Annotated in this window: 113 protein-coding genes and 1 tRNA gene (2 of these 114 cut by a window edge); 42 read left to right on the top strand and 72 right to left on the bottom strand. The window is 64.4% G+C overall.

Features of this window, described 5'->3' with window-relative positions; translation table 11 throughout:
• From acnA to OYT13_RS08630, 4 genes are all read left to right on the top strand, one after another.
• A protein-coding gene (acnA, locus tag OYT13_RS08645) for an aconitate hydratase AcnA (protein ID WP_261938763.1) crosses the window boundary here: on the top strand, positions 1-43 show its final stretch. Its footprint begins 2,666 nt before the window's first position; 43 of the gene's 2,709 nt are visible here — the last part of the coding sequence; its start codon lies off the left edge, out of view; the stop codon is at positions 41-43.
• 206 nt (positions 44-249) lie between these two features.
• Positions 250-1,737 (top strand): DNA-3-methyladenine glycosylase 2 family protein, encoded by a 1,488-nt coding sequence (locus tag OYT13_RS08640; protein ID WP_268567867.1) that lies wholly within the window; start codon positions 250-252, stop codon positions 1,735-1,737.
• On the top strand, positions 1,734-2,297 hold the full coding sequence (locus OYT13_RS08635) for a methylated-DNA--[protein]-cysteine S-methyltransferase (RefSeq protein WP_017233046.1): 564 nt from the start codon (positions 1,734-1,736) through the stop codon (positions 2,295-2,297). The genes OYT13_RS08640 and OYT13_RS08635 overlap by 4 nt, the downstream gene beginning before the upstream one ends.
• Before the next feature lie 135 nt (positions 2,298-2,432).
• Positions 2,433-3,611 carry a DUF2863 family protein gene (locus tag OYT13_RS08630; RefSeq protein WP_017233045.1) on the top strand — a complete coding sequence of 393 codons (1,179 nt, stop codon included), beginning with the start codon at positions 2,433-2,435 and terminating at the stop codon, positions 3,609-3,611.
• 101 nt (positions 3,612-3,712) lie between these two features.
• Here OYT13_RS08630 and trmB read toward each other — a convergent pair whose 3' ends face one another.
• Positions 3,713-4,438, bottom strand: coding sequence for a tRNA (guanine(46)-N(7))-methyltransferase TrmB (gene trmB / locus OYT13_RS08625; RefSeq protein ID WP_268567595.1), 726 nt, complete (start codon positions 4,436-4,438; stop codon positions 3,713-3,715).
• 314 nt (positions 4,439-4,752) lie between these two features.
• Between trmB and OYT13_RS08620 the strand changes: the two genes are divergently transcribed.
• Entirely contained in the window at positions 4,753-5,415 is a 663-nt protein-coding gene (locus OYT13_RS08620; RefSeq protein ID WP_268567594.1) for a BspC domain-containing protein, read from the top strand.
• 44 nt (positions 5,416-5,459) lie between these two features.
• Here OYT13_RS08620 and OYT13_RS08615 read toward each other — a convergent pair whose 3' ends face one another.
• Together OYT13_RS08615 and yaaA are read right to left on the bottom strand one after the other, a co-directional pair.
• Positions 5,460-6,608 carry a M14 family metallopeptidase gene (locus OYT13_RS08615; RefSeq protein ID WP_268567593.1) on the bottom strand — a complete coding sequence of 383 codons (1,149 nt, stop codon included), beginning with the start codon at positions 6,606-6,608 and terminating at the stop codon, positions 5,460-5,462.
• Between the two features lie 65 nt (positions 6,609-6,673).
• Complete coding sequence (yaaA, locus tag OYT13_RS08610) at positions 6,674-7,453, bottom strand: peroxide stress protein YaaA (RefSeq protein WP_017233041.1); 780 nt, start codon at positions 7,451-7,453, stop codon at positions 6,674-6,676.
• 47 nt (positions 7,454-7,500) lie between these two features.
• On the opposite strand from yaaA, the gene OYT13_RS08605 reads away from it, so the two are divergent.
• Both OYT13_RS08605 and OYT13_RS08600 read left to right on the top strand, forming a co-directional pair.
• Positions 7,501-8,013 (top strand): putative toxin-antitoxin system toxin component, PIN family, encoded by a 513-nt coding sequence (locus tag OYT13_RS08605; RefSeq protein ID WP_268567592.1) that lies wholly within the window; start codon positions 7,501-7,503, stop codon positions 8,011-8,013.
• A gap of 139 nt (positions 8,014-8,152) precedes the next feature.
• Positions 8,153-9,349, top strand: a complete 1,197-nt coding sequence (locus OYT13_RS08600) for a pyridoxal phosphate-dependent aminotransferase (protein WP_017233039.1) — start codon at positions 8,153-8,155, stop codon at positions 9,347-9,349.
• 108 nt (positions 9,350-9,457) lie between these two features.
• On the opposite strand, the gene OYT13_RS08595 is transcribed toward OYT13_RS08600, so the two are convergent.
• Entirely contained in the window at positions 9,458-10,114 is a 657-nt protein-coding gene (locus OYT13_RS08595) for a glutathione S-transferase family protein (RefSeq protein ID WP_130025602.1), read from the bottom strand.
• A 601-nt stretch (positions 10,115-10,715) separates the two neighbouring features.
• On the opposite strand from OYT13_RS08595, the gene OYT13_RS08590 reads away from it, so the two are divergent.
• The 7 genes from OYT13_RS08590 (at position 10,716) to OYT13_RS08560 (ending at position 17,752) form a co-directional block, all read left to right on the top strand.
• Positions 10,716-12,272 carry a 3-hydroxyacyl-CoA dehydrogenase gene (locus OYT13_RS08590; RefSeq protein WP_017233037.1) on the top strand — a complete coding sequence of 519 codons (1,557 nt, stop codon included), beginning with the start codon at positions 10,716-10,718 and terminating at the stop codon, positions 12,270-12,272.
• A 16-nt stretch (positions 12,273-12,288) separates the two neighbouring features.
• Positions 12,289-13,068 carry an oxepin-CoA hydrolase, alternative type gene (locus OYT13_RS08585; RefSeq protein WP_017233036.1) on the top strand — a complete coding sequence of 260 codons (780 nt, stop codon included), beginning with the start codon at positions 12,289-12,291 and terminating at the stop codon, positions 13,066-13,068.
• Between the two features lie 103 nt (positions 13,069-13,171).
• Positions 13,172-13,930: a histidine phosphatase family protein gene (locus tag OYT13_RS08580; protein ID WP_017233035.1), complete on the top strand. Its 759-nt coding sequence runs from the start codon at positions 13,172-13,174 to the stop codon at positions 13,928-13,930.
• Between the two features lie 124 nt (positions 13,931-14,054).
• Positions 14,055-15,203, top strand: a complete 1,149-nt coding sequence (locus OYT13_RS08575) for a phosphotransferase (protein WP_017233034.1) — start codon at positions 14,055-14,057, stop codon at positions 15,201-15,203.
• Positions 15,200-16,474, top strand: a complete 1,275-nt coding sequence (locus OYT13_RS08570) for an acyl-CoA dehydrogenase family protein (protein WP_017233033.1) — start codon at positions 15,200-15,202, stop codon at positions 16,472-16,474. The genes OYT13_RS08575 and OYT13_RS08570 overlap by 4 nt, the downstream gene beginning before the upstream one ends.
• Entirely contained in the window at positions 16,471-17,163 is a 693-nt protein-coding gene (locus tag OYT13_RS08565) for a glutathione S-transferase C-terminal domain-containing protein (protein WP_017233032.1), read from the top strand. Before OYT13_RS08570 ends, OYT13_RS08565 begins: the two co-directional genes overlap by 4 nt.
• 253 nt (positions 17,164-17,416) lie before the next feature.
• Positions 17,417-17,752, top strand: coding sequence for a YegP family protein (locus tag OYT13_RS08560; RefSeq protein ID WP_017233030.1), 336 nt, complete (start codon positions 17,417-17,419; stop codon positions 17,750-17,752).
• 52 nt (positions 17,753-17,804) lie between these two features.
• Here the strand turns inward: OYT13_RS08560 and OYT13_RS08555 are convergent, their stop codons facing one another.
• From OYT13_RS08555 to OYT13_RS08450, 22 genes are all read right to left on the bottom strand, one after another.
• Positions 17,805-18,260: a MaoC family dehydratase gene (locus OYT13_RS08555; protein WP_017233029.1), complete on the bottom strand. Its 456-nt coding sequence runs from the start codon at positions 18,258-18,260 to the stop codon at positions 17,805-17,807.
• A 52-nt stretch (positions 18,261-18,312) separates the two neighbouring features.
• Positions 18,313-18,786, bottom strand: coding sequence for a DUF1178 family protein (locus OYT13_RS08550; RefSeq protein WP_261938768.1), 474 nt, complete (start codon positions 18,784-18,786; stop codon positions 18,313-18,315).
• A gap of 65 nt (positions 18,787-18,851) precedes the next feature.
• Complete coding sequence (locus OYT13_RS08545) at positions 18,852-19,445, bottom strand: NUDIX domain-containing protein (protein WP_017233027.1); 594 nt, start codon at positions 19,443-19,445, stop codon at positions 18,852-18,854.
• Positions 19,446-19,521: 76 nt separating this feature from the next.
• Positions 19,522-19,836, bottom strand: coding sequence for a DUF2818 family protein (locus OYT13_RS08540; RefSeq protein ID WP_017233026.1), 315 nt, complete (start codon positions 19,834-19,836; stop codon positions 19,522-19,524).
• A gap of 90 nt (positions 19,837-19,926) precedes the next feature.
• Positions 19,927-21,396, bottom strand: a complete 1,470-nt coding sequence (nuoN, locus tag OYT13_RS08535) for an NADH-quinone oxidoreductase subunit NuoN (protein ID WP_017233025.1) — start codon at positions 21,394-21,396, stop codon at positions 19,927-19,929.
• Positions 21,397-21,416: 20 nt separating this feature from the next.
• Positions 21,417-22,898, bottom strand: coding sequence for an NADH-quinone oxidoreductase subunit M (locus OYT13_RS08530; RefSeq protein ID WP_017233024.1), 1,482 nt, complete (start codon positions 22,896-22,898; stop codon positions 21,417-21,419).
• 18 nt (positions 22,899-22,916) lie between these two features.
• Entirely contained in the window at positions 22,917-24,962 is a 2,046-nt protein-coding gene (nuoL, locus tag OYT13_RS08525) for an NADH-quinone oxidoreductase subunit L (RefSeq protein ID WP_017233023.1), read from the bottom strand.
• A gap of 17 nt (positions 24,963-24,979) precedes the next feature.
• Entirely contained in the window at positions 24,980-25,291 is a 312-nt protein-coding gene (gene nuoK / locus OYT13_RS08520) for an NADH-quinone oxidoreductase subunit NuoK (protein WP_017233022.1), read from the bottom strand.
• Positions 25,292-25,300: 9 nt separating this feature from the next.
• Entirely contained in the window at positions 25,301-25,936 is a 636-nt protein-coding gene (locus OYT13_RS08515) for an NADH-quinone oxidoreductase subunit J (RefSeq protein WP_017233021.1), read from the bottom strand.
• A gap of 79 nt (positions 25,937-26,015) precedes the next feature.
• A complete protein-coding gene (gene nuoI / locus OYT13_RS08510; RefSeq protein ID WP_017233020.1) occupies positions 26,016-26,507 on the bottom strand; it encodes an NADH-quinone oxidoreductase subunit NuoI in 492 nt (163 codons plus the stop codon).
• A 23-nt stretch (positions 26,508-26,530) separates the two neighbouring features.
• Positions 26,531-27,595 carry an NADH-quinone oxidoreductase subunit NuoH gene (gene nuoH, locus OYT13_RS08505; RefSeq protein WP_017233019.1) on the bottom strand — a complete coding sequence of 355 codons (1,065 nt, stop codon included), beginning with the start codon at positions 27,593-27,595 and terminating at the stop codon, positions 26,531-26,533.
• Positions 27,596-29,908, bottom strand: coding sequence for an NADH-quinone oxidoreductase subunit NuoG (gene nuoG, locus OYT13_RS08500; protein ID WP_268567591.1), 2,313 nt, complete (start codon positions 29,906-29,908; stop codon positions 27,596-27,598). It lies immediately after the preceding gene.
• Positions 29,909-29,937: 29 nt separating this feature from the next.
• Complete coding sequence (gene nuoF, locus OYT13_RS08495) at positions 29,938-31,230, bottom strand: NADH-quinone oxidoreductase subunit NuoF (RefSeq protein WP_017233017.1); 1,293 nt, start codon at positions 31,228-31,230, stop codon at positions 29,938-29,940.
• A complete protein-coding gene (nuoE, locus tag OYT13_RS08490; protein ID WP_017233016.1) occupies positions 31,227-31,727 on the bottom strand; it encodes an NADH-quinone oxidoreductase subunit NuoE in 501 nt (166 codons plus the stop codon). The genes nuoF and nuoE overlap by 4 nt, the downstream gene beginning before the upstream one ends.
• A 170-nt stretch (positions 31,728-31,897) precedes the next feature.
• Positions 31,898-33,151: an NADH-quinone oxidoreductase subunit D gene (locus OYT13_RS08485; RefSeq protein ID WP_017233015.1), complete on the bottom strand. Its 1,254-nt coding sequence runs from the start codon at positions 33,149-33,151 to the stop codon at positions 31,898-31,900.
• 9 nt (positions 33,152-33,160) lie between these two features.
• Positions 33,161-33,760, bottom strand: coding sequence for an NADH-quinone oxidoreductase subunit C (locus OYT13_RS08480; protein WP_017233014.1), 600 nt, complete (start codon positions 33,758-33,760; stop codon positions 33,161-33,163).
• A 12-nt stretch (positions 33,761-33,772) separates the two neighbouring features.
• Positions 33,773-34,252, bottom strand: coding sequence for a NuoB/complex I 20 kDa subunit family protein (locus tag OYT13_RS08475; protein ID WP_010807413.1), 480 nt, complete (start codon positions 34,250-34,252; stop codon positions 33,773-33,775).
• A gap of 47 nt (positions 34,253-34,299) precedes the next feature.
• Positions 34,300-34,659 carry an NADH-quinone oxidoreductase subunit A gene (locus tag OYT13_RS08470; protein ID WP_017233013.1) on the bottom strand — a complete coding sequence of 120 codons (360 nt, stop codon included), beginning with the start codon at positions 34,657-34,659 and terminating at the stop codon, positions 34,300-34,302.
• Positions 34,660-34,789: 130 nt separating this feature from the next.
• Positions 34,790-34,874 (bottom strand) — tRNA-Leu (locus OYT13_RS08465).
• Positions 34,875-35,017: 143 nt separating this feature from the next.
• A complete protein-coding gene (gene secG, locus OYT13_RS08460; RefSeq protein ID WP_026131777.1) occupies positions 35,018-35,386 on the bottom strand; it encodes a preprotein translocase subunit SecG in 369 nt (122 codons plus the stop codon).
• A 93-nt stretch (positions 35,387-35,479) separates the two neighbouring features.
• On the bottom strand, positions 35,480-36,289 hold the full coding sequence (gene tpiA, locus OYT13_RS08455) for a triose-phosphate isomerase (protein WP_017233011.1): 810 nt from the start codon (positions 36,287-36,289) through the stop codon (positions 35,480-35,482).
• A gap of 148 nt (positions 36,290-36,437) precedes the next feature.
• Positions 36,438-37,442, bottom strand: a complete 1,005-nt coding sequence (locus OYT13_RS08450; protein ID WP_017233010.1) for an NAD(P)H-quinone oxidoreductase — start codon at positions 37,440-37,442, stop codon at positions 36,438-36,440.
• Positions 37,443-37,570: 128 nt separating this feature from the next.
• On the opposite strand from OYT13_RS08450, the gene OYT13_RS08445 reads away from it, so the two are divergent.
• Positions 37,571-37,801 (top strand): hypothetical protein, encoded by a 231-nt coding sequence (locus tag OYT13_RS08445; RefSeq protein WP_268567590.1) that lies wholly within the window; start codon positions 37,571-37,573, stop codon positions 37,799-37,801.
• A gap of 63 nt (positions 37,802-37,864) precedes the next feature.
• On the opposite strand, the gene OYT13_RS08440 is transcribed toward OYT13_RS08445, so the two are convergent.
• The 3 genes from OYT13_RS08440 to OYT13_RS08430 form a co-directional block, all read right to left on the bottom strand.
• Positions 37,865-38,236 carry a response regulator transcription factor gene (locus OYT13_RS08440; protein WP_150563050.1) on the bottom strand — a complete coding sequence of 124 codons (372 nt, stop codon included), beginning with the start codon at positions 38,234-38,236 and terminating at the stop codon, positions 37,865-37,867.
• A 146-nt stretch (positions 38,237-38,382) separates the two neighbouring features.
• Positions 38,383-39,960, bottom strand: coding sequence for a diguanylate cyclase domain-containing protein (locus OYT13_RS08435; protein ID WP_268567589.1), 1,578 nt, complete (start codon positions 39,958-39,960; stop codon positions 38,383-38,385).
• Positions 39,961-40,353 (bottom strand): hypothetical protein, encoded by a 393-nt coding sequence (locus OYT13_RS08430; RefSeq protein ID WP_268567588.1) that lies wholly within the window; start codon positions 40,351-40,353, stop codon positions 39,961-39,963.
• Positions 40,354-40,661: 308 nt separating this feature from the next.
• On the opposite strand from OYT13_RS08430, the gene mutS reads away from it, so the two are divergent.
• Positions 40,662-43,385 (top strand): DNA mismatch repair protein MutS, encoded by a 2,724-nt coding sequence (gene mutS, locus OYT13_RS08425; RefSeq protein ID WP_268567587.1) that lies wholly within the window; start codon positions 40,662-40,664, stop codon positions 43,383-43,385.
• An 11-nt stretch (positions 43,386-43,396) separates the two neighbouring features.
• Positions 43,397-44,773: a hypothetical protein gene (locus OYT13_RS08420; protein WP_261938774.1), complete on the top strand. Its 1,377-nt coding sequence runs from the start codon at positions 43,397-43,399 to the stop codon at positions 44,771-44,773.
• A gap of 151 nt (positions 44,774-44,924) precedes the next feature.
• On the opposite strand, the gene OYT13_RS08415 is transcribed toward OYT13_RS08420, so the two are convergent.
• Complete coding sequence (locus OYT13_RS08415; protein WP_017233004.1) at positions 44,925-45,458, bottom strand: FKBP-type peptidyl-prolyl cis-trans isomerase; 534 nt, start codon at positions 45,456-45,458, stop codon at positions 44,925-44,927.
• A gap of 130 nt (positions 45,459-45,588) precedes the next feature.
• On the opposite strand from OYT13_RS08415, the gene OYT13_RS08410 reads away from it, so the two are divergent.
• Positions 45,589-46,812 carry a ribosomal protein uL16 3-hydroxylase gene (locus tag OYT13_RS08410; RefSeq protein WP_268567586.1) on the top strand — a complete coding sequence of 408 codons (1,224 nt, stop codon included), beginning with the start codon at positions 45,589-45,591 and terminating at the stop codon, positions 46,810-46,812.
• Between the two features lie 175 nt (positions 46,813-46,987).
• Complete coding sequence (locus OYT13_RS08405; RefSeq protein WP_083902237.1) at positions 46,988-47,224, top strand: hypothetical protein; 237 nt, start codon at positions 46,988-46,990, stop codon at positions 47,222-47,224.
• A gap of 120 nt (positions 47,225-47,344) precedes the next feature.
• Here the strand turns inward: OYT13_RS08405 and OYT13_RS08400 are convergent, their stop codons facing one another.
• The 10 genes from OYT13_RS08400 to OYT13_RS08355 form a co-directional block, all read right to left on the bottom strand.
• Entirely contained in the window at positions 47,345-48,136 is a 792-nt protein-coding gene (locus OYT13_RS08400; RefSeq protein WP_268567585.1) for an MBL fold metallo-hydrolase, read from the bottom strand.
• Between the two features lie 8 nt (positions 48,137-48,144).
• Positions 48,145-49,287: an outer membrane protein assembly factor BamC gene (bamC, locus tag OYT13_RS08395; protein WP_026131774.1), complete on the bottom strand. Its 1,143-nt coding sequence runs from the start codon at positions 49,285-49,287 to the stop codon at positions 48,145-48,147.
• Positions 49,288-49,338: 51 nt separating this feature from the next.
• Positions 49,339-50,256 carry a 4-hydroxy-tetrahydrodipicolinate synthase gene (gene dapA, locus OYT13_RS08390; RefSeq protein WP_150551442.1) on the bottom strand — a complete coding sequence of 306 codons (918 nt, stop codon included), beginning with the start codon at positions 50,254-50,256 and terminating at the stop codon, positions 49,339-49,341.
• A gap of 15 nt (positions 50,257-50,271) precedes the next feature.
• Complete coding sequence (locus OYT13_RS08385; protein WP_017232998.1) at positions 50,272-50,910, bottom strand: class I SAM-dependent methyltransferase; 639 nt, start codon at positions 50,908-50,910, stop codon at positions 50,272-50,274.
• On the bottom strand, positions 50,907-52,109 hold the full coding sequence (locus OYT13_RS08380; protein ID WP_017232997.1) for a tryptophan--tRNA ligase: 1,203 nt from the start codon (positions 52,107-52,109) through the stop codon (positions 50,907-50,909). The genes OYT13_RS08385 and OYT13_RS08380 overlap by 4 nt, the downstream gene beginning before the upstream one ends.
• A 25-nt stretch (positions 52,110-52,134) precedes the next feature.
• On the bottom strand, positions 52,135-52,800 hold the full coding sequence (locus OYT13_RS08375; protein WP_017232996.1) for a site-2 protease family protein: 666 nt from the start codon (positions 52,798-52,800) through the stop codon (positions 52,135-52,137).
• Between the two features lie 73 nt (positions 52,801-52,873).
• Complete coding sequence (locus OYT13_RS08370; protein ID WP_017232995.1) at positions 52,874-53,500, bottom strand: L-threonylcarbamoyladenylate synthase; 627 nt, start codon at positions 53,498-53,500, stop codon at positions 52,874-52,876.
• Between the two features lie 12 nt (positions 53,501-53,512).
• Positions 53,513-54,346 (bottom strand): 3',5'-nucleoside bisphosphate phosphatase, encoded by an 834-nt coding sequence (locus OYT13_RS08365; protein WP_026131773.1) that lies wholly within the window; start codon positions 54,344-54,346, stop codon positions 53,513-53,515.
• A 112-nt stretch (positions 54,347-54,458) separates the two neighbouring features.
• Positions 54,459-55,349: an alpha/beta fold hydrolase gene (locus OYT13_RS08360; RefSeq protein ID WP_268567584.1), complete on the bottom strand. Its 891-nt coding sequence runs from the start codon at positions 55,347-55,349 to the stop codon at positions 54,459-54,461.
• Between the two features lie 81 nt (positions 55,350-55,430).
• Entirely contained in the window at positions 55,431-56,375 is a 945-nt protein-coding gene (locus OYT13_RS08355) for a ferritin-like domain-containing protein (RefSeq protein WP_261938776.1), read from the bottom strand.
• Between the two features lie 49 nt (positions 56,376-56,424).
• Between OYT13_RS08355 and OYT13_RS08350 the strand changes: the two genes are divergently transcribed.
• From OYT13_RS08350 to OYT13_RS08340, 3 genes are all read left to right on the top strand, one after another.
• A complete protein-coding gene (locus tag OYT13_RS08350) occupies positions 56,425-56,949 on the top strand; it encodes a gamma carbonic anhydrase family protein (protein WP_130025569.1) in 525 nt (174 codons plus the stop codon).
• A gap of 168 nt (positions 56,950-57,117) precedes the next feature.
• On the top strand, positions 57,118-58,053 hold the full coding sequence (gene hslO / locus OYT13_RS08345; RefSeq protein WP_017233774.1) for an Hsp33 family molecular chaperone HslO: 936 nt from the start codon (positions 57,118-57,120) through the stop codon (positions 58,051-58,053).
• Between the two features lie 20 nt (positions 58,054-58,073).
• Positions 58,074-58,610, top strand: coding sequence for a hypothetical protein (locus OYT13_RS08340; protein WP_261938777.1), 537 nt, complete (start codon positions 58,074-58,076; stop codon positions 58,608-58,610).
• 88 nt (positions 58,611-58,698) lie between these two features.
• Here the strand turns inward: OYT13_RS08340 and ftsB are convergent, their stop codons facing one another.
• The 9 genes from ftsB to OYT13_RS08295 all read right to left on the bottom strand — a co-directional run bounded on the left by ftsB (position 58,699) and on the right by OYT13_RS08295 (position 70,780).
• Positions 58,699-59,130 (bottom strand): cell division protein FtsB, encoded by a 432-nt coding sequence (ftsB, locus tag OYT13_RS25155; protein WP_039830300.1) that lies wholly within the window; start codon positions 59,128-59,130, stop codon positions 58,699-58,701.
• 72 nt (positions 59,131-59,202) lie between these two features.
• The gene (eno, locus tag OYT13_RS08330; protein WP_017233777.1) at positions 59,203-60,486 is read right to left on the bottom strand and encodes a phosphopyruvate hydratase; all 1,284 of its coding nucleotides are present in this window, start codon (positions 60,484-60,486) and stop codon (positions 59,203-59,205) included.
• Positions 60,487-60,876: 390 nt separating this feature from the next.
• Entirely contained in the window at positions 60,877-61,731 is an 855-nt protein-coding gene (kdsA, locus tag OYT13_RS08325; RefSeq protein WP_261938778.1) for a 3-deoxy-8-phosphooctulonate synthase, read from the bottom strand.
• A 37-nt stretch (positions 61,732-61,768) separates the two neighbouring features.
• Positions 61,769-63,427 (bottom strand): CTP synthase, encoded by a 1,659-nt coding sequence (locus OYT13_RS08320; protein ID WP_261938779.1) that lies wholly within the window; start codon positions 63,425-63,427, stop codon positions 61,769-61,771.
• 186 nt (positions 63,428-63,613) lie between these two features.
• Positions 63,614-64,444, bottom strand: coding sequence for an alpha/beta fold hydrolase (locus tag OYT13_RS08315; protein ID WP_150563060.1), 831 nt, complete (start codon positions 64,442-64,444; stop codon positions 63,614-63,616).
• Between the two features lie 304 nt (positions 64,445-64,748).
• Complete coding sequence (locus OYT13_RS08310; protein WP_268567583.1) at positions 64,749-67,685, bottom strand: DNA internalization-related competence protein ComEC/Rec2; 2,937 nt, start codon at positions 67,683-67,685, stop codon at positions 64,749-64,751.
• 44 nt (positions 67,686-67,729) lie between these two features.
• Positions 67,730-68,587 (bottom strand): TatD family hydrolase, encoded by an 858-nt coding sequence (locus tag OYT13_RS08305; protein ID WP_261938781.1) that lies wholly within the window; start codon positions 68,585-68,587, stop codon positions 67,730-67,732.
• Between the two features lie 209 nt (positions 68,588-68,796).
• Positions 68,797-69,534: a lipoprotein-releasing ABC transporter ATP-binding protein LolD gene (gene lolD, locus OYT13_RS08300; protein ID WP_017233785.1), complete on the bottom strand. Its 738-nt coding sequence runs from the start codon at positions 69,532-69,534 to the stop codon at positions 68,797-68,799.
• Positions 69,527-70,780: a lipoprotein-releasing ABC transporter permease subunit gene (locus OYT13_RS08295; protein ID WP_130025562.1), complete on the bottom strand. Its 1,254-nt coding sequence runs from the start codon at positions 70,778-70,780 to the stop codon at positions 69,527-69,529. The genes lolD and OYT13_RS08295 overlap by 8 nt, the downstream gene beginning before the upstream one ends.
• A gap of 216 nt (positions 70,781-70,996) precedes the next feature.
• Here OYT13_RS08295 and OYT13_RS08290 point away from each other — a divergent pair, with 216 nt between their 5' ends.
• The 5 genes from OYT13_RS08290 to lysS all read left to right on the top strand — a co-directional run bounded on the left by OYT13_RS08290 (position 70,997) and on the right by lysS (position 77,067).
• Complete coding sequence (locus OYT13_RS08290; RefSeq protein ID WP_268567582.1) at positions 70,997-72,076, top strand: regulator; 1,080 nt, start codon at positions 70,997-70,999, stop codon at positions 72,074-72,076.
• Positions 72,073-73,770 (top strand): single-stranded-DNA-specific exonuclease RecJ, encoded by a 1,698-nt coding sequence (gene recJ / locus OYT13_RS08285; protein WP_261938783.1) that lies wholly within the window; start codon positions 72,073-72,075, stop codon positions 73,768-73,770. Before OYT13_RS08290 ends, recJ begins: the two co-directional genes overlap by 4 nt.
• A gap of 148 nt (positions 73,771-73,918) precedes the next feature.
• Positions 73,919-75,023, top strand: a protein-coding gene (gene prfB / locus OYT13_RS08280) for a peptide chain release factor 2 (protein ID WP_174975058.1) whose coding sequence is annotated in 2 segments (ribosomal slippage) — positions 73,919-73,990 and positions 73,992-75,023 — 1,104 coding nt in all. Because the reading frame shifts where the segments join, the coding sequence is not laid out codon by codon here.
• 3 nt (positions 75,024-75,026) lie between these two features.
• On the top strand, positions 75,027-75,506 hold the full coding sequence (locus OYT13_RS08275; RefSeq protein ID WP_017234973.1) for an Ivy family c-type lysozyme inhibitor: 480 nt from the start codon (positions 75,027-75,029) through the stop codon (positions 75,504-75,506).
• Between the two features lie 16 nt (positions 75,507-75,522).
• Positions 75,523-77,067 carry a lysine--tRNA ligase gene (lysS, locus tag OYT13_RS08270; protein WP_268567581.1) on the top strand — a complete coding sequence of 515 codons (1,545 nt, stop codon included), beginning with the start codon at positions 75,523-75,525 and terminating at the stop codon, positions 77,065-77,067.
• Between the two features lie 23 nt (positions 77,068-77,090).
• Here lysS and OYT13_RS08265 read toward each other — a convergent pair whose 3' ends face one another.
• Entirely contained in the window at positions 77,091-77,693 is a 603-nt protein-coding gene (locus tag OYT13_RS08265; RefSeq protein WP_261938785.1) for a hypothetical protein, read from the bottom strand.
• Positions 77,694-78,021: 328 nt separating this feature from the next.
• Here OYT13_RS08265 and OYT13_RS08260 point away from each other — a divergent pair, with 328 nt between their 5' ends.
• On the top strand, positions 78,022-78,729 hold the full coding sequence (locus OYT13_RS08260; protein WP_268567580.1) for a glycine zipper 2TM domain-containing protein: 708 nt from the start codon (positions 78,022-78,024) through the stop codon (positions 78,727-78,729).
• A gap of 121 nt (positions 78,730-78,850) precedes the next feature.
• Here the strand turns inward: OYT13_RS08260 and iscX are convergent, their stop codons facing one another.
• The 12 genes from iscX to uvrB form a co-directional block, all read right to left on the bottom strand.
• Positions 78,851-79,042 (bottom strand): Fe-S cluster assembly protein IscX, encoded by a 192-nt coding sequence (gene iscX / locus OYT13_RS08255; RefSeq protein WP_017234969.1) that lies wholly within the window; start codon positions 79,040-79,042, stop codon positions 78,851-78,853.
• A 53-nt stretch (positions 79,043-79,095) separates the two neighbouring features.
• Positions 79,096-79,437 carry an ISC system 2Fe-2S type ferredoxin gene (gene fdx / locus OYT13_RS08250; RefSeq protein WP_017234968.1) on the bottom strand — a complete coding sequence of 114 codons (342 nt, stop codon included), beginning with the start codon at positions 79,435-79,437 and terminating at the stop codon, positions 79,096-79,098.
• Positions 79,438-79,460: 23 nt separating this feature from the next.
• Positions 79,461-81,338 carry a Fe-S protein assembly chaperone HscA gene (gene hscA / locus OYT13_RS08245; protein ID WP_261938787.1) on the bottom strand — a complete coding sequence of 626 codons (1,878 nt, stop codon included), beginning with the start codon at positions 81,336-81,338 and terminating at the stop codon, positions 79,461-79,463.
• Positions 81,339-81,424: 86 nt separating this feature from the next.
• Entirely contained in the window at positions 81,425-81,955 is a 531-nt protein-coding gene (gene hscB, locus OYT13_RS08240) for a Fe-S protein assembly co-chaperone HscB (protein WP_017234966.1), read from the bottom strand.
• A gap of 198 nt (positions 81,956-82,153) precedes the next feature.
• Positions 82,154-82,399: a DUF3565 domain-containing protein gene (locus OYT13_RS08235; protein ID WP_150563069.1), complete on the bottom strand. Its 246-nt coding sequence runs from the start codon at positions 82,397-82,399 to the stop codon at positions 82,154-82,156.
• Positions 82,365-82,688 (bottom strand): iron-sulfur cluster assembly protein IscA, encoded by a 324-nt coding sequence (gene iscA, locus OYT13_RS08230; protein ID WP_017234965.1) that lies wholly within the window; start codon positions 82,686-82,688, stop codon positions 82,365-82,367. Before iscA ends, OYT13_RS08235 begins: the two co-directional genes overlap by 35 nt.
• Positions 82,689-82,719: 31 nt before the next feature.
• The gene (iscU, locus tag OYT13_RS08225; protein ID WP_017234964.1) at positions 82,720-83,127 is read right to left on the bottom strand and encodes a Fe-S cluster assembly scaffold IscU; all 408 of its coding nucleotides are present in this window, start codon (positions 83,125-83,127) and stop codon (positions 82,720-82,722) included.
• An 18-nt stretch (positions 83,128-83,145) separates the two neighbouring features.
• The gene (locus tag OYT13_RS08220; protein ID WP_017234963.1) at positions 83,146-84,369 is read right to left on the bottom strand and encodes an IscS subfamily cysteine desulfurase; all 1,224 of its coding nucleotides are present in this window, start codon (positions 84,367-84,369) and stop codon (positions 83,146-83,148) included.
• A 30-nt stretch (positions 84,370-84,399) separates the two neighbouring features.
• Complete coding sequence (gene iscR, locus OYT13_RS08215; protein ID WP_017234962.1) at positions 84,400-84,927, bottom strand: Fe-S cluster assembly transcriptional regulator IscR; 528 nt, start codon at positions 84,925-84,927, stop codon at positions 84,400-84,402.
• Between the two features lie 116 nt (positions 84,928-85,043).
• Positions 85,044-87,152, bottom strand: a complete 2,109-nt coding sequence (locus OYT13_RS08210) for a site-specific recombinase (protein WP_268567579.1) — start codon at positions 87,150-87,152, stop codon at positions 85,044-85,046.
• A 78-nt stretch (positions 87,153-87,230) separates the two neighbouring features.
• Positions 87,231-87,707, bottom strand: coding sequence for a low molecular weight protein-tyrosine-phosphatase (locus OYT13_RS08205; RefSeq protein ID WP_261938789.1), 477 nt, complete (start codon positions 87,705-87,707; stop codon positions 87,231-87,233).
• Positions 87,704-89,791, bottom strand: a complete 2,088-nt coding sequence (gene uvrB, locus OYT13_RS08200) for an excinuclease ABC subunit UvrB (RefSeq protein ID WP_261938790.1) — start codon at positions 89,789-89,791, stop codon at positions 87,704-87,706. The genes OYT13_RS08205 and uvrB overlap by 4 nt, the downstream gene beginning before the upstream one ends.
• Positions 89,792-90,110: 319 nt before the next feature.
• Here uvrB and OYT13_RS08195 point away from each other — a divergent pair, with 319 nt between their 5' ends.
• Both OYT13_RS08195 and OYT13_RS08190 read left to right on the top strand, forming a co-directional pair.
• Positions 90,111-91,310, top strand: a complete 1,200-nt coding sequence (locus tag OYT13_RS08195; RefSeq protein WP_130025547.1) for an amino acid aminotransferase — start codon at positions 90,111-90,113, stop codon at positions 91,308-91,310.
• A 218-nt stretch (positions 91,311-91,528) separates the two neighbouring features.
• Positions 91,529-92,770, top strand: coding sequence for a polyhydroxyalkanoate depolymerase (locus tag OYT13_RS08190; RefSeq protein ID WP_268567578.1), 1,242 nt, complete (start codon positions 91,529-91,531; stop codon positions 92,768-92,770).
• Between the two features lie 107 nt (positions 92,771-92,877).
• Here the strand turns inward: OYT13_RS08190 and OYT13_RS08185 are convergent, their stop codons facing one another.
• The gene (locus OYT13_RS08185; protein ID WP_017234934.1) at positions 92,878-93,516 is read right to left on the bottom strand and encodes a TetR/AcrR family transcriptional regulator; all 639 of its coding nucleotides are present in this window, start codon (positions 93,514-93,516) and stop codon (positions 92,878-92,880) included.
• A gap of 104 nt (positions 93,517-93,620) precedes the next feature.
• On the opposite strand from OYT13_RS08185, the gene rsxB reads away from it, so the two are divergent.
• Positions 93,621-94,514 (top strand): electron transport complex subunit RsxB, encoded by an 894-nt coding sequence (gene rsxB / locus OYT13_RS08180; protein WP_017234933.1) that lies wholly within the window; start codon positions 93,621-93,623, stop codon positions 94,512-94,514.
• Positions 94,515-94,579: 65 nt separating this feature from the next.
• Complete coding sequence (nth, locus tag OYT13_RS08175) at positions 94,580-95,224, top strand: endonuclease III (protein WP_017234932.1); 645 nt, start codon at positions 94,580-94,582, stop codon at positions 95,222-95,224.
• Between the two features lie 130 nt (positions 95,225-95,354).
• Here the strand turns inward: nth and OYT13_RS08170 are convergent, their stop codons facing one another.
• Both OYT13_RS08170 and OYT13_RS08165 read right to left on the bottom strand, forming a co-directional pair.
• The gene (locus OYT13_RS08170) at positions 95,355-95,948 is read right to left on the bottom strand and encodes a malonic semialdehyde reductase (protein ID WP_268567577.1); all 594 of its coding nucleotides are present in this window, start codon (positions 95,946-95,948) and stop codon (positions 95,355-95,357) included.
• A 91-nt stretch (positions 95,949-96,039) separates the two neighbouring features.
• Positions 96,040-96,936, bottom strand: coding sequence for a DMT family transporter (locus OYT13_RS08165; RefSeq protein ID WP_261939887.1), 897 nt, complete (start codon positions 96,934-96,936; stop codon positions 96,040-96,042).
• 203 nt (positions 96,937-97,139) lie between these two features.
• Here OYT13_RS08165 and OYT13_RS08160 point away from each other — a divergent pair, with 203 nt between their 5' ends.
• A complete protein-coding gene (locus OYT13_RS08160) occupies positions 97,140-97,571 on the top strand; it encodes a DUF1841 family protein (protein ID WP_017234930.1) in 432 nt (143 codons plus the stop codon).
• Between the two features lie 74 nt (positions 97,572-97,645).
• Here the strand turns inward: OYT13_RS08160 and OYT13_RS08155 are convergent, their stop codons facing one another.
• Together OYT13_RS08155 and OYT13_RS08150 are read right to left on the bottom strand one after the other, a co-directional pair.
• Complete coding sequence (locus OYT13_RS08155) at positions 97,646-98,059, bottom strand: c-type cytochrome (RefSeq protein WP_017234929.1); 414 nt, start codon at positions 98,057-98,059, stop codon at positions 97,646-97,648.
• Positions 98,060-98,084: 25 nt separating this feature from the next.
• Positions 98,085-98,450, bottom strand: a complete 366-nt coding sequence (locus tag OYT13_RS08150) for a c-type cytochrome (RefSeq protein ID WP_017234928.1) — start codon at positions 98,448-98,450, stop codon at positions 98,085-98,087.
• A 281-nt stretch (positions 98,451-98,731) separates the two neighbouring features.
• On the opposite strand from OYT13_RS08150, the gene OYT13_RS08145 reads away from it, so the two are divergent.
• From OYT13_RS08145 to OYT13_RS08130, 4 genes are all read left to right on the top strand, one after another.
• Entirely contained in the window at positions 98,732-99,574 is an 843-nt protein-coding gene (locus tag OYT13_RS08145) for an AAA family ATPase (RefSeq protein WP_130025543.1), read from the top strand.
• A 13-nt stretch (positions 99,575-99,587) separates the two neighbouring features.
• Positions 99,588-100,763, top strand: coding sequence for a vWA domain-containing protein (locus tag OYT13_RS08140; RefSeq protein ID WP_150563072.1), 1,176 nt, complete (start codon positions 99,588-99,590; stop codon positions 100,761-100,763).
• Between the two features lie 79 nt (positions 100,764-100,842).
• Positions 100,843-102,039, top strand: coding sequence for a benzoate/H(+) symporter BenE family transporter (locus OYT13_RS08135; RefSeq protein ID WP_017234925.1), 1,197 nt, complete (start codon positions 100,843-100,845; stop codon positions 102,037-102,039).
• A gap of 94 nt (positions 102,040-102,133) precedes the next feature.
• Entirely contained in the window at positions 102,134-102,472 is a 339-nt protein-coding gene (locus OYT13_RS08130; RefSeq protein ID WP_026132143.1) for a DUF2322 family protein, read from the top strand.
• Positions 102,473-102,584: 112 nt separating this feature from the next.
• Here OYT13_RS08130 and OYT13_RS08125 read toward each other — a convergent pair whose 3' ends face one another.
• Positions 102,585-103,427 (bottom strand): hypothetical protein, encoded by an 843-nt coding sequence (locus OYT13_RS08125; RefSeq protein ID WP_017234923.1) that lies wholly within the window; start codon positions 103,425-103,427, stop codon positions 102,585-102,587.
• Positions 103,428-103,836: 409 nt separating this feature from the next.
• Between OYT13_RS08125 and OYT13_RS08120 the strand changes: the two genes are divergently transcribed.
• Positions 103,837-104,517, top strand: coding sequence for a methyl-accepting chemotaxis protein (locus OYT13_RS08120; RefSeq protein ID WP_017234922.1), 681 nt, complete (start codon positions 103,837-103,839; stop codon positions 104,515-104,517).
• A 103-nt stretch (positions 104,518-104,620) separates the two neighbouring features.
• On the opposite strand, the gene OYT13_RS08115 is transcribed toward OYT13_RS08120, so the two are convergent.
• The 4 genes from OYT13_RS08115 to OYT13_RS08100 all read right to left on the bottom strand — a co-directional run bounded on the left by OYT13_RS08115 (position 104,621) and on the right by OYT13_RS08100 (position 109,528).
• Positions 104,621-105,133 carry a DNA-deoxyinosine glycosylase gene (locus OYT13_RS08115; RefSeq protein WP_268567576.1) on the bottom strand — a complete coding sequence of 171 codons (513 nt, stop codon included), beginning with the start codon at positions 105,131-105,133 and terminating at the stop codon, positions 104,621-104,623.
• Entirely contained in the window at positions 105,121-105,729 is a 609-nt protein-coding gene (locus tag OYT13_RS08110) for a chorismate--pyruvate lyase family protein (protein WP_017234920.1), read from the bottom strand. The genes OYT13_RS08115 and OYT13_RS08110 overlap by 13 nt, the downstream gene beginning before the upstream one ends.
• A 212-nt stretch (positions 105,730-105,941) precedes the next feature.
• Entirely contained in the window at positions 105,942-107,828 is a 1,887-nt protein-coding gene (gene htpG, locus OYT13_RS08105; RefSeq protein WP_017234919.1) for a molecular chaperone HtpG, read from the bottom strand.
• A gap of 254 nt (positions 107,829-108,082) precedes the next feature.
• Positions 108,083-109,528 carry an aminotransferase-like domain-containing protein gene (locus OYT13_RS08100; RefSeq protein ID WP_017234918.1) on the bottom strand — a complete coding sequence of 482 codons (1,446 nt, stop codon included), beginning with the start codon at positions 109,526-109,528 and terminating at the stop codon, positions 108,083-108,085.
• A 211-nt stretch (positions 109,529-109,739) separates the two neighbouring features.
• Here OYT13_RS08100 and OYT13_RS08095 point away from each other — a divergent pair, with 211 nt between their 5' ends.
• The 4 genes from OYT13_RS08095 to OYT13_RS08080 form a co-directional block, all read left to right on the top strand.
• Positions 109,740-110,093 carry a DUF2917 domain-containing protein gene (locus OYT13_RS08095; RefSeq protein WP_017234917.1) on the top strand — a complete coding sequence of 118 codons (354 nt, stop codon included), beginning with the start codon at positions 109,740-109,742 and terminating at the stop codon, positions 110,091-110,093.
• 54 nt (positions 110,094-110,147) lie between these two features.
• Positions 110,148-110,834: a VOC family protein gene (locus tag OYT13_RS08090; RefSeq protein ID WP_268567575.1), complete on the top strand. Its 687-nt coding sequence runs from the start codon at positions 110,148-110,150 to the stop codon at positions 110,832-110,834.
• 73 nt (positions 110,835-110,907) lie between these two features.
• Positions 110,908-111,804 carry a DMT family transporter gene (locus OYT13_RS08085; RefSeq protein WP_150563076.1) on the top strand — a complete coding sequence of 299 codons (897 nt, stop codon included), beginning with the start codon at positions 110,908-110,910 and terminating at the stop codon, positions 111,802-111,804.
• Between the two features lie 141 nt (positions 111,805-111,945).
• Positions 111,946-112,591 carry the 5' portion of an aminotransferase-like domain-containing protein gene (locus OYT13_RS08080; protein WP_017234915.1) on the top strand. 545 nt of this gene lie beyond the right edge of the window, so the window shows 646 of its 1,191 coding nt (coding positions 1-646); its start codon is at positions 111,946-111,948; its stop codon lies beyond the right edge, outside the window.

Raw genomic sequence — 112,591 nt, 5'->3', positions numbered from 1 at the left:
CATTCTGCCGTTCGTGCTGCGTCAGTTGTTGGCCGCTGCCTGATCAGCCACGCTGTCATGACCCACGCTGCCGGGTGACGATTCGTTGCCCGGCAGACTGCAAAACCCGGCCTTGTGCCGGGTTTTGTCTTGTTGGGAGAATGTGTCGCTGTCATGTCCGAAAATGACTAGCGCCTCATGCGCCTCGCGCGTAGAGTGGCGGGCATAGTCTCTGCCCTCTTGCCGCCGGACCCACGCCGCCCCATGTCCATGAACCTCGACCCCGAAGTCTGTTACAAGGCCGTCAGCGCCCGCGATCGGCGCTTCGACGGCTGGTTCTTCGTCGGCGTGTCGTCGACCGGTATCTACTGCCGGCCGGTGTGCAACGTGCGCACACCCCGCTTTGAAAATTGCTCGTTCCATGGCAGCGCCGCCGCCGCAGAGAAGGCTGGCTTTCGTCCGTGCCTGAAATGCCGTCCCGAACTCGCGCCCGGCCTCGCGCGTTTCGACGCTACCCGCGAACTCGCCGACGCCGCAGCCGCCATGATCGACGAAGGCTTCCTCAATCACGCCAGCCTCCCTGCGCTCGCCGACCGAATCGGCATCACCGAACGTCACCTGCGTCGCATCTTCGCTGACGAATTCGGCGTCTCCCCCGTGGAGTACGCGCAGACACAACGACTCCTGCTCGCCAAGCGTCTGCTGACCGATACTGCCATGCCCGTCACCGATGTTGCGCTCGCCGCCGGCTTCGGCAGCGTTCGGCGCTTCAACGGACTCTTCAAGACCCGCTACGGCTTCCCCCCCGGCCGGCTCCGCCTGAACGCCCACCACGACGCCCTGCGCGGCAGCGATCTTGTGTTCCAGCTCGCGTACCGTCCGCCCTTCGCCTGGCATGCCCTGCTCGACTTTCTCGGCGACCGCGCCATCGAGGGGGTCGAGCGGCGAGATGACGACGTCTACACCCGCACGCTGAGCCTTGAACAGCCCGACGGGCAGACGATCACAGGCTGGTGTCGTGTCACCCCGCTGCCGGATCGCCACGCGCTTCAGGTGACATTGCCGCCCACGCTGGCCGGCAGTGTGCCGCAGGTGCTGGCCAAGCTTCGACATTTGTTCGATCTCGGCGCGCGTCCAGACGTGATCGACGCGCACCTCGGCCCACTCGCCGCGGCGACGCCCGGCCTGCGCGTCCCGGGCGCGGTCGATGGTTTCGAGATCGCCGTGCGCGCCATCGTCGGCCAGCAGATCACCGTCAAAGGTGCTCGACGCTTGCTCGGCCGGCTCGCACAACGCTTCGGCACGCCACTCCCCGCCCCCGCGCACGGTCTGACACACACGTTTCCAAGTGCCGCGCAACTCCTCGCCGTCGCCCCCGACGCCCTCGGCGAGGCCGGTATCATTCGAAGTCGCATCGCCGCCATTCACGGGGTCGCGCAAGCGATGGTCAACGGCCGCTTGCGGCTGGATCCCCTGGTACCGCTGGACGCCACGCTCGACGGTCTGCTCGCGATCAAGGGCATTGGCCCCTGGACGGCGCAGTACATCGCAATGCGCGCGCTCGGCTCGCCCGATGCGATGCCCGTCGACGATCTGGTACTGCGTCAGGCGCTTGGCGTGGCCGACGGGCGCGCCGTCGCCGCGCGGGCGGCACAATGGGCGCCATGGCGGGCATATGCCGCGCTGCACGTCTGGCGCGCGGCAGCACAGGGACCGGCGGGCCAGCCGGTCGAGACTTTGCAGGAGGTATGTGCATGACCCACTACGAAACGTATTACGACAGCCCGCTGGGCGACATGCTGCTCGTCGCCAACGGCGACGCCCTCACCGGCGTGTATTTCTCGCATCAGAAGTATTTCCCGCCAGCGGGCGACACACGCCGTGATGGCGCCGACGTCGCGGTCCTACGTGACGCGAAGCGCCAACTCGACGAGTATTTTCACGAAGGACGACGCACCTTCGATCTGGCGCTGGCGGCGCAGGGCACGCCGTTTCAGCAAGGCGTCTGGGCCGAACTGCAACGCATTCCGTTTGGCGAGACACGCAGCTACGGCGACCTCGCGCACGCGTTGGGCGACCTCAACAAATCGCGCGCGGTCGGTGCCGCGAACGGCCGAAATCCGATTGCGATCATCGTGCCCTGCCACCGCGTGATCGGCGCCGACGGCACCCTCACCGGCTACGCCAGCGGCGTCGAGCGCAAGCTCGCCTTGCTCTCGCTGGAAGGGGCCGCGCTCGCCCCGGTAACAGGTGCCACGCTGGCGGCCACGCGTCGAACCCGACTCTCGGCGCCCGCCAATCTCGCGTTCGATTTCTGACGGCCCCGGGGCGGCAAGGCCGCGCCATGTCGTCATTTTCAGGGCCGGCACAATGCAATCGGTGCGCGCGTCCCATCAATCGCGTTCACGCATGCCGTACAATCGTGAGTCCATGTATTTCTGCTTTGCACGACTATGCGCTCACGCACCGCCAAACGACTGACCCCCGACGCTGAAAAGCTGGTCGGCCACGCGCTCGCGCTCGCTGCCTCCGGCAGCCGTATCGAAGACCGCTTCTGGGAAGCCCAGCTCGACACGTTGCTCACGCGCGTGCTGCGCACCGGTAACCAACCGGCCATCGACGCCGCCCTTGACCACCTCCAGGCCAACCACAGCGAGGCCTATGGCGCGCTCGCCGATCTGATCGAGTCGCAAAGCGAATCCGCCGAACCGGAAGCCGAAGGTCAGGTGTGGGACGGTCTGCTCGTCGCCATCCCCATCCTCGCCTGGACCCGTTACGCGATTCCCTCGGGGCCGGTGAAAGCCGACGCGCTCATGCCCGTTCGCGCGCACCTGCACGCTCACGTGCTGGCCGAACCGGCGCGCGTGACCATTTCGCCGTATCTCTACAGCATCGACCAACTGCCGCGCACGCACTGCGAGTCGTGGAAGGTCACGCAGCAATTGGTACGGGCGGCGGTCGAGAACACCGAAGTCAAGCAACCCGGCAGCGACCTGCCGGAAACGGCCCCGATTCTCGCCGACCCGCGCTTCCTGCTGGCGGCCGTCAGCGTACCCAAGGGCGCGCCGATGTTCCGTTGGCAGGAAGAAGGGGCGCGCCACGCCGAACGCGGTCAATGCCAGGAGGCATGGTCGACGCAGGGCGGCCCTAACCTCAATGCGCTGCTGCCTGGCTGCGAAATCGAGTGCCTGCTGCCCGACGCCTATTACGCGAGCTGCCGCGAAGCCGACGAGCGCATCCGGCCCCACACGATCCGCACGGCGCTGCGCTATCTCGAAGACGTGCTCACCCTCACGCCGGCCGAGCTGCGCGCCGTGGTGGCGGGCTTCGGCGAGCAGAACATTGACGAGTACCGCATCGGCTTCACGCAGCGGGGCAGCAACGACGTCATCTATGGGGTCGTGTGGCCGCTGTACGGTCGCGAGAATGGCGAGATCGAAGGCGGCGCGCTCGAGGAAGTCGCCGATCTGCTCAAGGCCTGCGGTGTGACCGAGATTCGCAAGCACCCTGGGCGCTTCGATCCTGAGTATTGCGACGATTGCGGCGTGCCGCTGTATCCGGATCCGGTGGGCGAAATCGTGCATGCGGAAATGCCGGAGGACGCCGAACCGAGCCGTCCGCATTTCCACTGATCGGCCGCGCGTCGAAGCGACGCGCGACGACAGCAAGACAATGGCCGTGCGTGATCAGCGCACGGCCATTTTATTTGGGCGACGCGTTCGGCGTGCTCCGCCTAATCACCCGGCGCCGATGGCAATGACAGTGGCGATGGCAACGACGATGGCAACGTCACGACACATCGATGCAGCCCATGTCCCGATGCAAGATACTTGCGCTCGAACGGCGTGATCGGGATGATGCCCCCCTCAGGCGTCCAGACCTCGACGACCGGACGCACACCGCAGAGCCACTCGACGGCCAACGCCATTTCCTCGATGTAGAGATCCCAGTTGCTGCGGCACTCCAGCACGCCGCCGAGCGCCACCACCGTGGGGAACACCGCGTGCGCATGCCAGCGTCGGGCGAGTTGGCCGATCTTCGGCCACGGGTTCGGATAGAGAAGGTAATGACGTGCCGGGCGAATGTCGGCCTCGAACAGTTGCCGCCAGAAGTCGACCAGATCGGCCCGCACCCACACGAAGTTCTCGGGCCACGCACCGCCCCACCAATCCTTGCCGCGCACGATGCGGCTCTCCGATTGATCGATGCCAATGACGAAGTGATCGGGAAACTGCGTGGCCAGGCGCAACGTGCTTTCGCCGACACCGCATCCCGCATCGATGATCAGCGGTGCGGCGCCGGCGCTGCGCCACGCGGCGACGGCGGCCTCGAACGCCCCAGCGCTGTAGGCGGCGAGCGGCTTGCGAAAGACCGCGTCGCGATGACGACTGACGAGCGCCGCCAGTCTGTCGTGCGGGCCGGTTTGAGCACTGGCCACGGTGCGTGAATTTGCGAACATGCTGAAATGAAGAAACGCGGGGCGAACGAAAGGCGTGCCTGCCGCATGCACGAGGTTTTCTGCGCGGCGACGCGTCGGTCAGGCCCGCATTGTAGCGCTCTGTAACTTTCGCGGTCCGTCCTGTTACGTCTGAGGGCTTACCCGGCGGGCGTCGGCGACTTTTTTTCGGTTAAGATGGGAGCCGCTTTGCCGTTGTCTATCATAATGCGGTCAAGCCTCTTCGCGAGCGGCGCGTGCCGAAGACGCCTACGATGGGTCGTCGCATGCCCGCATTGCTCTGCAATGCCTTAGCGCCCCCGAGAATACTTCAAGCAATGTCGAATCGATTTTTTCAACGCGCCGCCGGCGTCGTGATGCGCGCCGCGCGACAGGTCGTCGCAGCCGCACAGGCAGCACCCATCGCATCCGTCGCGTCCGTCGCTGTCCCGCTCTGCCTGTGCGCCGTGGCGGCCCCGGCACAGGCCTTCACCCTCGAACAACATCGCGCGCTGGTCGAGCAGTTCGTCAACACGCGTCACGCCGATCCGCTGGTGGCCGATTGCGCCGCGCACGCGAGTTTCGTCGTTGCCACACTGCCTGGATATGAGAGCGTCGAGTATGCCGACAACGCGCTCGATTCGGAGCACGCCAAGGTCTTGCCGTGGTCAGGGCCGTTTGACGACCACAAGCAACGTGTGGACGTCACGCAGATGGTCGAACTCGACGGCATCGGCAAGCGCACCAGCGGCCAGACGGACAACATCCATATTCGCTGCGGCTACGCCGACGGTCGCATGATGGGCTTCAACTATACGTCGCCGCTATCACAGGTCGAACAGCCGGTGAAGCGCGCCAAACGCGGCAGCACACACGGCAAGGTGAAGCACGCGGCCGCGAAATCGGGCAGGCATGGCGCCTCGTCCAAGGCGTCGCGCGGCAAGGCGTCGGCAAAGTCGAGCAACACCAAGAAGACCGCGACGAAAAAGAAATCGCACTGAGCGCCGGGTGACGGCCAGCGCTCGCGCTGACCGTCCGTCCCCTCTCACGTGTTATCGGCCTGCATCTGTGCCCAGATCGCGGCAAGCATCGACGCGCCCAACGCGGCGCTTCGCGCGCCGCTCCACCCGACGTGCGGATCGGGACGGTTCGCGTTGTCCTTGAACGGCATTTCGAGCGTGAGCGACAGGCAGCCGAAGCGATGGGCGACCCACTTCGACGCGAGCTTGAGCGAGTCCGGCCCGTGTTTGCCCGGCGGATAGCCGAACTTGTCCTGGAAATCGAGGCTCGCCGCCTTCAGGCGCTCGCCGAACGCCTTCTCGCGCGCGAGTGTCTCGTCGGTCGCCCACTCCACGCCGTCGTTGCCCGCCAGGAATACGTAGGGCAGCGCCTCGTCGCCGTGAATATCGAAGAACATGTCGCAGCCGAGCGTCTCGATGGCTGCGCGCACGTGATACACCTCGGGGCTGCGCATCGGGTCCGGCGCCAGCCACTCGCGATTGAGATTCGCGCCCACCGCATTGGTACGCAGATGGCCGCGCGCCGAGCCGTCCGGATTCATGTTCGGCACGATATGCAGCACCGCTTCGTCGAGCACCGCCGTGGCGAGCGGATCGCCCGCCCAGTCGCCCGCCCCGAGCAGGCGGCGCAACAGTCCTTCCACGAACCACTCCGCCATCGTTTCGCCGGGATGCTGACGCGCGATCACCCAGAGATTGCGCTTGCCCGCGCGCGGTTCGCCCACGGTGAGCAAGGTCATATCCCGCCCGTCGACGGTCTGCCCCAACGAGCGCGAACTCACCCTCTGCGAGTTCTGTGCCGTGCCGAGCAGTGCCAGGTGACGCTCCTCGGCATACGGCTCGAAATACGCGAAATACACGCTGTCGTGCGCCGGCGTGAACGACACCGTCATGACCTTCGCGTCGTACGAGGTCGGCACGCGAAACCAGTTCACGCGATCGTACGACGCCACCGCGCGGTAGTTCTCCCAGCCGCGCGGATACGACGTTTGCCCCGCGTTATCGAACACGATCCGGCACGGCGTACCGCCCACCCCCTGCACACGGAAATGGAACCACTGCGCAAATTCGGCGGCACCGTCCCGGGCAATGCGGACGTGAATGTCGTCGGCACGCTCGGCACTCACCACCTCGATGGCGCCGCTATCGAACTTGCTGCTGATCTGGACAGTCATGACTTGTCTCGCTGGCGGAAATCAAAAACCCCGGGCACTTGCCCAGGGTCGAAGGCTCACGAACGTCAGGCCACGCGACGGCGGAAGACCCAGAGCGCGTCGTTCGAGACCGTGTCGTCGAATGCGTAGCCTTCGCTGTCGAAGGCCTTGAGCTGCTGCACGTCGGTCACGCCGCGCTCGATGGCGTAACGCGCCATCAGACCGCGCGCGCGCTTGGCATAGAAGCTGATGATCTTGTACTTGCCGCTCTTCCAGTCCTCGAACACCGGCGTGATCACCGGCGCGGCCACCAGACGGCGCTTGATGACCTTGAAATACTCTTCGGACGCCAGGTTCACGAGCACGCGACGCGTCTCGGCGTGCTCCGCGAGCGACGCGTTGATCGTCTGCGTCACACGCTCGCCCCAGAACGCGTACAGATCACGCCCGCGCTTATTGGCAAAGCGCGTGCCCATCTCCAGACGATAGGGCTGCAGCAGATCGAGCGGGCGCAGCACGCCGTACAGGCCGGACAGAATGCGCAGATGTTTCTGGGCGAAGTCGAGCTGCGTGGCGCTCAGGGTGCGGGCCGCGAGGCCCTCGTAGACGTCGCCGTTGAAGGCAAGCACGGCCTGCTTGGCATTGCTCGTGTCGAAGCGGGCGTTCCAGTCGGCGTAGCGGGTGACGTTGAGCGCGGCAAGTTGATCGGAAATGCTCATGAGCGAGCCCACCTGTGCCGGACTCAGTTCGCGCAGACCGTCGATCAGTTCGGCCGCGTCGTCGACGAACTGTGGCACGGTGTGCGTGCTCACGTGCGGCGGCGTTTCGTAGTCGAGTGATTTGGCCGGCGAGAGAACAATTATCATATCGGGTGCAGCGTCCCTGCGAAAACGAGAAACCGACATTCTATCCAATGCTTCAGAACGCTGTTGCCACGCCCGCCGAACGGGCCTTCGCCGACCATCTCGATACGCTCGCCACGCCACCGCGCGTGGTACTCGACACCAATGTCTGGATCGACCTGCTCGTCTTCGACGACCCCATTGTGCGTCCGGTCCGCGATGCCCTCGTCGAGCGCCGCCTCACGGCGCTCATGGCGTCGCGCTGTCGTGACGAACTCGCCGTGGTGCTTACTTACCCGCAATTCGCGTCGCGCGAAATCGACAACGATGCCGCACTCGCCTGGGTCGACGCCAACACGCATCGCATCGTCGTGCCGGAAGACGCCGCGCCGGGCGCCCCGCTGCCGTTGTGCCGCGACCGCGACGATCAGAAATTCCTCGAGGCCGCACGCGACGGTCATGCACACTGGCTCGTCAGCAAGGACAAAGCCGTGCTTAAGCTGCGCAGCCGGGTGGCACGCCAGTTCGGCTTTCGCATCGTGACGGCGAGCGCGTTCGCGTCGCTGCTCAACGCGAACTGGTAATGTCCGAAAGTCCGATCGGAATCGGCGAACGCATGGCCGCGGCATGTCCGAAAACGCAACCCAACCTCCGGCATCGCCCGCAGGCCGGGCGCAGCGGCGGTAGAATGGCGGCCTGATCACTGCATCGTCCACTGCCTACATGAACGCGCCCCACACCGCATCTGTCGCGCCCGCCGCTCAGGCGTTGGTCGCCCCGCCGCTTGCGTCACGTCTGCCGAACGTCGGCACCACCATTTTCACCGTGATGTCGGCGCTCGCCGCCGAGAAGCAGGCGGTGAACCTCGGGCAGGGCTTCCCCGATTTCGCGTGCGATCCGAAGATCGTCGATGCCGTCTCGCGCGCGATGCGCGACGGCCATAACCAGTACCCGCCGATGGCCGGCGTGCCGGCATTGCGCCAGGCGATCGCCGACAAGATCGGCCGGCTTTACGGGCAGCCTTACGACTGGAACACTGAAATCACGGTGACGGCCGGTGCCACGCAGGCCCTGCTCACGGCCATTCTCGCGTGCGTGCATCCGGGCGACGAGGTGATCGTGTTCGAGCCGACGTATGACAGTTACGTCCCCTCGATCGAGCTGGCCGGTGGCAAGCCTGTGTTCATCACGCTCGACGCGCCCGAGTTCCGCATTCCGTTCGACAAGCTGGCGGCGGCGATCACGCCGCGCACGCGTCTCATCCTGTTCAACACGCCGCACAATCCCAGCGGCACCGTGTGGCACGAGCAGGATCTCGCGAAGCTCGCCGAGATCGTGGCCGGCACCGACATCCTGCTGATCTCCGACGAGGTCTACGAACACATGGTGTACGACGGCAAGCGGCACGAGAGTGTGGCGCGCCATCCCGAACTCGCGCGCCGCAGCTTCATCGTGTCGAGCTTCGGCAAGACATATCACGTGACGGGCTGGAAGGTCGGATTCGTGGCGGCGCCGGCGTCACTCTCGGCCGAATTCCGCAAGGTGCATCAGTTCAACGTGTTCACGGTCAACACGCCAATGCAGGTCGGTCTGGCCGACTACATGCGCGATCCCGCCCCGTACCTCGAACTCGCAGGCTTCTACCAGAAGAAGCGCGACCTGTTCCGCGAGGGGCTTGCGGGCACGCGCTTCAAGTTGCTGCCGTGTGAAGGCACTTACTTCCAGTGCGTGGATTACAGCGCAATCAGCGACATGAGCGAAGCCGACTTCGCGCTGTGGCTGACCGGCGAGATCGGCGTGGCGGCCATTCCCGTCTCGGCGTTCTATCATGAGCCGCATGAATCCGGTGTGGTGCGCTTCTGCTTCGCCAAGCGGGACGACACGCTGCGCGAGGCGCTGGCACGACTCGCAAAGATCTGACGCGAACCGCTTCAGCAAGACGCAAAAAGGGCCGCGATCTTTTTCCAATCGCGGCCCTTTCGCTTTTGCCTCGGCGCGTGATGCGCGGCGGTGGCAGGCGCGTCGGAATTACCCCGCCTTCTTCGCCTGCTGGGCCTGCTGGTACGCCTTCTGCTCAGCGCGCATGCGCTGGAACGATTCGCGTTCGGCGAGCCCCTTGCCATACGCCTTCCAGTCGATGCCGGCCGCTTGCAGGAAATCCTCCCCATACACGGCTTGTGTGGCCATCCCCAGGATCGGCAGATGGATGCCCGCGGCGACGTCGGCCATCGAGAAGGTATCGCCGGCAAGGTAAGGCGCAAACTTCGCCAGCCGCTTGAACGCCACGATGTTCCGGCGCAGCAGCTTCTCGGTGCGTTGACGCGTGCCATCCGAGGCCGTCGCGCCAAAGAACGCCTGCCCGTAGATGTCGCGCACAACCAGCTCCAGGTGCAACTCCACCATCGTGAGCAGTTCGCGTTCCTTCGCCTGCCGCCACGGGTCTTTCGAGAAAAGCGCGGGCGACGGATGCGTCGCTTCGAGGAAATCGCAGATCACCTGTGACTCGGACAGGAACCCTTGTTCCGTCTCCAGATACGGCACCTTGCCGAGCGGCGAGCATTGCAGCAGCGACTCATCCTGGCAGGGAATCGACTCCGACTCCTCGAATGCCAAGCCCTTCTCGTACAGTACTACCTTGACCTTGTTGTAATAGTTGCTGATGGGAAAACCGTACAGCTTCAACATGATGTCTCCGATGCGTCACGGCTAGCGCCTCGGTTGTCGTCGAGGCAGCGGCGCGTGCGCAGTGTCATGATGCGTCCCTGGTGCGCTGCCGCCGATGGAGCGGTAGCGCGTCGTTGTCGGCCGATCGCGCGACGGTGGTGCGACGGTGGTGCGACGGTTGCAGCATCGTTGTCGATCCACACGCTCACTGCGTCATGCAGCGAGCGCCACGGGGTCAACCTTGGCGATGCGTGCAACCGACGCGACTGGCGGCCACCCGCAGTGTAACGGCATCGCACGATCGGTCGTGAGACGCGCACACGGGAAGATGTCCCGAAATCTGCCTACCCGGCCCAACGGCAGGTCCACGAACGGTCCGATGGACTACGCCCCCGGCCGACCGCCCAGCGGAACAAGCGCTGGCAGCCGCCGCAAGATCGGCGACAATAGCGCCAACGCGTGATGGGCACCGGTTTGCATTGCTCGGCGAGTCATCAGGAAATTCATTTCCAGACCGACCGGTCGGACGATAGAATGTTGCATCCCCTCCGTGCCAGCGCCGGGCGCGCCCACCGCGCGACTCCGATCGACGACCATCGACCCCCATTTCGAGACACTCCGAATGACTGCATCCTCCTCCCAGGCCTGCGCGAACGCCCCCGGCAAGACTATCGACGTGCTGGGCATCGTCGGCGCCGGTGCCATGGGCCGTGGCATCGCCCAGATCGCCGCGCAGGCTGGCCTGCGCGTGAAACTTTACGACACCAACGCCAGCGCCGTGCAAGCCGCACTGGGCACCCTGCGCGACACGCTGGACAAGCTCGCCGCGAAGGGCAAGATCGAAGCGTCGAGTGTCGAGGCGACGATGGGCCGTCTGCAGGCATGCGGCGTCCTTGAGGATCTGGCCGATTGCCAGCTCGTGGTCGAAGCCATTATCGAAAAACTCGACGTCAAGCGCGATCTGTTCCGCTCGCTGGAGGGCATCGTTGCGGCAGACGCGATTCTCGCGTCGAACACGTCGTCGCTATCAATCACGGCGATCGCCGCCGCGTGCGAGCGTCCAGAGCGCGTGGCCGGCTACCACTTCTTCAACCCGGTGCCGCTCATGAAGGTGGTGGAGGTGATCGACGGCCTGCGTACCGCCCCCGAGGTCGGCGATGCGCTGCTCGCGCTGGGTCAGCGCATGGGGCACACGGCCGTGCGCTGCAAGGACATGCCGGGCTTCATCGTCAACCACGCCGGGCGCGGGATGAACACCGAAGGCCTGCGCGTGGCGAGCGAAGGTGTGGCGAGTTTTGCTGACATCGACCGTATCCTGCGCGAGCAGGCGGGCTTTCGTCTTGGCACGTTCGAACTGCTCGATCTCACGGCACTCGACGTCTCGCACCCGGTGATGGAATCGATCTACCACCAGTTCTACGAAGAAGCCCGCTTCCGTCCGTCGCCGATCACGGCCGTACGCTTCGCGGGCGGCCTGCTGGGCCGCAAGGTCGGCGAAGGCTTCTATCGCTATGTCGACGGCAAACAGCAAGTGCCGCCTGAAGCCCCGGCGCCCGACACCCTGCCCGCCAGCGTCTGGGTGAGCCGCGCCGATACGCGCGGCTTCGCGGCCGTGGTCGAACTGCTCGGCGCGACGGGCGTGCCCCTCGAAAGCGGCGACAAGCCGTCAGCAACGGCGCTGATCGTTGTCACGCCGCTCGGTCTCGACGCCACGACCTGCGCCGTCGAACAGGGACTCGACGCGGCGCGCACGGTGGCCGTCGACACGCTGCTGCCGCTCGCCGGCGCGAAGCGCCACACGCTGATGACCACGCCGATCACGACGCCCGAAGCACGCAACGCCGCACACGCCCTGTTTGCGCACGGCGGCACACCCGTGACGGTGATTCGCGACTCGGCGGGCTTTGTCGCCCAGCGCGTGATCGCCACCATCGTGAACATCGGCGCCGACATCGCGCAGCAACGCATCGCAGCACCCGGCGACATCGATCGCGCCGTGACGCTGGGCCTGGGCTACGCCAAAGGGCCGCTCGCACTCGGCGATGCCGTCGGCGCACGCCAACTGCTCACCGTGCTGCGCAATCTGCAATCGTTCTACGGCGATCAGCGCTATCGTCCGTCGCCGTGGCTCACGCGCCGCGCGCAACTGGGCGTGTCGCTGCTGACCGAAGAACAGTGATCTGGAGACTCGCCCCATGAGCGCCGAACTGCTTGCCGAACGCGTTGACCACACGCTGGTGCTGACGCTGTCGAACCCGGGGGCGCGCAATGCGCTGCACCCCGACATGTACGCCGCCGGGGTCGAAGCGCTGACCACGGCCGAGCGCGACCCGTCCGTGCGCGCCGTGGTGCTCACCGGCGCCGACAACTTCTTTTGCGCGGGCGGCAACCTGAACCGGCTGCTGGAGAATCGTCAGAAGGACCCATCGGTACAGGCGGCAAGCATCGACGCGCTCGCTGAATGGATCGAGGCGCTGCGTGCGTGTCCGAAGCCGGTCATCGCGGCCGTCGAGGGCGCCGCCGCAGGGGCGGGCTTCTCGCTCGCGCTCGCGTGCGACCTGCTCGTCGCGGCCGACAACGCCAAGTTCGTGATGGCCTACGTCAAGGTCGGCCTCACGCCCGATGGCGGCGGCTCATGGTTCCTCTCGCAAGCCCTGCCCCGCCCGCTCGCCACCGAGATCCTGCTCGAAGGCAAGCCGGTCGCGGCGGCGCGCCTGGCCGCGGCCGGTCTCGTCAACCGCGTGGTCGCGCCGGGACAAGCCCGGGCCGAGGCGCTGAACTGGGCGACCGATCTCGCGCAGCTCTCGCCGAACGCCGTCGGCCGGATCAAGTCGCTCATCGAAAGCGGTGCCAGCGAGACGCTCACCTCGCAGTTGGGCGCCGAGCGCGATAGTTTCGTCGCATCGCTTCACCATGCTGACGGTCTGGAAGGAATCAGTGCCTTCCTTGAGAAACGTCCGGCAAAATACGCCTGATGGCTTGACCGACCGCGCACGAACTTTGGACACGCACGGTCGGTCAATGCCTTGCCGCAGCGCCCCGTTAGACTGCCGGCGCCCCTCTCAGGAGAGTTACCGCATGCGCGACTCACTCGGCCAATCCGGCTCCGCCGCCGGTCCCTTGGTATTCACGCCACCACAGCGCCGCCGCATCTATCTGATGCGTCATGGCGACGTCACGTACTTCGACGACAGCGGCAAGCCTATCGACGCCGACGCGGTCGCACTCAACGAGCTGGGGCGCTCGCAAGCCAGCGCCGCCGGACGCGCCTTTGCCGCCGAGAACATCCGCTTCGATCGCGTGATCGTGAGCGGCCTGCCGCGCACCCGCGAGACGGCCGAGCGCGTGCTGGCCGAGACCGGACAACAGATCGACATCGAGACGTGGACGTGCTGGCGGGAAATTCGCGCCGGCAACATTGCCGACCTGCCGCCGGGCGAGATCGCGCAGGCGTTTCTCGGCGCGTTCGACGGCCTCGTGCCCGAGAGCACCCGCTTCATGAACGGCGAGTCGGTGCGCGAGTTGCTCGACCGCGTGGTGCCGCCGCTGGCGGAGCTGCGCGCCGATACGTCGTGGGATACGGTACTACTGGTGTTGCACGGCGGCGTGAATCGGGCGATTCTCTCGCATGCCATGCATCCGCTCGGACGCCTCTTCCTGGGCCAGCTCGCTCAGACCCCCGCCTGCATCAACGCGCTCGACGTGGGCGACGAGCCCGAAGACTGGGTCGTGCGCCTGATGAACTTTGCGCCGCCGCAACTGTTGCATCGCGATAACCGGCTGACCGTCATGGAAAAGATCTTCGCGTCGTTTGTGCGCACGCGAGCGCGAGGATAAGCGCGTCGGGCCATCGCACGACGTGAAGCGTCCGCACACGCAATAAGTAACAAGCAAAAAGCAACGCAGTCGAAACGGTCGAAATCGTCACGAACAACGTAGCACCGGGAATGCAGGAGACAGCATGGCCGAGGAGCTCGCGCAAGACTATTCCACATTTGCCGGCGAACGCGCACTGGACGCGCGCGCGCCGTTCGATACCGCTGCGCTCGAAGGCTGGCTCGCCGCGCATGTCGACGGCTTTGCCGGGCCGCTGACGATCACGCAGTTCAACGGCGGTCAATCCAATCCGACTTATCGCCTGACGACCCCCAACGCCGCCTACGTGCTGCGCACCAAGCCCGCACCGGCCGCCAAACTGCTCCCGTCCGCCCACGCCATCGAGCGCGAATATCGTGTGATGGATGCCCTCGCCGGCACCGATGTCCCCGTCGCCCGCATGCGGGGACTGTGCGTGGACGAAAGCGTGATCGGGCTGGCGTTCTATGTCATGGACTTCGTGCCGGGGCGCGTGTTGTGGGACCCCTCGCTGCCCGGCATGACGCCGGCCGAGCGCGGCGCCATCTACGACGAGATGAACCGCGTCATCTCGGCCCTGCACCGGGTCGACTACGCGGCCATCGGCCTTACGTCCTACGGCAAGCCTGGCGGCTACATCGCGCGCCAGATCGCCCGGTGGAGCCAGCAATACCGCGCCTCACAGACGCAGACGATCGACGCGATGGACCGTCTCATCGAGTGGCTGCCCGCGCATTTGCCGTCTGGCGTGCCCGAGCGCACCAGCATCGTGCACGGCGACTTCCGCCTCGACAATCTGATCTTCCATCCGAGCGAGCCGCGCGTACTCGCCGTGCTCGACTGGGAACTGTCGACGCTCGGCGACCCGCTCGCCGACTTCAGTTATCACTGCATGGCATGGCACGTCACCCCCGGAGTGTTTCGCGGGATTGCCGGCCTCGATTGGGCCGCCCTCGGCATACCGGACGAAAACGCCTACGTCGCCCGCTACAGCGAGCGCACGGGGATTGCCCGGCCCGCGCAGTGGTATTTCTATCTCGCGTATAACATGTTCCGTATCGCCGCAATTCTGCAAGGCATCATGAAGCGCGTCGCCGACGGCACGGCCGTCAGCCAGCAGGCACTCGATGCCGGCCAGCGCGCGCGGCCGATGGCGGAACTCGCCTGGATGTACGCGCAGCGCAGCACAGCCCCCGCGCAGTGCGGGTCCCGGGATCTCGATCACGCAGGCAGTCAAGGAACGCAGACCTCATGAATTTCACCTACAGCCCGAAAGTCGAGGCATTGCGCGAGCGCCTCACCGCGTTCTTCGACGAGCACATTTTCCCGAACGAGCGTCACTATCTCGAAGCGATCGAGGTGGCGCGGCGCCAAGGCGACGCATGGCAGCCGTCGCCGGTCATCGAGCGCCTCAAGCCGCTCGCGCAGCAGGCCGGGCTGTGGAACCTGTTCCTGCCCGACTCGGGGCGCGGCGCGGGCTTGACCAACGTCGAATACGCACCGCTGTGCGAGATCATGGGACAAGTCCCGTGGGCGCCGGAAGTCTTCAATTGCAACGCCCCCGACACCGGCAACATGGAAACGCTCGAGCGCTACGCGACCGACGCGCAAAAGGCGCAATGGCTCGAACCGCTGCTGCGCGGCGAGATCCGTTCCGCCTTTCTGATGACGGAGCCGGACGTGGCGTCGTCCGACGCCACCAACGTCCAGTGCCGCATTCGCCGCGACGGCGACGACTACGTCATCAATGGCCGCAAGTGGTGGTCGACCGGCGCGGGCGACCCACGTTGCGCCGTCTACATCGTGATGGGCAAGACCGATCCGGACGCGCCGAAGCATGCCCAACAGTCGATGATTCTCGTGCCGGCCGACGCCAAGGGCGTAACGCGCGTGCGCCCGCTCACCGTCTTCGGCTACGACGACGCCCCACACGGCCATATGGAAATCGTGCTCGATGACGTTCGTGTGCCGGCCAGCAGTCTCCTGCTCGGCGAGGGACGCGGCTTCGAGATCGCGCAGGGGCGTCTCGGCCCGGGGCGTATCCACCACTGCATGCGGCTCATCGGGCTGGCCGAGCGTGCGCTTTCGCTGATGTGCCAGCGCACGCTCTCGCGGGTGGCGTTCGGCAAGCCGATCGCGGCGCAGGGCGTCACGCGCGAGCGCATCGCCGAAGCCCGGTGTTTGATCGAACAGGCGCGCCTGCTCACGCTCAAGGCCGCCTATATGATGGATACCGTCGGCAACAAGGCGGCGCGGGCCGAGATCGCCATGATCAAGGTCGTGGCGCCGACCATGGCGTGTCAGGTGCTCGACTGGGCGATGCAGGCGCATGGCGCGGCGGGGCTCTCGGGAGACTTCCCGCTGGCCTACGCGTATGCGAGCGCGCGCACGTTGCGCTTCGCGGACGGCCCCGACGAAGTCCATCGCAACGCCATCGCCAAGCTGGAACTGGCGCGCTACGCGAGCGCGCCGAGCGCCCCCGGCGCCCCGTCGTCAACTGACACCCCAACAAGGAGCCACAATTGATTCAGCTCTATTCCTGGGCCACGCCCAACGGCCACAAGGTCCACATCATGCTCGAAGAGTGCGGGTTGCCCTACCACGCACATGCCGTCGATATCGGGGCGGGCGACCAGTTCAAGGACGCCTTCCTCGCCATCTCGCCGAACAACAAGATTCCGGCCATCGTCGACGAGGACGGGCCGGACGGCAAGCCAATCTCGCTGTTCGAGTCGGGAGCGATCCTGCTGTATCTGGCGGGCAAGACCGGGCGCTTCCTGCCCGAGGATGTGCGCGGCAAGTACGAGACGCTCGAATGGCTGATGTTCCAGATGGGGGGCGTGGGACCGATGCTCGGTCAGGCGCACCATTTTCGGATCTACGCGCCCGAGAAAATCGATTACGCGATCAAGCGCTACACCAATGAGGCCCGGCGCCTGTACGGCGTGCTCGACAAGCAGCTCGGTCATCACCCCTACGTATCGGGCAACATGTACACCATTGCGGATATTGCGATCTGGCCGTGGCTGCGCTCGTGGAAGAATCAAGGTGTGGTGATGTCGGACTTCCCCAATGTGCAACGCTGGTTCGACGCCATCGAGGCCCGTCCGGCCGTGCAGCGCGGCATCAAGGTGCTGGCCGACGCGCGCAAGCCGCTTCAGGATGCCAAGGCCCGCGAGATACTGTTCGGCGCGACGCAATACGCGCGCCATTAGGCCACGGGCGAGCGGTGACGGTCCGGCGGGGCGTAGAGCGAAGTGGTTGACACTTCGCAACAGACTGCGGTTTCGCCGCGACGCTGGCGGTGCTAATCTAGGTGAATTACGCTCGATGCGTAGGCGCGTCGAACACGCCGAACACGTACCTGCAGACGTTTTTCAAACGTCTGCGACGCGGCTGGCCGCCGTCGTCCCCTTGCAGTTCGCAGTCCCTCGCCGCTGGCTTTTGGAAGATCCGGGAGATCCACATATGTCAGGCAAGTTCGAACTCAAGCGCAGTCCCAACGGTGAATTCCACTTTCACCTGATGGCCGACAGCGGGCACATTATCCTTTCGTCCGAGACATACAAGGCGCGGGCCTCTGCGCAGAACGGTATCGAGTCCGTTCGCAAGAATTCGGCCGAGGACCACCGTTTCGAGCGCAAGACGTCGACGTCCGGCCGCCCGTATTTCGTGCTCAAGGCGCGCAATGGCGAGATCATCGGCCAAAGCCAGATGTTTTCGAGCGCCGAGCAGATGGAAGACGGCATCACGCAGGTCAAACGCGATGCCCCGGCGGCCTCGGTGAGCGATCTGTCACATTGAGACCGCCGCGGCAGGCCGACGCGAGCGCGGGTGAGTCCGACGCTCGCGTGACTCAGTCACCGCGCTTCAAATAGAGCCCGGTTCCGCGGAACCGGCACACTTCTTCGCCGTGCTGATTCGTCGCCGTCCAGAGCTGGCGCACGATGCCCCGATCGGGACGGCTTTTCGACGCGCGCACTTCCAGCGTGCTGCTCGTGACCGTGATCGTGTCTCCCGGACGCACCGGTTTGAGCCACTCGATCTGCTCGACGCCCGGCGACCCCATGCTCGACGAGCGCGAGAGCAGTTGGTCGACGTTCATCCGCATCATGATGCTGCACGTGTGCCAGCCGCTGGCCACCAGCCCACCGAAATGCGACTCGCGCCCGGCCGCTTCATCGATGTGAAACGGCTGGGGATCGAATTGCCGCGCAAAATGCACGATCTCGTCCGCCGTGAACGTGTATTCGCCCAGATCGAAGGTGTCACCGACCGTGAAGTCTTCGAAGTAGTACTCGAGAGTTGCCATCGCTAGCTCCTGCATGCGGCGTGCTGGCGTCATCCGCCAGACGGTTACGGGCTTACTGCAACGTATCCTTGAAGCCGTCGGGAATCGGCAGCGGCATGACGTCGATGCCCTCTTCCGCCAGTGCTTCGCTCTCTTCGCGCGACACCGTGCCGCGAATATTGCGCTCCGGGGCTTCCGCATAGTGAATCTTGCGGGCTTCCTCGGCAAACTGGCTACCCACGTCTTCCGTGTTCGCCATGACGTGACGCACCGCCTTCATCCAGAGCGTCTGCAGCTCGCCTTTCGCTTTGGCGACGTCCCGCGAGGCCGAGTCGCCGGGCGGTCGCGCGGCCGGCGCGCCTTCGGCACGCAACGTCGCCCCCGACAGATTCAGGCGCGGCGCAGACGGCATGCGGGCAATCTTCGCGTCGCCGCAGACGGGGCATGTCACCAGCCCCCGCGCTTGCTGCGACAGGTAATCGTCCTCCGAGCCGAACCAGCCCTCGAAGGTGTGCTCGTGTGCACAACGCAAGTCAAAAACCTTCATGACGCAATGGATGTATCCCGACCCCGTGGGTCACGAGACCGGGGATCGAAAAAAATGACGATGGATCAGCGTTGTGGCGACCGCTCGTTCGGCTGCCACACGCCCGATAATATCTTTTCCAGCCAGAACGCGCCGATGATCGATTTGACGTCCGTGATACGCCCGTCCCGCACCCATTGCAGCAGTTCGGTCGCGGGCATCTTGAACACGTCGAGAAACTCGCCCTCGTCGAGGCGTTGTTCGCCAAGCGTGAGGTCGCGCGCAAGCCAGATGTCAATGAATTCCGTCGAGTACGAAATCACCGGGTGAATACGCGTGAGGTAATCCCAGCGCTCGGCGCGATACCCCGTCTCTTCCAGCAACTCACGCTGGCCGCACGCGAGACCGCCCTCCGCGTCGTCGAGCTTGCCGGCGGGCAGCTCCGTCATCACGCGCTCGAGCGGATACCGATACTGACGCTCCATGAGCACCTGGCCGTCGTCGAAGAGCGGGATCACCATGACGGCCCCCGGATGGGTGGTGTATTCGCGCGTTGCCGTCTTGCCGTCGGGTAGACGCACGCGGTCGCGCTTGATGGTCAGGAACGAACCGTCATAGACCGTATCGCTCTCAAGACGCGTCTCAATCAGATGTCGATCGTCGAATTGACGCTGGGTCATAAGCCCTCCACGGCTGAAAATTGGCGAACCCAAAACAAAACGCCGCCCAAGGGCGGCGTCTTGCGAAGCAAACATCTCAGGCCACAACGGCAGCCGGTCGATGGCGCCACAAATACCGGTACACGAAGCCCGGAAACGCGAACACGACGAAAAGACTGGCCGTGACCGCATAGAACTGCCAGCCCTGCGAAAACACGTTGCCGATGCCCGACTCGATCAGATAACCGAGCGCCCCCACCACGAAGTAAGCCACCGCCATCTCGACCAGCCGGCACCACAGCGGCTTGACCGCTCGCTTGAGCGCGATGACGCCAAACAGGCGCTGGTTCACGAACGGCAGATTCGCGCCCAACAGGGACAGCACAATCACCAGCATACCGCCTGCCGACATACCCATCGATCATCCCTCCGCCGGTTCGTCTGTCGTGCGCCGGGCCGGTCATTTCGACCCGCCCGGCCGCCTTCGTGTAGTCTAACGCGCTCAGCTGGCGAGCGTCAGCTTGATGGTGCGCAGGCACCAGTCCATCAGCGGGCCAGGCATCAAGCCCAGGTACAGCAGGACCAAACCGTTGAGCGACAGCACGAAACGCATCGTGCCGCTGCCCTGCAGCGCATTGTGGTCATCGGCCTTGTCGAAGTACATCAGCTTGACGACACGCAGGTAGTAGAACGCACCGATCAGCGAGGCCAACACCGCCACCACCGCCAACCACACCATGCCCGCGTTCACCACGGCTTGCAGCACGGCCAGCTTGGCGTAGAAACCTGCCAGCGGCGGAATGCCGGCCAGCGAGAACATCAGCATCAGCATCACGAACGCGAACCACGGGCTACGCTGGTTCAGGCCCTTCAGATCGGAGAGATTCTCTGCCTCGAAGCCTTGGCGCGAGAGCAGCAGCACGATACCGAACGTGCCCAGCGTCGTGAGCAGGTAGATCACGCTGTAGAACATCGACGAACCGTAGGCGTCGGCGATCCCGTCGATCTTGCCGCCCACCACGCCCGAGAGCATGCCCAGCAGCACGAAGCCCATGTGCGAGATGGTCGAGTAGGCCAGCAGGCGCTTGACGTTGGTCTGCACGATCGCCGTCAGGTTACCGATCACCAGCGAGAGCACCGCCATGATGATCAGCATCTGCTGCCAGTCGATCGCCAGCGGCAGCATGCCTTCGACGAGCAAGCGCAGCAGCAGCGCGAAGGCGCCCAGCTTCGGCGCGCCACCGATGAGCAGCGTGACCGGGGTCGGCGCGCCCTGGTAGACGTCGGGCACCCACATGTGGAACGGCGCAGCGCCGAGCTTGAACGCCAGACCGGCCACCACGAACACAACGCCGAACACCAGCACGACCTTGTTCACAGCACCCGAAGCGATGACTTCGAAGACCTTGGACAGTTCGAGCGAGCCGGTCGCGCCGTACATCATCGACATGCCGTACAGCAGGAAGCCCGAGGCGAGCGCCCCCAGCACGTAATACTTCATGGCCGACTCGGTCGCGTTCGTCGAATCGCGCCAGACGGCGGCAAGGGCGTACAGCGACAGCGACATCAGTTCCAGACCCAGGTACAAGGTCAGGAAGTTGTTGCCCGAGATCATCACCGACAGGCCCAGCAGCGAGAACAGGCTGAGAACGTAGAAGTCGCCGCGGGCGAGACCGCGGGCTTCCAGATACTTTTGACCGTAGACGAACGTGACGAACGTAGCGAGGCCGCCAAAGGCCTTGAGCAGGTTCGACATCGGATCGGCGACGAACACATTACCGAACAGGTAGTGCGACGCCGGATCACTGGCGTTGCATGCCCACAGCACGGACACGACTGCGGACGTGATGAGCGCCAGCACGTAGTTGAGCTTGCGCGTCTGGCCGAGGAACGCGTCGCACATCATGATCACGAGGATCATGAGCAGCAGGATGGCCTCCGGCAACGCAGGCAGCAGATTGATGTTTTGCATGATCTGGATATCCTCCCCGATTAAGGCAGCTTGGTCTGCGCCACGTGGGCGAGGAGGTTAACGACGGAGGTGTGCATCAGGTCGGTGAAGGGCTTCGGATAGATACCCATGAACAGCGTGAGCGCCGCCAGCACGGCCAGCATGAAGAATTCGCGCTTGTTGATGTCGACCAGCTCGCGCACGTGATCGTTGGCGATCGCGCCGAAAATCACGCGCTTGTACATCCACAGCGAATACGCCGCACCGGTGATCAGCGAGGTCGCAGCGAGCAGACCCACCCAGAAATTCAGCTTCACGGCGCCCAGGATCACCAGGAATTCGCCCACGAAGCCCGACGTCGCCGGCAGACCGCTGTTGGCCATCGTGAACAGCATGAACAGCGCTGCGAACTTCGGCATCGTGTTCACCACACCGCCGTAGTCGGCGATGTTGCGCGAGTGCATGCGGTCGTACAGCACACCGATACACAGGAACATGGCGCCCGAGACGAAGCCGTGCGAGATCATCTGGACCAGCGCACCCTGCATGCCGATTTCGCTGAACATGAAGAAGCCGAGAATCGCGAAGCCCATGTGAGCGATCGACGAATACGCCACCAGCTTCTTCATGTCGGTCTGCACCAGGGCCACGAGGCCGATGTAGACGACGGCGATCAGCGCGAGCGTGATCATGAAGCCCGACAGGTAGTGACTGGCGTCCGGGGCGATCGGCAGCGAGAAGCGCAGGAAACCGTAGGCCCCAAGCTTGAGCATGATCGCGGCCAGCACGACCGAGCCGCCGGTCGGCGCTTCCACGTGGGCGTCCGGCAACCAGGTATGCACCGGCCACATCGGCACCTTCACGGCGAAGGCCATGAAGAACGCCACGAACAGCAGTATCTGCACGTTCATCGGCAGCTTCGCGGCGTACCAGTCGGTCAGCGTGAACGAGTGCGTCACGTTGTAGAGGTAGATCAGCGCGACCAGCATGAGCAGCGAGCCGAGCAGCGTGTACAGGAAGAACTTGAACGCGGCATACACCCGGTTCGGGCCGCCCCACACACCGATGATCAGGTACATCGGGATCAGCGTGGCCTCGAAGAAGACGTAGAACAGCAGGCCGTCTTGCGCCGAGAACACCCCGATCATCAGACCCGAGAGGATCAGAAACGCGGCCATGTACTGGGCGACGCGCTCCGTGATCACTTCCCAACCCGCGATCACCACGATCACCGTGATAAGCGAAGTCAGCACGATCAGCCACAGCGAGATGCCGTCGATGCCGAGGAAGTAGTTGATGTGGAAGCGGTCGATCCAGCTCGATTTCTCGACAAACTGGAACGCCGCCGTATTGGCGTCGAAGTTCGAGATCAACGGCAGCGTGACCAGGAAGCTCATCAGCGACCCGATGAGCGACAGCGCACGTGCGCCGCCCGGGTTGCGGTCATTCCCCACCGCGAGGACAACGATCCCCGAGATGATGGGTAGCCAGATGGCCAGACTCAGAAGCGGTAGCGATTGCATTATTGTTGGCTCCCCCTATTACTTGCCGTTCAACGTCACAAACAGCGTCAGGAGCCCGAGCATGCCGAGGATCATGGCGAACGCGTAGTGGTAGATGTAACCGGATTGAACGAAGCGGATGACACCGGCGAACCAGCCCACCAGACGCGCGCTGCCGTTCACGACTGCGCCATCGATGAGACCTTGATCGCCAGCCTTCCACAGGCCGCGACCGATCTTGAGCGCGCCCTTGGCGAAGACCACTTCGTTGATCTTGTCCATGTAGTACTTGTTGTCGAGCAGGTTGTAGATGCCCGAGAACCGATTTTTCAGCGCTTCCGGAATATCCGGGCGCTTCAGGTAGAAGAACGCCGCGAGCACGATGCCCAGCGCCGACAGGGCGATCGGGAGCGTGCCGAACGAGTGCAACGCCATCGCCAGCCAGCCGTGGAAATCGTGGCTCAGCTCTTCCATCGCCGGATGGTTTTCGCCAACGTAGATCACGTCCTTGAACGCCACGCCCTGCTTGAAGAAGCTGCCGAACAGCATCGGGGCAATCGCGATGGCGCCGATGATGACCGACGGAATCGCCAGCAGAATCAACGGGATCGTGACCACCGCCGGCGACTCGTGCGGCTTCTGACCCGGGGCCAGACCGTGGTGGTGATCGGCGGTTTCCTCTTCTTCCTCGTGATGCTCGTCATGGTCGTGATGCACCTGACCGAAACGCTCCTTGCCGTGGAAGACCATGAAGTACATGCGGAACGAGTAGAACGCCGTGACGAAGACGCTGGCGACCACGGCGAAGTACGCGAAGCCCGAGCCCGGCAGATGCGAGGCGGCCACGGCTTCGATGATCGAGTCCTTCGAGTAGAACCCGGCGAAGAACGGTGTCCCGATCAGCGCGAGCGAGCCCAGCAGCGACGTGATCCATGTGATCGGCATGTACTTCCACAGGCCGCCCATGTTGCGCATGTCCTGATCGTGATGCATGCCCATGATGACCGAGCCCGCACCGAGGAACAGCAGCGCCTTGAAGAACGCGTGCGTCATCAGGTGGAAGATGGCGACCGGGTAGGCCGACACGCCGAGCGCGACCGTCATGTAACCGAGCTGCGAGAGCGTCGAGTAGGCCACGACACGCTTGATGTCGTTCTGGATCATGCCCAGGAAGCCCATGAACAACGCGGTGATCGCGCCGATGATCGTGATGAACGACAGCGCCGTGTCCGAGAGTTCGAACAGCGGCGACATGCGGCTCACCATGAAGATCCCCGCGGTCACCATCGTGGCCGCGTGAATCAGTGCCGAAATCGGGGTCGGGCCTTCCATCGAGTCCGGCAGCCACACGTGCAGCGGGAACTGCGCCGACTTACCCATCGCACCGATGAACAGGCAGATACAGGCCACGGTGATCAGGCGCCAGTCGGTGCCCGGAAACGACAGGGCCGCGACCTCGTTGGCCTTGGCGAACACTTCGCCGTAGTTCAGCGTGCCGGTGAAGGCCAGCAGCAGGCCGATACCGAGCAGGAAGCCGAAGTCGCCGACGCGGTTGACCAGGAACGCCTTCATGTTGGCGTAGATCGCGGTCGGACGCGTGTACCAGAAACCGATCAGCAGGTACGAAACCAGGCCCACCGCTTCCCAGCCGAAGAACAGTTGCAGGAAGTTGTTGCTCATCACGAGCATCAACATCGAGAACGTGAACAGCGAGATGTACGAGAAGAAGCGCTGGTAGCCAGGATCTTCCGCCATGTAGCCGATGGTGTAGATGTGCACCATGAGCGAGACGGAAGTGACCACGCACATCATCGTAACGGTGAGCGTGTCGACGAGGAAGCCGATCTCGAGCTTGAGCTCGCCGATGCGGGCCCATTCGTAGACGGTGGCGTTGAAGCTCGCCCCGTTCATGACGTCGATGAACGTCATGACCGACAGGACAAACGCGACCAGTACGCCGAGGATCGTGACCGTGTGGGCGCCCGCGCGTCCGACTTGCTTGCCGAACAGGCCGGCAATCAAGGAGCCGACGAGCGGCGCCAGCGGGATCGCGAGCAGCAGGTTGGGATTCAATGTGGATGCCATAACAGCGTTCGCTTTGTTTAACCCTTGAGGCGGTCGAGATCTTCGACGTTGACCGTTTCGAGCTTACGGAACAGCGTGACCAGAATGGCCAGCCCGATCGCGGCTTCCGCCGCGGCCACCGTAAGAATGAAGAACACGAATACCTGACCGGCAATGTCGCCCAGGTAATGCGAAAACGCGACGAAGTTCAGATTGACCGCGAGCAACATCAGCTCGATGGCCATGAGCAGCACAATCACATTTCTGCGGTTGAGGAAGATACCGGTAATGCTGATCGCGAAGAGAATCGCGCCCAACACCAGGTAATGCGCTAGCGACAACGAGATCATGCTGTCTCCTTATTCCGCCGCCGGCGCGTCGGTGCCGGTGGACTGCTGCCGGGCTTCGGCGGGCATCGACACCAGACGCACGCGGTCGCGCGCCTTCACGCGCACCTGCTGGCTCGGGTCGGTCTGTTTGTGGTCCTTACGGGTACGCATGGTCAGCGCAACTGCCGCCACGACCGCCACCAGCAGGATCAGACCTGCCACTTCGAAGGCAAAGATATAGTCGGTGTACAGCGCGATACCAAGCGCCTTGGTGTTCGCCACGTCCGGGGCCGAGACCGCCTTGACCGGCGAGCGCGTGGCGCCGTAGCCGCGCATGAGCACCAGTGCCGATTCGACGATCATGATCGCGCCGACAGCGCTCGCCAGCGGGATGAACTTGCCGAAACCGCGCCGCAGTTCGTCGAGATTGATGTCGATCATCATCACCACGAACAGGAACAGCACCATCACCGCGCCGACATACACGAGCACCAGCATGATGGCGAGGAACTCGGCCTCGAGCAGCATCCAGATCGCCGCGGCGTTGAAGAAGGCGAGCACCAGGAACAGTGCCGACTGTACGGGGTTGCGCGCGGTCACGACCTTCAGGCCGGAGATCACGAGGATCAGCGCAAACACGTAGAAAAGAAAGGTTGTGAATTCCATAATCACCGGGTGTTGCGAGAATTAGCCAACGTCAATTGCCGTACCGGGCGCACCGTCGCTGCGCTGCGCCCTGCCCTGCTTAACGGTACGGCGCATCGGCCGCCTTGGCCGCCGCGATCTCGTTTTCGTAACGATCGCCCACCGCGAGCAACATCTCCTTGGTGAAGTACAGATCGCCACGCTTCTCGCCGTGGTACTCGAGAATGTGCGTCTCGACGATCGAGTCCACCGGGCAGCTTTCTTCGCAGAAGCCGCAGAAAATGCACTTGGTCAGATCGATGTCGTAGCGCGTGGTACGGCGGGTGCCGTCGTCGCGCACATCCGACTCGATCGTGATGGCCATTGCCGGGCACACCGCTTCGCACAGCTTGCAGGCGATGCAGCGCTCTTCACCATTCGGATAACGGCGCAGCGCATGCAGACCGCGAAACCGCGGCGACATCGGCGTCTTCTCTTCCGGAAACTGCACCGTCACCTTGCGTGCGAACGTATAGCGCCCTGTGAGCGCCATGCCCTTGAGCAGTTCCAACAACAGGAAACTGCCGAAAAAGTCTTTGATTGCCCTTACCATGGGATTCCTCTACTCCGTTCGCCTCAGCCCCAGATGTTCCAGGGGGACATGATCCAGACACCCACCACGATCACCCAGATGATCGTCAGCGGCAGGAATACCTTCCAGCCCAGACGCATGATCTGGTCGTAGCGGTAGCGCGGGAACGTCGCACGCACCCAGATGAACACCGACAGCAGCAGGAACACCTTGAACGCCAGCCAGAACACACCCGGGATGAACGACAGGAAGCCGAACGGCGCACTCCAGCCCCCCAGGAACAGCACCGAGGCCAGCGCCGAGATGATGATCATGTTGATGTACTCGGCCAGGAAGAACAGGGCGAAGCCCATGCCCGAGTATTCGATCATGTGACCGGCCACGATTTCCGATTCGCCTTCCACCACGTCGAACGGGTGGCGGTTCGTTTCGGCAATGCCCGAGACGAAGTAGACGACGAACATCGGCAGCAGCGGCAGCCAGTTCCACGACAGCAGGTTCAGCCCCAGACCCGCGAACATGCCGTGCTCTTGCGAACGCACGATGTCCGACAGGTTGAGCGAGCCGGCCGTCATCAGCACCGTGACCAGCGCGAAGCCCATGGCGATTTCGTACGAAATCATCTGGGCCGACGCGCGCATGGCGCCGAGGAAAGCGTATTTCGAGTTCGATGCCCAGCCGGCGAGAATCACGCCGTACACGCCGATCGACGAAATCGCGATGGCGTAGAGCAGCCCGGCGTTCACGTCGGCCAGCACGGCGCCCGGCTGGAACGGAATCACCGCCCAGATCGCGAAGGCGGGCAGCACGGCCATCACCGGCGCGATGGCGTAAATGCCCTTGCTCACCTGCGACGGCGTAATGACTTCCTTGAGCAGGAGCTTCAACACGTCGGCGATCGGCTGGAGCAGACCGGCCGGGCCCACGCGGTTCGGGCCCAGACGCACGTGCATCCAGCCGATGAGCTTGCGCTCCCACAGAATCAGGTACGCCACGCACAGCAGCAGGATCACGGCCACGACGAGGATGCGGACCAGCGCCCACACCGTCGGCCAGGCCACGCCCAGCAGTTGCGTGCCGTATTGATTGATGACTTCGTTCAGGCTCATTTACGCCTTCTCCACCGAAATTTCACCGAACATCGCGCCAAGCGCGGCGGATGCCGGCGTGGCCGCCGGCACGCGCACCACATTGGCAGGCAACGTTTCCGAACGCGCAGCCGGCAGCGTGACCACCGCATCGCCCTGACGCACGCGCACGGCGTCGCCCGCGGCGAGGCCCAGGCGATCGAACAGCGCCGCCGGGAGCGTGGCACGCAGCGCGGCCTTGGCGTCGTTGGTCAGTTGCAGCGACGGGGCACGGCGTACCAGCGCGTCGGCCGAGTAGATCGGCACGTCGGCCAGACGCTCCAGGCCCTGCCCGGCTGCCGTCGGTGCAGCCAGCGCGGCCTTGGCGCGGTTGTCGAGCGAGGCGGCCGAGAATCCGGCGAGCGCTTCGTCGCGCACCTGTTCCGCGGTGTCCTGCGCGAAGCCTTGCAGCTTGAGCAGATTGCCCAGCACGCGCAGCACCTTCCAGCCCGGACGCGTCTCGCCCAGCGCACGCACCACACCGTTGAAGTGTTGCGGCAGCCCTTCGGCGTTGACGAACGTACCGGCCGTCTCCGTGAACGGGGCGATCGGCAGCAGCACGTCGGCGTACTCGAGGCCGTGCTTGAACGGCGAGAGCGAGACCACCATCTTCGCGGCGTTCAATGCCGTGAGCGCTTGCTTCGCATCGGCCGAGTCGTACTCCGGCTCGGCGTTCAGCAGCAGATACGCCTGGCGCGGTTGCGCGAACAGCGCAGCGGCGCCCTTGGCGTTCGTGGCCTTCACCGCGTAGGCACCGACCGTGTTGGCGCCTTCGGTGAGGAAGCCCAGCGTGGCGCCGGTGATATCGGCGATCACTTGCGCGATGGCGTGCAGTTGTGCGAATTGCGGATGCTGCACCACGGCGTTGCCCAGCAGGATGGCACGACGCTCGCCGTTCACCAGCGAGGCGGCGATGGCGTTGGCCGTGTCGCTGACGTTCACGCCGGCGAGCTCAGTCGGGGCGGCAACGCCCTTGGCCGCCGCCGCGGCGAGCGCGATACCGGCCAGCTCGCTCACCCATGCGCTCGGTGCGGCGATGATCTTGTTGGCGAGCTTCACCAGCAGATCGTCGTCCGAGCCGTGCAGCACGTGCAATTGGCCACCGGCCTTCACCGCGGAGCGCAGACGCGAAGCGAACAGCGGATGATCCTTGCGCAGGAACGAGCCGACGACCAGCGCGCTTTGCAGCGTGTCGAGGTCCGCGATCGGCAGGCCGAGCCACGGAGCCCCCTGGGTGCCGCCCGACACGTCCGTCTGACGCAGACGGAAGTCGACGTTATCGCTGCCCAAGGCGCGCACGAACTTTTGCAGCAGGTGCAGTTCTTCGATCGTGGCGTGCGGCGAGGCCAGCCCGGCGACGGCATCGGCGCCGTGGTCGCGGATGATGTCCGTCAGACCATGCCCGACATATTCGAGCGCCGTCTGCCAGTCGACTTCGTGCCACTCGCCGCCTTGCTTGAGCATAGGCTTGGTGAGGCGCTCGTCGCTGTTCAGACCTTCGTACGAGAAACGATCCTTGTCCGAGATCCAGCATTCGTTGAGCGCTTCGTTTTCGAGCGGCACAACGCGCATGACCTGGTTGTTCTTCACTTGCACCACGAGGTTCGCACCCACGCCGTCGTGAGGGCTCACCGACTTGCGGCGCGACAGCTCCCACGTCCGGGCGCTGTAGCGGAACGGCTTCGAGGTCAGGGCACCGACTGGGCACAGGTCGATCATATTGCCCGAGAGTTCGGAGTCGACCGTCTTGCCGACGAACGACGTGATTTCCGAGTGCTCGCCGCGCCCCAGCATGCCGAACTCCATCACGCCGGCCACTTCCTGGCCGAAACGCACGCAACGGGTGCAGTGAATGCAGCGCGACATCTCTTCCATCGAGATGAGCGGGCCGACATTCTTGTGGAACACCACGCGCTTCTCTTCCTGATAGCGCGACGCCGACTTGCCGTAACCGACGGCCAGGTCCTGCAGTTGGCACTCGCCCCCCTGATCGCAGATCGGGCAATCGAGCGGGTGGTTGATCAGCAGGAACTCCATCACCGATTGCTGCGCCTTCACAGCCTTCTCGGAGTTGGTGCGCACGATCATGCCGTTGGCCACCGGTGTGGCACAGGCCGGCACCGCCTTCGCGGCCTTCTCGACCTCGACCAGGCACATGCGGCAGTTCGCGGCGATGGACAGCTTCTTGTGGTAACAGAAGTGGGGAATATAGGTGCCGTTCTTCTTGGCAGCCTGGATCACCATGCTGCCTTCGGGCACCTCGACCTTTTGGCCGTCAATTTCGATTTCAACCATAGCGGTTCAATGCCAAGCGTCAAAAGGGATTAGTGAGCGCCGACCAAGCAATGCTTGTGCTCGACGTGGTAGGCGAACTCGTCCCAGAAGTGTTTGAGCATGCCGCGCACTGGCATCGCTGCGGCGTCGCCCAGCGCGCAAATGGTGCGGCCCATGATGTTCTCGGCCACCGAGTTGAGCAGGTCCAGATCTTCCTGGCGACCTTCGCCATGCTCGATTCGATTGACCACGCGCCACAGCCAGCCAGTGCCCTCACGGCACGGCGTGCACTGACCGCACGATTCTTCGTAGTAGAAGTACGACAGGCGCAACAGCGAGCGCACCATGCAGCGTGTCTCGTCCATGACGATCACGGCGCCCGAGCCCAGCATCGATCCAGCCTTGGCGATGCTGTCGTAGTCCATCGTCGTTTCCATCATCAGCCCGGCCGGCACGACCGGTGCCGACGAGCCGCCCGGAATCACGGCCTTGAGCTTCTTGCCACCGCGCATGCCACCGGCCAGTTCCAGCAACTCGCCGAACGGCGTGCCCAGGGGCACTTCGTAGTTACCCGGCAGCTCGACGTCGCCCGACACCGAGAAGATCTTGGTGCCGCCGTTGTTCGGCTTGCCCATTTCCAGGTACTGCTGCGGGCCAGTGGCCAGCAAGAACGGAACCGCAGCGAACGTCTCGGTGTTGTTGATGGTCGTCGGCTTGCCGTACAGACCGAAGCTCGCCGGGAAAGGCGGCTTGAAACGCGGCTGGCCTTTCTTGCCTTCAAGCGATTCGAGCAGCGCAGTCTCTTCGCCGCAGATGTACGCGCCATAGCCATGGTGCGCATGCAGCTCGAACGAGAAGTCAGTGCCGAGAATGTTGTCGCCCAGATAACCGGCAGCGCGCGCTTCCTCGAGCGCCTCTTCGAAGCGTTCGTACACTTCGTAGATTTCGCCGTGGATGTAGTTGTAACCGACGGTGATGCCCATGGCGAAACCGCCGATGGCCATGCCTTCGATCAACGCATGCGGGTTGTAGCGCAGGATGTCGCGATCCTTGAACGTACCGGGTTCGCCTTCGTCCGAGTTACAGACAAGGTACTTCTGCCCCGGGAACGCGCGCGGCATGAAGCTCCACTTGAGCCCCGTCGGGAAGCCTGCGCCTCCGCGGCCACGCAGGCCCGATGCCTTGACGTCGGCAATGACCTGCTCCGGCGTGAGGCCTTCCTTCAGGATACGGGCAAGCTGCTGGTACCCCCCGCGCTTGACGTAATCTTCGAGGTGCCAGTTCTCGCCATTGAGGTCGGCGAGGATCAGCGGCTTGATGTGACGGTTGTGCAGCGACGTCATGCTTTCTCTCCCGCGGCGCCCGTGGCCTTGAGCTCGTCGAGGAGCGCGTCGACCTTGGCTTCGTTCATGAAGCCGCACATGCGATGGTTGTTCACCAGCAGGACGGGTGCGTCGCCGCAAGCGCCCATGCACTCGCCTTCCTTGACCGTGAAGAGACCGTCCGGCGTGATGTCGTTGTAGTCGACACCCAGCTTCTCTTTCAGGTACTTCGCCATCTCTTCGCCACGCGTAAGCTGGCAAGGCAGGTTCGTGCACACGGTCAACTTGAACTTGCCCACGGGGCGCGTGTTGAACATGGTGTAGAAGGTTGCGACCTCTTGCACCGCGACTGCGGGCATCTCGAGGTAGTCCGCCACGAATTGCATCACTTCGGGCGACAACCAGCCTTTCTCGACCTGCGCTACGGCAAGGGCGTGCATCACCGCCGACTGTTTCTGGTCGGCAGGGTATTTGGCAACGGCACGGTCGATTTTCTTCAGGGCTTCGGGAGAAAGCATTTCCGATCCGACGGTTCTTTAAAACGTTATCCCCGCTCGCGCCAGCGCTGGCAGACCGGTTTTTTCGGCCACCCGCGACTCACAGGCACGGCAACTGGAACGGCAATGGCATCGACCTGCGAAACCCTGCCGAATAAAACTTAAGGGCGCCAGAGGCGCCCACTGCGCGTTTAGCGATCGATCTCGCCGAACACGATGTCCTGGGTCCCGATGATCGCCACAGCATCGGCAATCATGTGGCCCTTCGCCATCTCGTCGAGCGCGGAAAGATGGGCAAAGCCCGGCGCACGAATCTTCAGGCGGTACGGCTTGTTCGCGCCGTCCGACACCAGGTAGATGCCGAACTCGCCCTTCGGGTGCTCGACGGCGGCATACGTTTCGCCGGCGGGCACGTGGAAGCCTTCGGTGAAGAGCTTGAAATGGTGAATCAGCTCTTCCATGTTCGACTTCATTTCGACCCGCGAGGGCGGCGCCACCTTGTGATTGTCCGTAATCACCGGACCTTCATTGGCACGCAGCCACGTCACGCACTGGCGGATCAGGCGGACAGACTGGCGCATTTCTTCCACGCGCACCAGATAGCGGTCGTAGCAATCGCCTTCCTTGCCCACAGGAATGTCGAAATCGAGACGATCGTACACTTCGTACGGCTGCTTTTTGCGCAGATCCCAGGCAATGCCCGAGCCGCGCAGCATAGCGCCGGAGAAGCCGAGCTGCATGGCACGCTCGGGCGACACGACGCCGATCCCCACCAGGCGCTGCTTCCAGATTCGGTTGTCGGTGAGCAGCGTTTCGTACTCGTCGACACACTTCGGGAAGCGGTTGGTGAAGTCTTCGATGAAGTCGAGCAACGAGCCTTCGCGTGCTTCGTTCATCTTCTTGATGGCGCGCTCGTTGTGGAACTTCGATGCGCGATATTGCGGCATCGCGTCCGGCAGGTCGCGATACACGCCGCCCGGACGGTAGTAGGCCGCGTGCATACGGGCACCCGAGACGGCTTCGTACACGTCGAACAGGTCTTCGCGTTCACGGAAGGCATACAGGAATACCGCCATCGCGCCCACGTCGAGTGCGTGGGAACCAATCCACATCAGGTGATTCAGAATCCGCGTGATTTCGTCGAACATCACACGGATGTATTGCGCGCGAATCGGCACGTCGACGCCGAGCAGCTTCTCGATCGCCATCACGTAGGCGTGCTCGTTGCACATCATCGAGACGTAGTCCAGACGATCCATGTACGGCACGGATTGCAGGAACGTCTTCGACTCGGCGAGCTTTTCCGTCGCGCGGTGCAACAGGCCGATGTGCGGATCGGCGCGCTGGATCACTTCGCCATCCAGCTCGAGCACCAGGCGCAGCACGCCGTGCGCTGCCGGGTGCTGCGGACCGAAGTTCAGAGTGTAGTTCTTGATGTCTGCCACAAGGCCACCTTAATGTTTCAGACCGGCGTAATGTTCTTCGCGGATGATGCGCGGCGTAATTTCGCGCGGCTCGATCGTCACCGGCTGATAGATCACCCGCTTCTGCTCGGGGTCGTAACGCATTTCGACATAGCCCGAGGTCGGGAAGTCCTTGCGGAACGGGTGACCGATAAAGCCGTAGTCCGTCAGAATGCGGCGCAGATCCGGGTGCCCTTCGAACACGATACCGACCAGATCGAAGGCCTCTCGCTCGAACCAGTTGGCCGAACTCCACAGATCGATCAACGACGCCACGACCGGCAGATCGTCGTCCGGGGCGAACACGCGCACGCGCAGACGCCAGTTGTGGGTCAGCGAGAGCAGATGCGAGACGGCGGCGTAGCGCGGGCCGTCGTAGGCACCGTCGCCGTAGGCCGAGTAGTCCAGGCCGGCAACGTCCATCAACTGCTCGAACTTGAGCTCGGGATGATCGCGCAGCGTGCGCGCGACCTCGAGATAGTCGCTCGCCTTGACGGTCAGCGTCAGCTCGTCGAGGGCTTCCACCAACTGCTCGGCGCGGGCGCCAAGCACGTTTTGCAGGGTGGTCTTGAGTTGTTCTAGTTTAGACATGGGCGGGAGCGGTTATTTACGCGCGATCGTCGCAGTCCGCTTGATCTTCGACTGCAACTGGATGATGCCGTAGACGAGCGCCTCGGCCGTCGGCGGACAGCCCGGCACGTAGACGTCGACCGGCACGATGCGATCGCAACCGCGCACCACCGAGTAGGAGTAATGATAGTAGCCGCCGCCATTGGCGCACGACCCCATCGAGATCACCCAACGCGGCTCGGCCATCTGGTCGTACACCTTGCGCAGCGCGGGTGCCATCTTGTTGCACAGCGTGCCGGCCACGATCATCACGTCCGACTGACGCGGGCTCGGGCGGAACACCACGCCAAACCGGTCCAGATCGTAACGCGCCGCGCCGGCGTGCATCATTTCGACGGCACAGCAGGCCAGGCCGAACGTCATCGGCCACAGCGAACCCGTGCGCGTCCAGTTGATGAGTTTGTCAGCCGTGGTGGTGACGAACCCTTCGCGCAAAACCCCTTCGATGCTCATATGCTTACCCTGAATCCTTCTGCAATGCGGCCAATACGATGCCGGCCTTATTCCCAGTCGAGCGCACCGCGCTTCCAGAGGAACACGAAACCGATCAGCAGCTCAAGCAGGAAACCCATCATGGAGATAAAGCCCACCCAGCCGATATCGCGCAGGGCGACGCCCCACGGAAACAGAAATGCCGTTTCGAGATCGAACAGGATGAAAAGGATGGCGACGAGATAGTAGCGCACATCGAACTTCATGCGCGCGTCTTCGAATGCCTCGAAGCCACACTCGTACGGAGAGAGTTTTGCGCTGTCGGGTTTGTTGGGGCCGAGGAATTTACCGACCCCAATCAGTAGCGCCCCAAGACCGCCACCTACCAGAATGAACAGCAGGACGGGATAATAGGTTCCGAGGTTCAACTCTACCCTCTTTTTGGTTAGTCCAAAAACCGCTTTCGTCATTGGCGTGGGGGCCAAAAAGCGGATGAACAGTGAGCACAAAATAAAATGCCAGCCAAAGCATAAACGCAAGGCTGGCATCGGAGAACTGTGGTGCCGACGGCGAGACTCGAACTCGCACAGCTTTCGCCACTACCCCCTCAAGATAGCGTGTCTACCAATTTCACCACGTCGGCATTCAAATTCTGCAATCCGCTGTCACTTACGAATCGCTTCAAGACCGCTATATTAGCGCTCTTCAGCATTTTGTTCAACGCACAAATCGATTTTTTTTCGATTTTCTTTACAGCTTATTACACGTTGCAAACCGCGCTGCGACTTACTTCGGCACGTCCTGCGGATTGGCTGCGGAAGCACTCACCGGCGCACTTGCCGCGACCGCGCCCGACGCCGTCATCGGCGACGTTGCGGCCGGCAAATTACCAAGGACACCGATGTTTGCCGCCGGCTTGTACGAACCGAGATACGTGAGACCCAGCGTGGTTACGAAGAACACGGCCGCCAGCACTGCCGTGGTCCGCGACAGGAAGTTTGCGGAACCCGACGCACCGAAGAGACTGCCCGACGAACCGCTACCGAATGCAGCGCCCATATCGGCACCCTTGCCATGCTGGAGCAACACCAGACCGATGATGCCCAGCGCGGAAAGCACCTGCACCACGATCAACAACGTTTTCAACAACCCCATCTCATCACCCGTATAGAAGAACCCGATTTGCCGTGCATTTTTGGTGCACCGCATCATAACCATTTCGTGCCGTTACGAAACCCGGCATCGGCGTCAGCGCGACAGACCCGCCTCGCAAATCGCCAGAAAATCGACCGCCTTCAACGCCGCCCCGCCGATCAACCCACCATCGACATCCGCCATCGAAAACAGCTCGGCCGCGTTATCCGGCTTCACACTGCCGCCGTACAACACCGCCACATCCATCACCGCCTCGCCCTTCGCACGCAGCAGCGAGCGCAAATGCGCATGCACTTCCTGCGCCTCGGCCGACGTTGCCGTCTTGCCCGTGCCAATCGCCCAGACCGGCTCATAGGCCACAACAATCTGGACCGCCTGCGCCGCCGTCAGCGCCGCGAGCACCGTATCGAGCTGACGCGTCACGACAGACATCGTTTCGCCGGCTTCACGCTCGGCGAGCGTCTCGCCGACGCACACGATCGGCGTCATGCCCGCGTCGAGCACACGCAAGGTCTTTGCCGCGACGCCCGCATCGGTCTCGCCGTGGTACGTACGACGCTCCGAATGCCCCACAATCACGAACTGTGCGCCGAACTCGGCAATCATCGGCGCGGAGACTTCGCCCGTGTAGGCACCACTCACCTGCGCCGACACCTCCTGCGCACCGAAGCCCAGCACCTGCCCCGAGAGGCGGGCCTGACATTGCGCGAGATAGGGGAACGGCACACACACGGCCGCCGTCACGCCCGGGGCGCTCAACACCGGTGACGCCAGCAGGTCGCCCAGCAGCGCCTCGTTGCCGGCCAGACTGCCATGCAGTTTCCAATTGCCCACGACGAGCTTGCCCGCCTTGCGGCCTAGGGTGCGAGCCGAAGCCGCAGTACCCGCAGTACCGATTGTCACGCGTGATCCCCCAATGCGTAAGGACGAAAAACCTCTCATTCTAGTGCGTCAGGGGCATGGGGGTCAATTTCGCCGACTTTCAAACGTGAGAATCCGCATGAAATGGGGCTTTCACGCGGATTCGCCTCGTGCGCCGACGCGAGATGACTTACCAGGTCAGCACGATCTTCCCGACATGCGTACTCGTTTCCATCAATGCGTGGGCTTTGTCTGCTTGGTCGGCCGGGAACGTCTGATAAATCACCGGCCGGATCTTGCCAGCCGCGAACAACGGCCAGACCTTCTCGTAGAGGTTCTGTGCAATCGCCGCCTTGAACGCCACCGAGCGCGGACGCAGCGTCGAGCCGGTCACCGTCAGGCGGCGGCGCAGCAGCGCCCCCATATCCAGCGTGGCCTTGCTGCCGCCGAGCAGCGCGATGACCGCGATGCGCCCATCGAATGCCAGCGCCTGCACTTCACGCGGCAGATAGTCGCCCCCCACCATGTCGAGCACGACGTCCACGCCGCGATCGCTGGTGAGCGCCTTCGTCACGGCGACGAAATCTTCGGTTTTGTAATTGATGCCCCGCTCCGCGCCGAGCGCTTCGCACGCGCGAGCCTTTTCATCGGAACCGGCGGTCGCGAACACGCGATGGCCCATGGCCACGCCGAGCTGGATCGCCGTCACGCCGATACCGCTCGTGCCGCCCTGCACCAACAACGTCTCCTTTTCGCCCGACTCGGTCTCGCCGAGGTGAGCGCGATCGAACACATTGCTCCACACGGTGAAGAACGTTTCGGGCAGCGACGCCGCCTCGACGTCCGAGAGCCCTTGCGGCACCGGCAGCACCTGCGAGAGCGGCGCGGCGCAGTACTCGGCATAGCCCCCGCCCTGCACCAGCGCACAGACGCGCGAGCCGACTTTCAATCCCCAGCGGTTATCCGGGCCGTCGAGCTTGCCATCGACGATCTCGCCCGCCACTTCGAGCCCCGGCAGGTCAGAAGCGCCCGGCGGCACGGGATACTGCCCGATGCGCTGGAGCACGTCGGGACGGTTCACGCCCGACGCGGTGACCTTGATGAGCACTTCGCCCGGCTTGAGTTCGGGGCGCGGCCGCTCAGTGAGCTTGAGCACTTCCGGTGCGCCGTATTGGGTGATCTCGATCGCCTTCATCGTGTCGTTCCTCGGTTGTCTGGACGACGCGCCGCATCAACGCCGGCCGTCCGTCTCGTTTCGTGGGATCGCGAGTCGTGCGGCCGCCCGCGAGTCAAACGCCGCGCGCGCCATGCCACAGACCTCGCATGAAAAATGGTGTCGAGCCGTACCTTATCACCGACGGCGCGATCGCGTCGGCCGTCGACGCAGGTCTCGGCGGCATTCGGAATCAAACAGGATTATTCGGGACAACTGAGGGACAACTGAGGGGCTACGGCCAGACAGGGGAGCACGCGGATGCCGGGGCACTGGCACGCGCGCCGTTTGACGAGCGCGTCGCGTGCGATCTCGAGACCGCGCACGACGCGCCGGGTTAGCCCCAAAAGCGGGGCGCCGGCTGCCCGAAGGCCGCTCGGCGCCACCACCTCGCCCTGGCGCCGTCAGGCGACGCCTTCCGACCCTTCGTCGATCAGCCCGTGCCGTATGGCGTAGTCGGCCAGCTCCGCACGATCGTCAAGCGCGAGTTTGTGCAGAATTTGTGCAACGTGTGATGCAATCGTCCGCTCGCTCAAATGCAACGCATGCGCGACTTCATTGACGGCCAGGCCGTCGACCAGCATATGAAACACTTCATTTTCGCGAATCGACAAGCTCAGGTGCCTAGACTTGTCGTCGTGTGCATCGGCGTCGTGCCGCGCGCGCGGCCCCCGATGCGAAGCCTGCGGTGGCTCACGGCGCGCCCCGGGTTCGCGCCACCCTGCGTCGGAAGCCGCCCGCGATGCTGCCCGGCTTCGTCCGCCTTCGAGTTTCATGCCCGCCTCCTGTAAAGAAACGTCCCACGCCCGAACCGCCGGCCGCACGTCGAGGCGAACGGAGGGCGTCGCCTATTGTGCGTCAGACAATTCACGCTCGTATCTTCGGGGAAGCTGATCGCTGTCGCGCATTCGATTGGTTGTGCCTAATCCGCCACGCATGCACCGTCGCCGAGCACGAAGCGTCCGCGGCCACCATGCTTGGCGTCGTACAGCGCGCGGTCCGCCGCGTCGAACATCATGTCGGGCGTCTTGACTTCACCGCTCGCGACCATCGCAACGCCCACGCACGCCCCCACCGTAACGGCCCCGACGGACAGCGACATCGGCCGCGACGTTGCATCGAGAATCGACATGGCCGTGCGCTCCACATCGAGAATATCCTGCACGTCACGCATGATGACGGCGAATTCGTCGCCACCGAAGCGGGCAATGACGTCGCCCTCGCGCACGCTCGCGACCAGCCGTTTGGCCAGACGCCGCAGCAACTCGTCGCCGAGCGCATGCCCCCACGTATCGTTGACGAGCTTGAAGCGATCCAGATCGACGAACAGCAGAGCCTGCGCGCCGCCCCCCTCGCGCGCCACGCGCAACGCACCCGCCAGCGCCTGATCGAAGCCCTTGCGATTGAGCAGCCCCGTCAGGTGATCGGTGTGCGATTCGCGCCGCCAGCGCCGCTCGTTCGAGCGCTCGACGGTGATATCGCGGACAAACACATGAACGCCGGCAAGGACATCGTGCATGGCCCATTCCGGCTGATAGCTCACCTCGAAGCAGCGGAACGCCGCGTCGTCGCCAAAATCCCAGATGAACGTGGCGGCTTCGCCCGCGAATGCCCGGGCGAGATGCGGCGCGAACTCGCGATAGAGCGATGAGCCGAGCAGCTCGCTCGCCGTCGCCCCGAGAATGCGCTCACGCGGCCGCCGCAACCGCAGTTCACAGGCCCGATTCACGAACGCAAAGCGCTCGTTGCTGTCGAGAAACGCGACGAGATAGGGCACCCGATCCGCAATTTCCTGCATGTGGCGCACACTCGCCCGCGCCGCCTCGCGCGAGCCCTCGAGCGCCTCGGTACGATCGCGCAGTTGCTCCATCATGTCGCGAAACGCGTTCGCGAGCGCCCCGATCTCGTCGGCACGCTGGACAGGCAGCGACTGCACTGCGCGCATGTCGCCGGCGCTGCGCTGCACGAGGTCGCGCAGTGTATCGAGCGGACGCAGCATGTGCCGCGCCATCCACCACATCGCGAACGCGGCCAGCCCGATCGCCGCGATCGCGAGCAGGATCACGCGACGCCGCACGCGCGCTAGTGGATCGAACGCTTCAGCCCCGGGCAACACTGCGACAACCGACCAGCCGGTCGTGGCCATGGTCGCGCGCGCCACCAACGGATGCATGCGCAAGAGAGGGTTCGGCCCCGGATCACGCACGCCGCAGAGCGTCTGCGCCGGGCCGACGGGCGAGAGAATTTTCGTCACGTCCGCCTGAATGACATAGCGCGCGGGATTTTCATTCGTCGTCACGCAGTAGCGGCCGGTCGCGCCGATCGCATTGCTCGCCAGATCGACCATGAAGTTTTGCCGCAGCAGATTGATCGCGCCGCCGATCACGGCAATCGTCTTGCCCTGCGCGTCCACGACGGGTACCGCGAGGATAATGCCCGGCGAACGGGTGATCCTGCCCGCGATCAGTCCGGACGCCGCCTGCGGCGCGCCCGCGAGCACCTACCGGAAATAGTCGCGATCGGCAATGTTGATCGCCGTGGCGGGGAACGTCGAGTCGTAGCGCATACGGCCGTCGGGCGCGGCGACGAAAATCGTGTTGAAGGTCTCGGGCATCGACACCGACATGTTGGCGAAGGCGTCGAACTGGGCGAGCGTCATCGCGTCCGGATGGCCAAGGTGGCGCGCCATGCGATGCAGGGCGAGAAACTTCCCGCGCATCTTGTCATCGAGCTGTTCGGCCACGAGCTGGACCTGTGTGTCGAGCTGCGCCTGCATCGAGCTTCGCAACTCCCCATAGACGAAGAATTCGATGCCGACGGCGACGCCGACGATCAATATCATCGAGACCAGGGCCGTCGTGGCCGCGACCCGTCCCTTCAACGACTTCACCATACTGGCCCGTGCGAAAGTAGCTTGCGATGCTTTTTGTTCATTTTTGCGGGTGCTTACCCCCGAAACGGCACATTTTCTGGAAACTTGAGCAAAATTTGCCGCCTTCGTGTAACAAACTCATCGACACTCACTTGCGACATTGCCGGACGACGGCTAACGATGTTCGCCGAACCCGTCGTAAAATTGCGCATCCAACGCGCCACGAGGGGGCGACGCGGCGCGCGCCACGCTGAATCGGCGCGGTATCGCACGCCGGCAGGGTCTCCCCGCCCCCCTCGTGACCCGATCTGCCCGACCCGACCGAATTCATGACGAGCACCCAAGCCCAAGCCACCCCCGCCGCCGCTGCACCGATGACGCCGATGATGCAGCAGTACACGCGCATCAAGGCCGACCATCCGAACATGCTCGTCTTCTATCGCATGGGCGATTTCTACGAGCTGTTCCACGACGACGCAGCCAAAGCGGCACGACTGCTCGACCTGACGCTCACCGCGCGGGGCCAGTCGGGCGGACAACCGATTCGCATGGCCGGTGTGCCGCATCACGCCGTGGAGCAATACCTCGGCAAGCTCGTCAAGCTCGGCGAGTCGGTGGCTATCTGCGAGCAGATCGGCGATCCCGCCACCGCCAAGGGGCCGGTCGAGCGCAAGGTCGTGCGCATCGTCACGCCCGGCACGCTGACCGACGCCGCCTTGCTCAGCGACAAGGTCGACCAGTATCTGCTGGCCGTACACATGCCGCCGGCGCGACGCGCCAGCGAACGCGTCGCCGGCCTCGCCTGGCTCTCGCTCGCCAGTGGCGAGCTGCGCCTGATGGAAGTCGCCGCTGACAAGCTGCCGCGCGAGCTGGAGCGCATCCGCCCGGCCGAGACGCTGGTGCCCGACAGCGCCCTCGAAGCCTTCGAGGGCTTCTCCCTCGGCACCACGACGCGCGTGCCCGACTGGCACTTCGACACGGCCGCCGGCACGCAACGCCTGCGCGATCAACTGGGTGTCGCGAGCCTGACGGCCTTCGGCTGCGACGGCCTGAACCCGGCGCTCGGCGCAGCCGGCGCATTGCTGCAGTACGCAGCGGCCACGCAGGGCCAGTCCTTGCGCCATGTGCAAAGTCTGAACGTGGAGCGGGAAGCCGCCTATATTGGCCTCGACGCGGCCACGCGGCGCAACCTGGAACTCACCGAAACGCTGCGGGGCACCGAATCGCCCACGCTGCTCTCGCTGCTCGACACTTGCGGCACCACGATGGGCAGCCGGCTGATGCGCCACTGGCTGCATCATCCGATGCGCGATCAGCAGGTGCCGCAGTCGCGCCAACTGGCCATTGCGACGCTGCTCGAAGGCCCGGGCACGTGGCGCGCGCTGCACAGCGAATTGCGGCATGTGGCGGACGTCGAGCGAATCACGGCCCGCCTGGCGCTGCTCACCGCGCGGCCACGCGATTTATCGAGTCTGCGCGACGCGTTGCGCCGCCTGCCCGAACTGCACACCACGCTGCGTGCCGTCGAAGCGCGTTCGCCGCTGCTTGCGATGCTGCACGAAGACCTCGCGATTCCCGAGGCTGCGCTGGCCATGCTCACGGGCGCCATCGCCGAAGAACCGGCGGCCATGCTGCGCGACGGCGGCGTCATCGCGCGCGGTCACGATGCCGATCTCGACGAACTGCGCGATATCTCGGAGAACTGCGGCCAGTTCCTCATCGATCTGGAAACGCGCGAGCGTGCGCGCACCGGCATCAACAATTTGCGGGTCGAGTTCAACAAGGTGCATGGCTTCTACATCGAAGTCACGCGCGGCCAGACCGACAAGGTGCCCGACGACTATCGCCGCCGCCAGACGCTAAAAAATGCCGAGCGCTATATTACGCCGGAGCTCAAGACGTTCGAGGACAAGGCCTTGTCCGCGCAGGAGCGCTCGCTCGCGCGGGAGAAACTGCTGTACGACGCGCTGATGCAAGCCCTGCTACCGCATATCACCGAGTTCAAACGCATCGCGCAGGCGCTCGCCCAGTTGGACGTTCTCGCCGCGCTGGCCGAGCGTGCCGAAACGCTCGGCTGGGTCAAGCCCGAGCTGGTGGAGGATCGCGTGGTCGACATTCGCCAGGGTCGCCACCCGGTCGTCGAACGACAAGTGGAGCGCTTCATCGCCAACGACTGCTCGCTGGGCGACGCGCGCCGCCTGCTGCTCATCACCGGCCCGAACATGGGCGGCAAGTCGACCTTCATGCGTCAGACCGCCCTCATCGCCCTGCTCGCTTACGTCGGCGGCTACGTGCCCGCCGAGGCGGTGCGACTTGGCCCGCTCGACGCCATCTTTACGCGAATTGGCGCGTCGGACGACCTCGCGGGCGGGCGTTCGACGTTCATGGTCGAGATGACCGAGTCGGCTGCGATTCTGCACACGGCGACCGACCAGAGTCTGGTACTGATGGACGAGATCGGGCGCGGCACGTCAACGTTCGACGGTCTCGCGCTGGCCTGGGCGATTGCGCGGCATCTGCTTGGGCACAATCGCAGCTACACGCTGTTCGCTACCCACTACTTCGAACTGACCCAACTGCCCGATGAGTTTGCGCAATGCGCGAACGTGCATCTGTCCGCCGTGGAGCACGGCGAAGGGATTGTGTTTCTACACGCGGTGCAGGACGGTCCAGCCAGTCAGAGCTACGGATTGCAGGTCGCGCAACTTGCCGGGGTGCCGATGCCAGTCATTCGCGCGGCGCGCAAGCATCTCGCGTTACTCGAGCAGCAGGCGCTCGATCCTGCCGCCCCACAACTCGATCTGTTTGCGCCACGAGCGCCGGTCGATGCCGGCGTCGATGACCCGTCGGAGGACGCCTTGGATAGCGCGTCGAACGGCCCGCTCGTGACGCAGGGCAGCCGTGGCTCGACGCACAGTGCCGCCGCCCTCGATCCCGCCGCCGAGGCGACGTTGGCACGTCTGTCGCAGATCGATCCCGACGAGTTGCGCCCGCGCGAAGCGCTCGAGCTGCTGTATGAACTGCGCGGCCTGATGGACGGCCGCAAGCACTGACGTCGCCCCTCATGCCGAGCCTGCCTCGCCTGCGCGCCCCTCGTCACACTAGCCACGGCCTGCGCGCCGTGTGCCTCTTGGCGCTCGCGTTCGCGCTCGTCACGGGCACCGCACCGACGACGGCCGCATCGGCAAACGCCAGGATGGCCACGACGTCCAGGGGGAAGACAGCGGCAAAGCCCGGCGCCAAAGGCCCGCGCAAGCCGCCACCGTTCGAATTCGCGGTGCTGGGCAACACCCCCTTCGGCAACACGGAGGTGCCGGTGGTGCGCAACGTGCTCGCGAGCATTGGTGACAGTCAGGCCGTGTTCGTCGTCCATGCGGGCAATCTCAAAAGCGTGACAGAGTCGTGTCGCGACGAACTCGTCACGCAGCGCCTGAGACTTCTCGCCAGTTCGCCCAAGCCGCTCATCTACGTACCTGGGGCGAACGACTGGGCCGATTGCCAGCGCGCCACTGAGGGCGGCTACAACCCCGTGGAGCGGCTCGACTTCCTGCGCGATCAAGCGTTCAGCGACGATGCGTTGCTCGGCCCCGGCCCCGTGGGTCACGCGCCACTCGATCTCACGCGTCAAAGCGACATGGCACGCTTTCGCCAGTATCACGAAAATGTGCGATGGTTCTATAACGGCGTGGTATTCGTCGGCCTGAATCTGCCCGGCAACAACAACAATTACCGCTCGGCGGGGGGACGTAACGGCGAATTCGAGGATCGGGCCGTGGCGACGCGCGTCTGGCTGCAGCATGCGCTCGTCTACGCGAAGCAGAAGGATGCGGTCGGCATGGTCATCATTGCGCAGGCCGATCCCGCGTTCGAACCGGCGCGACGCGCAGGGCTGGGAAGTCTTTTCTCGGATCGCGTGGGACGCCACGGCGTCGACGGCTTCAAGGAATTCCGGACGCAGTTGCTACGGCTCACGAATCGCTTCAAAGGACCGGTGCTGCTCATCGACAGCGGCAAGACAATGCGCCACGTGCAACCGCTGCGCGATGCCCACGGCGCACCGGTGAAGTCGTTCACCCAACTGAGCACCTACGGCTCGCCAACCGCGAATCGATGGGTGCGCGTGCAGGTCGATCCGGGAGCGTCGCCGCTCTTCCGTTTCGAGGGGGTGACACTACCGTCCAATAGCACCGCGGCACCTAACACTCCGCGCGGCGGCGCAACACCGGCGCCCGGCGGAACCCCTGCCGGTGCGGCAGCGCCGACATCCGGCAGCTTGCCCCACGCACTGCCCTACGCAGCGCCCTATTCGGCACTCTACCCGTCGTCCGGCATGTCGAACGACCTGGGCCCGGCCGCGTCGGATCCCAATCAAGGGGTCATGCCCATCGGGCCGGCGCTCCATCCGAACACGGGGACGCGCACCCCCGGGCGCGGCAACTGAATGCTCGCCTGAAAACGCAAACGCCGAACCAGGCGCATTGCATGTCGCAATACGCCTGATTCGGCGTAAGCCCGCGTACGGCGTGTGCGTCTTGCGTCACTTGCCCGGCCATGCGCCATCCGGCGGCAGCGGGCAGCGCGACGCGTCAGCCTCAATGCAGCGTGGGCGCGTCGTCCTGATCTTCGTCTTCGTCGACAACTTCAAGCCCCGACGCGCCATGGGCGTGCTGGTGCTCGATTTCTTCTTCCGTCGCCTGACGCACGTCGGCCACCTTCAGCTCGAAACGCAGTGCCATGCCCGCGAGCGGGTGATTGCCATCGAGCACGACCTTGTCTTCGGCAACGTCGGTCACCGTGTAGATCAGCGTGTCGGCCTCCTCGTCGCCATCTTCCGGCGAGCCTTCGAACTGCATGCCGACTTCGAGCGGATCCGGGAAACGACCACGCGCTTCGATCTTGATCATCTCGGGATCGTAGTCGCCGAACGCGTCGGACGGTTCCAGTTGCAGCTGCGTTTCATAGCCCACGTCCTGCCCGTCGAGCGCTTCCTCGATCTTGGGGAACGTGCCATCATATCCGCCGTGCAGGTAAACCATCGGCTCGGCGCCGCTTTCTTCGATCAGGTTGCCCTGAGCGTCCGACAACTTGTAAGTTACCGAGACGACGGTATTCTTTTCGATCTTCATCAAACTCTCCGAAAAACAGCCCGCATTATACGCGCAGCTGCATGACATCGCCCCGCGCGCAAGCCAACGCCACCTTGAATCGTACAACGGCGTGCATGGCGCAGCCCTCTCTTGATGCATTGATCCACCCATGACGACATCCCGCACCCCCTCGCCTCTGCTCGGCGGCCTCGCGCCGGACGCATTCATGAAGCGCTACTGGCACAAGCGTCCGCTCCTCATCCGGCAGGCCATTCCCGGCTTCACGGCGCCGCTCTCGCGCGACGCGCTGTTCACGCTGGCGGCGCGGGACGACGTTGAATCCCGATTGATCAGCCATGCCCGCAAACGTTGGCAACTCGAACATGGGCCGTTCGAGCCCGATGATCTGCCCCCGTTGAGTCGCAAGCAATGGACGCTGCTCGTACAGGGGGCGAATCTCCACTCGCCGGCGGTCGACGCGCTCATGCAACAGTTTCGCTTCGTTCCCGACGCGCGTCTGGACGACGTAATGATCAGCTACGCCACCGACGGCGGCGGCGTCGGCCCGCACCTCGATTCCTACGACGTTTTTTTGCTGCAGGCGCATGGCAAGCGACGCTGGCGTATCGGACCGCAGCGCGACACCACGTGGCTCGATGGCGTGCCGTTGCGCATCCTGAAGCACTTCGAGGCCGAAGAGGAGTGGGTACTGGAACCGGGCGACATGCTGTATCTGCCGCCGGGCTATGCGCACGATGGCGTAGCGCAAGGCGAGTGCATGACCTACTCAATCGGCTTTCGCGCGCCGCTGGAGCAGGAAATGCTTCAGAACTTTCTGTACTACCTCGCGGAAAACGCGCCCGCACTACCGTTCGCCCGCCATTTTGCGGGCCGTTACGCCGACCCGGGACAATCGGCCGTCAAACATCCGGCTGCGCTACCCGATGCCATGATCGAGACGCTTGTGGCGCAGCTCGAAAAAGTACGCTGGGGACAAAAAGAGGTCGAGGATTTCCTTGGGTGTTGGCTGAGCGAGCCCAAGTCGCATGTGTTTTTCGATCCGCCGGAGACCCCGCTTTCGGCGACAAGATTCGTGCGCGAAGCGGCTGCGCGCGGCTTGACCCTCTCGCCCAAGACGCACTTGTTGTATCGACGCAACCGATATTACGTCAACGGCGAGCCGCTCGACGTCCCTGTCGATGCGCGCGCGACCTTGCGGCGCCTCGCTGACCGTCGTCAGTTAAATGCAGGCGAATGTGCGAATTTGGGGCAAAAAGACCAAGAAATCGTCGAAATTCTGTACGATTGGTATGCTTCCGGGTGGCTGCAGGTGGAAAGTGACCGGAAGACCCCGCTAAAGTTGCGCGCCGTAAGGAAAAAAGCGGAGAAATGACGCGAGATTGACGTGACGGGTTGGGGAAAACCCAATATAATTTCTCGCCAAGCAGCTTGCATGACCAAGGGTAATCCTCAATTGCCAATGTCTCGCAATCGGCTTTGCGCTGGCAAGAGCGTATTACCGTAATTAATATTCATTCGCTTGTCTTCTACCATAAAAGGACGTGATCATGAAGAAGTCTCTCCTCGTCGCTTCGTTGTTGGCTATCGCCCTGACCGCCTGCGGCAAGAAGGAAGAAGCCGCTGCACCGGCCGCTGACACGGCTTCGGCTGCTGCCGCTGCTGTTGCGGATTCGGCTGCTTCGGCCGCTTCGGCTGTCGGCGCTGCTGCTGACTCGGCTGCTTCGGCTGCCGGTGCTGCTGCTGATGCCGTTGCTTCGGCTGCTGACGCTGCTGCCAGCAAGTAAGCGCTCGCTGCCGCAAGGCAGTTGAGAAAAAAGCCGGTCGAAAGACCGGCTTTTTTGTTTGTCGCAACGCTTCGCGCTCAACTCAGGCACCCTGCCTGCATCAAGTCACGTCCTGTATCGCTAGCACGTCAGCCAATCGAAGCCCCCCGCCTGCGTCGCCACGAGGATCTCGGTGCCCGCCGAGCCGATGACTGACGACATCGCCGCCATCGCCAGCTCGGGCGTATTGTTCTGCTCGCTCAAATGCGCACCGATCACGCGCTGCAGCTTCCTCCGGTCGATCGCTCCCAGAATCTCCGCCGCCGCGTCGTTCGCCAAATGGCCATAGGTGCCGCCAATGCGCGCCTTGAGCGATGCCGGATACTTGCTGTTCGCCAGCATGTCTCGGTCGTGGTTGCATTCGAGCACCAGCGCATCGCAGCCACCCAGTGCCGCGACCAGATGCGCCGTCGCGCACCCCGCATCCGTGAGCACACCCAAACGGCGTGCGCCGTCGGAAAACACGAACTGCAGCGGCTCGCGCGCGTCGTGAGGCACCGTGTAAGGATGAAGCTCGATAGCGCCCACGGCGAGCCGCTCATCGGCGCGGCACCAGCGCACGAGGGCCGCGTCGCCCTCGCCCTTGAGCGTGGCGTGAACCTTGACGGCCCGCCCCGTTCCCCAGCTCATGATGAGGGGAATCCGGTACTTGCGAGTGAGGGAAAGTGCGCTGCCGATGTGGTCGGCATGCTCGTGGGTGATGACAATGGCGTCGAGCGACGCCACGTCGATCGCGCGTGCCGTCAGGCGCCGCTCGACCTCCCGCATCGAGAAACCGCAATCGAGGAGAATGCGTGTCGTGGAGGCGCCTTCCGACGCCTCCACCAGCAGGGCATTGCCTTCGCTGCCACTGCCAAGACTGGCGAACCGCACGCCCCGCCTTAACGGAGTTGGTTGCCGATCACACTGATGATCGTCTGTGCGATCTGCGAGTTATCGACGTTACCCTTATCGTCGAGCACCTGCACACGGGTCTGGCTATCGCCGCGCCCCTGCACGTTCACGCTAAGCTTTTTGGCCTTCTTGCTGTCCTGCACTTCCTTCGCATGGAACAAGCTGTAGAAGAAACCGTTGTCCTTCGCCAGCGATGCCGGATCCACGTAGCTCACGAAGTAAATGCCCTTCGCTCGGTCGCGATCGTCCACGGTGAAGTTACCGCGATCAAGCGCCACGCCGACACGGCGCCAGGCCCGATCGAACGGCTCGTTGATGTCGAGATACGCGGCGTCGGCCGTCTTCACGATCTGGCTCGACGGGCCGCCCGCCTTGGCACCTTCGACTTGCTCCTTGGCCTGATCGGCCTGCACGCCAAAGCGCTGCATCAACTTGGTCAGGAAGATCGCCTCGAGACCCGGATCGTTCGGCGCCGGCTCCCACTTGGTCGTGTCCTTCTGCGCGTTCGTGAACACTTCCACCATGCGGCGGTGCGTGATGTAGACGTCCGTACCGCCATTCGGATCACGTTCCACGCGCGTGCGGAAGCGATCGCGTTCGCCGGTCGAATACAGGCTGTCGAGCACCTTGCCGAGCAGATCGCGGATGATGTCCTGATTCAGCTTGGCGCGGTTTTCCGCCCAATCGGTTTCCATCACGCCCGTGTCCGGCGAATCGATCGTCAGCACAAAGCCGTTCTCTTGCCAGAATTCACGCAACGTCGGCCACAGGTCGCTCGGTGCCTTCTGAATCACCAGCCAGCGCTCGTTGCCGTCGCGCACGACCTTCATACCGGGCACCGCCGGCAGCACCGTGTCCGTCGGGTTGGCCGCGACGACCTTCTGCTGGTTCTCGTAGGTCGACAGCGTGGCGATGCCGGCCGGCGACACGTACTTCCGGTCGGTCGCCTGGACGTTCGTCAGATCCGGCGGGACGTCGAGCGAGGGGCCGGTCTTCGAGCTCTTGTAATCGACCTTGTCCGAGGACAAGGCGCTCGAGAGCGAACTGCATCCGGCGACGAGGGCCAACGAGGCAATAGCGGCCCATGCCAGCACGGGACGAGCTACGGAATTACTGACGATTCGTTTCATGAGTCGCAAAAAAAGGGGTGGGCAATCGAACCCGGGTGCCGGAACGACCGGTTAGACAACGGCGATGTTGGCCGACTTGAGGGCACCAAGCACCGTGTCGTGGTAAGGCTGCGCCAGCGGCGTGAGCGGCAGGCGGATGCCCGACGCGATCATGCCCATCTGTTGCAGCGCCCACTTCACGGGGATCGGATTGGCTTCGACGAACATGGCGCGGTGCAGTTCGAACAACTGGAATTGCAGTTCCCGCGCCTTGGCCACATTGCCGGCCAGCGCAGCCACGCACAACTCGTGCATCGCACGCGGTGCCACGTTGGCAGTGACCGAGATATTACCCTGACCGCCCATGAGCATGAGCGCAACAGCCGTCAGGTCGTCGCCGCTGTACACGGCGAAGCTCTTCGGGGCACGCCGGATCAGGTCGATGCCGCGATCCAGATTGCCCGTGGCGTCTTTCACGCCAACGATGCCAGGCACTTGCGCCAGACGCAGCAGCGTGTCGTTGCTGGCATCCGCCACGGTGCGGCCGGGCACATTATAAAGAATGACCGGCAGCTCGACGGCTTCGGCAATGGCGCGGAAGTGCTGGTACTGGCCTTCCTGCGTGGGCTTGTTGTAGTACGGCACGACCTGCAGCGACGCGTCGGCGCCCACCTGCTTTGCATGTTTCGTAAGTTCGATGGCTTCCGCCGTCGAGTTGCCGCCCGTGCCGGCAATCACCGGCAGTTTGCGACCGCGCGACTCGCCGGCTTGTGCGGCTTGCTGCACGGCGATCTCGATGAGTTCGCAGTGCTCCTCGACGTTGACCGTCGGCGATTCGCCCGACGTGCCGACGATCACGATGCCGTCGGTGCCTTCGTCGGCGTGCCAGTTGATCAGGTTACGCAGTGCTTCACGGTCAAGGCTGCCGTCCTCTGCCATCGGGGTGACGATCGCGACGATACTGCCTTGCATCGGAGTTTGGGTAGTCATGGTTGATCGAACAATTCAGCGATAAGGGTGGATTGTAGCGGATTCCGCCGCCGGCTCGTACAGGGCGGCATTGCCGGGGTTTTCCCCGGGGGCGGCACGCGTGGCGCACACGCGCTGCACGCACGCCGCACGCGGCGCCGCCAACGTGACATCCTCGAACCCCGCCACACGCAAACCGGCCTCGCGCGCCACGTCGAACAATTCACCGGGAGCCAACAGAAACTGCGGATTGGACGGCTTTCCGTACCGTTCGTTTCCCTGCGCAAAGGTTTCGTAAATCAGCACGCCGCCCGGCGCGACACTGGCCGCGATACGCGAGAAGAGCGGTCGATGCAAATAGTTCGTTACGATGACGGCATCGAAGCGCTCGCCCTCGGCCAACGGCCACGGCGCGCCTTCCAGGTCGGCCGTCAGCGTCGTCACGTTCGCCAGCATTGACATCGTGGCAAGCGCCGCCTCGTCGCGATCCACGGCGATGACATGCATGCCGCGCGACGCGAGCCAACGCGCGTGGCGTCCTTGACCGCAGGCCAGATCGAGTGCGCGGCCGCCCGACGGCATCAGATGCGCCCAGCGCACCAGCCACGGCGACGGCGCGCCAGTACCGTGCGCACTACCGCCGTGCAACACGCCGGGAGCGAGCGCGTTCGTCATGAATATTGCAGCCCCATCGCTTCACGCACGTCGCGCATGATCTCCTGCGCGGACCGTCGCGCCTTCTCACATCCATCGGCCACGATGGCGCGCAGCAGCGACGGATCGTCGACGTACTTCTGGGCGCGTTCGAGCATCGGTTGCTGCTCGCGCAGAATGCCTTCGATGACCGGCTGCTTGCACTCGATACACCCGATCCCTGCGCTGCGGCAGCCCTTCTGCACCCAGTCGCGCGTGTCGCTGTCGCAATAGACCTGATGCAGTTGCCACACCGGACACTTCTCCGGGTCGCCCGGATCGGTTCGACGCACGCGCGCGGGATCGGTCGGCATTGTGCGCACCTTCTTGGTGATCGATTCCGCGTCTTCGCGCAAGCCAATGGTGTTGTTATACGACTTCGACATCTTCTGACCGTCGAGTCCCGGCATGCGCGACGCCGGCGTGAGCAACGCCTGCGGCTCGACCAGAATCAGCTTGCGTGCGCCTTCGAGATAGCCGAAGAGTCGCTCGCGGTCGCCCATGGACAGCGACTGCGACTCGGAGAGCATCGCGCGTGCCTGTTCCAGCGCTTCGTCGTCGCCCTGCTCCTGGTACGCCGTACGGAGCTCGAGATACAGCTTCGCGCGCTTGCCGCCGAGCTTGCGTGCGGCGGCCAGCGCCTTTTCCTCGAAGCCGGTTTCACGGCCGTAGAGATAGTTGAAGCGGCGCGCAATTTCGCGCGTCATTTCGACGTGCGGCACCTGGTCCTCCCCCACCGGCACGTGCAGCGCGCGGTAGAGCAGAATGTCGGCCGCCATCAGCACCGGATACCCGAGGAAGCCGTATGTCGAGAGATCCTTCTCCCTGAGCTTCTCGATCTGTTCCTTGTACGTCGGCACGCGCTCGAGCCAGCCCAGCGGCGTGCTCATGCCGATGAGCAGCGCCAGCTCGGCATGCTCGGGCACCTTGCTCTGGATGAAGAGCGTGGCCTGATTCGGATCGATCCCTGCGGCAAGCCAGTCGATCAGCACGTCCCATACGTTCTGTTCGATGACTTCCGGCGTCTCGTAGTGCGTGGTGAGCGCGTGCCAGTCGACCACACAGAAGTAGCACGGGTATTCCGACTGAAGCTGAATCCAGTTCTTGAGCACGCCATGATAATGGCCGAGGTGGAGACGACCGGTCGGTCGCATGCCGGAGAAAACGCGTTCGGGATACATGGTCTCGTTATATTCTGCAAAAACTTCAGGAAATCAGCGACAACAGCGGCGTGAGCATCCAGACGATGAAGTCACGCCCCCACTGAATCAGCGGCCACAGCCAGACACGGCCGAGCACACCGCTCACCACCAGGGCCATCACGATGAAGAACCCATAGGGCTCGACGCGGGAGAGGCGATAGGCTGCGCGCGCCGGCAGCAGCGACACGAGCACGCGGCCGCCATCGAGCGGCGGTACCGGAAACAGGTTGAACATGCACATCACGAGGTTCACCAGGAGACCGGCCTGCGCCATCATCATGAAGAACGGCTCGTGAACGCCGGCGATTTGCAGCCCTACACCGAACACAGCCCACAGTATTGCCTGGACGAAGTTGCACAACGGACCGGCCAGCGCCACCCAGATCGTATCGACGCGCGGATTGCGCAGGCTGCCGAACGCCACAGGCACTGGCTTGGCATAGCCGAACAGAAACGCCCCGCTCGTCATGAAGTAGAGGGCAAGCGGCACGAGCACCGTGCCGATCGGATCAATGTGCTTGAGGGGATTGAGCGTCACGCGCCCCATCAGATAGGCCGTGGGGTCGCCAAAATACTTTGCGACATAGCCGTGCGCGGCCTCATGCAGCGTAATCGCGAAGAGGACGGGGAGCGCGTAGACCGCAACGGTCTGGATCAGGTCTGCATTCATAGCCGCGTATTGTAGCAAGCCGACCTGCGCGCCAGTATTACCGCGTATTGTAAGTCGGGCGACACGCGCCCGTTCACGACAGGCCGAACGGCGCCAGCGAGCCGCGACCGCGACGCAGCACCTCGGGCGGCGTCACCGTCAGGTCGACCACCGTGGACGGTTCTTTAGGACAGGCCCCGCCGTCGATCACCAGATCCAGTTGCTTTTCCAGGCGCTCACGAATCTCGTCGGGGTCGTTCAGCGGCTCGCTTTCGCCCGGCAGAATCAGGGTGGTGGCGAGCAACGGCTGCCCCAGCGCCTCGAGCAGCGCCAGCGTGATGGCATGATCCGGCACCCGCAGACCGATCGTCTTTCGCGAAGGATGCGAGAGCCGGCGCGGCACCTCCTTCGTCGCTTCGAGAATGAACACGTAGGGCCCCGGCGTCGTCGCCTTGATCAACCGGTATTGCCGGTTATCCACCATGGCGAACTCGGCCAGCTCCGACAGATCGCGGACCAGGAGCGAGAGCAGTTGCTTGTCGTCGAGACCGCGAATACGACGCAGGCGTTCGACGGCCTGCCGGTCGTCGATATGACAGGCGATCGCGTAGCTGGAGTCGGTCGGCAACGCCACGATGCCGCCCTTATCGATGATCTGGGCGGCCTGCTTGATGAGTCGTGACTGAGGATTTTCCGGATGGATCTGGAAGAATTGCGACATAGCGTCGAAAAGTTACTGCCAGCGGCTCCAGACCGGGGTGAGATCGTCGGGCAGCGCAGGCAGCTTGCCGAGCAGCGCACGGCTCTCGGTCGGTCCATGGAAATCCGAGCCACGCGACGCCAGAAAATCGTAGCGGCGTGCGACGTCGGCATACTCGCGGTACTGATCCGGCGTATGGCTGCCGGTCACCACTTCGATGGCCTCTCCGCCCAGTTCGCGGAACTGATCGAACAGTACCCCGAACTCGAGCGGCGTGAATTTGTAGCGTCCCGGGTGTGCCACGACGGCAATGCCCCCCGCCCCGCGGATCCAGCTCACGGCATTCTCCAGCGTGGCCCAGCGGTGCGGCACATAACCCGGCCGCCCCTCCGCGAGATATTTCGAGAACACATCGGAAACCGACGTGCATTTGCCGATTGCTACGAGATATCGGGCGAAGTGCGTACGCGAAATCAGATCGGGATTCCCGACGAAACGCAGCGCCCCCTCGTACGCATGCGGAATGCCCGCGGCCGCCAATTGCTCGCTCATCTGCTGGGCTCGCAACGCCCGGCCACCGCGCGTGGCCGCCAGTCCATCGATCAGCGCGGGATTATCGGGATCGAGATTCAGCCCGACGATATGCACCGTGCGGTTCGCCCACGTAATGGAGATCTCCACACCGCTCACGTACCCCATGCCGAGCGCTTCGGCCGCCGCGCGCGCTTCGCGCTGGCCACCGATCTCGTCGTGGTCGGTCAGCGACCAGAGGTCGACACCGGCCTCAAACGCCACCTGCGCCACCTCGGACGGCGCCAGCGTGCCGTCGGACACTCGGGAATGACAATGAAGATCCGCATTAAGCATGATGAGCCGCCGGGGGGGTGACATATTGCGTCCGCCCGGCACCGCCGTATGACGTGGTTGTGACGCCCTCATTCTACCGCTCAAGTGCCCGCGGCGCGAGTGACCCGCGGCTTCACTCCCGGCAGAAGTCGTCAATCAACCGGGCCACGACGTCGGGTTGGTCGTGATGCAGCATATGACCGGCATCCCCCACGAAAGCCTCCGTCAAATTCGGAAAGACCTCGAAGCGCTCCCGGAACGCCGCCGTCCCCTGCGCCCCGACGAAATGTCGCAGCACGTCCGAGTCCGTGGCTTCCACATGCAGGACGGGCGCGCTCACGTTGCCCCATACCGCCATCGCTTCATCGAGCCGGTACGGGTACGGATTGGCGACCTTGTGCGCCGCATCGGCAAGCAAATGCCATTGTCCGTCGGCGTCCTGGCGTGCCCATCGTTGTGCCAGCCAGTCCGCCCGCGCCTGCGTGAGGCGCGGATTGGTCTTGCGCAGCCGCGCCACCACCGCGTCGAGCGTGGCATAAGGACGCAACGTCGGCGCATGCCGCAAATCGTCGAGCCAACGGCCGAGCTGACGGATCGCCGCGATCGGCTGCGACGGCGGCAGACCGAAGCCCTCCAGATTCACGAGACGCCGAACCCGCGAGGGCCGCACCCCGGCATACAGACACGCGACGTTGCCGCCCATGCTGTGGCCAATCAGGCGGACCGCTTCGCCGGGCTCCGTGTAGACGTCGAGCAGGGCGTCGAGATCGGCGAGGTAGTCTGGAAACCAGTAGCTGCCGCAGCGGCCTTGCGCCACCGGCCAGTCGGTGAGGCCAAAGCCGCGCCAGTCCGGGGCGAGCACATGCCAGCGCTGCGCCAGCGTTTGCGCGACGAAATGGAACGACGCCGACACGTCCATCCAGCCGTGCAGCGCGAACAGCTTCGGCGCGCCGGGCGTGCCCCACTGCCGGACATGGTGGCGCAGGCCGCGCACCGTCAGAAATTCGGATCGCGAATCGGTCATGGCGCAAGCAGAAAGTGAAGATCGAAACGATTGAGGAACGCCGAGTCTATCAGCGTCAAAAATGACGAATCGGCCGCGCCGTTACGCGAGCGCCTGCAGCGCAGCCAGTTCGTCGTCGTCGAAGCCCGCCGCCCGGCGGGCCTCCAGGTTGAACGGCCCGCGCAGACGCGGCGCACCGTATTGCGCCGCGAGCCGGGCATAGGTCTCGATGGGATCGCATCCGGCGCGCTCACAGCCCCAGCGATACCAACGGTTCCCGATGGCGACATGCCCGATCTCGTCGCGCAGGATGATATCGAGAATGGCGGCCCCGGCGGCGTCGCCCGCGCTCGCCAGCTTGGCCTTGATCGGTGGGCTGGCGTCGAGCCCGCGCGCCTCCAGGGTGCGTGGCACCAGCGCGAGGCGAGCGAGCCAGTCGCCGGACGTCCTGCGCGCCATCTCCCATAAGCCGTCGTGCGCCGGGAAATAGCCGTAGCGGTAAGGCTCACCGAGCGTGTTCAAGTGCTGGGCAAGCAGAGAGAAGTGATATGCCTCCTCCGCCGCGACCTGAAGCCAGTCATCGTAATAATCGGTGGGCAGGCCATCGAAGCGCCACAGGGCGTCGAGCGCAAGATTGATCGCGTTGAATTCGATGTGGGTGAGCGCGTGCAGCAAGGCGGCGCGGCCCTCGACGGACGTCGCGGCGCGGTGCTTCAACTCGCGCGGCGACACCAGCCGAGGCGCGGCGGGACGACCGGGAATGCCGGCCTCCCCCGCGCGCGTCGGCGTCGCCGGCCCGGCCACCTCGAAGCAACGCTCGGGGTGCCAGCGCGCGCGGCCGTCTCGCACTGCGTCGCGAAGTGCCGTCACGCCGTGCGCCTTCTCATACGGATCGCACAGGCGCAGGAGCGCAAGCGTGTGCTCGCGGGCACACAACGCACCGGCGAATCCGGGATGCGCGTTGCCGGACGGGCAAGCTTCGCTGGAATGGCCGGGGTCGGCGTTGCGCGCGGCACCGCCGCTGGGCGCGGGAGTGAAATCGGTCATGACGTTACAATAGCTATTTCATCGATTTTAACCGCGAACCGAAGCCGCCATGCCGATCTACAAACTTGGAGACAAGACCCCCCAGATCCACGAGAGTGCTTTCGTGGCCGACACCGCCAGCATCATCGGAGACGTGATCCTCGCCGAGAACAGCAGCGTGTGGCCGGGGGTCGCGATTCGCGGCGACAACGAGCCGATCAAGGTCGGCGTGGGGACCAACGTGCAGGAAGGCGCCGTTCTGCACGCCGATCCGGGGTACCCGCTCACGCTGGCCAGCGGCGTGAGTATCGGCCATCAGGCGATGCTGCACGGCTGCACCGTGGGCGAAAACTCGCTCATCGGCATTCAGGCGGTGCTGCTCAATGGCGCGGTCATCGGCCGCGACTGTCTGGTCGGTGCGGGCGCGCTGGTCACCGAGCGCAAGACGTTCCCTGACCGCTCCCTGATTCTGGGTGTGCCCGCCAAGGTCGTGCGCGAACTGACCGACGAGGAAGTCGCGAACCTCAAGCGCAACGCCGAGGGCTATGCGGCACGCCGTCAGGTCTTCAAGGAACAGTTGGTGCGCATCGGCTGATCGCCCCGCCGGCGTGTTGAAAATGCGGTACGCGCCCCCAGATTACGCAGTATTGACGCGCCAACCACCGGCGTTCGTGCAGCATCCGGCGCGTATCTGCGCGGTCGTTACCGCGCAACGCGGCCCGCCACGACAACCGCCGTTGCCGCATTTTTCAGGAATTCAACCGTGTCCGATCAACTTCAGAAATTCATGTTCGACGCCGCCCCGGTGCGCGGCGAATACGTCAGCCTCGACGCGACGTGGCGCGCCGTGCTCGAGCGTCACGACTACCCGGCGCCGGTACGTCATCTGCTCGGTGAAATGATGGCCGCGGCCGCGCTGCTCACGGCCAACGTCAAATTCGACGGCGCCCTGATCCTGCAACTGCACGGCGATGGACCGGTCGCCATGATCGTCGTCGAATGCAACGCCGACCTGACGATGCGCGCCACGGCAAAGTACAGCGGCGAGATCCCCGACGACGCGACCCTCAAAGCGCTCGTGAACGTCGACGGCCGCGCACGCTTCGCCATTACGCTCGACCCGCGCGTGAAGCAACCGGGCCAACAGCCTTACCAGGGCGTGGTGCCGCTGTCGGATGAGCACGGCCCCTTGCCCGATCTGGCGTCGGTGCTCGAACACTACATGCATCATTCGGAGCAGCTCGACACACGCCTGTGGCTCGCGTCGGACGACCGCCACGCAGTGGGCATGCTGCTGCAGAAGCTGCCCGGCCATGGCGGCACGGCCGGCACCGGTGCCGAGCGTGCGCCCGAGCAGGACGAGGACATGTGGAATCGCGTCTGCCAGCTCGGCAATACGCTCAAGCGAGACGAAATGCTGAGCGTCGATCGGGAAACGCTGTTGCAGCGCTTGTTTTGGGAAGAAACGGTGCGCGTGTTCGAGCCGGCGGTCACGGCGTTTCGCTGCACGTGCTCGCACGAGCGGGTCACCAACATGCTGCGCACGCTCGGCGAAGCAGAAGTCATGAGCGTATTCGACGAGCGTCCCGATCTTGAAGTGGCGTGTGAGTTCTGCCGCCAGACCTATCGTTTCGACAAGGTGGATGCGGCGCAGCTCTTTACGGAGCAACTGCACGCCGCGCCGTCCGCGCAACATTGAGCGACGCGGAGATCGCGGGCATGCGCCGGACCGACCTCACCAGACACCGCATGCAGGATGTGGCGTGCGGTCGTTCGGCTCGCCACCCCGCTAGCTCGCTCGGCGCATCGCTCATGCCGCGACTCGCGTTCAACGCCAGCGCTACGCGCTCCACGCGTGAACGCCCCCCTCGGCTTGTCGTCGGCGCCCTCGGTGTCCTCGGCGCGCTGCTCCTGATGCTCGCCGCAGGCTGTGCGCAACTGCCACCGCCCGACGCGCCTGCGGCACGTCTGCCGCAGACGCAAGACATCCCGGCAATGACCGATGCCCAGAAGCAGGACCTGACACGCTTGAACAAGCGCATCTACGACGAGCAGGAAGCGACCATCGAACACGAACGCGCACAGCGCGCCATCGAGGCTGCGCTGCGCAGCAACGCCAACAACGCGTATTTCTACGGTGGTTGGGGTGGCCCTGCGTGGTATGGGCCTGGATGGTACGGACCTGGATGGTACGGACCGGGCGGATATGGCGGATATGGCCCACGCGCATCGGTGGGTGTTGGCATCGGCTTCTAGTGGGCGGCACCGCGAGATGACATAAAAAATGGCGTTCCCATGGGAACGCCATTTTGTCGTACTGTCTGCGCGCCGTACCGGCGACGCATCAGTGATGCTGAGCCTTGTGCGCCGCCTGCGCCCCGCGCTTTGCTGGGGACGAAGTCGGCGGTGCCGGCGGCGCCGCCGCGACCGACTTGTGTGCCGGCTCGGTCGACGAGACCAGTGGAGCACCCGCGGCGGAAGCGGCCTGCGGACCGCCCGAGCCGTCCGGCGCCACGAACTGAACGAACACTTCGCCGTCCTTGACCATACCCAGCTCGAAACGCGCGCGCTCCTCGATCGCCGACGTGCCGTCCTGCAGATCCTGCACTTCGCCGGCAAGACGATCGTTACGTTCTTTCAACTGCTCGTTCTTCTGCTGTTCGGCGCTCAACTCGTCGCGCAGTTCGTGCACGTAAAGCCAACCACCGTGGCCGAACCAGAGCGGATACTGGATCACCGCCAGCAGCAGCACCAGCAGCAAGGTCACCATTCGCATGCTTTCGCCTGGCAAGAATGCCGAGAAGCGCGCCTCGACAGCCGTCGGGGCGCAACCTCCCGGGAAACGGAATTAGCGCAGATTGTAGAACGCTTCCTTGCCCGGATACGAGGCGATATCGCCGAGATCCTCTTCGATGCGCAGAAGCTGGTTGTACTTGGCGATACGATCGCTGCGCGAGAGCGAGCCCGTCTTGATCTGGCCCGCGTTCGTGCCAACGGCGATGTCGGCAATCGTCGAGTCTTCGGTTTCGCCCGAACGGTGCGACACGACGGCCGTGTAGCCGGCGCGCTTGGCCATTTCGATGGCGGCGAACGTTTCGGTGAGCGTACCGATCTGATTGATCTTGATGAGGATCGAGTTGGCGACGCCCTGCTCGATGCCTTGCTTCAGGATCTTGGTGTTGGTCACGAACAGATCGTCACCGACCAGTTGCACCTTGTGGCCGAGCTTTTCGGTCAGGACCTTCCAGCCGGCCCAGTCGTCTTCCGACATGCCGTCTTCGATCGACACGATCGGGAACTTGTCGCACAGGTTGGCGAGGTAGTCGGCGAACGCTTCCGAGGTCAGCGACAGGCCTTCGCCAGCCAGCTCGTACTTGCCATTCTTGAAGAATTCGGTCGAGGCGCAGTCCAGCGCCAGGAGCACGTCGTCGCCCATGCGGTAGCCGGCGTTCTCAACCGCCTGCTGAATGGTCGTCAGGCACTCTTCGTTCGACGCGAAGTTCGGTGCGAAGCCGCCTTCGTCGCCCACGGCCGTGCTCATCCCCTTCTCGGCGATGAGTTTCTTCAGCGCGTGGAAGATTTCGGCGCCGCAACGCAGGGCTTCGCGGAAGCTCGACTGGCCCACGGGCATCACCATGAATTCCTGGATGTCCAGGCTGTTGTTGGCGTGCGCGCCGCCGTTGACGATGTTCATCATCGGCACCGGCATTTGCATGGCGCCCGAACCGCCGAAGTAGCGGTACAGCGGCAGGCCGGCTTCTTCCGCCGCGGCCTTGGCCACGGCCATCGACACGGCCAGCATGGCGTTTGCACCGAGGCGCGACTTGTTGTCCGTGCCGTCGAGTTCGATCAGCGTCTTGTCCAGGAAGGCTTGTTCCGCCGCATCCAGACCCATGATCGCTTCCGAAATCTCGGTATTGATGTGCTCGACTGCCTTCTGCACCCCCTTGCCGAGATAGCGACCCTTGTCGCCATCACGCAATTCGATCGCTTCGCGCGAACCGGTCGATGCGCCCGACGGCACTGCCGCACGGCCCATCACGCCCGACTCCAGCAGCACGTCGCACTCGACCGTCGGGTTGCCGCGCGAGTCCAGCACTTCGCGCCCGATGATATCTACGATTGCACTCATGTATTCCTCGGTATCTGTATGACAAAAACGCTAAAGGGAACCTGCTTCGCGCCGCGGCCCGTCACCTGCCCTGTTCACGTCGGGCGCTCGCGCCGAACCCTGACGTGGACGCCGGTGCGGCGCTCAAGCGCGCAACGACGGGGTACTGCATGGACGGGGAAACAACGGCACCTCGAAATAAGGTACGGCGGCCTGCGGGATGACATCGATGTCGACGGTGCGCTCGGCGTACCGCACGCGGGCATCTCCTTGTGGGCTTGCCCTCGCGGCGACTTCCGACGACCGCTGCGCGACAAGCTTAACGACTCGACGCCACGCTGCCAAGGCATCCGAGCGCTATACCCGTCCTGTGGGCGTGCTGATAGTGGCCCCAGGACGGCGTGTCTCATTTCAATTGAAATTATTTTCCAGGAACTCGCCCTGCTTCACCGCCGCATCGATCGTCTTGAGCGTGGTGAGCAGTTCGCGCATGCGCCCGAGCGGCACGGCGTTGGGGCCGTCCGAAAGCGCACAGGCCGGATCCGGGTGCGTCTCCATGAACAGGCCCGACACGCCCACGGCCACGGCGGCACGCGAGAGGACCGGCACGAACTCGCGCTGACCGCCCGAGCTGGTGCCCTGGCCGCCGGGCAACTGCACCGAGTGCGTCGCGTCGAACACAACCGGCGCCCGGGTCTCGCGCATGATCGCCAACGAGCGCATGTCCGAGACCAGATTGTTGTAGCCAAACGAAACGCCACGCTCGCAAGCCATGAACACGTCATCGGGCAGGCCGGCCTCGCGCGCGGCGTCGCGGGCCTTGTCGATGACGTTGATCATGTCGTGCGGGGCAAGAAACTGCCCCTTCTTGATGTTCACCGGCTTGCCCGACTGGGCGCAAGCACGAATGAAATCGGTCTGGCGGCACAGGAACGCCGGCGTTTGCAGCACATCGACGATAGGCGCGGCCACGGCCACATCCTCCTCGGTATGCACGTCGGTGAGCACCGGCACGCCGAGTTGGCGGCGCACTTCCTCGAGGATCTTCAGGCCCGCCTCGCGCCCAGGGCCGCGAAACGACTTGCCGGAGCTGCGATTCGCCTTGTCGAACGACGACTTGTAAATGAACGGAATGCCCAGCGCGCTCGTTATTTCCTTGAGCTGTCCCGCGACGTCGATCGTCATTTGCTCCGATTCGACGACGCAGGTACCCGCGATCAGGAAAAACGGCTGGTCCAGGCCAACCTCGAAACCGCACAGTTTCATGAGAACTCCTTATGTCTCGCTCGCGGCGGGCGGGGCCTCAGGCGGCCTTCTTGCGCGACTGCTGACCCGCCAGCGCCGCCTCGACATACGCCTTGAACAGCGGATGGCCATCGCGCGGCGTCGAGGTGAACTCGGGGTGGAACTGAACGCCCACAAACCACGGGTGCACCTGCTGCGGCAACTCCATCATCTCCGGCAGGTTCTCGCTCGGCGTGCGCGCCGAGATCACCAGACCGGCGGCTTCGAGCTGCGGAACATAATGATTGTTGACTTCGTAACGGTGGCGGTGACGCTCATTGACCGAATCGCCATAGATGCGCGACGCGAGCGTTTCCGTCTTGACGGGCACGCGCTGCGAGCCCAGGCGCATGGTGCCGCCCAGATCCGAATTTTCGGTACGCTGCTCGATCTTGCCATCGCGGTCCTGCCACTCGGTGATGAGGGCGACGACCGGATGCGGCGTCGACGGCTCGAATTCCGTGCTGTTGGCGTCGGACAGCTTGGCCACGTCACGCGCGAATTCGATCACGGCGAGCTGCATACCCAGGCAGATGCCGAGATACGGCACGCGGTTCTCACGTGCATAACGAATCGCCTTGATCTTGCCTTCGGTACCGCGTCGGCCGAAACCGCCCGGCACGAGAATGGCGTCCAGATGTTTGAGCGCGTCCGTGCCGTCCTTCTCGATTTGTTCCGAATCGATGTACTCGATGTTCACACGCGTTTCCGTGTGGATCGAGGCGTGACGCAGCGCTTCGATAAGCGACTTGTACGACTCGGTCAAATCGACGTACTTGCCGACCATACCGACAGTGACCTCGTGCTTCGGGTTCTCGACGGCTTGCACCAGATGCGTCCACATGGACAGGTCGGCCGGCTTGGCTTCGATCTTCAGTTCGTCGCAGATGATCTTGTCCATGCCCTGGTCATGGAGCATCTGCGGGATCTTGTAGATCGTGTCGACGTCCCAGACCGAAATCACGGCGTCCTGCGGAATGTTCGCGAACAGCGAAATCTTGGCGCACTCGTCTTCCGGAATCTGACGGTCGGCACGGCACAGCAGCACGTCCGGCGAAATGCCGATCTCGCGCAGCTTCTGCACACTGTGTTGCGTCGGCTTGGTCTTCAGTTCGCCAGCCGTCGCAATGTACGGCACGAGCGTCAGGTGCACGAAGGCCACGCTGTTGCGGCCCAGGCGCAGGTTCATCTGACGCGCGGCTTCGAGGAACGGCAGCGATTCGATATCGCCGACCGTGCCGCCGATTTCTACGATGGCGACGTCGGGATGGCCGTCCCACGTCGAACGCGCACCGCGCTCGACGAAAGCCTGAATTTCGTTGGTGATGTGCGGAATGACCTGAACGGTCTTGCCGAGATACTCGCCACGGCGCTCCTTACGGATCACCGATTCGTAGATCTGGCCCGTCGTGAAGTTGTTCGCACGACGCATCTTGGCGCTGATGAAGCGCTCATAATGGCCCAGATCGAGGTCGGTTTCCGCACCGTCCTCGGTGACAAACACCTCGCCGTGCTGAAACGGGCTCATCGTGCCCGGGTCGACGTTGATGTAGGGATCAAGCTTGAGGAGGGTGACTTTGAGGCCACGCGATTCGAGAATCGCGGCCAGAGATGCGGCAGCAATTCCCTTACCAAGAGAGGAAACCACGCCGCCCGTGACAAAAACAAATTTGGTCATCGCAGTAATTGCTCGCGGGAAAGCCGGATTATACCCGAAAGCGGCCCCGCCCTCGACGTGCGGCGCGGCAAATTTTGACCTTGACAGGCGCCCTGCGCGCCGCTCCGCACGACCGGCGTATCCCTCGCGCCCGGCAAGCAGGCGCCCGGATCGGACACCCCGCGACGCAAGCCCCGTCCGGGTGTCTCAGGCGGCCAGCGAACGCCGGCGCTCACCGCGCAGTTCCGCGAGCATGTCGCGCACGGCGACGGCCGTCTCCAACGGACGCTCCATCGGAAATAGGTGGGTGCCCTGCACGTAACGCAGATGGGTGCCGACGATACGACGCGTCGCCCCGATCCCGGCTTGCCGTAGCTCGCGTGACTCCGTGCCCGCGAGAAAGCCGACCGGCACCGGCACACCACGCATCGCACGCACGGCGAGCAGCGGCGGCAGCGTCAGATAGATCCGATATTCGATGTCGCGCGCAAACGCCAGGCGCCGTGCCTCGCCCTCGCCGGTCGGCATCGTGCCGCAGTCGATGTAGTCACGCAGCACGTCCGAATCCCAGCCGGCGAACACCGGCTTGCTCGCGAAATGCTGCCAGGCCGTTTCCCAGTCGGGCCAGTGATCGCGACGCCGCTTGGTCACGCCCGCAGGCGACATTCGCTCGTACAGTCCGGTGAGCATGCCCAAGCGGAGCATCTGCGTGCGCCAGCCGGGCGTAACGATGGGCGAATCGATCATGACCACCCCGCGCACGCACTGCGGTGCCTTGAGCGCGGCCATCAAGCTCAGGAAGCCGCCGAGCGAATGTCCGACGAGCCAGACCGGCTCACCGCGGTATTCGCGCATGAGGGTGTCGACCAGTTCGTTGCGCAGATAGCGCCAGCCCGGCGTGACGGGATAGTGCGGGTCGTGACCGATGCGGTCGATGGCGCGAACGTCGTATTCGTCGGCCAGCGCGCCCAGTAGCTTGCGATAGACGCCAGCGGGAAAGCCGTTGCCGTGCGAAAAATGAAGGATGTCTCTTGTCATGGCATTCGTTGTCGTGGCGGGCCGGCCTTGGGCGAAATGTGCTGAAATGGGCCGCCCGGCGGCCACTGAACACCAGGGACGGCAGCCTGCGGCAATCGGTGCCGATCGACGGGAATCACTGTGTGGGTCAGGCCCAGCCGGTGCATGCACGAGCGGAGCGCAATCCGGCGCATCGGGCCATTCTAGCGAACCGCTCGTGAAGTACCGGTAGAGGTTTCCGTCGAATCGCGACGCCCGGACACACCCCGTGAGCACGTGGTGAAACGGCAGAATGCCCTTGTCGGCCGGTCACATGACATCGATGTCATGACGTATCCGGCACTTCCGCGTGCCAGTACCGCCGATATTGCTCGCGGTAAGACTGCGCCTCGATCCCGTCCTTCGTGAACGAAAACCGGACGCCCCCGTGCGTCACGCTCTGCCAAATCCGCACGCCGGCGGCCTGATAACGGGCCACGACCTCGGGCCTAGGATGTCCGAAGCGATTGCGGTAGCCCGCCTGAAACACCACATGGGCTGGCGATACGGCCTCGATGAACACGGCCGTCGACGACGTCAGGCTGCCGTGATGCGGTGCCAATAGGACGTCCGAACGCAAACCGGCACCGAAGCGTGCCAGCATGGCCCGCTCCTGCGGCGCTTCGGCATCCGCCGCGAGCAGCGCACTGTGCTGGGCGTTCGATACGCGCAGCACACAACTGACGCTGTTCGGTCCCACGCGCCCCGCCCAGCCCTCGCGCAACGCCCCTTTATCAGGGTGCAGGAAGCGAAACGTGACGCCGTCCCACATCCATTGCTGCCCAGCCAGGCAAGTGCGATGAGCCGCTGCGGCGCTTCGCACGCCATGCGTCGCCGGCAGCGACGACAGTACTTGCGCCGACGGATACGCCCGCAGCACGCTCAGTGCGCCGCCGAAATGATCGTCATGCGCGTGGCTGATCACGAGCCGATCCAGCCGCCGGATGCCGTGCGCGCGCAGATAGGGAACGATCACGCGGCGCCCGGCATCGCTGTGTCGCCCCAGCGGCGGCCCGGCGTCGAACAACAGCGTACGCGACGCGGTCTCGACGAGCACCGCGTTGCCCTGCCCGATATCGAGCAGGGTGACCCGAAACTCTCCGGTGCCCGGCCGCGGCGACGACGCGAGCAACGCCGGCCCCAGCAACGCGAAACCGGCAATACGCACACCAACGCGCCACACCCTCAGCCGACGCATCGCGGCCGGCCAAGGCATCAGACAGAGCAGCACGCCGCCGACAGCGGCCGCCTGCGCCCAGGCCGGCGCAACGGCCGCTCGCCACACCGCCCAGGGCCACGCTGCCAGCATGCCAAGCCAATCGGCCAGCCAGACGACCACCGCGTGCGCTACCGCCAACGCCCAATGGGCCATCGTCGCGGGCAGCATCAGGCTCGCCAACGCCAGCGGTGTCACGATCAACGTCATCACCGGTATGGCAATCGCATTGGCCAGCGGCCCAAGCAGTGGCACCGACCCGAACCATGCCAACGTCAATGGCACCAGTCCTATCGTGACCGCATATTGTGCCCGCGCCGCAGGCCCCAGACGGGCCAGGGCCGCCGCTGGCCAGCGGCGGATCGCGCCCTCCTGAGGGTCAGCGTCCTGACGGTCAGCGCCACGACGTTTGCCTGCCTGACGCCTCCCATCCCAACCCCGACAGTCGCCCGCCCGACGCTCATCGCCCTGACGGTCGCCGCCGTGACGCCGAACGTCCTGAGATTCACCTGGTCGACGCACATCCGCCAACGCGTGCCCCCTCGTGCTCGCTGTTGACGGCGACCACGCCCCCTCCGGGATGCCGCGTCGACGTGCCGCCCGCAGTGTCTGCGTTCGCCCAGCGCCCAGGACCAGTGCCGCGACCGCGCCAAACGAGAGCCACAGGCCAGGCGTCACGACGGCCCACGGATCGAGCGCGACGACGGTGGCCAACGCCCACGCCAGCACGTACGACGGCGCCGCCATACGGCCATTGAGCAAGGCGAACACCAGAATCGCCACCATGCCGACGGCGCGCCGCACCGGAACGCCCCACCCCGCCACCGCCCCGTACGCCACCGCCGCGAGCAGGCCGGAGACGGCCGCCGCCTTGGGCGCAGGCCACCATAGCGGCAAACTGAAGCGCCGTGTGCAAGCGCGCCGCCAGAGCGTGCCAACCAGTGTCGCGAGCACACCCGCCACGAGCGACACATGCAATCCGGAAATCGCCAGCAAGTGACTTACACCGGTATCCGCAAAAACCTGCCAGTCGTCGGCCGCGATATCCCCCCGCTCCCCCAGCGCCAGCGCGATCAAGACACCGCCGTATCGCGCCGACGGCCCGAGTCCGGCACGAAGTTTGTCGCGCAGCTGTTCCCGCCAGGCTACGAATCGATACCCGGGCACAGTCTCGGCTTGCAGACGAAGCGAGCCCTTTGTCCTTGTTGCTTCGCCTCTGCCGCTCAACGCCCGCACGTATCCCGTCGCGCGAATGCCGCGCACCAGCGCCGTCAACTCGGCATCGGCCCCATGCCAATTCGCAAAACCTCTCGGCGCTTTGAGCCGCACCGGCAATCGCCACCGCTCACCCGCGTGCGGACTTCCCGCCACCGCCCCACCCGGGCCCCATTTGCCGCCGAACCGCGAGCGCCCCGGCCACACCAACTCAATGGCCTTCGGCACGCGCACCTCCCGGCACAGCGCTGCGCGGGTATCGGCGTCGCTTCGATCGCCGCGCATATCCGACATTGAGCGCACCGTCGCGGACACCGGCATCTCACATCGTTCGTCCAAGACGTACGCGCGCTCCGCATCGAACGCGAACCGCTGCCCATCATCCGTCGGCGCAGGCAGTCCGGCCACGACACCGACGACCATCAAGTCGCGCCCCTCCAGTTCGACGGGCAGCCGATCGTTCAATCGCGCCTCCGCCCGAAGCGCTGCCCACGAATAACCGAAAACACCCGCGCAAAGCGCCAGTACGGCCACCACGCTCCGGTGACGCCAGCGCTCGCCGGCGTGCGCGCCGCTTCGTGCGAAGCGTGCGCCACCGTCCCGCGTCGTCAGGCTGGCGCGCGCAGCACCGCGATCGCGCCCCACGACGCCCCGGGTCGCCCACACCGCCCACAGGGCAAACACGCCCGCGGCAACGCCGAGCGCGGCACCGAACGCTCGCCCCTGAGGCAACACGGACGCCTGCTGCAGCCACCAGACGCCGGCGACCCACGCAAGCAGCACAAGTCTCATGACGTCACCACGTCATGTATTCGCGACCGCGCAACGCCGCAGCGTCAGCGCGCCAAGCCGTCGGAGATGTCGGCGATCAGAGAAACGCCGGTAACCGGCCCGTCGCCCGGCGCCATAGCCATGGCGCCAGCCAGACGCGGCAGCACGCGCCAAGCATTGCGGCAAGTCGCCTGCGCCAGGGCTGCAGTCGTCACCCCGCGCAGGTCCGCCAGCACTTGCGCAATGCGCGGCAACTCGACCGGGCTATTACGCTGCTTGTAGCGCCATTGCGGCGCAATATCGGGCGCGTCGGTCTCCAGCACGAGCGCATCGAGCGGCAGATCCGACGCGAGACGCCGGATCTGCAGGGCGCGCTCGAAGGTCATCTGCCCGCCAAACCCCAGGCAGAAGCCACGCTCGACGAACGTGTCTGCTTGCTGCCGGCTGCCGTTGAACGCGTGCGCGATGCCGCCGCGCGGGGTGAAGATGCGCAGTTGCTTGAGCAAGGCATCCTGCGAGCGACGCACGTGAAGGATGACGGGCAAATCGAAGTCGCGCGCGATCTTCAACTGCTCGACATAAAAGAATTGCTGACGCTCGGGGTCCAGCGTCGTCACGAAGAAATCGAGACCGATCTCGCCGATACCGACGAAGCGCGGATCGCCCATCGCCCGCGCGACGGCACGGCGCAACGTGGCGATGTCCGCGTCGCGCGCGCGTGGCGTGTAGAGCGGATGAATCCCCAGCGCGTAAGCGCCCCCGGGGATTGCGCGAGCCGCGGCCCGCGCCGCGTCGAACGTTGCGCATTCGACGGCGGGCACCACGAGCCCCACCACGCCGGCAGCAGCGGCGTCGGCGATCACGGTCGCACGGTCGGCGTCGAACTCGGCCGCATCGAGATGGCAATGGGTATCGATCCACATGGTCAAAGGTCCTTGAACGTCAATTCTACGGGTCGTTGACAAGGCTCGCACACCGTTCTCGCGATGACCATCGGACGACGCCGCGTTACGGTCTAGGACGTTGCCGAAATCGACGGCGGCCGCCGCCTCGCGAAATGCGAAACGCCGGGGAGAACCCCGGCGTTTCGCGCACGTCAGCCGCCGCTCGCGCTAATGCGCTTGCACCACGGTCATGCCGGTTCCAGCACCCCATCGCGCAGTCGCAGGGCACGATCGCAGCGCTTCGCCAGATCGATGTCGTGCGTCACGATCACGAAGCTGGTCTTCAGGGTCTCCGACAACTCGAGCATCAGTTCGAACACGGTCTCGGCGGTATGCCCGTCGAGGTTGCCGGTCGGCTCGTCAGCCAGCACGCAAGCCGGCTGCGTGACCAGCGCGCGCGCCATTGCCACGCGCTGACGCTCCCCCCCCGACAACTCCGACGGACGGTGCTTCACACGCGAGCCGAGCCCGACACGCTCGAGCATGGCCTGCGCCACCGCTTGCGCCTGCTCGGTCGGCAAGCGGCGAATGCGCAGCGGCATCGCCACGTTATCGAGCGCCGAAAACTCGGCCAACAGGTGGTGGAACTGATAGACGAAGCCGAGCGATTGATTGCGCTGCGACGTCTTTTCGCGCTCGCGCAACGACGAAAACGGCTTGCCGAGCAGCGACACCTCGCCGCGCGACGGATCGTCGAGCCCGCCCAACACGTGCAGCAATGTGCTCTTGCCCGATCCCGACGCGCCCACGATGGCCACCTTCTCGCCGGGGGCCACGTCGAGACTCGCGCCGTTGAGCACCGTCACATTGAGCTGGCCTTGACGGAACGTCTTGTGCAGATCGCGCGCGCGCAGCACCGGTCCGTCATAGGCAAGGTTCGGCACACCGGCCAACGATGCATTCGCTTGATTCTTGGCGTTACTCATAGCGCAGGGCCTCCGCCGGTTTGACGCGCGAGGCGCGCCAGCTCGGGTAGATCGTCGCCAGCGCCGAGAGGATGAACGAAATCACCCCGATGCGGATCACGTCCGACGACTGCAGATCCGAGGGCAATTCGGAGATGAAATAGATGTCTTGCGGCAGGAAGTGGATACCCAGCAAGTGCTCGATGAATGGCACGATGGTGCCGATATTCACCGAGATCAGGCAGCCCAGCGCCACGCCGAGCAGCGCTCCGGCAAAACCGATCGTCACGCCCTGCACAATGAAGATCTTCATGATCGAGCCGGGCTGTGCGCCCAGCGTGCGCAGAATGGCGATGTCCGCATATTTGTCGGTCACCGTCATCACCAGCGAGGACACCAGATTGAAGGCCGCCACGGCGATGATGAGCGTCAGGATGATGAACATCATGCGCTTTTCGGTCTGCACCGCGATGAACCAGTTCTTGTTCTGCTGCGTCCAGTCGCGCACCCACATATTGCCGGACAGGGTTTTGGCCAGCTCGCGCGCCACGAGCGGCGCCCGCTCCATGTCATGGATCTTCAGCCGCACGCCGGTCGGGCCGTCGAGTCGGAAGAGCGTCTCGGCATCGTGCAGATCGATGAGCGCCAGCGAGCTGTCGTATTCGTAGTGCCCCGCCGTGAAAACGGCCACCACCGTGAACTGTTTCACGCGCGGCAACACGCCCGCGGGCGTGATCGTCCCTTGCGGGGCGACGAGGGTGATCTTGTCGCCGATGCTCACGCCCAGCGCCCGCGCCAGTTCGCGACCGAGCACGATACCGAAGCTGCCCGGCGTGAGGTTGGCGAGCGAGCCCTCGGTAATCTGCTTGCCGAGATCGGACACCTTGGCTTCCTCGCTCGGAACAATGCCGCGCAACACCACGCCGCGCACGTTGTCCTCGCGCGTGAGCATCGCCTGCTCGCCCACGTAGGGCGCCGCCGCAATCACATTCTTGTTCTGCAACGCTTCAGCCGCCGTGCGGTGCCAGTCGGGCAGATTGCCGTCGACCGCGAAGACTTCGATGTGCGCAAGCACGGAGAGCATGCGGTCCCGCACTTCCTTCTGAAAACCGTTCATCACCGACAGCACCACGATGAGTGCCGCCACGCCGAGCGCAATGCCGGCCATGGAGATGAATGAAATGAAGGAAATGAAACCGTTGCCGGATGATCGCTTGCCGGTGCGCGTATAGCGCCAGCCGATCTGCCATTCGTATGGGAATTTCAAACGGATTCCTGATTCTTGATAAGGATCGATCGGAGCGTTCCAGCGCCAGTCCGCACCGGTGCCCAGCCCCCATGTATCTGACCGCCACGTGGCCCCATGTCGTCGCGGCCCGGCGGCCACCCGACCTGAACCCGGCTCGACACATGGCTCGTTCAGCCCCTGACGTGAGGGTCAGCCAACTGCCAGCGCGAAGTTTGCCATACAATTCGCCTCGATATGGATACACCTGCCCTGCACTTTCTCTTGCCGTTCGCGTTGCCCGCGTCGGCCCATTTGCCCGCACTGCTGGCCAACTTGGAGTTGCCTGCGCTCGAAAAGTTGCTCGCGCGCGGCGTCCAGGCAGCGCAGGACGTGCCGGCCGACCCGTTCGTCCCCACGCTGCCCCATGAACGCTGGCTGACCGAAGCCTTCGGCCTGCCCGGCGGGCCGTCGCGCGCGCCGCTCGCGCCTTTCATGCTGTTCGAGGACAGCGGCATGCTCGACACCCGGTTCTGGTACTGCGCGCAGCCGGCGCACATCCACATCGCCACCGACCACCTGGTACTGACCGATCCCGCCGAACTCGCGTTGAGCCACGAGGATTCAGCCGCCCTGTTCGCCACCGCACATGCCCTGTTCGCTGAGGTCGGCGGCGACCTCGTCGCCCCGCGCCCGGACCGGTGGTACCTGAGCGCGCCGGCGCTGGGCGACCTGCTCACCGCGTCGCCCGCGCGCGCGGCCGGCCGCAACGTCGACATCTGGCTGCCGCAAGGCAAGGCCGAACTGACGTGGCGCAAATGGCAGAACGAAGTCCAGATGGCCTGGTACGACCATCCGGCCAATCAGGCACGCGAAGCCCGCGGCCTGCCGCCGGTCAATGCCATCTGGCTGTATGGCGGCGGTCAGCGCATTGCCGCGCCGCGCCTGAACCGGCCCTGCGTGACGATCCTGGCAGACGCCCCCGCCACCCGCGGCCTGGCGAACCATCTGCAAATCGCCTTGCACGGCACCGACGCCGGCCTTGCTGCCGCGAACGGCAGAACCGTCGTGCAACTCGACACGCTCACGCCGTATTTCCTGACGGAAGACTGGGCGCGCTGGCGCGATGCCCTCGTCGACATCGACCGCCACTGGCTCGCGCCGGCGCTCGCGCGTGTCGCCCAGGGCCAGGCCCGCGAAGTCTCGGTCACGTTGTGCGGCGACAGTCACAGCGTGACGATGCGCTCGCGCGGCGGCGACTTGCGCAAGTTCTGGCGCCGTCAGGCGCTCACCACCCGCATGGTGCCGCTCGCGCGGCTTGGCGAGGAAGTCGCATGACCGACATCGTCACCCGTCATGTCGACGACGCGACGGCCAACGCCCTCGCGCGCGACGGCGTCCACCCGGTGCTCGCCCGCCTGTTCGCGTCGCGCGGCGTGGCCGAGACCGCCGAGACCGAAACGGCGCTGGCCCGGTTGATCCCCCCGACCCAGCTCAAGGGCGCGCAAGAGGCCGCCGCCTTCCTTGCCGACGCCATCGCCGCCGGCAAGCGCATGCTCGTGGTGGCCGACTACGATTGCGACGGTGCGACCGCCTGCGCCGTGGCCGTGCGCGGCTTGCGCATGTTCGGGGCGAAGGTCGAGTACCTGGTGCCGAACCGCTTCGAATACGGCTATGGCCTGACGCCCGAAATCGTGGCACTGGCCGCGCAAGGCAAGGCGGGACCGCCCGACGTGTTGATCACCGTCGACAACGGCATCGCCAGCCTCGACGGCGTGGCCGCCGCGCAGGCGCTCGGCATCGAAGTCGTGGTGACCGATCACCATCTGCCGGGCAGCGAATTACCCAACGCGCGTTGTATCGTCAATCCCAACCAGCCGGGCTGCGCATTCCCGAGCAAGAACCTCGCCGGTGTCGGTGTGATGTTCTACGTTCTGCTCGCGCTGCGCGCCGAGTTGCGCACGCGCGGGGCGTTCGAGGCGCGCGAACAACCCCGGCTCGATACGTTGCTCGACCTGGTCGCGCTGGGCACCGTCGCTGACGTGGTCAAGCTCGACGCCAACAACCGCATCCTCGTGGCGCAAGGGCTGTCGCGCATGCGCGCCGGGCGCATGCATCCGGGCATCAATGCGCTTTTTCGCGCGGCCGCCCGCAATGCGCGTCAGGCGGGCAGTTTCGATCTGGGCTTCGGCCTAGGGCCGCGTCTGAACGCCGCCGGGCGCCTCGCCGACATGTCGCTCGGCATCGAGTGTCTGCTGACGGACGACGACGCCCGCGCCTGGACGCTCGCGCAGGAACTCGACGCGATGAATCGCGAGCGCCGTGAGATCGAGGCAGGGATGCAGCAGGAAGCCCTGGCCGATCTGGCGCGCTTCGACCCTCGTGCCGCCACGACGCTGTGCGCGTTCAACGAGACCTGGCACCAGGGCGTGATCGGGATCGTGGCCGCGCGGCTCAAAGAAAAGTTCTACCGTCCGACCATCGTGTTCGCCCCCGGCGACGACGGCCAGATCAAGGGGTCCGGCCGCTCGATTCCGGGTTTTCACTTGCGCGACGCGCTCGATCTCGTCACCAAGCGCGAACCGGGTCTCATCGGCAAGTTCGGTGGTCACGCGATGGCCGCGGGCCTCACGATCGCCGCCGACGCCCTGCCGCGCTTCCAGTCGGCATTCGAAGCCGTGGGGCAGGCGTGGCTCGACGAGACGGCGCTCTCGCGCGTGATCGAGACCGACGGCGACATCGGCGACGAGTGCTTCGTGCCGCCCTTTGTCGCCCTGCTCGACGCACAGGTGTGGGGACAGGGTTTCCCGCCGCCCGTGTTCTCGGGCGAGTTCGATGTGCTCTCGCAGGCCATCCTCAAGGACAAGCACCTGAAGTTGCAACTCGGTCGCGGGCGCATGCGCTTCAACGCCATCTGGTTCAATCACGCCGATACCTTGCCGAGCCGGGCGCGATTTGCCTATCGCTTGGCCGCCGACACCTTCAACGGCGTCTCGCGCGTACAGATGATCGTCGAGCACGCTCAGGGCTGACCGTCGGCGGCGCCAGGACCGCCTGTCTTGCGCGCGGACGGCGGTGGCCAGCCGTCCGGAACGCGTCATCCGCCCGGGAAAAGTGGGGAAACGGGGGCTTCGCTGCGCTATAATCCTCGTTTCCCCGAATTCGCCCCTGTCAAAGCTCATGGAAGCCGAACGCCTAAACGCACTTGAATCCCTGCTCGCCGACCTGCGCACCCGCGTCGGCGAGCTCAGGGGGTATCTTTGACTTCGATGTCAAGCAAGCTCGCCTGATTGAAGTCAACAAAGAACTCGAAGACCCCAACATCTGGAACGATTCCAAGCGTGCTCAGGCACTGGGCAAGGAAAAGAAGGCGCTCGACAGCATCGTCAGCAACCTGACCGAACTCGACGCCAGCCTTTCCGATACGCAGGAACTGTTCGAAATGTCGCGCGACGAGGGCGATGAAGACTCGTTGCTGGCGCTTGAGCATGACACGCAGGGTCTCGCCGCTCGTGTGGGCGAGATGGAGTTCCGCCGGATGTTCAACACCCCGGCCGACCCGAACAACTGCTTCATCGATATCCAGGCCGGCGCCGGCGGCACCGAGGCCAACGACTGGGCCGGCATGCTGCTGCGCCAATATCTGCGCTACTGCGAACGCAAGGGCTTCAAGGCCGAAGTGCTCGAAGTGTCGGACGGCGATGTCGCGGGCATCAAGAGCGCCTCGCTGAAGGTCACCGGCGACTACGCTTACGGCTATCTGCGTACGGAAACCGGCGTGCATCGTTTGGTGCGCAAGTCGCCGTTCGACTCGTCGGGCGGTCGCCATACGTCGTTCGCCAGCCTGTTCGTGTACCCGGAAGTGGATGATTCGATCGACATCGAAATCAATCCGGCCGACGTGCGTACCGACACGTATCGCGCCTCCGGTGCAGGCGGCCAGCACATCAACAAGACCGATTCCGCCGTTCGCCTGACACACATCCCGACCGGCATTGTCGTCGCCTGCCAGAACGACCGTTCGCAGCACCGCAACCGCGCCGAAGCGTGGGACATGCTCCGCTCGCGCCTGTTCGAACATGAAATGCGCAAGCGTCGTGCCGAGCAGGACAAGCTGGAGTCGAGCAAGACCGATGTGGGCTGGGGCCATCAGATTCGCTCGTACGTGCTCGACCAGTCACGCGTCAAGGACCTGCGCACCGGCGTGGAAACCGGTAATACCGGCAAGGTACTCGACGGCGACCTGGACGACTTCATCTCCGCGAGTCTCAAGCAGGGAGTGTAAGGAATGGCGTTTGTCCGCACGCTAGCCGTGTGGGGGGTGAGCGCGCTGTGTCTGCAGTGCGCCGCCGTTGCTGCCCCGGCCAGTACACCGGGCGCACCGGGAGCCAATCCCGAGACGGGACCGTACCTGCATGAATTGCTCAAGCGCCCGGACTTCTCGGGGGCCTATGCGCGCATCACCACGCCACGCAACGTTCCCGCGTGGGTGCGTCAGGGTGGCACATCGACGCCGTCGCAACGCGTGAGCGTCGCCGGCAAGCCCTGGTTGCTGGTGCAGAGCTGCAAGCCGCACGATTGCCCGAGCGAGTATGTCCACATTTTGTATGAGCCGCGCTCACAGGCGATCGCGGCGCTGTTCGTGCGGGACCCGAGTGCGGCGGCCAATGCCGGACCGCATCAGGACCGCACCGAATTGATCTGGCTGGGCACGCCCGACGGCTTGCTCAAGAATGCCCTGCTGCACACGCTGCGTTTTACCGAATAACTTCATCGCTCGCACCATGACCGATCACAATACTCCGGCCCACACGGGCACCCCGGCGGGCGACCTGCCGCACGACGACAACAAGCTCATCGCGGAGCGTCGCGAGAAACTGCAGGCGCTGCGTGCCAACGGCGTGGCGTTCCCGAACGACTTCCGTCCCGAACAGCACGCCGGCGACCTGCAGGCGCGCTATCAGGACGTGGACAACGAGGTGCTCGAAGCCGAGCCCGTCCCCGTGTCGGTGGCCGGTCGCATGATGCTCAAGCGCGTGATGGGCAAGGCCGCCTTCGCCACCGTGCAGGACGGCAGCGGTCAGATCCAGTTCTTCATCGGCCGCGACGACGTCGGCGCCGATGCCATGACCGCCTTCAAGGGCTGGGACATCGGCGATATCGTCGCCGCGACCGGCACGCTGTTCCGCACGCGCACCGGCGAACTGTCGGTCAAGGTGAAGGCACTGCGTCTGCTCGCCAAGGCGCTGCGCCCGCTGCCGGACAAGTTCCACGGCCTGTCCGACCAGGAGACGAAGTACCGTCAGCGCTACGTCGACCTGATCACCTCGCCCGAGACGCGCAGCACGTTCCGCGCCCGCGCGAAGGCCATCGCGTCGATGCGCAAGTACATGACCGACGCCGACTTCATGGAAGTCGAAACGCCGATGCTGCACCCGATTCCGGGCGGCGCCGCGGCCAAGCCGTTCATCACGCACCACAACGCGCTCGACATGCAGATGTATCTGCGTATCGCGCCGGAGCTGTATCTGAAGCGCCTGATCGTTGGCGGCTTCGAGCGTGTGTTCGAGATCAACCGTAACTTCCGCAATGAAGGCGTATCGCCGCGCCACAACCCGGAATTCACGATGATGGAGTTCTACGCGGCCTACACGGACTACCGTTGGCTGATGGACTTCACCGAAGCGCTGATCCGCAACGCCGCACTCGACGCGCGCGGCACCGCGACCATCGAGTACCAGGGCCGCGAACTCGATTTGTCCAAGCCGTTCCACCGCCTGACGATCGTCGAAGCGATTCGCAAGTACGCGCCCGAGTTCACCGAAGCGCAACTGGCCGACATCGAATTCGTGCGTGGCGCGCTGGGCAAGTATGGCGTGAAGGTCGATGCGCCGCAGTTCAAGAACGCGGGCCTCGGTGCGCTGCAACTGGCCCTGTTCGAAGAGACGGCCGAGAGCCAGTTGTGGGAGCCGACTTTCATCGTCGACTATCCGGTGGAAGTCTCGCCGCTCGCGCGCGAGTCCGATACCGTGCCAGGCATCACCGAGCGCTTCGAACTGTTCATCACGGGCCGCGAGATCGCCAACGGCTTCTCCGAGTTGAACGACCCGGAAGATCAGGCCGCACGCTTTCGTGCGCAGGTCGAGCAGAAGGACGCGGGCGACGAAGAGGCCATGTATTACGACGCCGATTACATTCGCGCGCTCGAGTACGGCATGCCCCCGACGGGCGGCTGCGGCATCGGCATCGACCGTCTGATCATGCTGCTCACCGACAGTCCGAACATTCGCGACGTGCTGCTCTTCCCGCACCTGCGCCGCGAAGACTGAGTCGCTTGGAACGGTTGGAGCGCTTAGAAGGCCGGAACGCCGCGATAGGCGGACGGCCACTCTCCATCGAGCCGCAACCAGGTGCGCGCGATGGGGAGAATCGCACCGCTCGCCGCCCCTTCCACCAATTGCCGTAACGCCAGCGACGACAGCGTTTTGGCATCGGTCGGAAACGCGAGAAGCAATGTGCGATTGACGGGGACGGCCGCAAAGTCCGTCACCTCGAAATGCTCGACCATCGACTGGTAGAGATTGCCCAGCACCAGGCCGCCAGCCGGTGCCATCCAATTGCCGCGACAGCCGGCAATCGGCGTGCCGTCGTCAAGTCGCGCAATGCCGAACTCGAAATGCCCCGCCTTCCATGCGCGCGCGAGATTCGACGCGGCTTGCGCAAATGCCGCCTCGAACGTCAGACCGGCCGCGCGCAAATCCTCGCCCTGCAGCCGGCGTAGTCCAGCCGTGCCATCGAGCACGAGCGTCACGAAAACGTCGTCCGAAAACGGTTCGCTGACCTCCCCTTGCGGATCGTGGACGTCGACCCACGCGCGTTGTACCACGTACGGATAGAGGTGCGCGTGGCTTGCGGCGTCGAGCGGGGTATCCAGCAGCGGCAGCGTATCGATCATGGCGTTGGGACGAATCGGCAAGAAGGACGTTGACGGACAATGCGTGCCATTATGCGCGCGGCGCGACTTGTTTCAATTGTGATGACAACCGCGCACGATGACGACGAAGCGCCCCGTCAACCGAGAAAAAACTTCATATTTTTCAATGAATTAGCAGTCAGTCGAAGGGCACTCGCCTGGGACTGCCGCGATGCACATCTTACATCGCGTTACAAAATGAAACGGATGCCGCGCCTGCCATGACGGAGACTTTTCTCATGCGAAGCCTCCCGTGCCTGTCAGCACGAAGAATGGGGTTCGCCACAACCGCACGATGGAGAAAAACCACATGAATAACGAACTTCAACCGCGCCGCATGCATCCGCTGGTCGCTGCCGCAGCCGGCAGTATCGTGGTCGTCAGCCTGCTCGGCGTTGCCGCCATCACGGGCGTGCTCCCTGTCGCCAAAAGCACCGACGGCCCCGCAACGACCGTCGATCATTCGCAGTACGCGCTGACGTCGGCCCAACAGCCGTCTTCGAACGCGATGCGCAGCTCGCCGTTGACGGAGCAGCCGACGCAGCAGCAGGCCCAGCAGACGCAATACGCGCCGCAGCAAGCTCAGTACGCGCCGCAGCGGGCACCGGCACCACGGGCCCCGGCGCCGCAGCCGTCATATGCCCAATCCTCGGCCGCCCCCGCACAGCGTCAGGCGGCGACATGCTCGACGTGCGGCACGGTGCAGTCGGTGGAACCAATCAGCACGCAAGGTCAGGCCTCGGGCCTGGGCGCCGTCGGCGGTGCCGTTGCTGGCGGCCTGCTCGGCAACCAGTTTGGCGCGGGTAACGGCCGCACGGCGATGACCGTGGTCGGCGCGCTGGGCGGCGGTCTGGCCGGCAACGAAGTCGAGAAGCGCGTTCGCTCCGAAACCGTGTATCGCGTGTACGTGCGCATGGATACCGGCAAGACGCGCTACTGGACCTATCAGTCCGCCCCTGGCGTGCAGCCGGGGGATCGCGTGCGGCTCGAAAACAACGGGCTGGTGCGCGCGGGCTAAGGGCGTGGGATCCGCGTGACCCCGTTCGTGCCGCAACGGAGCTCGCGTTAACGCAAAAGCCGCTCGTCATGAGCGGCTTTTGTCTCTGCGGCAGCGTCGCGCGCCCTGCGCGATCGTCGGGTCAGACCTCGTCGATCCACGCCATCTGAATCGCTTCGAGCACCTTCTCACCGGCACGGTCAGGCGCGTCGTCAAAGCCGTCGAGCGCCATCACCCACTGATGCAGGTCGGTAAAGCGCACGTATTGCGGGTCGATGTCGGGATGCGCCTCGGTAAGCGCAATCGCGATGTCCTGAATGTCGGTCCATTTCATGGGCAGGGTCCTCTTCTTCTGACGTGTCGCCACGCAACGCCAAACGGCGTCGATCAGTGGCTTTCCTTGGCGTGATTGATCGTGTACTTCGGAATCTCGACGACCAGATCGGTGTCGGCGGGCATCTTCGTCTGGCACGACAGGCGCGATGTCGGCTCCAGGCCCCAGGCTTTGTCGAGCAGATCCTCTTCCTCGTCTTCGGCCGGCTCCAACGCCTCGAAACCCTCGCGCACGATCACGTGGCACGTGGTGCACGCGCACGACAACTCGCACGCGTGTTCGATTTCAATGCCGTTGTCCAACAACGCTCTGCACACGGTGGTGCCGGTCGGAACGTCCAGCACCGCGCCCTCGGGGCACAGCTCGACGTGAGGCAATACAACAATTTGAGGCATGGCTTTGGCTTTCCGTGTGTGTCTTACAGTTTGTCGATGTCCGCCACGCGCCGGCCAGCCAGCGCCGCGCGGATGCTCTTGTCCATGCGGCGCGCGGCAAACGCGTCGGTCGCATGCGAGAGCGTTTCGGTCGCCGTCTTGATGGCAATCTGATCGTCGCCGGACGCCTTCTGGCGCAACTCGGCCAGCAAGCCGTCGATCTGTGCGCGCTCGTCGGCGTCGAGCAGTTCCGGGTCCGCCTGCAAGGCGCTGTCGATCGCGACCAGCAGACGCTCGGCTTCCACTTGCTGCTCGCGCAGCGCACGGGCGCGCATATCCGCTTCGGCCGAACCGAAGCTGTCTTGCAGCATGCGCGAGATATCGTCGTCCGCCAGACCGTACGACGGCTTGACCTCGATAGAGGCCGCCACGCCCGAGTGCAACTCCTGGGCGGAGACGGAGAGCAGCCCATCGGCGTCGACCTGATACGTCACGCGAATACGTGCCGCGCCGGCCGTCATCGGCGGAATGCCGCGCAATTCGAACCGGGCCAGCGAGCGGCAATCGGACGCCAGCTCACGCTCGCCTTGCAGCACGTGAACGGCCATCGCCGTCTGGCCGTCCTTGAACGTGGTGAATTCCTGCGCACGCGCCACGGGAATCGTGGCGTTACGCGGAATGATCTTCTCGACGAGGCCCCCCATCGTCTCGACACCGAGCGACAGCGGAATCACGTCGAGCAGCAGCCAGTCGTCACCTTCCGCCTGATTGCCGGCCAGCAGATTGGCCTGCACGGCAGCGCCGAGCGCCACCACCTGATCCGGATCGAGATCGATCAGCGGTTCGCGTCCGAAGAAGGTCGCAACCGCGGCACGCACTTGCGGCATGCGCGTGGCGCCGCCGACGAGCACGACGCCCTTGACGTCGTCCGGGCCCATGCCGGCGTCGCGCAGCGCCTTGCGCATCGGGCCGATCGTGCGTTGCACGAGCGGCGCGCCCAGCGCCGTGAATTGGTCGCGCGTGAGCGTCAACGCGAGGTTGCGCTCGCCAGACAGCGTCAGGGCGATCGTCGTTTGCGCGGCGTCGGTCAACGCTTCCTTGGCGGTGCGCGCGTGATCGAGCAAGCCGCGCACATCCTCAGGCGTGAGCGAAGCCGCGTCGAGACCGGCCTCCGCCACCGCCCAGCGGTAGATCGCCTGATCGAAGTCGTCGCCGCCAAGCGCGGAATCGCCGCCCGCCGCGAGCACTTCGAACACGCCCTTCGTCAGTCGCAGAATCGAGATGTCGAACGTGCCGCCACCCAGGTCGTAGACCGCGTAAAGGCCTTCGGCCGCATTGTCGAGACCGTAGGCGATCGCGGCCGCCGTGGGCTCATTGAGCAGACGCAACACATTCAGGCCGGCCAGACGCGCGGCATCCTTGGTGGCCTGACGCTGCGCGTCGTCGAAGTACGCGGGCACGGTGATCACGGCGCCCACCAGATCGTCGCCGAGCGTGTCTTCGGCGCGCTGACGCAACGTGGCGAGAATTTCGGCAGACACTTCCACCGGGCTCTTGACGCCGCCGGCCGTCGTCATCTGCACCATGCCCGGCGCGTCGACGAAATCGTACGGCGCGTTGTCGGCATGGGCAACATCGGCCAGACCCCGGCCCATGAATCGCTTGACCGAGACGATGGTGTTGCGCGGATCGCTGGCGGCAGCCGCACGGGCGTCGTAGCCGATCTGGGTACGGGGACCGCCCAGATAGCGCACGACGGACGGCAGCAGCACGCGGCCCTGTTCGTCCGGGAGCACTTCGGCCACCCCGCTACGTACAGAGGCCACGAGCGAATGCGTCGTGCCCAGGTCGATGCCCACGGCGAGTCGCCGCTGATGCGGCGCGGGGGACATGCCGGGTTCGGAAATTTGCAGAAGGGCCATGACTTTGCAATGCGGGCGGCGCGCTCGCGCGGCCGCCCTGTTCTCAAGCAGTTCTCAATGACATGTGACGGCGCCGCACCGGGCCGTCACGCGTTTTCCAGCATTTCGATGCGCTGCGCGATGTCTTCGTCGGCGCGCGCAATGAACATCAGTTGCCGCACGGCTTCGGCGGCCGGTTGCCAGGCCTGGCTCTCGAGCCAGTCGCCCAACTTGGCGAGCCGCACGCGACGATCCTCGCGCAACGATTTGGCAAGGGTTTCCAGAGCGCCGATATTGCGCGCGTCCACGGCGTCGTCGATGGCTTCGCGCCACTCCATCTGCTGCATCAGGAAATCGGGGGCCATCGCGGTGTTGTTCTCCGCGCCCACATCGATGCCCTGCAGCGTGAGCAGATACGTCGCGCGTTGCAGCGGGTCGCGCAGCGTGCGGTAGGCGGCGTTCGCCTGCGCGGCCCATTGCATGGCCACGCGGCGTTCGGCATCGCTCGCACTCGCGAATCGATCTGGATGCACGCGCGATTGCACGGCTCGGTAGGCCGCGTCGAGCGCGTCTGCGTCGAGCGCAAAGCGCTGCGGCAGATCGAACAGCGTGAAGTAGTTGTCAGTCAATGCACTCATCGCGCACTCATCATCCATCCAGGGCGCCCATGCGAGGGGACGTCGCGCCATGCGCGCCATGCCACCCACCGTCGGCCCGTAAAAAAAGCGGCTCGCGCCGCCTGGTTGCCTACGCTGCTGCTTCGGCGCCGAACCGTCCGACGGTCCGGCGACCTATTTCGCTGCCATGGCGACCGCCGCCAGGCGAGGCCCACCGCCTCACGCGTCGGGCGGCTCGCCGCGCTCACATTTGCGGCAGCGCAACCGGCTACCGAGCATCGCGTCGCGGCCTGCCGCGCTTTGCGTCCATGTCCGGATCTGCCACGGGGGAAGATGCCGGACATGTTGCCCATGCCCGCACGCCAGACGCGCGACCCATTGGCCTTCGTCGTCCTGCCGGAACCCGACGATCTCGCGCAACGGCGCAGTGTCAGATCCGGAACGACTCGCCGCAGCCGCACTCATCCTTGACGTTCGGATTGTTGAAGCGAAACCCTTCGTTCAAGCCTTCGCGCGCGAAGTCCAGCTCGGTGCCATCGATATACGGCAGACTCTTCGGATCGACGATCACCTTCACGCCGTGGCTCTCGAAGACCGTGTCCTCGCCCGCCACGTCGTCGGCGTATTCCAGCTTGTAGGCCAGGCCCGAGCAGCCGGTCGTCTTCACGCCCAGCCGCAGGCCCACGCCCTTGCCGCGCCGCGTCAGATAACGCGAAACGTGCTGCGCGGCCTTCTCGGTCAATGTAATGGCCATGGTTGCCTGATTCCTTTATCCGTCGTGCCGCTTACGCAGCCTTGGCCGGCTCGGCCGTCTGGCCGTGCTTCTGCTTGTAGTCGGCCACGGCCGCCTTGATGGCGTCTTCGGCCAGAATCGAGCAGTGAATCTTCACCGGCGGCAGCGCCAGCTCCTGCGCGATCTGGGTGTTCTTGATATCGAGCGCCTGATCGAGCGTCTTGCCCTTGACCCACTCGGTGACCAGCGACGACGACGCAATCGCCGAGCCGCAGCCGTAGGTCTTGAACTTGGCGTCTTCGATCACGCCGGCTTCGTTCACGCGAATCTGCAGCTTCATCACGTCGCCGCACGCCGGTGCGCCGACCATGCCCGTGCCGACGGCGTCATCGCCCTTTTCGAACGAACCGACGTTGCGCGGGTTTTCGTAGTGATCCAGAACTTCCTTGCTGTAAGACATGGCTAACTCCTTGAATGCTCAGTGTGCGGCCCACTGGATCGAATTCAGATCGACCCCGTCCTTGTACATTTCCCACAGCGGCGACAGATCGCGCAGCTTGCCGATCTTGGCCTTGAGCAGATCGACCACATAGTCGACTTCCTGCTCGGTCGTAAAGCGACCCACCGTGAAGCGAATCGAGCTGTGCGCCAGTTCGTCGTTGCGACCCAGCGCACGCAACACGTACGACGGCTCCAGCGAGGCCGACGTGCACGCCGAACCCGACGACACCGCAACGTCCTTGATCGCCATGATCAGCGACTCGCCTTCGACAAAATTGAAGCTGATGTTCAGGTTGTGCGGCACACGCTTTTCCATGTCGCCGTTCACATACACTTCTTCCATTTCCGTCAGACCGCGCAGCAGACGATCGCGCAGCATGCGCACGCGCTCGTTCTCCGTCGCCATCTCTTCACGCGCCAGACGGAACGCCTCGCCCATGCCCACGATCTGGTGCGTGGCGAGCGTGCCCGAACGCATGCCGCGTTCGTGACCGCCGCCGTGAATCTGTGCCTCGATGCGCACACGCGGCTTGCGACGCACGTACAGCGCGCCGATGCCCTTCGGGCCATACGTCTTGTGCGCCGAGAACGACATCAGGTCGACCTTCAGCTTGGCCAGGTCGATGGGCATCTTGCCCGTGGCCTGTGCGGCGTCGACGTGGAAGATGATGCCCTTCTCGCGGCAGATCTCTCCGAGCGTCTCGATGTCCTGGATGACGCCGATTTCGTTGTTCACCGCCATGATCGACACGAGAATCGTGTCCGGACGCAGCGCGGCCTTGAAGACGTCGAGATCGAGCAGACCGTCGTCCTTGACATCCAGATACGTGACTTCGAAGCCTTCGCGCTCCAGCTCGCGCGTTGTGTCGAGCACGGCCTTGTGTTCGGTCTTCACCGTGACGAGGTGCTTGCCCTTGCCTTGGTAGAAGTGCGCCGCGCCCTTGATGGCGAGGTTGTTCGACTCGGTGGCGCCCGACGTCCAGACGATCTCGCGCGGATCGGCGTTCACCAGCTTGGCGACTTCCTCGCGTGCCTCTTCCACGGCCTGCTCGGCGGCCCAGCCGAACGAGTGGCTGCGCGATGCCGGGTTGCCGAACTGCTCGCGCAGGTACGGCAACATCTTGTCCACGACGCGCGGGTCAATCGGCGTCGTGGCGCTGTAATCCATGTAAATGGGGAGGTTGAGGGTGTCGTTTTTCATGGGTGCTCCAGGATCGTGCCGTGGCGCCAGTTAAGAACGGGCCATATCGAAGACCGAATTGGGAATGCGCGTGGCAATGGTCTGGCTGGGTGTGCCGGACTCGCGCGTGTCGTGCAGCACGGCCTGTTGGGCCTGCTTGCTGCGCTGCTGCTCGACGAGGTCGCGCAGCGAAACCGAATCGAGATACTCGACCATCTTCTGGTTGAGCGTTGCCCACAGCTCGTGCGTCATGCAGTGGCCGCGATGGCCGTCCTGGCCCTTCTCGCAATTGCCCTTGCTGCCGCACTGCGTGGCGTCGAGCGGTTCGTCGACCGCGATGATGATGTCCGCGACCGTCACCTCTTCCGCGCGACGCGCCAGACTGTATCCGCCGCCCGGCCCACGCACGCTCTCCACGATCTCGTGGCGGCGCAGCTTGCCGAACAACTGTTCCAGGTAAGAGAGGGAAATCCGTTGACGCTGACTAATGCCCGCAAGCGTCACGGGACCCGCGTCCTGGCGCATGGCCAGGTCGATCATCGCCGTGACGGCGAAACGGCCTTTCGTGGTAAGTCTCATGAGGATGCAGGGGATTAATCTCGACTATTTTCGTCAAGTATAAATTCCCTACGAAATCAGTCAAGTACTTCTGGCCCATTTTTTGCAAAAGTTCCGTCGCCCATTTGGGAAATTTGCTAATTTTCGGGACGCGCGTTCGCCTGGGGGGCGCGCAGGGGGAACAGCAGCACCAGCGGATTGCATAGCACGGCGCGCCAGAGGGCACGGTAAATGTGCCGGCGGTCGCCCATTGGCAGGGGACGCGATCTGAGCGCCATGTGGAATGCTAACGCGAAACTCACACCGACGTTGAGCAGCGCCATCGACCCGACACCGGCAACGGCCAGCCAGAGCGCCGGATCGCGCAGCACCGGCATGCCCAGCACGCCGATCGACGTCGCGATCGCGCCGGTCGACAACGTGACGTGGCGCACCTCGAACGGCAGCGCGAACGCCGTCAGCACCGCCGGCACGAGACCCAGCATGAAGCCGAGCGTCAGATTCCCGAGCACCGGGGCAATGTGACGGCGGCACGCGTCTGCCAGCCGCGCCGCCCCGTTCCGTCCGAAGACGAAGCGCAGTCGTCGGTTGTAGGCCAGCACATCCCCGATGCCGTGCAGCGCAAACCAATTGTCGGCCCAGCCTGAAATCAGACTGGAGAACCACAACAGCACCGCCGTCATGGCCGCGAACAGCGGCGTGATACCCAATATCGAGAACGAACTCAGCGTCGCATGGGCTTTTTCGGGCGGAATCGTGTTCATGCCAAGCGCCGCCGACACCGTCCATTGCACCAGCAGGCAGAACGGGAACACCACCGCCAGGTTGCCGAAGATAGCGGCCGCTTGCGTACGCACGAGAGCGATGACCTCGCCCACGAAGGCGTCCATACCGGCGGGCGTGTCGACATCGTCGAGCTTGCGGGCGATGGCCGGCGCGGTCATGGCCGGCTGCTTGGTCGCGAGCGTGAAATGGCAGAAGTGCATGAACAGGAAGCAGAGCGCGTAGTTGGCCCCGGCGAGGAAGCCTTCGACGACCGTCGGCAGGTGCGCGCTCGCAATCAGGAACTTGACGTAGACAGTCACCACCGTCACCAGACCGCCGCCGCACGCCATCTTCAGCATGGTGAAGTACTCGCTGCGATTGCGGGCGATGTAATGCTCGCCCGTCTCGGCGCTGCGCTCGACGACCTTGCGCGCCAACAGCCCGAACGACGTGCGCGCCAATTCGCCCACGCTCTGGCTCGCCCGGTTCGCGCGCACCAGATCGGCGAGGAGTTGCACCCGCGCGACGGCGCGATCGCCGCTCTCGCCGTGCGTGAGCCAGGCTTCGAGCAGACGCTCGAGCCGACGGATCCGCGCCTTGGTGCGTTCGACCTGAAACACGATGTCCACGCTCACGCCGTTTTCGTCCAGATGGGCATAGACCTGACGCGCCGCGCGCGCGCAGTCGTCGATCAGCGCGCGGAACACGTTGATCTGCTGCACGAAGTGCTGCGACGGCGGCGCGCCATGGGCGAACGCCTGCCCAGCCGATTCGAGCGCCTGCATGGCGCGTCCGATCTGGTAGAACGGCGATTCGGTGGCGCGCGGATACGCCAGGCGCGAGCGCACCGCCTGCGACAGACCGGTCGACCCAATCTGGTCGACGAGGTGGTGCATCGCGACGAGCAAGTCCTCGCCGAAAGGGTTCCAGTCGGTGTTGTCATCATCGTCCTCGCCTTCATGCAAGAGCGCGATGAGGTCGGCCAGCAATGCCGGCGGCATGGCGGCGATCCAGTCGGCGGCGTCGCCATCGGGAAACATCAGCGAGCACAGTGCCGAGAGATCGCGCCGCGTCGGCGGTGGTGGAATCAGCGCCTTCTCAACGCGCTCGACCAGCGCCCCCCAAAACCCCGGGCGCACCGGCATGCCGGTATCGCACAGCAGCGAAATGGCGTCGCTCTCGGCAACGACGCTGCGCAGCGTGCGCGCCACGGGGAGTCGCCATGCGGGGTTTCGCTCGAGCATCTGCAGCAGATAGCGCAGCCGCGTGTGCGGGCGATAGCGCGCCGCCTCCCCTTCCCCGCGCGCCTCGTTGACGAGGGCGCCGCGCTTTTGCACCCAGTGCGCCAATTCGATCAGCCATTGGTTGCGGACCGCCAGCGGCGCAGACGGATCGGCGTGCGCAAGCAGTTCGTCGAGCTGATGACCGGCGTGACGCGAGGCACGCCATTTACGCCAGTACGAAGTGAACGAAGTGAGCATCGATGGGAGACGAGGTGAAGGGGGAGGAGAAAAGCACAGTACTACAGGACAGACCGCGCAACGCAACGTCGCCGACGCTCAGAGGTGCGTTTCCAGATGGGCGAGCAGGCCGTCGAGCCCGTCTTCGATGTAGTCGAGCACCGTCTCGAAGCCCTTTGCACCGCCGTAATACGGATCAGGCACTTCGGTGGCGTCGTGCCGCGTGGCAAAGTCCATCAGACGCACGATCTTGTGACGATACTCAGCCGGACAGCGCGCCACGAGTTCGGCGACGTTGGCGTTGTCCATCGCCACGATCCATTCGAAGCGCACGAAGTCATCGGCATCGACGCGGCGCGCACGCAGTGCGCTCAGGTCATAGCCTCGCCGCTCGGCAGCGGCCTGCGTGCGTTCGTCGGGCGCGTGACCGAGGTGATAACTGTGCGTGCCCGCCGAATCGACGGCGATCACGTCGGTGAGCCCAGCGGTGGCCAGCCGGTGACGAAAGATGCCGTCGGCGCTGGGGGAGCGGCAAATGTTGCCCATGCAGACGAAGAGAACGGAGGTCGTTTTCATGCCTTCGGCCCCAACTCCGCCTCGCTCGCCCCATCGGTGCCGAAGACCAGTGCCTTGACGTGCAACAACTGGTCGCGCGCCTTGGCGGCCTTCTCGAACTCCAGGTTGCGCGCATGCTCCTGCATCTGCTTTTCGAGCTTCTTGATCTCGCGCGCCAACTGCTTTTCCGACATGTCCTGGTAGTGCGCCTGCTCCTTGGCTTCGGCCAGTTCCGCCTTGGCGTCCTGCGGGTCGTAGACACCGTCGATGATGTCCTTGATGCGCTTCTTCACCCCCTGCGGCACGATGCCGTGTGCCTCGTTGTGCGCCATCTGCTTGGCACGGCGACGCTCCGTCTCCCCGATCGCGCGCGTCATCGAATCGGTCATCTTGTCGCCATAGAGGATGGCCGTTCCATTAACGTTACGCGCCGCCCGCCCGATCGTCTGAATCAATGACCGCTCGGAACGCAGGAACCCCTCCTTGTCCGCATCGAGAATCGCCACCAGCGACACCTCCGGAATATCCAGCCCCTCGCGCAGCAAGTTGATCCCGACCAGCACGTCGAACGCGCCCAGACGCAGATCGCGAATGATCTCCACGCGCTCGACCGTATCGATGTCGCTGTGCAGATAGCGAACCTTCACCCCGTTATCCGACAGATAATCGGTGAGCTGCTCTGACATGCGCTTGGTGAGCGTGGTCACGAGCACGCGCTCGCCCACGGCCACGCGCTTGTTGATCTCACTCAGCACATCGTCGACCTGTGTCTGCGCCGGACGCACGATGATGATCGGGTCGATCAAGCCGGTCGGACGCACCACCTGCTCCACCACCTGCCCGGTGCGCTTTGCCTCGTAATCGGCCGGGGTCGCCGACACGAAGATGGCCTGACGCATCTTGCGCTCATATTCGGCAAACTTGAGCGGACGGTTGTCGAGCGCCGACGGCAGCCGGAAGCCGTAGTTGACGAGGTTCTCCTTGCGCGCCCGGTCGCCGTTGTACATGCCGTTGAACTGCCCGATGAGGACGTGCGATTCGTCGAGGAACATCAACGCATCGGGCGGCAGGTAGTCGACGAGGGTCGGCGGCGGCTCGCCCGGCGCCGCGCCGGACAGATGCCTCGAATAGTTCTCGATGCCCTTGCAAAAGCCCAGCTCCTGCAACATCTCCAGATCGAAACGGGTGCGCTGCTCAAGGCGCTGCGCCTCGACCAGCTTGCCTTCCTTGTAGAAGAAGTCGAGGCGCTCGCGCAGTTCGTCCTTGATCGTCTCGATGGCGCGCAGCACCGTATCGCGCGGCGTCACGTAGTGAGAGGACGGGTACACCGTGAAGCGCGGCACTTTCTGCCGCACGCGTCCCGTGAGCGGATCGAACAGTTGCAGCGTATCGACTTCGTCGTCGAACAGGTCGACGCGCAACGCCAGTTCGGCGTGCTCCGCCGGGAAGATGTCGATGGTGTCGCCGCGCACTCGGAACGTGCCGCGACCGAAGTCGGTCTCGTTGCGGGTGTACTGCATGGCGATCAGGCGCGCGATGATCTCGCGCTGCCCCAGCTTGTCGCCCTGCCGAATCGTCAGAATCATCCGATGGTATTCGCTCGGATTGCCGATACCGTAAATCGCCGAGACCGTCGCCACGATGACCACGTCGCGCCGCTCCAGCAGGCTCTTCGTTGCCGAGAGACGCATCTGCTCGATGTGTTCGTTGACGGACGAATCCTTCTCAATGAAGAGATCGCGCTGCGGAACGTAGGCTTCCGGCTGGTAATAGTCGTAGTACGAGACGAAGTACTCCACCGCATTTCGCGGGAAGAACTCGCGGAATTCCGAGTAGAGCTGCGCGGCGAGGGTCTTGTTCGGTGCGAACACAATGGCCGGCCGCCCAAGCCGCGCCAAGACGTTCGCCATGGTGAACGTCTTGCCGGAGCCGGTGACGCCGAGCAAGGTCTGGAAGGCGAGCCCGTCCTCCACGCCCTCGGTCAACTGAGCGATAGCCGCCGGCTGATCGCCGGCCGCGGCAAATGGGCAGTAGAGCTGATAAGGCGAATCCGGAAACGTCAGGAACTTGCTTTCGTCGAGATCGTTGTCTGCCGCAGGAGTCATGGCGAGGGCGCAAGCGTGAGGGACGTAATCCGGCATTTTAGCGCGTCGGACGATTCCCTGAGGCCCATGGGTGACAACCGATCTGTCTGCGGCGCGAGGCCGGGCCGACGATGTCGCCCCCTGACCCATGGCACGTCAATGTCGTCAATTTCTGGCAATACGTGGCAGTTTTCGTGTCAAAGGGAGGCGATTTCGCGCGCGCACGCCTGTGTTTCCCACAAGCGTGGAGAATCTTCGTTAAAATGTCGCGTTGAGCTGATCGCGCGTCTGATACCGCCGACCCGCCGCGTTTTCCTACTACCTGCCTCGAGCCGTCGAAATGACCCTGTTCTCCGCTGTCGAACTCGCCCCGCGCGACCCCATCCTTGGCCTGAACGAAGCCTACAACGCCGATCACCGCACCGAGAAGGTGAACCTGGGCGTGGGCGTGTATTTCAATGCGGAAGGCAAGCTCCCCCTGCTCAAGGCCGTGAAGGCCGCCGAAGAACAACGCGTGGCCGCCGGTCTGCCGCGCGGCTACCTGCCGATCGAAGGCATTGCCGCCTACGACAAGGCCGTGCAGGAAATGCTGTTCGGCAAGGAATCGCCCGTGCTGGCCGAAGGCCGCGTGGTCACCGCGCAAGCCCTGGGCGGCACCGGCGCCCTCAAGATCGGCGCTGACTTCCTCAAGCAACTGAACCCGAATGCCACCGTCGCCATCAGCGATCCGAGCTGGGAAAACCACCGCGCGCTGTTCAGCCAAGCCGGCTTCAACGTCGTCTCGTACCCGTACTACGACGCCGACTCGCATGGCGTGAACCTGGCGGGCATGCTCGACATGCTCGGCAAGGAACCCGAAGGCACCATCGTCGTACTGCACGCCTGCTGTCACAACCCGACCGGCGTCGACCTGTCGATGGACCAGTGGGCACAAGTCGTCGAGGTCGTGAAGGCTCGCAAACTGGTGCCGTTCCTCGACATCGCCTATCAAGGTTTCGGTGACGGCATCGACGCCGACGCCGCCGTGGTGCGCCTGTTCGCCTCCACCGGCCTGGACTTCTTCGTGTCCAGCTCGTTCTCGAAGTCGTTCTCGCTATATGGCGAACGCGTGGGTGCCCTGTCGATCGTGACGGGCAGCAAGGACGAATCGGCCCGTGTGCTCTCGCAACTCAAGCGCGTGATCCGCACCAACTACTCGAACCCGCCGACGCATGGCGGCTCGGTCGTCGCCGCCGTGCTGGGCAGCCCCGAACTGCGCGCGCTGTGGGAAGAGGAACTGGCCGAAATGCGTGAGCGCATCCGCGCGATGCGTCTCGCCCTGGTCGAGAAGCTGCGTGCGCATGGCGTGGAACGCGATTTCTCGTTCGTGATCAAACAACGCGGCATGTTCTCGTACTCGGGCCTCACCGCCGACCAGGTCGAACGCCTGCGTGAAGAGTTCGGCATCTATGCCGTGAGCACGGGCCGTATCTGCGTGGCCGCGCTCAACGACAAGAACATCGACCGCGTCGCCTCGGCCATCGCCCAAGTGCTGCGCTAAGCCCATCGGGCATCGTCGAAGTCGAAGCCCGCCACCCGGCGGGCTTTTTTTGCACCCCAATTTGTTGCATCGCAGCAACGATAATTGAAAACAATTGTCAAAATAGTCAAAAACTATCGCAATGATGCAGAAATGCCATATATCAGGGTTATGCTGCGTTGCACAGCCGCGATAAACGGTTGCATAATTCGCTCACCATCCGCCTCTGGGCACACAACATGCTGTATCAGATTCACGAATACAACCGTGCGTGGTTGAACCCCCTGACCACCTGGGCCAAGGCAGCGGCGACCACGTTCGTCAATCCGGGCAGCCCATTGGCCATGATGCCGGGCGCGCCCCGCATCGCCGCGGGATACGAGTTGCTCTACCGGCTCGGCAAGGATTACGAAAAGCCCGAATTCAATATCAAGGCCGTCGAAGTCGACGGTCACAATATTCCGGTCGTGGAAGTCACGGCGATGGAAAAGCCGTTCTGCCGCCTGCTGCGCTTCAAGCGATACGCCGACGACGCCAGTGCCGTCGGGCAGCTCAAGGACGACCCGGTCGTGCTCGTGGTCGCGCCGCTCTCCGGCCACCACGCCACGCTGCTGCGCGACACCGTCAAAACGCTGCTCAAGGACCATAAGGTCTACATCACCGACTGGATCGATGCGCGCATGGTGCCGCTCGAAGCCGGCGCGTTCCATCTTGACGACTACGTCGCGTACATCCAGGCGTTCATTCGCCACATCGGCGCGGAGAACCTGCACGTCATTTCGGTGTGCCAACCCACCGTGCCGGTGCTCGGCGCCATCTCGCTCATGGCATCGAACGGCGAAACGACGCCCAAGACCATGACGATGATGGGCGGCCCGATCGACGCGAGCAAGAGTCCGACGTCGGTCAACTCGCTGGCGACGAACAAGTCGTACGAGTGGTTCGAGAATCACGTGATCCATCCGGTGCCCGCCAATTATCCGGGCTCGGGCCGGCTGGTCTATCCGGGCTTCCTTCAGCACGCCGGGTTCGTGGCGATGAACCCTGACCGTCACCTGACGTCGCACTGGGATTTCTATCTGGACCTGGTACGCGGCGACAACGACGACGCCGACTCGCATCGTCGCTTCTACGACGAGTACAACGCGGTGCTCGACATGGCTGCCGAGTACTATCTCGACACGATCAAGACCGTTTTCCAGGACTTCAGCCTCGCGCGCGGTACGTGGGACGTGGCTGGCCAGCGGGTTCGTCCGCAAGACATCAAGACCACGGCGCTCTTCACCATCGAAGGCGAGCTGGACGACATTTCGGGCAGCGGACAGACCCAGGCCGCGCATGAGCTGTGCATCGGCATCCCCGCCAAACGGCGGGCGCATTTTACCGCCCCGGCTTGCGGCCATTACGGCATTTTCTCGGGCAGTCGTTGGCGCAACGTGATTTATCCGCAGATTCGCGACTTCATCGCCAAGCACGCCTGAACCGTCACCGGTTCGCCGAGCGGCCATGACAAAACCGCCGCGGGGCTTCGGCCCTCGCGGCGGTTTTGTTTTGACGAGCCTACGGCAAGCGCCACATGCTCAATCGGTCATCGCGTACGCAATGAATCCAGCAGCATTTGCGTATTGAAGGACGAATACGACGTGCGCGCGTCGCCGGCCATGAAATCACGCCCCATCACGATGGACAGCGTGTGGCGGTTCGACATCACGTAGTAGCCCATCGCCGAGATCGTCACGTACAGATCGACCGGATCGACGCCCGGCCGGATTTCGCCGCTGGCTTCGCCGCGCTTGAGCGTCTGCGCGAGCAGCTCGACAATCGGTGAGACCTGTTGGCGAATCTCGGTCGACTGACGCATCGACTTCGCGTCGTGCAGATTCTCGTTGTTGATGAGCCGAATCAGTTCCGGATGGTCGGCGTAATAGTCCCACACGAAGTGGGCCAGTTCGGCCACGGCATCGAGCGGCGCCAGCACATCCAGCCTGAGCGCGTGTTCGGCGCGGTTGAACTCGCCATAGACTTCCTCGAGCACCGCCAGATAGAGCTGGTCCTTGTTGCCGAAGTAGTAATACAACATGCGCTCGTTGATGTCGGCTCGGCGTGCAATGCTGTCCACGCGCGCACCGCTAGAACCCCGCTCCGCAAACTCCTCGATCGCCGCAGCAAGAATGCGCTGACGCGTGCGTTCGGGGTCGCGTTTGATCTTGGTTTGAGGTGTAGTCATGATCGGCCGGTCGTTCTCATCGGGCGGAATTATGGCACATCGGTTTCAGTGTTTCCGGAAAATGCAGGATAATTCGACTTTCCGCCGAATCCCCCTCAAACGACGTGTCCGAAGTTAGCGCGCTCGCGCAGCGCATCGATGCCCTTTTGCCCCAGACGCAGTGCACCAAGTGCGGTTACGCCGGGTGCCGCCCGTATGCCGATGCCATCGCCAGCGGTCAGGCCAGCTACAACCAGTGCCCGCCCGGCGGCGCCGAGGGCGTGGCGCGTCTGGCCAAGCTGCTGGATCGCCCCATCATCGCGCTGAATCCGGACAACGGCGCAGAGCGTCCCCGGCCGCGCGCGGTCATCGACGAATCGCTGTGTATCGGTTGCACGCTCTGCCTGCAGGCCTGCCCGGTCGACGCCATCGTCGGCGCCGCCAAACTGATGCACACCGTGATCGAGGACCGTTGCACCGGCTGCGACCTCTGCGTGCCGCCCTGCCCCGTCGACTGCATCGACATGGTGCCGGTCACCGGCGAGCGCACCGGCTGGGACGCCTGGTCGCAAACGCAAGCCGACGACGCGCGCTCGCATTTCGAGGTGAATCAGGCCCGTCTCGCGAAGGATCGGGCGGCGCGGGAAGCGCGGCTGGCCGCGCGCGCGGCGCGGGTTGCTCCCGCAGCGCCCGGCACGCCTTCGGCGCCCGCCTCCGGGCAAGAGGTGTCGCCGGTAGCGCAAACGGGCGACGTGGCGCCGGCGCCGTCCCCCGTAGCCGATGAAGCCGCTGCGGCGGCGGCTCGCAAGCAGGCCATCATTCAAGCGGCTTTGGCGCGCGCGAGAGAGAAAAAGGCCGCGCTGGCGGCCGAAGGCCTCGCGCCGAAGAACACCACGCACGTTTCGGCCGCCGTGCAGGCACAGATCGACGAAGCGGAAGCCCGTCGCAAACGCCTGGGCCTCAGCCCAGACGACGATGCGGCCCCCTCGGGGGCCGACAGCACCCCGCAAAAGGTCTAGGCGGGCAGCCGCACACACCGTCACCTGATAACAAGACAGACGCTCCAACCCACGCGCCACCCGCCATGAACGACGCCAAACGACGCGCCCTGTTCGAAACGTTGCAGCAATTGAATCCGCACCCGACGACGGAGCTGGAGTACACGTCGCCATTCGAGTTGTTGATCGCCGTGCTGCTTTCGGCCCAGGCGACCGACGTCTCCGTCAACAAGGCCACACGCAAGCTCTACGCGGTGGCGAACACCCCGGCGAAGATGCTTGCGCTGGGCGAGGCCGGGGTTGCCGATTACATCAAGACAATCGGGCTGTACCGCACCAAGGCCAAGAACGTCATCGCCACCTGCCAGTTGCTGCTCGACGCGCACGGCGGCGAAGTGCCCCGCTCGCGCGAAGCGCTCGAAACGCTGCCGGGCGTCGGTCGCAAGACGGCCAATGTGGTGCTCAATACCGCGTTTGGCGAAGACACCATTGCCGTCGATACGCACATCTTCCGCGTGGCGAACCGCACGGGTCTCGCACCTGGCAAGGATCCGCTGGCCGTGGAGCTGGCGCTGGAGCGCGTCATCCCGCGCGAGTTCAAGCACGATGCCCACCACTGGCTCATTTTGCACGGCCGCTATGTGTGCAAGGCGCGCAAGCCGGAATGCTGGCATTGCGCCATCGAGCCGTTGTGCGACTTCCGTCCCAAGACGCCCGCGCCGAAGGGCTGACCGGCTCTTCCCCGGCAACGCCGTCGCAATCGACGCAGACGACACAAACGACAACGGGCGGTCCCGACATCGGGACCGCCCGTTTGTTCTGTACGCGCCGAAAATGCGCGCGGCGCGCGACAAATCCTGCTTAGATGATGCGCGCCGCCTCGTCGAACGACAAGCGCGGATTGCGCGGGAACAGCTTGCCGTGATCGCCGTAGCCCAGATTGCAGATGAAATTCACACGCCACTCGGTACCGCCGAAGAAGGTGTCGTTGACCTTCTGTGCGTCGAAACCGGCCATCGGGCCGCAGTCGAGGCCCAGCGCGCGGGCGGCGAGGATGAAGTAGCCGCCTTGCAGCGAACTGTTCATGTGCGCGGCACCGGCAGCCTTGGCGGAGTCGCCCGAGAACATCGGCACCATCTTGTCGGCCCCGTTCGGGAACAGCTTGGGCAGGTGCTCGTAGAACTTCAGGTCGTACGCGATGATGGCCGTCACGGGCGCCGTGCGGGTCTTGTCCACGTTGCCCGGCGCCATGCATTCAAGCAGCTTGTTCTTCGCTTCCGGGCTCTTCACGAAGACCACGCGCGCGGGCGTGGTGTTGGCCGACGTCGGGCCCCATTTGACGAGGTCGTACAGCTCACGCAGCGTTTCATCGCTGACCGTTCTGTCGAGCCACACATTGTGCGTGCGGGCATCGGTGAATAGTTGGGCGATGGCTTCTTTGGCGATGATGCTCATGACAATGGACCTCGGTAGATGAGTGGCGAATGACCGGCGATTGTACCGTTGCCGCGCGACACGCGCTGACGTGGCAAAAATGCCCGCGACATCAGGGGGATGCGGCGGCGCCACGCGCCGACAGCCAGACCACGCCCGCCAGAATCAGCACGCCGCCGCCCAGTTGTGCCGCCGTGAGCGTTTCGCCCAGCAGCATGGCCGCGAGCAGCACCGTGACGACCGGCTCCAGCGTCGAGAGCATGGAGGCGCGTCCCGCCCCCAGTCGTTGCAAACCAGCGAAGAAGGTCAGAATGGCGACGACCGTCGAACACACGGCAATGGCCGCGAGCGCCGCCCAGCCCCCGGCGCCTGCGGGCCATTGCAGCGGCAGCCCTTGCGTGGTTCGCACCGCCGCCATCGCCCCGAAGGAAACGGTGGCCGCCAGGCAGACGAGCGTTGCCGTGGCGCGGGCATCGACACCGCGTGTCAACCGCGCGCCGATCACGATGTAGCCCGAATAGATCAACGCCGCCGCCACGGCCAGCGCCATGCCCAGCGGCTGCCCCTGCCCACCCCCGACGGTGAGCGCCGTGCCCAGCGAGCAGAGCGCGAGCGCGCCGAGCGTCACGGGCGTGAGGCGTTCATGGAGGAAAATGGCCGCCAAAATCGTCACAAAGACCGGGTAGAGATAGAGCAGCAGCGCGACGAGCGACGCCTGCGCATATTGCAGTGCGCCGAAATAGCAAAGCGACTGGCCGACGTAGCCGATGCCGCCCATCAGCGCAATGCCGAGCGCCTGACGGCGCGACGGGAAGCGCACCCGCTGCAACCGACACCAGGCCAGCAGCAGGACCGCGGCGACGAAAAAGCGAAACAGCAGCATCGCGAAGATGTCCGCGCCGGACGCCGCCGCGGCCCGCGCGAAGATGGCCATGGCGCCGAACGCGGACGCCGACACGGCGATCAGCGCGACGCCGGTCCAGGCCGAGGGACGGGGGGCCTGCGGCATGACGGCGGCGTTGCCGGTGGGCGCGTGCGCGCGAGGGCTTTGCGACATGACTGGATAAATTGAGCGACAATACGGCGAGATTTTCAGGCGTTGGCGGCGCGTTTCCCCTGCGCCTGGCACGATGCACGGCAGCGATCGATCCGCCATTGTAGTCAAGGGGCGGCGCGCCGCAAGCGGCGACATCAGAACCCCACGGAGTCCCCATGTTCAATCCGAGCCGCGATGAAGTCCGGCAATTCTTCTGCACCACCTGGCAAAAGCAGCGCAGCGGCAGCATTCTCACGCCGCTCGAGACCATGGCCGCCGACTGGATCCAAGCCCATCCCGAGTATCACGACGCGCTGTCCGACACCGAAGACGCCAACGAGCGCGACTACTCACCCGAGGCCGGGCAGACCAACCCGTTCCTGCATCTGTCGATGCACCTGGCGATCAGCGAGCAGGTCTCGATCGACCAGCCGCCGGGCATTCGTGCCGCCTACGAGAAACTGAGCCAACGGCTCGATTCGCCCCATGAGGCGCAGCACCGCATCATGGAGTGCCTGGGACAAACGCTCTGGGAAGCCCAACGCAGCGGCCAGCCGCCCGACTCGGACGCCTACCTGCAGCGTATCGAGCAGCAAGCGTCGCGCTGAGCGCTGACGACGACGGTCCCCCTGAGGGTCACCGTCGTGCCTGATGCCGATGCCGGATATCGCGGCCGGACCGCTTACTTCTTCGTGACGAGATCGCCGGGCAGCGATTCGACATAGGCCGAAATATCACGCAACTCCTGCGAGGTGAACGGACGCGGCTTGCCGTCCTTACCGACCGTGGCGGGATTGGACATGACCTGCGTCTTCATGATCGCATTGCTGCGACCGTAAATCAGGCTGGTTTCGTTCTGATACGCCCGCAGCGCGTTATAAACGTAGTCTGCGTACTGACCAGCCAGCTTCGGGTACTCGGGGCTGATCGGCGCGTTCAGATTGGCGCCGTGGCAGCTCACGCACATGCCTTTCTCGACGAGCGCGCGTCCATTGGCGACGTTGCCGGCGGCAAACGCCGAGCCGACCCCACCCGCGAGCACGGCGCCGAGCGCCAGGGATGCCGCCGCTGCGGCCTTTACCATCGAATGCTTCATCGTGTTCTCCTCAGCCACGCACGTTTTACTTCTGGGGATTGACCGGCGTCGACGCCGTCTGCGCCGCGTAGTAGGCGGCAATGTCGACGATGTCCTGCTCGGTCAACGTGGCTGCGATGCCATGCATCGTCTGGAACTTGCGGTCGCCCTTGGCGTACTCCTTCAGGGCGTTTTCAAGGTACTTCGCATTCTGTCCGCCGAGCCGGGGCACGTGATAGACCTCGGGAAACGCGGTGCGATAGTCGGGAATGCCGTGACAGCCAATACACATGGCGACCTTGTCCTTCGCCGCGTCGAGATTGGGCTTGAGATCGGCCGCATGCGCCGCGCCGAGCGACATGAACGACGTGCTGCCGAGCGCCAGCGCCATCATCGTGAGGAACTTTTTCATGGTCTTCTTGGGAACGTTTTTGGTTGGAATACCGGCCCGCAACACGCAGGGCGACGGCCCGACTCCAAGGCCACCGTCCTGTGAAAAAAGCAATCGATTGTAACCCACAGCCTTCGGTCCGCAAACTCGGGGCTGACCCGCACAGTTCTCCGAAGTTTTCCCGCAAGCCTTTGATGTCACAGCCAATTTCCACTGCCCGAGCGAGCCGTATGCGCAATGTCTTATACTGAACTTTTTCCCTGCCCGGCCGGTAGGCCGGCTGTTTGCGGACGGCTCAGACAATGCGCTTCGAAGGCTCTTCCCAGTACGTCGCGACCGACGACCTCAAGCTCGCCGTGAACGCGGCGGCCACGCTGCAACGACCGCTGCTCATCAAGGGCGAACCCGGCACCGGCAAGACAATGCTCGCGGAGGAAGTCGCCGCCGCGCTCGACATGCCGCTGCTGCAATGGCACGTGAAGTCCACCACCAAGGCCCAGCAAGGCCTTTACGAATACGACGCCGTCTCGCGACTGCGCGATTCGCAGCTGGGCGACGAGCGGGTGCGCGATATCGCCAACTACATCGTCAAGGGCGTGCTCTGGCAGGCCTTCGAGGCCGACCAGCCCGTCGTGCTGCTGATCGACGAAATCGACAAGGCCGACATCGAATTCCCCAACGATCTGCTGCGCGAACTCGACCGCATGGAGTTCTATGTGTACGAGACGCGCCAGCTCGTAAAGGCACGCCACCGCCCGCTGGTCATCATCACGTCGAACAACGAAAAGGAGCTGCCCGACGCTTTCCTGCGCCGCTGCTTCTTCCACTACATCAAGTTCCCCGAGCCGTCGACGATGCAGTCGATCATCGACGTGCATTTCCCGAACATTCGCCGCGAGCTGGTGAACGCCGCGATGGCGACCTTCTTCGAGGTACGCGATATTCCCGGACTCAAGAAGAAGCCGTCGACCTCGGAGCTGATCGACTGGCTCAAGCTGCTGATGGCCGAGGAGATCGGCCCGGAAGCACTGCGCAGCGCCGACAACAAGCTCGCAATTCCGCCGCTGGCCGGCGCCCTGCTCAAGAACGAACAGGACATGCACCTGTTCGAGCGCCTCGTTTTCATGAATCGCGCCAATCGGTAAGCGCGCCGCCGTTATGCTGATCGACTTCTTCTATACCTTGCGCGCGGCGAAGCTGCCGGTCTCGGTCAAGGAATACCTGACGCTGCTCGAAGCGCTGCAGCGTCAGGTCATCGCGCCCTCGCTCGACGAGTTCTACTATCTGGCGCGTCTATCGCTCATCAAGGACGAGAAGCACTACGACAAGTTCGATCAGGCCTTCGGTGCGTACTTCAAAGGCGTGCAACACATCGTCGACGCCTCGGGCGAGGTGCCGCTCGAATGGCTCAAGAAGCGCATGCAACGCGAATTGTCGCCGGAAGACAAGGCGCGCATTCAGGCTTTGGGGGGGATCGACAAGCTCATGGAGCGCCTGAAGCAACTGTTCGACGAGCAGAAAGGCCGCCACGAAGGCGGCAACAAGTGGATCGGCACCGGCGGCACCTCGCCGTTCGGCAATGGCGGCTTCAACCCCGAAGGCATCCGCATCGGCGGCGAGAGCAACGGCAATCGCACGGCGGTGAAGGTATGGGACCAGCGCACTTACCGCGACTACGACGACGCCGTCGAACTCGGCACGCGCAACATCAAGGTGGCGTTGCGGCGTCTGCGCAAGTTCGCGCGCGAGGGAGCCGCGGAGGAGCTGGACCTCGACGACACCATTCGCTCGACGGCGGCCAACGCCGGCTGGCTCGACCTGAAGCTCGTGCCGGAGCGTCATAACAACGTGAAGGTGTTGATGCTGCTCGACGTGGGCGGTTCGATGGACGACCACATCGCGCGTACCGAAGAGCTGTTCTCCGCGGCGAAGTCCGAATTCAAGCATCTCGAGTTCTACTACTTCCACAACTGCGTCTACGATTATTTGTGGCGGCAGAACCGACGCCGCCACAACGAACGCTTCGACACATGGGACGTGCTGCGCAAATACCCGCCCGACTACAAACTGATCTTCGTGGGCGACGCGACGATGAGTCCTTACGAAGTGCTGCAGGCGGGCGGCTCGGTCGAGTACAACAACGCGGAAGCCGGGGCGGTGTGGCTACGCCGCTTCATCGACCGCTACCCGCGTCACGCCTGGCTCAATCCGGAGCCCGAGGCGATATGGCAATATCGCCAGTCGATCTCGGTCATTCGTCAGCTATTCGCGGGCCGCATGTATCCGATCACGCTCGCCGGACTGGAGTCGGCCATGCGCGCGCTGAGCAAGTAAGGCTCGCCGCCCGGCGTCGCAGGGCGCGGCAAGGCAACGCACCAACAACGTAACAAGAACCCAGAGACCGCTTCCCATCATGACGTCCAGCACGACTCCCCTGCCACCGCTCCGGCCGTTGGCGGACACGTCGCCGTCGGCCATCGTCGCCGGCTTCGTTGCCATGATGACGGGCTACACCAGCTCGCTCGTCCTGATGTTCCAGGCCGGACAGGCCGCCCATCTCACCCCCGCGCAGATTTCGTCGTGGATCTGGGCGCTCTCCATCGGCATGGGCGTGACGACCATCGGGCTATCGCTGCGCTATCGCACGCCGGTGGTCGTGGCGTGGTCCACGCCGGGCGCCGCGCTGCTGATTACTTCGCTACCGGGCGTGCCCTATGGCGAGGCCATCGGCGCGTTCATCGTCTGCAATGCCCTCATCGCCCTGTGTGGGCTGACCGGGGGCTTCGAGACGATCATGCGCCGCGTACCGCCAGCGCTGGCGTCTGCGCTGCTCGCGGGGATCCTGTTTCGCATCGGGCTGGAGATCTTCGTCGCGGCGCAGCACCAGACGGCGCTCGTGCTTGCGATGTTCTTCACGTATCTCGTCGTCAAACGGTTTGCGTCGCGTTACGCCATTCTGCTGGCGCTGATCGTAGGCACTTCGGTCGCGGGCGGCGCAGGCTTGCTCGATTTCAGCCACTTCCACATCGCGCTTGCGAAGCCCGTGTGGACTACGCCCTCGTTCTCGCTGTCGGCCACGATCAGCATCGCGATCCCGTTGTTCGTGGTGGCGATGGCCTCGCAAAATGTGCCCGGGCTCGCCGTGCTGCGTGCCGACGGTTACACCGTGCCGGCCTCTCCCCTCATTTCGACGACGGGGATCGCCTCGGTGCTGCTCGCGCCGTTCGGCTCGCACGGTATCCATCTGGCGGCCATCACGGCAGCCATCTGCACCGGACGCGAAGCCCACGAGGACCCGGCCAAGCGTTACACGGCCGCCGTATGGTCCGGCGCGTTCTATCTGATCGCGGGCACGTTCGGGGCGACCATCGCCGCCTTGTTCGCGGCGTTTCCGAAGGCCCTCGTGGTCTCGATTGCCGCGCTCGCCCTGTTCGGCTCGATCATGAACGGCCTGGCCAACGCCATGCACGACATGCGCCAGCGCGAAGCGGCGCTCATCACGTTCATGGTGACGGCGTCGGGCCTGACGCTGTTGTCCATCGGCTCGGCGTTCTGGGGCCTGATCGCAGGCGTGCTGACGCTGACGATCCTGCAATGGCGGCGCCCGTGAGCGTTGTGTGAAGCGGCGCGGGCCGGAGTGATACCATTCGGCCCGCAACATTTTTCGAACGCAACGTAACCGCAGGAGCCGCACCCCCATGGCAATGATCGAACCGACCCCGGTCTTCAAGGACAACCTCGCACAGATGGCCGCCGTCGGCAGCATCGAGGGCATCGCGCGCATTGCGCTACGCGACGGCACGGGCGCAGTCGTGGCGACCATCGAGAACGCACCGGGCAAGCAAGGCTCGCTCGCCGTGTACCACTATCTGAAGCAGGCCTTTGGCACGCTTGACGCCAAAGCGGCCGAGCACGGGCTGGCGGTCTTCGGCGAACACACGGCGGATGCGCGCAATCGTCCGGGCGCGCACCCGAACGTCGACCGCCTGCTGGCGATCGTGGCCGGTGGCGAGGCGCTGAGCATCGAGGAAGTCGCAGCCTGAGAAGGCCACGTCCGTCGCACCCAATGAAAAGCCAGCCTCGCGGCTGGCTTTTTTACATCCACGACAGGCATCGCCGCGCCGAGATGCGCAGAGGTGCGCCGACGCTCTGACGTCAGATCGTCAGCACCGGACCACCGTCGCCGTTGGCCGAGCGAAGCTGCTTGACCCAACGCTTGGCCGGCAGGCCCGTGGCGGCTTCCACCACCTTCGCGCGGGCTTCCACATCCTTCCACTCCACCGAGAGCAGCGGACCGTTGAAGGCCAGCACGATCACGTTGCCGTCGTGCACTTCAGGGAATTCGATCACGCGATTATCGAAAGCTTGACGCAGGCGACGGATGTTCTTCGGATAGCTGTCGTGATCGCCGAACAGATTCGTCGTCAGCATGCCGGGTGCGCTCAGCGTGGCGCGGCAGGCCTTGTAGAACGCGGGCGTGTCATGCACCGGGCCACGTGCGGTCGCATCGTAGAGATCGACTTGCAACACGTCGACCGTGCCATGCCTCGCCGGGTCGGTGACGAAATCCCAGGCATCCGCTTCCAGCACCTTCAATCGGCGCGAGTCATCCGGCAGGCTGAACATGGTGCGCGCCGCCACGACCACGGCCGGGTTCAACTCCACGGCGGTGACCTGTGTACGCGGGAACTGGCGATGCGAGAACTTGGTGAGCGACCCAGTGCCGAGACCCAGTTGCACCACGTGCTTGGGCGCACGCATGAACAGCAGCCATGCCATCATCTGTTGCGCGTATTCCAGCTCGATCCGGTCAGGCTTGGACAGACGCATTGCCCCTTGCACCCACGGGGTGCCAAAGTGCAGGTAACGCACGCCCCCCATTTCGGAAAACGTCACCGGCGCGAAACGCGGCTTGTACGCGGGACGGGAGGAACGGACGGTGCGCTCGTCGCTGACGAATGCTTCGGCTTCGATGGATTTGCGTTTGATGAGGGTCATGTGTCCTTCAATGAAACTCGGGAGATTCCGATGGGAACGCATTGTACCGGGTTCGCTTCCCGCCCCGTCGAGACGCCGCAACGCACGCGTCGCGATGACGCATCCGGCACAAGATCAGTGCCCCGGGCAGGATCCGCCGCACCATTTCGCTGCGCCGCGACGCCCAGGGCCGCTGCAATGAGCGATGGCATGGATATTGCAAAAGACACGCACAGGCCAACGGCGGCCTGAAAACAAACTGGCAAGTCGCGATGACATGCTCCGAAAAGGAGCGTCCCGGGCAATGGCGCCCCGAAGCGAGATGACCACGCACCGGGCAACCGGTTCGCAGGCATCTCGCTTCGGGGCGCTTTTGCTTTGCCGCTCAGCACGGCGCGCCTCTGCGTCGACACTCTCTGTAAGGCATGGCATGAACGCTTTTTCTACGCAATCAACCGAGGCCGAAGTGTCCGCCGAAACCCTCGGCACATTGATCAACCTCTCCGGCAGGCAGCGCATGCTGTCGCAACGGATCATCCTTCAGTTGTTGCTCGCTTCGCGTGGGGACACGGCCGCGCTCGATATCGCACGCCAGTGTCTGTCGATGTTCGAGTCGGCGCATTCGGATCTCGCGACGGGCAATGAGCGTTTCCCTGGCGCGTTCTCCAGCGCCTTGCAGCAGCTTTATTTCGGCAGTCCGCGCGCCGACGCTCGTATCCGTGATTTCATCGCCCAGGTCAGCGCCGTGATAGACGCCCCTTTGGCGGACACCCATCGGCAAGCGTCATCCCTCGATGCCCTGGTCGCACAGGCCACCCCGCTACTTGACCTGCTACAGACCGTCACCCAGGCCTATCAGGAGGAAATGCACCGTTGCGAAGTTGCCGTGCGCAAACGCCAGACCGACCTCGTGGAGCGCCTCAGCGGTATTTCGATGCAAGCCAACATCGTTGCGCTCAATGCGCGCATCTCGGCGGCTCGGGCGGGGGAGCATGGCAGGGAGTTTGCGGTGATCACGCAGGTGCTTGCTGACATCATCAAGGAGATGGATCAGTTGATCCGCAACGTCGTCGGCTCGAACGACAAGTCCAAAGGTTCAGCCAGGGTTTGATGCGCCGACACCCGTGGATCGCTACGAATCGCGCCTCGCACAGTTGCGTGCAGCCACGCGCGGGCATGACCGAGCTACCCCGGACGCGCCGCTCGACAGGCCGTCACGCGGTCAATGCCTGCCACATGCGCAGCTTTTCTGCGTAGGCCAATGTGTAGGCCGGGCTGCTGGAGGGCAGCATCACGATCCGGTACCGATCCGCGTGGTGTGCGAGCGCTTTCATGCCCAGCCGGGCCGCCGTGCCGCCATTGAATGCGATCACCTCGAGATCCGGCAGCGTCTCGATGAGCCCGATCAGGTCGTTGCCCGTATGGTCGCGGATATTGCTGTCGAGGCTGCCGTTGCGCCGGGCCTCGGCGACTACGTCCCACAACCCGATGCGATGGGCGAGCAGCGCCTGCAGCTTCGCATCGTAGGCGAGCGACGGCAGGTCGACGCGGATCGTATCGCCCACCAGATGCCAGAAGCGATTCTGTGGATGCGCGTAATACTGCTGATGCGCGAGCGAGACGTCGCCGGGCAGGCTGCCGAGAATCAGCACGCGCGTTTGCGCGTCCACCACCGGCGGAATGTTGCGTTTGCGCTCAGGGATGAGGTCCGTCGTCATGACACGCATCCGTCGTGAGCCAGCGCACCGTGCGTCGCTTCCAAACGCCGCCAGAAACGCGGCAGAAACGCTTCGGTGACAAGCAACGGCGCGCCACGGCGTACGAAGACCGACCGACGCGCCCACAACCGCGCACGTGGGTTCGCACCGACGAGCGGGTCGCGCGCATCATGACGCGCACGGCCGTGCAACAGATGACGCGGCGCAAGCGGGCACGACACCAGCATTGACCGCGTGACGGTGGGATCGTGATAGAGCAGATCGGCCAGCGGTCGCGTACGCAAGCGACGCATAGCCTGCCAGATCGAGCGGCTATAGGCGAGCGGCGTGACGCTGTGCGCCACGACCACTGGCTCGCCGTCGACCAGCAGGATGACATCGCGGGCCCACATCGGCGTGCGCAATGGCACACCGATGGCGCGGCATTGGTCCGCGTCGGCGGGCATCACTCGCTCCGCCACGACGCGCACGCTCACGCGCCCCAGGGTCGACAGATGACGCGTGAGCGCGCCGCCCCGGGTAAGCCAATCTTTATGACGACGCGAAAGCGCCGGCGCCGGGACAGCCTGCCAGCGCCGCCCCCCCACATCAAATCGGAAAGTCATGGCTCGGCATTATAAAGGCGCAATGCGACGGCGCACCGCCCACACGTCACGCAGCGGCGGCATTGGAGCCGGTCTGCGGACACCGGCCCGCCACCCTTGATCCGCCGCCCCGTAACGCTCGCACCCAAAAACAAAAAGGCCCCCGCGACATATCGACGCGGGGGCCCATCGGCAACACCATGGTCAGCGCTGCGCGGTCTGCACTGGCGCGCTCACTGCGCGGCGAGCAGCAACGCGTTCGTACGCTTCACATACGCCGCCGGGTCTTCCAGGCTGCCGCCTTCGGCCAGCAGCGCCTGATCGAACAGCAGTTGCGCCCAGTCCGCCAGATCAGCACGCTCTGCCGTCAGACGCTGGATCAACGCATGCTCCGGGTTGATTTCGAGAATCGGACGGAATTCCGGCATCTTCTGCCCCGCCGCCTTCATCAAGCGCTGGAGCGTGCCGCTCATGTCGTTCTCATCCGACACCAGGCACGACGGCGAATCGGTCAGACGGAACGTCACACGCACGTCCTTGGCCTTGTCGCCGAGCACTTCCTTCATCTTCTCGATGAGCGGCTTGAGGTCGCCGCTGGTCTTCTCCTGGGCAGCCTTTTCCCTCGCATCTTCCAGCGCGCCCAGATCCAGATCGCCACGCGCCACGCTCACGAGCGCCTTGCCGTCGAAGTCGTGCACGTACGAGAGCATCCACTCGTCGACGCGATCGGTCAGCAGCAACACTTCCACGCCCTTCTTGCGGAATACTTCCAGGTGCGGACTATGGCTTGCCGCCACCCAGCTCTCGGCCGTGACGTAGTAAATCTTGTCCTGACCGTCCTTCATGCGGCCGATGTAGTCGGCCAGCGACACGTTCTGCTCGGCCGAATCGTTGTGCGTGCTAGCAAAGCGCAACAGCTTGGCAATGCGCTCGCGATTCGCCTGATCCTCGCCCGTGCCTTCCTTGAGCACCTGCCCGAACGCGCCCCAGAACTGCGTGTACTTGTCCTTCTGGTTCTCGGCCAGATCTTCCAGCAGTCCCAACACACGCTTTGCGCAGCCTTCGCGGATCGCCTTCACATCGCGGCTTTCCTGCAGGATTTCACGCGACACATTGAGCGGCAGATCGGCGGAGTCGACCACCCCGCGCACGAAGCGCAGGTAGTTCGGCAGCAGTTGTTCCGCGTCGTCCATGATGAACACGCGCTTGACGTACAACTTCAGCCCGCCCTGCGAATTGCGATCCCAGAGATCGTACGGCGCATGGCCCGGCACGTACAGCAGTTGCGTATATTCGCTGCGCCCTTCGACGCGGTTGTGCGTCCATGCCAGCGGCGCCTGCATATCGTGCGCGATGTGCTGATAGAACTGCGTGTACTGCTCGTCCGTGATCTCGCTCTTGCTGCGGGTCCACAGCGCGCTCGCCTGGTTGACGGTCTCGTCGGACTCGGCGGGCACCATCGCCTGCTTTTCTTCGTCCCATGTTTCGCCGCGCATGACGATCGGCAGCGAGATGTGATCCGAATACTTGCGAATGATCGACTGAAGTTGCCACGACGAGAGCAGTTCGTCTTCGCCGTCGCGCAGATGCAGCGTGATGGCGGTGCCGCGCGGGGCGCGCTCGATGGTCTCGACTGTGAAGTCGCCCTCGCCCGCCGACGACCAGCGCACGCCCTCCGAAGCCGGCAGCCCGGCTCGGCGAGACTCGACCGTCATGCGATCGGCCACGATGAAGCCCGAGTAGAAGCCCACGCCGAACTGGCCGATGAGCGCGGCGTCCTTCTGCTGATCGCCCGACAGGCGCGAGAAGAACTCCTTGGTGCCGGACTTGGCGATCGTGCCGAGATGCGCGATGGCTTCCTCGCGGCTCATGCCGATGCCGTTGTCCTCGATGGTGACGGTGCGGGCGTCCTTGTCGAACGACACGCGAATCTTGAGTTCCGGATCCTGCTCGTACAGCGCGGCGTCGTTGATCGCCTCGAAGCGCAGCTTGTCGGCGGCATCCGAAGCGTTGGAGATCAGTTCGCGCAGGAAGATTTCCTTGTTGCTGTACAGCGAATGAATCATCAGTTGCAGAAGCTGTTTGACTTCTGCCTGAAAGCTCATGGTGTCTTGCGCCATGGTCGGGAATCCTCGTGAATCGGTGAGATGGATGGAATATCGACACTGACCGCCGGCCGGCGCACTTGCGCGCGCGCTGCCGGAGCGGCGGTACCCGATGAAAATAGGGACGGCGGGCCGGCATTTCAAGGCCAGCAGAAGGGTTATTTCGCGGCAGCTTGCGCGACGATACGGGAAATTACGGCAAAACCTGGCGAAGCGCCGTGCCAGTGAGACGGTCGAACCGCCACCATCGGGCTCGCGCCCACGCCCGCTCAGGCGGCCAGTTCGAGCTGCCGCGAGAGGAAGGTCAGCATGGCGGGATCGCTGGAACAGGCGATATTCATGCGCATCCAGGTACTCGGCGCCTGACGCGGCGAGAACAACGCCCCCGGCGCAAACAGGAAGCCCGCTTCGTGCCCCGCGGCGGCGACCGCGCTGGTATCGACGCCGGTGTCGACCCAGAAAAACATGCCCGACGTCGGTTCGCCGAACATGCGCAGGCCGATGCGCTCCAGACGCCGGCGCGTGGTGTCGCGCACCTCGTCGAGACGCGTACGCAAGCGCTCTACGTGACGGCGGTAATGCCCCTCGGTCAGCGCCTTGTAGACGATCCGCTCGTTGATCTCCGGCGTCGTCGAGCCCGACAGCATCTTGTGATCGACGAAGGTCTTCGCCAGCGCCGGCGAACACGCCACGAACGCCACCCGCAGGTTCGCGGCGAGCGTCTTCGAGAAGCTGCCCATGTAGATCACGCGCTTGAGCTGATCGAGACTCGCCAGTCGCGCCACCGGCTGGTGCGACGGGCACAGGTCGCAGTAGATGTCGTCTTCGAGCACCATGAAGTCGTACTGCTCGGCCAGACGCAGGATCTGGAAGGCGCGCGCCGCCGTCAGCGACGTTCCGGTCGGATTCTGCAGGATCGAATTGAGGATCAGCAACTTGGGCCGATGCTGCTGCACCAGGCGCTCCAGCGCCGGCATGTCGAGTCCGTCGGGGGTGTACGGCACGCCAATGGTGTGGGCGCCTTGCGACGCGATGCGGCCGAACATGACAAACCACGCCGGGTCCCCCACCAGCACCGTATCGCCCGCGCGCACGTACAGACGCAGCAGAAAGTCCACCGCCTGCGTAATGCCCGATGTCAACACGATCTGCTCGGGGCGCGCGCCGATTTCGAGTTCCGCGAGTTGTGTCTGAAGTTGCACGCGCAGCGGCAGGAAGCCATGCGGGTTACCGCTTTGGAGCAGATGCGCGCTCGACTGACGGCTCATCGAGCGCATGGCGGACGTCATCATGTCGGCATCGAGCCAGCTCGGCGGCAGATAGCCCATGCCCGGACCGCGCTCCGGCGCGACCGAGTGAAGCATGCTGCGCACGAGCCAGGCCACGTCGATCGGCCCCTGCGCGAGCATCGGCGCCGCCGCGTTCTGCGCGGGCATCACAGGCCGCTCGCGCACGTAAAAACCCGAGCCGCGCCGCGCCTCGAGATAGCCCTGCGCGACCAGCCGCTCGTACGCCTCGACGACGGAAAAGCGCGACACACGCTTGTCTTCCGCCAGCGAGCGAATCGACGGCATGCGCATGCCGGGCAGGAAGACTCGTTCCTCGATGCGCAGGCTCGCCCAATGCACGAGCTGATCGACAAGCGTCATGCGCGACGTGTCGAGCGCGGCGTTGTCGGCCAGCACCAGCGGGGAAATGGGGGTCGTTGTCGTCATCGTCTATCCACCTGGGCAAAGCTGACCGCCGCTTCGCGGTCAAAGTGTCTGCTGCGCGTCGGCCCGGTATTGCGGGGATTGTCCATCGGTCGCCACTCTACGCGCGCCAAATTCTCTGTCAATCCTTAACTGTACCGAAGATTACTTTGCCATCTGTACCGGTACTGTACCGGAGTTAACCGATAAAGTGTCCTCTCAACTGGAGACCGCCATGCGTGAAATCCGACTCTTCGAACTGGACCGGGAACAGACCGTCTTCTGGCAGGCCCCGGCTGCCGACCTGCCGCAATCGCTTCAAGTGCTGCAAGGTGTCCTGTGGCTGACCGTGGAAGGTGAGCCCGCCGACCATTGGCTGCACGCCGGCGAGAGTTTTGAGATTCGGGCCGGTCAGCGCGTGTGGCTGGGCACATGGCAAGACGGCGTGCGTCTGCGCGTGAGCCATCCCGCGGCCACACTCACCGCGTCTGCCGGCAAGCGCCTCGTGCGCGCCGGGTGGCGACTGGCGTGGCGCGATCTCGCCGTGCGCATGGCCAATCGGACGATGACGCGACTCTCGCGTGGATGACCCGACGAAGGAACGAGGCGGAGTAAGCTATCGATTTTGCCGCCCGAACCCGCCATGACCGCACCCCAAGCCCTGAAACTGGATCATCTCGTCGTTGCCGCGCAAACGCTGGAGGCGGGCGAAGCCCATGTCATCGAGCAGCTCGGCCTCACCGAGGTCGTACCGCAGCGCGGCGGCAAGCACGCCCGCATGGGCACGCACAACAGTTTGCTGGGACTCTGGGGTGGCGCTTACCTAGAGATCATCGCCATCGACCCGGAAGCCCCGTCGCCAGACCGGCCGCGCTGGTTCGGCCTCGACGACGAGGCCGTTCAGGCGCGCCTCGAGCGCGGCCCCTACCTCGCGCACTGGGTGGCGCGCGTGGAGCGGCCGCGCTCGCTGCCACGCTGGCAGGCGCAGTATCCGCAGCGGTTGGCGCCAGTCATGGCGATGCAGCGCGGCGCGCTGTCGTGGCGGATCGGCGTGCCCGACGACGGCAGTCTGCCCGCTTGGCAAGGCGCCGGACAAGGTCTGCTGCCGACGCTGATCCAATGGGATTCGGCGCAGCACCCGAGCGATGCGCTGCCGAGCGCCGATTGTGCCGTTACCGCGTTGCGCGGCTTCCATCCGCAGGCGGCGGCGATCCAGGCGCAATTGCAGTGGCTTGGGGCCGACGCACTCGTCAACGTCGAAGCCACGCTGGTCGAGCCGTCGCTCACCGCCGAAATCGAAACCCCCGACGGGCCGCGCACGTTGCGCTAGGCCCGCCGCACCAAACGCCCGGCACACCGCATGACGGGCGGATGACGCAGAACCAGACATACGAGGCGACACCATGAATTCGCGTGAATCCCGGGGCATGCTGATCGGACTGATCGGTGTGCTGATCTTCAGCCTGACGTTGCCGATGACACGCATTGTCGTCGCGGAAGTCAACCCGTTGCTCAATGGGCTGGGGCGCGCGCTGGTCGCCTCCGTGTTTGCGGGCGCCCTGCTCTGGTGGCGTCGCGAGGCGTGGCCCACGCCACGCCAGATCAAGAGTCTCGCCATCACCTCGTTGGGCGTGATCATTGCGTTCCCGGTGTTTTCCGCATGGGCGATGAAGACGATTCCGGCGTCGCACGGCGCGGTCGTCAACGGCTTGCAGCCGTTCTGTGTCGCGATCTACGCCTATTGGCTCGGCGGCGAGCGTCCGTCGCGCGGGTTCTGGGGCTGTGCCCTCGCCGGCAGCGTGCTGGTGATGGCCTTCGCGCTGCGCGCCGGGGGCGGCAGTCTGCATGCGGCCGATGGGCTGATGCTGCTGGCGGTGGTCATCGGTGCGCTCGGCTATGCCGAGGGCGGCAAGCTCGCCCGCGAGATGGGCGGGTGGCAGGTGATCTGTTGGGCGCTCGTGGTGTCGGCGCCAGTGCTGGTGCTGCCGGTGGGCTGGCTGGCGTGGCATCAGCCGTGGCCGGTCAGCGGCAAGGCATGGGGTGCGTTCGCCTACGTGACGCTCTTCTCGCAGTTCATCGGCTTCTTCGCGTGGTATGCGGGTCTGGCCATGGGCGGCATCGCACGCGTGGGCCAAGTACAATTGCTTCAGATTTTCTTTACGATTGCGCTGTCCGCCCTCTTTTTCGGCGAACACGTCGACACGGCAACGTGGCTCTTCGCCGCGGGCGTCGTCCTGACTATCGCACTCGGCAAGCACATGAAGATCGGCGCCTCGCGACTCACGGGCAAACCGGTCTGAAGGCACGTCGCGGCGCATGCGATCCCTGCCCCGCGACGCGTCTCCCCCCAGGCGTTTGCGCCAGCCCCCACGCGCTCGGCACGCGCAACGCCCGATATCAGCGGCCGGTCGATCCGGCCGCCCTCTCAAAGCGAGACCCTCATGCATGATTGGCAATATTCCGAACGTGCCCGCCATCTGACCAGCTCGGCGATTCGCGAAATCCTCAAGGTCACGGAGCGCCCGGACGTCATTTCGTTCGCCGGCGGCCTGCCGTCGCCCGCGACCTTCCCCATCGAGCGCATGCGCGCAGCCGCCGAGCGCGTACTGACCGACTCGCCGCAGGCCGCACTGCAATACAGCGCCACCGAAGGTTTCGCTCCGCTGCGCGAATGGATCGCGAAGCGCTACTCGCGCGACGGCCTGACGCTCGCGCCCGAGAACGTGCTGATCACCACCGGGTCGCAGCAGGGCCTGGACCTGATCGGCAAGATCTTCATCGACGAAGGCAGCCGCGTGCTGGTCGAAGCGCCGAGCTATCTGGGCGCGCTGCAATCGTTCTCGCTGTTCGCTCCGACGTATGTGCCGGTGCCGACCGACGACCACGGTCTGCTGCCCGAGGCGCTCACGCCCGAGCAAACGAAGGGTGCGCGCTTCCTGTATGCCATGCCGAACTTCCAGAACCCGACCGGACGCCGCCTGCCGATGGCGCGCCGCGAAGCGCTGGCCGCCGTTGCCAAGCGCGACGGCCTGGCGATCATCGAAGACGATCCGTATGGCGAACTCGACTATGAAGGCCAGCGCCTGC

The organism is Pandoraea sp. XJJ-1 (assembly GCF_026802345.1).
In the GTDB taxonomy this organism is placed as follows: Bacteria; Pseudomonadota; Gammaproteobacteria; order Burkholderiales; family Burkholderiaceae; genus Pandoraea; species Pandoraea cepalis.
Note: the sequence above shows the minus strand (reverse complement) of the source record. Positions and strands in the feature narration are given on the sequence as shown.

What these genes read in the sequence shown, in the direction of transcription:
- ftsB (WP_039830300.1), bottom strand. Translation starts at nt 59,130, where the DNA reads ATGCGAATGGTGACCTTGCTGCTGGTGCTGCTGCTGGCGGTGATCCAG.
- OYT13_RS08570 (WP_017233033.1), top strand. Translation starts at nt 15,200, where the DNA reads ATGAATTTCACCTACAGCCCGAAAGTCGAGGCATTGCGCGAGCGCCTC.
- OYT13_RS08220 (WP_017234963.1), bottom strand. Translation starts at nt 84,369, where the DNA reads ATGAAAAACGACACCCTCAACCTCCCCATTTACATGGATTACAGCGCC.
- OYT13_RS08150 (WP_017234928.1), bottom strand. Translation starts at nt 98,450, where the DNA reads ATGAAAAAGTTCCTCACGATGATGGCGCTGGCGCTCGGCAGCACGTCG.
- OYT13_RS08275 (WP_017234973.1), top strand. Translation starts at nt 75,027, where the DNA reads ATGGCGTTTGTCCGCACGCTAGCCGTGTGGGGGGTGAGCGCGCTGTGT.
- OYT13_RS08235 (WP_150563069.1), bottom strand. Translation starts at nt 82,399, where the DNA reads ATGAGTGCGGCTGCGGCGAGTCGTTCCGGATCTGACACTGCGCCGTTG.
- OYT13_RS08310 (WP_268567583.1), bottom strand. Translation starts at nt 67,685, where the DNA reads ATGAGACTTGTGCTGCTTGCGTGGGTCGCCGGCGTCTGGTGGCTGCAG.
- hscA (WP_261938787.1), bottom strand. Translation starts at nt 81,338, where the DNA reads ATGGCCCTTCTGCAAATTTCCGAACCCGGCATGTCCCCCGCGCCGCAT.
- OYT13_RS08580 (WP_017233035.1), top strand. Translation starts at nt 13,172, where the DNA reads ATGCGCGACTCACTCGGCCAATCCGGCTCCGCCGCCGGTCCCTTGGTA.
- OYT13_RS08160 (WP_017234930.1), top strand. Translation starts at nt 97,140, where the DNA reads ATGTTCAATCCGAGCCGCGATGAAGTCCGGCAATTCTTCTGCACCACC.
- OYT13_RS08185 (WP_017234934.1), bottom strand. Translation starts at nt 93,516, where the DNA reads ATGACTACACCTCAAACCAAGATCAAACGCGACCCCGAACGCACGCGT.
- iscA (WP_017234965.1), bottom strand. Translation starts at nt 82,688, where the DNA reads ATGGCCATTACATTGACCGAGAAGGCCGCGCAGCACGTTTCGCGTTAT.
- nuoE (WP_017233016.1), bottom strand. Translation starts at nt 31,727, where the DNA reads ATGCTTTCTCCCGAAGCCCTGAAGAAAATCGACCGTGCCGTTGCCAAA.
- OYT13_RS08640 (WP_268567867.1), top strand. Translation starts at nt 250, where the DNA reads ATGAACCTCGACCCCGAAGTCTGTTACAAGGCCGTCAGCGCCCGCGAT.
- OYT13_RS08440 (WP_150563050.1), bottom strand. Translation starts at nt 38,236, where the DNA reads ATGAAACTCGAAGGCGGACGAAGCCGGGCAGCATCGCGGGCGGCTTCC.
- dapA (WP_150551442.1), bottom strand. Translation starts at nt 50,256, where the DNA reads ATGACTACCCAAACTCCGATGCAAGGCAGTATCGTCGCGATCGTCACC.
- OYT13_RS08340 (WP_261938777.1), top strand. Translation starts at nt 58,074, where the DNA reads ATGCGCCGGACCGACCTCACCAGACACCGCATGCAGGATGTGGCGTGC.
- OYT13_RS08430 (WP_268567588.1), bottom strand. Translation starts at nt 40,353, where the DNA reads ATGGTGAAGTCGTTGAAGGGACGGGTCGCGGCCACGACGGCCCTGGTC.
- OYT13_RS08165 (WP_261939887.1), bottom strand. Translation starts at nt 96,936, where the DNA reads ATGCCGCAGGCCCCCCGTCCCTCGGCCTGGACCGGCGTCGCGCTGATC.
- OYT13_RS08140 (WP_150563072.1), top strand. Translation starts at nt 99,588, where the DNA reads ATGCTGATCGACTTCTTCTATACCTTGCGCGCGGCGAAGCTGCCGGTC.
- OYT13_RS08605 (WP_268567592.1), top strand. Translation starts at nt 7,501, where the DNA reads ATGCTTCAGAACGCTGTTGCCACGCCCGCCGAACGGGCCTTCGCCGAC.
- secG (WP_026131777.1), bottom strand. Translation starts at nt 35,386, where the DNA reads ATGGGGTTGTTGAAAACGTTGTTGATCGTGGTGCAGGTGCTTTCCGCG.
- OYT13_RS08530 (WP_017233024.1), bottom strand. Translation starts at nt 22,898, where the DNA reads ATGCAATCGCTACCGCTTCTGAGTCTGGCCATCTGGCTACCCATCATC.
- OYT13_RS08305 (WP_261938781.1), bottom strand. Translation starts at nt 68,587, where the DNA reads ATGTGGATCGATACCCATTGCCATCTCGATGCGGCCGAGTTCGACGCC.
- trmB (WP_268567595.1), bottom strand. Translation starts at nt 4,438, where the DNA reads ATGTTCGCAAATTCACGCACCGTGGCCAGTGCTCAAACCGGCCCGCAC.
- OYT13_RS08545 (WP_017233027.1), bottom strand. Translation starts at nt 19,445, where the DNA reads ATGACCCAGCGTCAATTCGACGATCGACATCTGATTGAGACGCGTCTT.
- OYT13_RS08090 (WP_268567575.1), top strand. Translation starts at nt 110,148, where the DNA reads ATGACCGCACCCCAAGCCCTGAAACTGGATCATCTCGTCGTTGCCGCG.
- OYT13_RS08190 (WP_268567578.1), top strand. Translation starts at nt 91,529, where the DNA reads ATGCTGTATCAGATTCACGAATACAACCGTGCGTGGTTGAACCCCCTG.
- mutS (WP_268567587.1), top strand. Translation starts at nt 40,662, where the DNA reads ATGACGAGCACCCAAGCCCAAGCCACCCCCGCCGCCGCTGCACCGATG.
- lysS (WP_268567581.1), top strand. Translation starts at nt 75,523, where the DNA reads ATGACCGATCACAATACTCCGGCCCACACGGGCACCCCGGCGGGCGAC.
- OYT13_RS08375 (WP_017232996.1), bottom strand. Translation starts at nt 52,800, where the DNA reads ATGAATGCAGACCTGATCCAGACCGTTGCGGTCTACGCGCTCCCCGTC.
- htpG (WP_017234919.1), bottom strand. Translation starts at nt 107,828, where the DNA reads ATGGCGCAAGACACCATGAGCTTTCAGGCAGAAGTCAAACAGCTTCTG.
- OYT13_RS08590 (WP_017233037.1), top strand. Translation starts at nt 10,716, where the DNA reads ATGACTGCATCCTCCTCCCAGGCCTGCGCGAACGCCCCCGGCAAGACT.
- OYT13_RS08145 (WP_130025543.1), top strand. Translation starts at nt 98,732, where the DNA reads ATGCGCTTCGAAGGCTCTTCCCAGTACGTCGCGACCGACGACCTCAAG.
- nuoN (WP_017233025.1), bottom strand. Translation starts at nt 21,396, where the DNA reads ATGCAAAACATCAATCTGCTGCCTGCGTTGCCGGAGGCCATCCTGCTG.
- iscU (WP_017234964.1), bottom strand. Translation starts at nt 83,127, where the DNA reads ATGTCTTACAGCAAGGAAGTTCTGGATCACTACGAAAACCCGCGCAAC.
- OYT13_RS08290 (WP_268567582.1), top strand. Translation starts at nt 70,997, where the DNA reads ATGGATACACCTGCCCTGCACTTTCTCTTGCCGTTCGCGTTGCCCGCG.
- OYT13_RS08450 (WP_017233010.1), bottom strand. Translation starts at nt 37,442, where the DNA reads ATGAAGGCGATCGAGATCACCCAATACGGCGCACCGGAAGTGCTCAAG.
- OYT13_RS08085 (WP_150563076.1), top strand. Translation starts at nt 110,908, where the DNA reads ATGAATTCGCGTGAATCCCGGGGCATGCTGATCGGACTGATCGGTGTG.
- OYT13_RS08445 (WP_268567590.1), top strand. Translation starts at nt 37,571, where the DNA reads ATGAAAAATGGTGTCGAGCCGTACCTTATCACCGACGGCGCGATCGCG.
- OYT13_RS08170 (WP_268567577.1), bottom strand. Translation starts at nt 95,948, where the DNA reads ATGAGCATCATCGCCAAAGAAGCCATCGCCCAACTATTCACCGATGCC.
- OYT13_RS08100 (WP_017234918.1), bottom strand. Translation starts at nt 109,528, where the DNA reads ATGACGACAACGACCCCCATTTCCCCGCTGGTGCTGGCCGACAACGCC.
- nth (WP_017234932.1), top strand. Translation starts at nt 94,580, where the DNA reads ATGAACGACGCCAAACGACGCGCCCTGTTCGAAACGTTGCAGCAATTG.
- OYT13_RS08370 (WP_017232995.1), bottom strand. Translation starts at nt 53,500, where the DNA reads ATGTCGCAATTCTTCCAGATCCATCCGGAAAATCCTCAGTCACGACTC.
- nuoH (WP_017233019.1), bottom strand. Translation starts at nt 27,595, where the DNA reads ATGAGCCTGAACGAAGTCATCAATCAATACGGCACGCAACTGCTGGGC.
- OYT13_RS08550 (WP_261938768.1), bottom strand. Translation starts at nt 18,786, where the DNA reads ATGAAGGTTTTTGACTTGCGTTGTGCACACGAGCACACCTTCGAGGGC.
- OYT13_RS08360 (WP_268567584.1), bottom strand. Translation starts at nt 55,349, where the DNA reads ATGACCGATTCGCGATCCGAATTTCTGACGGTGCGCGGCCTGCGCCAC.
- OYT13_RS08095 (WP_017234917.1), top strand. Translation starts at nt 109,740, where the DNA reads ATGCGTGAAATCCGACTCTTCGAACTGGACCGGGAACAGACCGTCTTC.
- iscX (WP_017234969.1), bottom strand. Translation starts at nt 79,042, where the DNA reads ATGAAATGGACCGACATTCAGGACATCGCGATTGCGCTTACCGAGGCG.
- recJ (WP_261938783.1), top strand. Translation starts at nt 72,073, where the DNA reads ATGACCGACATCGTCACCCGTCATGTCGACGACGCGACGGCCAACGCC.
- OYT13_RS08560 (WP_017233030.1), top strand. Translation starts at nt 17,417, where the DNA reads ATGTCAGGCAAGTTCGAACTCAAGCGCAGTCCCAACGGTGAATTCCAC.
- OYT13_RS08595 (WP_130025602.1), bottom strand. Translation starts at nt 10,114, where the DNA reads ATGTTGAAGCTGTACGGTTTTCCCATCAGCAACTATTACAACAAGGTC.
- OYT13_RS08480 (WP_017233014.1), bottom strand. Translation starts at nt 33,760, where the DNA reads ATGTCTAAACTAGAACAACTCAAGACCACCCTGCAAAACGTGCTTGGC.
- yaaA (WP_017233041.1), bottom strand. Translation starts at nt 7,453, where the DNA reads ATGATAATTGTTCTCTCGCCGGCCAAATCACTCGACTACGAAACGCCG.
- OYT13_RS08365 (WP_026131773.1), bottom strand. Translation starts at nt 54,346, where the DNA reads ATGCTTAATGCGGATCTTCATTGTCATTCCCGAGTGTCCGACGGCACG.
- fdx (WP_017234968.1), bottom strand. Translation starts at nt 79,437, where the DNA reads ATGCCTCAAATTGTTGTATTGCCTCACGTCGAGCTGTGCCCCGAGGGC.
- OYT13_RS08130 (WP_026132143.1), top strand. Translation starts at nt 102,134, where the DNA reads ATGATCGAACCGACCCCGGTCTTCAAGGACAACCTCGCACAGATGGCC.
- OYT13_RS08120 (WP_017234922.1), top strand. Translation starts at nt 103,837, where the DNA reads ATGAACGCTTTTTCTACGCAATCAACCGAGGCCGAAGTGTCCGCCGAA.
- iscR (WP_017234962.1), bottom strand. Translation starts at nt 84,927, where the DNA reads ATGAGACTTACCACGAAAGGCCGTTTCGCCGTCACGGCGATGATCGAC.
- OYT13_RS08315 (WP_150563060.1), bottom strand. Translation starts at nt 64,444, where the DNA reads ATGACAAGAGACATCCTTCATTTTTCGCACGGCAACGGCTTTCCCGCT.
- OYT13_RS08265 (WP_261938785.1), bottom strand. Translation starts at nt 77,693, where the DNA reads ATGATCGATACGCTGCCGCTGCTGGATACCCCGCTCGACGCCGCAAGC.
- OYT13_RS08515 (WP_017233021.1), bottom strand. Translation starts at nt 25,936, where the DNA reads ATGGAATTCACAACCTTTCTTTTCTACGTGTTTGCGCTGATCCTCGTG.
- kdsA (WP_261938778.1), bottom strand. Translation starts at nt 61,731, where the DNA reads ATGAAACTGTGCGGTTTCGAGGTTGGCCTGGACCAGCCGTTTTTCCTG.
- hscB (WP_017234966.1), bottom strand. Translation starts at nt 81,955, where the DNA reads ATGAGTGCATTGACTGACAACTACTTCACGCTGTTCGATCTGCCGCAG.
- uvrB (WP_261938790.1), bottom strand. Translation starts at nt 89,791, where the DNA reads ATGACTCCTGCGGCAGACAACGATCTCGACGAAAGCAAGTTCCTGACG.
- nuoL (WP_017233023.1), bottom strand. Translation starts at nt 24,962, where the DNA reads ATGGCATCCACATTGAATCCCAACCTGCTGCTCGCGATCCCGCTGGCG.
- OYT13_RS08195 (WP_130025547.1), top strand. Translation starts at nt 90,111, where the DNA reads ATGACCCTGTTCTCCGCTGTCGAACTCGCCCCGCGCGACCCCATCCTT.
- OYT13_RS08385 (WP_017232998.1), bottom strand. Translation starts at nt 50,910, where the DNA reads ATGACGAACGCGCTCGCTCCCGGCGTGTTGCACGGCGGTAGTGCGCAC.
- OYT13_RS08620 (WP_268567594.1), top strand. Translation starts at nt 4,753, where the DNA reads ATGTCGAATCGATTTTTTCAACGCGCCGCCGGCGTCGTGATGCGCGCC.
- nuoG (WP_268567591.1), bottom strand. Translation starts at nt 29,908, where the DNA reads ATGGTTGAAATCGAAATTGACGGCCAAAAGGTCGAGGTGCCCGAAGGC.
- OYT13_RS08350 (WP_130025569.1), top strand. Translation starts at nt 56,425, where the DNA reads ATGCCGATCTACAAACTTGGAGACAAGACCCCCCAGATCCACGAGAGT.
- OYT13_RS08210 (WP_268567579.1), bottom strand. Translation starts at nt 87,152, where the DNA reads ATGCTCACTTCGTTCACTTCGTACTGGCGTAAATGGCGTGCCTCGCGT.
- nuoF (WP_017233017.1), bottom strand. Translation starts at nt 31,230, where the DNA reads ATGACGTCGCTGCACAACCGTCACATCAAGCCGCTGATCCTCGCCGAC.
- OYT13_RS08415 (WP_017233004.1), bottom strand. Translation starts at nt 45,458, where the DNA reads ATGAAGATCGAAAAGAATACCGTCGTCTCGGTAACTTACAAGTTGTCG.
- OYT13_RS08405 (WP_083902237.1), top strand. Translation starts at nt 46,988, where the DNA reads ATGAAGAAGTCTCTCCTCGTCGCTTCGTTGTTGGCTATCGCCCTGACC.
- OYT13_RS08575 (WP_017233034.1), top strand. Translation starts at nt 14,055, where the DNA reads ATGGCCGAGGAGCTCGCGCAAGACTATTCCACATTTGCCGGCGAACGC.
- OYT13_RS08155 (WP_017234929.1), bottom strand. Translation starts at nt 98,059, where the DNA reads ATGAAGCATTCGATGGTAAAGGCCGCAGCGGCGGCATCCCTGGCGCTC.
- OYT13_RS08115 (WP_268567576.1), bottom strand. Translation starts at nt 105,133, where the DNA reads ATGCGTGTCATGACGACGGACCTCATCCCTGAGCGCAAACGCAACATT.
- OYT13_RS08205 (WP_261938789.1), bottom strand. Translation starts at nt 87,707, where the DNA reads ATGAAAACGACCTCCGTTCTCTTCGTCTGCATGGGCAACATTTGCCGC.
- nuoI (WP_017233020.1), bottom strand. Translation starts at nt 26,507, where the DNA reads ATGGTAAGGGCAATCAAAGACTTTTTCGGCAGTTTCCTGTTGTTGGAA.
- OYT13_RS08260 (WP_268567580.1), top strand. Translation starts at nt 78,022, where the DNA reads ATGAATAACGAACTTCAACCGCGCCGCATGCATCCGCTGGTCGCTGCC.
- OYT13_RS08110 (WP_017234920.1), bottom strand. Translation starts at nt 105,729, where the DNA reads ATGACTTTCCGATTTGATGTGGGGGGGCGGCGCTGGCAGGCTGTCCCG.
- OYT13_RS08600 (WP_017233039.1), top strand. Translation starts at nt 8,153, where the DNA reads ATGAACGCGCCCCACACCGCATCTGTCGCGCCCGCCGCTCAGGCGTTG.
- lolD (WP_017233785.1), bottom strand. Translation starts at nt 69,534, where the DNA reads ATGAGTAACGCCAAGAATCAAGCGAATGCATCGTTGGCCGGTGTGCCG.
- OYT13_RS08635 (WP_017233046.1), top strand. Translation starts at nt 1,734, where the DNA reads ATGACCCACTACGAAACGTATTACGACAGCCCGCTGGGCGACATGCTG.
- OYT13_RS08125 (WP_017234923.1), bottom strand. Translation starts at nt 103,427, where the DNA reads ATGACCCTCATCAAACGCAAATCCATCGAAGCCGAAGCATTCGTCAGC.
- OYT13_RS08380 (WP_017232997.1), bottom strand. Translation starts at nt 52,109, where the DNA reads ATGTATCCCGAACGCGTTTTCTCCGGCATGCGACCGACCGGTCGTCTC.
- bamC (WP_026131774.1), bottom strand. Translation starts at nt 49,287, where the DNA reads ATGAAACGAATCGTCAGTAATTCCGTAGCTCGTCCCGTGCTGGCATGG.
- OYT13_RS08355 (WP_261938776.1), bottom strand. Translation starts at nt 56,375, where the DNA reads ATGACCGATTTCACTCCCGCGCCCAGCGGCGGTGCCGCGCGCAACGCC.
- OYT13_RS08555 (WP_017233029.1), bottom strand. Translation starts at nt 18,260, where the DNA reads ATGGCAACTCTCGAGTACTACTTCGAAGACTTCACGGTCGGTGACACC.
- OYT13_RS08420 (WP_261938774.1), top strand. Translation starts at nt 43,397, where the DNA reads ATGCCGAGCCTGCCTCGCCTGCGCGCCCCTCGTCACACTAGCCACGGC.
- eno (WP_017233777.1), bottom strand. Translation starts at nt 60,486, where the DNA reads ATGAGTGCAATCGTAGATATCATCGGGCGCGAAGTGCTGGACTCGCGC.
- nuoK (WP_017233022.1), bottom strand. Translation starts at nt 25,291, where the DNA reads ATGATCTCGTTGTCGCTAGCGCATTACCTGGTGTTGGGCGCGATTCTC.
- OYT13_RS08615 (WP_268567593.1), bottom strand. Translation starts at nt 6,608, where the DNA reads ATGACTGTCCAGATCAGCAGCAAGTTCGATAGCGGCGCCATCGAGGTG.
- OYT13_RS08475 (WP_010807413.1), bottom strand. Translation starts at nt 34,252, where the DNA reads ATGAGCATCGAAGGGGTTTTGCGCGAAGGGTTCGTCACCACCACGGCT.
- OYT13_RS08320 (WP_261938779.1), bottom strand. Translation starts at nt 63,427, where the DNA reads ATGACCAAATTTGTTTTTGTCACGGGCGGCGTGGTTTCCTCTCTTGGT.
- OYT13_RS08630 (WP_017233045.1), top strand. Translation starts at nt 2,433, where the DNA reads ATGCGCTCACGCACCGCCAAACGACTGACCCCCGACGCTGAAAAGCTG.
- OYT13_RS08135 (WP_017234925.1), top strand. Translation starts at nt 100,843, where the DNA reads ATGACGTCCAGCACGACTCCCCTGCCACCGCTCCGGCCGTTGGCGGAC.
- OYT13_RS08410 (WP_268567586.1), top strand. Translation starts at nt 45,589, where the DNA reads ATGACGACATCCCGCACCCCCTCGCCTCTGCTCGGCGGCCTCGCGCCG.
- OYT13_RS08585 (WP_017233036.1), top strand. Translation starts at nt 12,289, where the DNA reads ATGAGCGCCGAACTGCTTGCCGAACGCGTTGACCACACGCTGGTGCTG.
- OYT13_RS08540 (WP_017233026.1), bottom strand. Translation starts at nt 19,836, where the DNA reads ATGTCGGCAGGCGGTATGCTGGTGATTGTGCTGTCCCTGTTGGGCGCG.